98 protein-coding genes, 1 tRNA gene, 1 other RNA gene and 12 pseudogenes (2 of these 112 cut by a window edge) are annotated in these 114,521 nt (G+C 67.9%); 57 read left to right on the top strand and 55 right to left on the bottom strand.

What is annotated here, in order from left to right:
• The 4 genes in view from G6N20_RS18440 to G6N20_RS18425 are tightly spaced (each overlapping or abutting the next) and all read left to right on the top strand, a layout consistent with a single transcriptional unit that may run on beyond the window.
• A protein-coding gene (locus G6N20_RS18440) for a DUF4129 domain-containing protein (RefSeq protein WP_083048396.1) crosses the window boundary here: on the top strand, positions 1 to 623 show its 3' portion. 31 nt of this gene lie to the left of the window's left edge; only the last 623 of its 654 coding nucleotides appear in the window; its start codon lies off the left edge, out of view; it ends in the stop codon at positions 621 to 623.
• Entirely contained in the window at positions 620 to 1,762 is a 1,143-nt protein-coding gene (locus G6N20_RS18435) for a DUF4350 domain-containing protein (protein WP_083048378.1), read from the top strand. The genes G6N20_RS18440 and G6N20_RS18435 overlap by 4 nt, the downstream gene beginning before the upstream one ends.
• Entirely contained in the window at positions 1,759 to 2,736 is a 978-nt protein-coding gene (locus tag G6N20_RS18430; protein WP_083048381.1) for an AAA family ATPase, read from the top strand. Before G6N20_RS18435 ends, G6N20_RS18430 begins: the two co-directional genes overlap by 4 nt.
• On the top strand, positions 2,736 to 4,058 hold the full coding sequence (locus G6N20_RS18425; protein ID WP_083048384.1) for a DUF58 domain-containing protein: 1,323 nt from the start codon (positions 2,736 to 2,738) through the stop codon (positions 4,056 to 4,058). The genes G6N20_RS18430 and G6N20_RS18425 overlap by 1 nt, the downstream gene beginning before the upstream one ends.
• Before the next feature lie 78 nt (positions 4,059 to 4,136).
• Here the strand turns inward: G6N20_RS18425 and G6N20_RS21525 are convergent, their stop codons facing one another.
• The 3 genes and pseudogenes from G6N20_RS21525 to G6N20_RS18415 form a co-directional block, all read right to left on the bottom strand.
• Positions 4,137 to 5,063 (bottom strand): IS30 family transposase, encoded by a 927-nt coding sequence (locus tag G6N20_RS21525; protein ID WP_408632551.1) that lies wholly within the window; start codon positions 5,061 to 5,063, stop codon positions 4,137 to 4,139.
• Positions 5,064 to 5,411: 348 nt separating this feature from the next.
• Positions 5,412 to 5,525: pseudogene (locus G6N20_RS21520) on the bottom strand (hypothetical protein); the annotation flags it as partial.
• Positions 5,526 to 5,608: 83 nt separating this feature from the next.
• A complete protein-coding gene (locus G6N20_RS18415; RefSeq protein WP_083052110.1) occupies positions 5,609 to 6,601 on the bottom strand; it encodes a stage II sporulation protein M in 993 nt (330 codons plus the stop codon).
• Positions 6,602 to 6,731: 130 nt separating this feature from the next.
• On the opposite strand from G6N20_RS18415, the gene G6N20_RS18410 reads away from it, so the two are divergent.
• Together G6N20_RS18410 and G6N20_RS18405 are read left to right on the top strand one after the other, a co-directional pair.
• Complete coding sequence (locus G6N20_RS18410) at positions 6,732 to 7,742, top strand: RDD family protein (RefSeq protein WP_083052107.1); 1,011 nt, start codon at positions 6,732 to 6,734, stop codon at positions 7,740 to 7,742.
• A 153-nt stretch (positions 7,743 to 7,895) separates the two neighbouring features.
• Complete coding sequence (locus tag G6N20_RS18405; RefSeq protein ID WP_083052104.1) at positions 7,896 to 8,591, top strand: PadR family transcriptional regulator; 696 nt, start codon at positions 7,896 to 7,898, stop codon at positions 8,589 to 8,591.
• Positions 8,592 to 8,625: 34 nt separating this feature from the next.
• On the opposite strand, the gene glpK is transcribed toward G6N20_RS18405, so the two are convergent.
• The 3 genes and pseudogenes from glpK to G6N20_RS18390 all read right to left on the bottom strand — a co-directional run bounded on the left by glpK (position 8,626) and on the right by G6N20_RS18390 (position 10,849).
• A complete protein-coding gene (glpK, locus tag G6N20_RS18400) occupies positions 8,626 to 10,152 on the bottom strand; it encodes a glycerol kinase GlpK (RefSeq protein WP_083052101.1) in 1,527 nt (508 codons plus the stop codon).
• A gap of 41 nt (positions 10,153 to 10,193) precedes the next feature.
• Positions 10,194 to 10,628: pseudogene (locus tag G6N20_RS18395) on the bottom strand (type II toxin-antitoxin system VapC family toxin); the annotation flags it as partial.
• Positions 10,625 to 10,849, bottom strand: coding sequence for an antitoxin (locus tag G6N20_RS18390; RefSeq protein ID WP_083052095.1), 225 nt, complete (start codon positions 10,847 to 10,849; stop codon positions 10,625 to 10,627). The gene G6N20_RS18390 and the pseudogene G6N20_RS18395, both read right to left, overlap by 4 nt.
• Before the next feature lie 82 nt (positions 10,850 to 10,931).
• Here G6N20_RS18390 and G6N20_RS18385 point away from each other — a divergent pair, with 82 nt between their 5' ends.
• Together G6N20_RS18385 and G6N20_RS18380 are read left to right on the top strand one after the other, a co-directional pair.
• Complete coding sequence (locus G6N20_RS18385; protein ID WP_083052092.1) at positions 10,932 to 12,404, top strand: glutamate--cysteine ligase; 1,473 nt, start codon at positions 10,932 to 10,934, stop codon at positions 12,402 to 12,404.
• A gap of 10 nt (positions 12,405 to 12,414) precedes the next feature.
• Positions 12,415 to 13,104: a class I SAM-dependent methyltransferase gene (locus G6N20_RS18380; protein WP_083052089.1), complete on the top strand. Its 690-nt coding sequence runs from the start codon at positions 12,415 to 12,417 to the stop codon at positions 13,102 to 13,104.
• Between the two features lie 5 nt (positions 13,105 to 13,109).
• Here the strand turns inward: G6N20_RS18380 and egtE are convergent, their stop codons facing one another.
• The 8 genes from egtE to G6N20_RS18340 form a co-directional block, all read right to left on the bottom strand.
• The gene (egtE, locus tag G6N20_RS18375; protein ID WP_083052087.1) at positions 13,110 to 14,246 is read right to left on the bottom strand and encodes an ergothioneine biosynthesis PLP-dependent enzyme EgtE; all 1,137 of its coding nucleotides are present in this window, start codon (positions 14,244 to 14,246) and stop codon (positions 13,110 to 13,112) included.
• The gene (egtD, locus tag G6N20_RS18370; RefSeq protein WP_083052086.1) at positions 14,243 to 15,208 is read right to left on the bottom strand and encodes an L-histidine N(alpha)-methyltransferase; all 966 of its coding nucleotides are present in this window, start codon (positions 15,206 to 15,208) and stop codon (positions 14,243 to 14,245) included. Before egtD ends, egtE begins: the two co-directional genes overlap by 4 nt.
• Before the next feature lie 12 nt (positions 15,209 to 15,220).
• Complete coding sequence (gene egtC / locus G6N20_RS18365) at positions 15,221 to 15,904, bottom strand: ergothioneine biosynthesis protein EgtC (RefSeq protein WP_083052085.1); 684 nt, start codon at positions 15,902 to 15,904, stop codon at positions 15,221 to 15,223.
• Positions 15,904 to 17,181: an ergothioneine biosynthesis protein EgtB gene (gene egtB, locus G6N20_RS18360; protein WP_083052084.1), complete on the bottom strand. Its 1,278-nt coding sequence runs from the start codon at positions 17,179 to 17,181 to the stop codon at positions 15,904 to 15,906. The genes egtC and egtB overlap by 1 nt, the downstream gene beginning before the upstream one ends.
• A complete protein-coding gene (egtA, locus tag G6N20_RS18355; RefSeq protein ID WP_083052083.1) occupies positions 17,178 to 18,461 on the bottom strand; it encodes an ergothioneine biosynthesis glutamate--cysteine ligase EgtA in 1,284 nt (427 codons plus the stop codon). Before egtA ends, egtB begins: the two co-directional genes overlap by 4 nt.
• Before the next feature lie 140 nt (positions 18,462 to 18,601).
• Complete coding sequence (locus G6N20_RS18350) at positions 18,602 to 19,243, bottom strand: sensor domain-containing protein (RefSeq protein WP_142272207.1); 642 nt, start codon at positions 19,241 to 19,243, stop codon at positions 18,602 to 18,604.
• Between the two features lie 39 nt (positions 19,244 to 19,282).
• Positions 19,283 to 20,731: a catalase gene (locus G6N20_RS18345; protein ID WP_083052082.1), complete on the bottom strand. Its 1,449-nt coding sequence runs from the start codon at positions 20,729 to 20,731 to the stop codon at positions 19,283 to 19,285.
• A gap of 193 nt (positions 20,732 to 20,924) precedes the next feature.
• Positions 20,925 to 21,251 (bottom strand): hypothetical protein, encoded by a 327-nt coding sequence (locus G6N20_RS18340; protein WP_232065543.1) that lies wholly within the window; start codon positions 21,249 to 21,251, stop codon positions 20,925 to 20,927.
• On the opposite strand from G6N20_RS18340, the gene G6N20_RS21515 reads away from it, so the two are divergent.
• Positions 21,226 to 21,366: a hypothetical protein gene (locus tag G6N20_RS21515; protein WP_232065562.1), complete on the top strand. Its 141-nt coding sequence runs from the start codon at positions 21,226 to 21,228 to the stop codon at positions 21,364 to 21,366. The two genes, G6N20_RS18340 and G6N20_RS21515, sit on opposite strands and share 26 nt — an antisense overlap.
• A 69-nt stretch (positions 21,367 to 21,435) precedes the next feature.
• Here the strand turns inward: G6N20_RS21515 and G6N20_RS18335 are convergent, their stop codons facing one another.
• The 4 genes from G6N20_RS18335 to G6N20_RS18320 all read right to left on the bottom strand — a co-directional run bounded on the left by G6N20_RS18335 (position 21,436) and on the right by G6N20_RS18320 (position 25,334).
• The gene (locus G6N20_RS18335; RefSeq protein WP_083052616.1) at positions 21,436 to 21,774 is read right to left on the bottom strand and encodes a hypothetical protein; all 339 of its coding nucleotides are present in this window, start codon (positions 21,772 to 21,774) and stop codon (positions 21,436 to 21,438) included.
• A 103-nt stretch (positions 21,775 to 21,877) separates the two neighbouring features.
• Positions 21,878 to 23,026 (bottom strand): DUF4185 domain-containing protein, encoded by a 1,149-nt coding sequence (locus tag G6N20_RS18330; RefSeq protein ID WP_083052613.1) that lies wholly within the window; start codon positions 23,024 to 23,026, stop codon positions 21,878 to 21,880.
• A 7-nt stretch (positions 23,027 to 23,033) separates the two neighbouring features.
• A complete protein-coding gene (locus G6N20_RS18325) occupies positions 23,034 to 24,068 on the bottom strand; it encodes an aspartate-semialdehyde dehydrogenase (protein WP_083052610.1) in 1,035 nt (344 codons plus the stop codon).
• Positions 24,069 to 25,334 carry an aspartate kinase gene (locus tag G6N20_RS18320; RefSeq protein ID WP_083052607.1) on the bottom strand — a complete coding sequence of 422 codons (1,266 nt, stop codon included), beginning with the start codon at positions 25,332 to 25,334 and terminating at the stop codon, positions 24,069 to 24,071.
• Between the two features lie 218 nt (positions 25,335 to 25,552).
• On the opposite strand from G6N20_RS18320, the gene G6N20_RS18315 reads away from it, so the two are divergent.
• A complete protein-coding gene (locus tag G6N20_RS18315) occupies positions 25,553 to 27,064 on the top strand; it encodes an HNH endonuclease signature motif containing protein (RefSeq protein ID WP_163663276.1) in 1,512 nt (503 codons plus the stop codon).
• A gap of 83 nt (positions 27,065 to 27,147) precedes the next feature.
• Here G6N20_RS18315 and G6N20_RS22020 read toward each other — a convergent pair whose 3' ends face one another.
• Entirely contained in the window at positions 27,148 to 27,975 is an 828-nt protein-coding gene (locus G6N20_RS22020; RefSeq protein WP_332102941.1) for an integrase catalytic domain-containing protein, read from the bottom strand.
• Positions 27,976 to 27,999: 24 nt separating this feature from the next.
• A pseudogene (locus G6N20_RS21510) lies at positions 28,000 to 28,284 on the bottom strand (integrase catalytic domain-containing protein); the annotation flags it as partial.
• A gap of 451 nt (positions 28,285 to 28,735) precedes the next feature.
• Here G6N20_RS21510 and leuA point away from each other — a divergent pair.
• Positions 28,736 to 30,712 carry a 2-isopropylmalate synthase gene (gene leuA, locus G6N20_RS18305; protein ID WP_163663129.1) on the top strand — a complete coding sequence of 659 codons (1,977 nt, stop codon included), beginning with the start codon at positions 28,736 to 28,738 and terminating at the stop codon, positions 30,710 to 30,712.
• A 28-nt stretch (positions 30,713 to 30,740) separates the two neighbouring features.
• On the opposite strand, the gene G6N20_RS18300 is transcribed toward leuA, so the two are convergent.
• A complete protein-coding gene (locus tag G6N20_RS18300) occupies positions 30,741 to 31,724 on the bottom strand; it encodes a DEDDh family exonuclease (protein ID WP_083048879.1) in 984 nt (327 codons plus the stop codon).
• 132 nt (positions 31,725 to 31,856) lie between these two features.
• On the opposite strand from G6N20_RS18300, the gene G6N20_RS18295 reads away from it, so the two are divergent.
• Both G6N20_RS18295 and G6N20_RS18290 read left to right on the top strand, forming a co-directional pair.
• Positions 31,857 to 33,095: a Mur ligase family protein gene (locus G6N20_RS18295; RefSeq protein WP_083048882.1), complete on the top strand. Its 1,239-nt coding sequence runs from the start codon at positions 31,857 to 31,859 to the stop codon at positions 33,093 to 33,095.
• 37 nt (positions 33,096 to 33,132) lie between these two features.
• On the top strand, positions 33,133 to 33,795 hold the full coding sequence (locus G6N20_RS18290) for a type 1 glutamine amidotransferase (protein WP_232065542.1): 663 nt from the start codon (positions 33,133 to 33,135) through the stop codon (positions 33,793 to 33,795).
• Here the strand turns inward: G6N20_RS18290 and G6N20_RS18285 are convergent.
• From G6N20_RS18285 to G6N20_RS18275, 3 genes are all read right to left on the bottom strand, one after another.
• Positions 33,792 to 34,619: a hypothetical protein gene (locus G6N20_RS18285; protein WP_083048888.1), complete on the bottom strand. Its 828-nt coding sequence runs from the start codon at positions 34,617 to 34,619 to the stop codon at positions 33,792 to 33,794. The two genes, G6N20_RS18290 and G6N20_RS18285, sit on opposite strands and share 4 nt — an antisense overlap.
• A 111-nt stretch (positions 34,620 to 34,730) precedes the next feature.
• Positions 34,731 to 35,342 carry a recombination mediator RecR gene (gene recR / locus G6N20_RS18280; protein ID WP_083048891.1) on the bottom strand — a complete coding sequence of 204 codons (612 nt, stop codon included), beginning with the start codon at positions 35,340 to 35,342 and terminating at the stop codon, positions 34,731 to 34,733.
• Positions 35,343 to 35,353: 11 nt separating this feature from the next.
• The gene (locus G6N20_RS18275; RefSeq protein WP_083048894.1) at positions 35,354 to 35,815 is read right to left on the bottom strand and encodes a YbaB/EbfC family nucleoid-associated protein; all 462 of its coding nucleotides are present in this window, start codon (positions 35,813 to 35,815) and stop codon (positions 35,354 to 35,356) included.
• Positions 35,816 to 35,913: 98 nt separating this feature from the next.
• Between G6N20_RS18275 and G6N20_RS18270 the strand changes: the two genes are divergently transcribed.
• The gene (locus tag G6N20_RS18270) at positions 35,914 to 36,675 is read left to right on the top strand and encodes an Rv3717 family N-acetylmuramoyl-L-alanine amidase (protein ID WP_083048897.1); all 762 of its coding nucleotides are present in this window, start codon (positions 35,914 to 35,916) and stop codon (positions 36,673 to 36,675) included.
• On the opposite strand, the gene G6N20_RS18265 is transcribed toward G6N20_RS18270, so the two are convergent.
• Complete coding sequence (locus tag G6N20_RS18265) at positions 36,672 to 37,118, bottom strand: SRPBCC family protein (protein ID WP_083048899.1); 447 nt, start codon at positions 37,116 to 37,118, stop codon at positions 36,672 to 36,674. The two genes, G6N20_RS18270 and G6N20_RS18265, sit on opposite strands and share 4 nt — an antisense overlap.
• A gap of 77 nt (positions 37,119 to 37,195) precedes the next feature.
• Between G6N20_RS18265 and G6N20_RS18260 the strand changes: the two genes are divergently transcribed.
• Positions 37,196 to 38,575: an FAD-binding oxidoreductase gene (locus tag G6N20_RS18260; protein WP_179961488.1), complete on the top strand. Its 1,380-nt coding sequence runs from the start codon at positions 37,196 to 37,198 to the stop codon at positions 38,573 to 38,575.
• Complete coding sequence (locus G6N20_RS18255) at positions 38,572 to 39,882, top strand: class I SAM-dependent methyltransferase (RefSeq protein ID WP_197745485.1); 1,311 nt, start codon at positions 38,572 to 38,574, stop codon at positions 39,880 to 39,882. The genes G6N20_RS18260 and G6N20_RS18255 overlap by 4 nt, the downstream gene beginning before the upstream one ends.
• Positions 39,883 to 39,885: 3 nt before the next feature.
• On the opposite strand, the gene G6N20_RS18250 is transcribed toward G6N20_RS18255, so the two are convergent.
• From G6N20_RS18250 to ffs, 3 genes are all read right to left on the bottom strand, one after another.
• Complete coding sequence (locus G6N20_RS18250; protein WP_083048966.1) at positions 39,886 to 41,571, bottom strand: DNA polymerase III subunits gamma/tau; 1,686 nt, start codon at positions 41,569 to 41,571, stop codon at positions 39,886 to 39,888.
• Positions 41,572 to 41,658: 87 nt separating this feature from the next.
• Positions 41,659 to 42,951: an aminotransferase class I/II-fold pyridoxal phosphate-dependent enzyme gene (locus G6N20_RS18245; protein WP_142272056.1), complete on the bottom strand. Its 1,293-nt coding sequence runs from the start codon at positions 42,949 to 42,951 to the stop codon at positions 41,659 to 41,661.
• 67 nt (positions 42,952 to 43,018) lie between these two features.
• An RNA gene (gene ffs, locus G6N20_RS18240) (signal recognition particle sRNA small type) lies at positions 43,019 to 43,115 on the bottom strand.
• A 77-nt stretch (positions 43,116 to 43,192) separates the two neighbouring features.
• Between ffs and G6N20_RS18235 the strand changes: the two genes are divergently transcribed.
• Both G6N20_RS18235 and G6N20_RS18230 read left to right on the top strand, forming a co-directional pair.
• Positions 43,193 to 43,281 (top strand) — tRNA-Ser (locus G6N20_RS18235).
• A 90-nt stretch (positions 43,282 to 43,371) separates the two neighbouring features.
• The gene (locus tag G6N20_RS18230; protein WP_083048907.1) at positions 43,372 to 44,214 is read left to right on the top strand and encodes a hypothetical protein; all 843 of its coding nucleotides are present in this window, start codon (positions 43,372 to 43,374) and stop codon (positions 44,212 to 44,214) included.
• A 9-nt stretch (positions 44,215 to 44,223) separates the two neighbouring features.
• On the opposite strand, the gene G6N20_RS18225 is transcribed toward G6N20_RS18230, so the two are convergent.
• Positions 44,224 to 44,961, bottom strand: coding sequence for an enoyl-CoA hydratase/isomerase family protein (locus tag G6N20_RS18225; protein ID WP_083048909.1), 738 nt, complete (start codon positions 44,959 to 44,961; stop codon positions 44,224 to 44,226).
• Between the two features lie 32 nt (positions 44,962 to 44,993).
• Positions 44,994 to 45,356, bottom strand: coding sequence for an ArsR/SmtB family transcription factor (locus G6N20_RS18220; RefSeq protein WP_083048912.1), 363 nt, complete (start codon positions 45,354 to 45,356; stop codon positions 44,994 to 44,996).
• A 135-nt stretch (positions 45,357 to 45,491) separates the two neighbouring features.
• On the opposite strand from G6N20_RS18220, the gene G6N20_RS18215 reads away from it, so the two are divergent.
• Both G6N20_RS18215 and G6N20_RS18210 read left to right on the top strand, forming a co-directional pair.
• Positions 45,492 to 47,435 (top strand): heavy metal translocating P-type ATPase, encoded by a 1,944-nt coding sequence (locus G6N20_RS18215; protein ID WP_083048968.1) that lies wholly within the window; start codon positions 45,492 to 45,494, stop codon positions 47,433 to 47,435.
• A gap of 83 nt (positions 47,436 to 47,518) precedes the next feature.
• Positions 47,519 to 47,910: pseudogene (locus G6N20_RS18210) on the top strand (hypothetical protein); the annotation flags it as partial.
• Positions 47,911 to 48,316: 406 nt separating this feature from the next.
• Here the strand turns inward: G6N20_RS18210 and G6N20_RS18205 are convergent.
• Positions 48,317 to 48,493 carry a hypothetical protein gene (locus G6N20_RS18205; protein ID WP_158084760.1) on the bottom strand — a complete coding sequence of 59 codons (177 nt, stop codon included), beginning with the start codon at positions 48,491 to 48,493 and terminating at the stop codon, positions 48,317 to 48,319.
• Positions 48,494 to 48,511: 18 nt separating this feature from the next.
• A complete protein-coding gene (locus tag G6N20_RS18200) occupies positions 48,512 to 49,891 on the bottom strand; it encodes a cytochrome P450 (protein WP_083048918.1) in 1,380 nt (459 codons plus the stop codon).
• Positions 49,892 to 50,138: 247 nt separating this feature from the next.
• On the opposite strand from G6N20_RS18200, the pseudogene G6N20_RS22015 reads away from it, so the two are divergent.
• Together G6N20_RS22015 and G6N20_RS18190 are read left to right on the top strand one after the other, a co-directional pair.
• A pseudogene (locus G6N20_RS22015) lies at positions 50,139 to 50,473 on the top strand (cutinase family protein); the annotation flags it as partial.
• A 51-nt stretch (positions 50,474 to 50,524) separates the two neighbouring features.
• Positions 50,525 to 51,502 carry an NAD-dependent epimerase/dehydratase family protein gene (locus G6N20_RS18190; protein ID WP_083048921.1) on the top strand — a complete coding sequence of 326 codons (978 nt, stop codon included), beginning with the start codon at positions 50,525 to 50,527 and terminating at the stop codon, positions 51,500 to 51,502.
• A gap of 1 nt (position 51,503) precedes the next feature.
• On the opposite strand, the gene G6N20_RS18185 is transcribed toward G6N20_RS18190, so the two are convergent.
• Entirely contained in the window at positions 51,504 to 51,656 is a 153-nt protein-coding gene (locus G6N20_RS18185; RefSeq protein WP_163662641.1) for a hypothetical protein, read from the bottom strand.
• A 148-nt stretch (positions 51,657 to 51,804) separates the two neighbouring features.
• On the opposite strand from G6N20_RS18185, the gene G6N20_RS18180 reads away from it, so the two are divergent.
• The 5 genes from G6N20_RS18180 to G6N20_RS18160 all read left to right on the top strand — a co-directional run bounded on the left by G6N20_RS18180 (position 51,805) and on the right by G6N20_RS18160 (position 59,864).
• Positions 51,805 to 52,995 (top strand): zinc-binding dehydrogenase, encoded by a 1,191-nt coding sequence (locus tag G6N20_RS18180; protein ID WP_083048924.1) that lies wholly within the window; start codon positions 51,805 to 51,807, stop codon positions 52,993 to 52,995.
• Positions 52,996 to 53,811: 816 nt separating this feature from the next.
• Positions 53,812 to 55,656, top strand: a complete 1,845-nt coding sequence (locus G6N20_RS18175) for an FAD-dependent oxidoreductase (RefSeq protein WP_083048927.1) — start codon at positions 53,812 to 53,814, stop codon at positions 55,654 to 55,656.
• Positions 55,653 to 58,859 carry an MFS transporter gene (locus tag G6N20_RS18170; RefSeq protein WP_083048929.1) on the top strand — a complete coding sequence of 1,069 codons (3,207 nt, stop codon included), beginning with the start codon at positions 55,653 to 55,655 and terminating at the stop codon, positions 58,857 to 58,859. The genes G6N20_RS18175 and G6N20_RS18170 overlap by 4 nt, the downstream gene beginning before the upstream one ends.
• A gap of 124 nt (positions 58,860 to 58,983) precedes the next feature.
• Complete coding sequence (locus G6N20_RS18165; RefSeq protein ID WP_083048932.1) at positions 58,984 to 59,289, top strand: hypothetical protein; 306 nt, start codon at positions 58,984 to 58,986, stop codon at positions 59,287 to 59,289.
• Entirely contained in the window at positions 59,286 to 59,864 is a 579-nt protein-coding gene (locus G6N20_RS18160; RefSeq protein ID WP_083048934.1) for a peroxidase-related enzyme, read from the top strand. Before G6N20_RS18165 ends, G6N20_RS18160 begins: the two co-directional genes overlap by 4 nt.
• Before the next feature lie 150 nt (positions 59,865 to 60,014).
• Here G6N20_RS18160 and G6N20_RS22320 read toward each other — a convergent pair whose 3' ends face one another.
• Entirely contained in the window at positions 60,015 to 60,308 is a 294-nt protein-coding gene (locus tag G6N20_RS22320) for a TetR family transcriptional regulator (RefSeq protein WP_083048937.1), read from the bottom strand.
• 58 nt (positions 60,309 to 60,366) lie between these two features.
• Here G6N20_RS22320 and G6N20_RS18150 point away from each other — a divergent pair, with 58 nt between their 5' ends.
• Entirely contained in the window at positions 60,367 to 61,671 is a 1,305-nt protein-coding gene (locus tag G6N20_RS18150; RefSeq protein ID WP_083048971.1) for an acyl-CoA dehydrogenase family protein, read from the top strand.
• 67 nt (positions 61,672 to 61,738) lie between these two features.
• On the opposite strand, the gene G6N20_RS18145 is transcribed toward G6N20_RS18150, so the two are convergent.
• The gene (locus tag G6N20_RS18145) at positions 61,739 to 62,194 is read right to left on the bottom strand and encodes a MaoC family dehydratase (protein ID WP_083048974.1); all 456 of its coding nucleotides are present in this window, start codon (positions 62,192 to 62,194) and stop codon (positions 61,739 to 61,741) included.
• A 302-nt stretch (positions 62,195 to 62,496) separates the two neighbouring features.
• Here G6N20_RS18145 and ag85C point away from each other — a divergent pair, with 302 nt between their 5' ends.
• Positions 62,497 to 63,510: a diacylglycerol acyltransferase/mycolyltransferase Ag85C gene (ag85C, locus tag G6N20_RS18140; RefSeq protein ID WP_083048939.1), complete on the top strand. Its 1,014-nt coding sequence runs from the start codon at positions 62,497 to 62,499 to the stop codon at positions 63,508 to 63,510.
• Positions 63,511 to 63,971: 461 nt separating this feature from the next.
• On the opposite strand, the gene G6N20_RS18135 is transcribed toward ag85C, so the two are convergent.
• The 3 genes from G6N20_RS18135 to G6N20_RS18125 all read right to left on the bottom strand — a co-directional run bounded on the left by G6N20_RS18135 (position 63,972) and on the right by G6N20_RS18125 (position 68,306).
• On the bottom strand, positions 63,972 to 65,345 hold the full coding sequence (locus G6N20_RS18135) for a maltokinase N-terminal cap-like domain-containing protein (protein ID WP_083048942.1): 1,374 nt from the start codon (positions 65,343 to 65,345) through the stop codon (positions 63,972 to 63,974).
• Positions 65,342 to 67,147: a maltose alpha-D-glucosyltransferase gene (treS, locus tag G6N20_RS18130; RefSeq protein WP_083048977.1), complete on the bottom strand. Its 1,806-nt coding sequence runs from the start codon at positions 67,145 to 67,147 to the stop codon at positions 65,342 to 65,344. The genes G6N20_RS18135 and treS overlap by 4 nt, the downstream gene beginning before the upstream one ends.
• A 106-nt stretch (positions 67,148 to 67,253) precedes the next feature.
• The gene (locus tag G6N20_RS18125) at positions 67,254 to 68,306 is read right to left on the bottom strand and encodes a S1C family serine protease (RefSeq protein WP_083048945.1); all 1,053 of its coding nucleotides are present in this window, start codon (positions 68,304 to 68,306) and stop codon (positions 67,254 to 67,256) included.
• Between the two features lie 158 nt (positions 68,307 to 68,464).
• On the opposite strand from G6N20_RS18125, the gene G6N20_RS18120 reads away from it, so the two are divergent.
• From G6N20_RS18120 to G6N20_RS18110, 3 genes are all read left to right on the top strand, one after another.
• Positions 68,465 to 68,872, top strand: coding sequence for a TIGR03668 family PPOX class F420-dependent oxidoreductase (locus G6N20_RS18120; protein ID WP_083048948.1), 408 nt, complete (start codon positions 68,465 to 68,467; stop codon positions 68,870 to 68,872).
• Positions 68,873 to 69,062: 190 nt separating this feature from the next.
• Positions 69,063 to 71,210 (top strand): elongation factor G-like protein EF-G2, encoded by a 2,148-nt coding sequence (locus G6N20_RS18115; RefSeq protein ID WP_083048951.1) that lies wholly within the window; start codon positions 69,063 to 69,065, stop codon positions 71,208 to 71,210.
• Between the two features lie 12 nt (positions 71,211 to 71,222).
• Positions 71,223 to 71,759: a DUF2231 domain-containing protein gene (locus G6N20_RS18110; RefSeq protein ID WP_083048952.1), complete on the top strand. Its 537-nt coding sequence runs from the start codon at positions 71,223 to 71,225 to the stop codon at positions 71,757 to 71,759.
• Between the two features lie 3 nt (positions 71,760 to 71,762).
• On the opposite strand, the gene G6N20_RS18105 is transcribed toward G6N20_RS18110, so the two are convergent.
• Complete coding sequence (locus G6N20_RS18105; protein ID WP_083048980.1) at positions 71,763 to 73,364, bottom strand: FadD7 family fatty acid--CoA ligase; 1,602 nt, start codon at positions 73,362 to 73,364, stop codon at positions 71,763 to 71,765.
• A gap of 205 nt (positions 73,365 to 73,569) precedes the next feature.
• On the opposite strand from G6N20_RS18105, the gene oxc reads away from it, so the two are divergent.
• Entirely contained in the window at positions 73,570 to 75,306 is a 1,737-nt protein-coding gene (oxc, locus tag G6N20_RS18100; protein ID WP_083048955.1) for an oxalyl-CoA decarboxylase, read from the top strand.
• Here oxc and G6N20_RS18095 read toward each other — a convergent pair.
• Positions 75,290 to 76,234, bottom strand: a complete 945-nt coding sequence (locus G6N20_RS18095; RefSeq protein WP_083048983.1) for a LysR family transcriptional regulator — start codon at positions 76,232 to 76,234, stop codon at positions 75,290 to 75,292. The genes oxc and G6N20_RS18095 overlap by 17 nt on opposite strands.
• A gap of 274 nt (positions 76,235 to 76,508) precedes the next feature.
• Between G6N20_RS18095 and G6N20_RS18090 the strand changes: the two genes are divergently transcribed.
• From G6N20_RS18090 to G6N20_RS18085, 3 genes and pseudogenes are all read left to right on the top strand, one after another.
• Positions 76,509 to 77,264, top strand: a complete 756-nt coding sequence (locus G6N20_RS18090) for a L,D-transpeptidase (RefSeq protein WP_083048957.1) — start codon at positions 76,509 to 76,511, stop codon at positions 77,262 to 77,264.
• Positions 77,265 to 77,351: 87 nt separating this feature from the next.
• Positions 77,352 to 77,465 (top strand): annotated as a pseudogene (locus G6N20_RS21500) (hypothetical protein); the annotation flags it as partial.
• An 88-nt stretch (positions 77,466 to 77,553) separates the two neighbouring features.
• A pseudogene (locus tag G6N20_RS18085) lies at positions 77,554 to 78,740 on the top strand (IS30 family transposase).
• A gap of 28 nt (positions 78,741 to 78,768) precedes the next feature.
• On the opposite strand, the gene G6N20_RS18080 reads toward G6N20_RS18085, so the two are convergent.
• The 3 genes and pseudogenes from G6N20_RS18080 to G6N20_RS22315 form a co-directional block, all read right to left on the bottom strand.
• The gene (locus G6N20_RS18080) at positions 78,769 to 78,978 is read right to left on the bottom strand and encodes a hypothetical protein (protein WP_083050416.1); all 210 of its coding nucleotides are present in this window, start codon (positions 78,976 to 78,978) and stop codon (positions 78,769 to 78,771) included.
• A gap of 451 nt (positions 78,979 to 79,429) precedes the next feature.
• Entirely contained in the window at positions 79,430 to 81,493 is a 2,064-nt protein-coding gene (locus tag G6N20_RS18075; protein WP_232065541.1) for an acyltransferase family protein, read from the bottom strand.
• 170 nt (positions 81,494 to 81,663) lie between these two features.
• A pseudogene (locus G6N20_RS22315) lies at positions 81,664 to 81,828 on the bottom strand (HNH endonuclease signature motif containing protein); the annotation flags it as partial.
• A gap of 138 nt (positions 81,829 to 81,966) precedes the next feature.
• Between G6N20_RS22315 and G6N20_RS18070 the strand changes: the two are divergent.
• Complete coding sequence (locus tag G6N20_RS18070) at positions 81,967 to 82,191, top strand: hypothetical protein (RefSeq protein ID WP_083050424.1); 225 nt, start codon at positions 81,967 to 81,969, stop codon at positions 82,189 to 82,191.
• An 82-nt stretch (positions 82,192 to 82,273) separates the two neighbouring features.
• Here G6N20_RS18070 and G6N20_RS18065 read toward each other — a convergent pair.
• A pseudogene (locus tag G6N20_RS18065) lies at positions 82,274 to 82,535 on the bottom strand (DUF899 family protein); the annotation flags it as partial.
• A gap of 200 nt (positions 82,536 to 82,735) precedes the next feature.
• On the opposite strand from G6N20_RS18065, the gene G6N20_RS18060 reads away from it, so the two are divergent.
• Entirely contained in the window at positions 82,736 to 87,577 is a 4,842-nt protein-coding gene (locus tag G6N20_RS18060; RefSeq protein ID WP_083050410.1) for a cation-translocating P-type ATPase, read from the top strand.
• Here G6N20_RS18060 and G6N20_RS18055 read toward each other — a convergent pair.
• From G6N20_RS18055 to mrf, 4 genes are all read right to left on the bottom strand, one after another.
• The gene (locus G6N20_RS18055) at positions 87,568 to 89,142 is read right to left on the bottom strand and encodes an AMP-binding protein (RefSeq protein WP_083050408.1); all 1,575 of its coding nucleotides are present in this window, start codon (positions 89,140 to 89,142) and stop codon (positions 87,568 to 87,570) included. The two genes, G6N20_RS18060 and G6N20_RS18055, sit on opposite strands and share 10 nt — an antisense overlap.
• Before the next feature lie 2 nt (positions 89,143 to 89,144).
• Positions 89,145 to 90,014, bottom strand: a complete 870-nt coding sequence (locus G6N20_RS18050) for an SDR family NAD(P)-dependent oxidoreductase (protein ID WP_083050405.1) — start codon at positions 90,012 to 90,014, stop codon at positions 89,145 to 89,147.
• Between the two features lie 319 nt (positions 90,015 to 90,333).
• Entirely contained in the window at positions 90,334 to 90,591 is a 258-nt protein-coding gene (locus G6N20_RS18045) for a type B 50S ribosomal protein L31 (RefSeq protein ID WP_083050399.1), read from the bottom strand.
• Entirely contained in the window at positions 90,588 to 91,787 is a 1,200-nt protein-coding gene (gene mrf, locus G6N20_RS18040) for a ribosome hibernation factor-recruiting GTPase MRF (RefSeq protein WP_083050397.1), read from the bottom strand. Before mrf ends, G6N20_RS18045 begins: the two co-directional genes overlap by 4 nt.
• Positions 91,788 to 91,893: 106 nt before the next feature.
• On the opposite strand from mrf, the gene rpmB reads away from it, so the two are divergent.
• The 5 genes from rpmB to G6N20_RS18015 all read left to right on the top strand — a co-directional run bounded on the left by rpmB (position 91,894) and on the right by G6N20_RS18015 (position 96,232).
• Positions 91,894 to 92,142 (top strand): 50S ribosomal protein L28, encoded by a 249-nt coding sequence (rpmB, locus tag G6N20_RS18035; RefSeq protein ID WP_083050394.1) that lies wholly within the window; start codon positions 91,894 to 91,896, stop codon positions 92,140 to 92,142.
• Positions 92,142 to 92,306, top strand: a complete 165-nt coding sequence (rpmG, locus tag G6N20_RS18030; protein ID WP_083050391.1) for a 50S ribosomal protein L33 — start codon at positions 92,142 to 92,144, stop codon at positions 92,304 to 92,306. Before rpmB ends, rpmG begins: the two co-directional genes overlap by 1 nt.
• 15 nt (positions 92,307 to 92,321) lie before the next feature.
• A complete protein-coding gene (locus G6N20_RS18025; protein WP_083050388.1) occupies positions 92,322 to 93,698 on the top strand; it encodes an adenylate/guanylate cyclase domain-containing protein in 1,377 nt (458 codons plus the stop codon).
• Between the two features lie 68 nt (positions 93,699 to 93,766).
• The gene (locus G6N20_RS18020) at positions 93,767 to 96,004 is read left to right on the top strand and encodes a heavy metal translocating P-type ATPase (protein ID WP_083050386.1); all 2,238 of its coding nucleotides are present in this window, start codon (positions 93,767 to 93,769) and stop codon (positions 96,002 to 96,004) included.
• Between the two features lie 9 nt (positions 96,005 to 96,013).
• On the top strand, positions 96,014 to 96,232 hold the full coding sequence (locus tag G6N20_RS18015; RefSeq protein WP_083050383.1) for a heavy-metal-associated domain-containing protein: 219 nt from the start codon (positions 96,014 to 96,016) through the stop codon (positions 96,230 to 96,232).
• On the opposite strand, the gene G6N20_RS18010 is transcribed toward G6N20_RS18015, so the two are convergent.
• Positions 96,229 to 98,163, bottom strand: coding sequence for a cytochrome c oxidase assembly protein (locus G6N20_RS18010; RefSeq protein ID WP_083050381.1), 1,935 nt, complete (start codon positions 98,161 to 98,163; stop codon positions 96,229 to 96,231). The two genes, G6N20_RS18015 and G6N20_RS18010, sit on opposite strands and share 4 nt — an antisense overlap.
• A 9-nt stretch (positions 98,164 to 98,172) precedes the next feature.
• Positions 98,173 to 99,012, bottom strand: coding sequence for an MT-A70 family methyltransferase (locus G6N20_RS18005; RefSeq protein ID WP_232065374.1), 840 nt, complete (start codon positions 99,010 to 99,012; stop codon positions 98,173 to 98,175).
• Between the two features lie 496 nt (positions 99,013 to 99,508).
• Here G6N20_RS18005 and G6N20_RS18000 point away from each other — a divergent pair, with 496 nt between their 5' ends.
• From G6N20_RS18000 to G6N20_RS17970, 7 genes are all read left to right on the top strand, one after another.
• Positions 99,509 to 100,615 carry an ABC transporter permease gene (locus G6N20_RS18000; protein WP_083050375.1) on the top strand — a complete coding sequence of 369 codons (1,107 nt, stop codon included), beginning with the start codon at positions 99,509 to 99,511 and terminating at the stop codon, positions 100,613 to 100,615.
• A 15-nt stretch (positions 100,616 to 100,630) separates the two neighbouring features.
• Entirely contained in the window at positions 100,631 to 101,338 is a 708-nt protein-coding gene (locus G6N20_RS17995) for an ABC transporter ATP-binding protein (RefSeq protein WP_083050372.1), read from the top strand.
• Between the two features lie 53 nt (positions 101,339 to 101,391).
• Positions 101,392 to 102,045, top strand: a complete 654-nt coding sequence (locus tag G6N20_RS17990) for a peroxiredoxin (RefSeq protein WP_083050370.1) — start codon at positions 101,392 to 101,394, stop codon at positions 102,043 to 102,045.
• 46 nt (positions 102,046 to 102,091) lie between these two features.
• Positions 102,092 to 103,237: a LuxE/PaaK family acyltransferase gene (locus G6N20_RS17985; RefSeq protein ID WP_083050367.1), complete on the top strand. Its 1,146-nt coding sequence runs from the start codon at positions 102,092 to 102,094 to the stop codon at positions 103,235 to 103,237.
• Positions 103,238 to 103,240: 3 nt separating this feature from the next.
• Positions 103,241 to 103,642, top strand: coding sequence for an iron-sulfur cluster assembly scaffold protein (locus tag G6N20_RS17980; protein ID WP_083050364.1), 402 nt, complete (start codon positions 103,241 to 103,243; stop codon positions 103,640 to 103,642).
• Between the two features lie 61 nt (positions 103,643 to 103,703).
• Positions 103,704 to 104,834 (top strand): cysteine desulfurase family protein, encoded by a 1,131-nt coding sequence (locus tag G6N20_RS17975; RefSeq protein WP_232065540.1) that lies wholly within the window; start codon positions 103,704 to 103,706, stop codon positions 104,832 to 104,834.
• The gene (locus G6N20_RS17970) at positions 104,831 to 105,937 is read left to right on the top strand and encodes an ABC transporter permease (protein WP_083050359.1); all 1,107 of its coding nucleotides are present in this window, start codon (positions 104,831 to 104,833) and stop codon (positions 105,935 to 105,937) included. The genes G6N20_RS17975 and G6N20_RS17970 overlap by 4 nt, the downstream gene beginning before the upstream one ends.
• Positions 105,938 to 106,030: 93 nt before the next feature.
• Here the strand turns inward: G6N20_RS17970 and G6N20_RS17965 are convergent, their stop codons facing one another.
• Complete coding sequence (locus tag G6N20_RS17965; protein WP_083050356.1) at positions 106,031 to 106,831, bottom strand: DUF2127 domain-containing protein; 801 nt, start codon at positions 106,829 to 106,831, stop codon at positions 106,031 to 106,033.
• Between the two features lie 79 nt (positions 106,832 to 106,910).
• Positions 106,911 to 107,285, bottom strand: coding sequence for a carboxymuconolactone decarboxylase family protein (locus tag G6N20_RS17960; protein WP_083050354.1), 375 nt, complete (start codon positions 107,283 to 107,285; stop codon positions 106,911 to 106,913).
• An 88-nt stretch (positions 107,286 to 107,373) separates the two neighbouring features.
• On the opposite strand from G6N20_RS17960, the gene G6N20_RS17955 reads away from it, so the two are divergent.
• Entirely contained in the window at positions 107,374 to 107,643 is a 270-nt protein-coding gene (locus tag G6N20_RS17955; protein ID WP_083050351.1) for a metal-sensitive transcriptional regulator, read from the top strand.
• An 18-nt stretch (positions 107,644 to 107,661) separates the two neighbouring features.
• A complete protein-coding gene (locus tag G6N20_RS17950) occupies positions 107,662 to 108,081 on the top strand; it encodes a DUF302 domain-containing protein (protein WP_083050349.1) in 420 nt (139 codons plus the stop codon).
• 395 nt (positions 108,082 to 108,476) lie between these two features.
• Here G6N20_RS17950 and G6N20_RS22465 read toward each other — a convergent pair.
• Positions 108,477 to 108,727: pseudogene (locus G6N20_RS22465) on the bottom strand (transposase); the annotation flags it as partial.
• Positions 108,687 to 108,965: pseudogene (locus G6N20_RS17940) on the bottom strand (TetR/AcrR family transcriptional regulator); the annotation flags it as partial. The pseudogenes G6N20_RS22465 and G6N20_RS17940, both read right to left, overlap by 41 nt.
• A 152-nt stretch (positions 108,966 to 109,117) precedes the next feature.
• Between G6N20_RS17940 and G6N20_RS17935 the strand changes: the two are divergent.
• The 4 genes and pseudogenes from G6N20_RS17935 to G6N20_RS17920 all read left to right on the top strand — a co-directional run bounded on the left by G6N20_RS17935 (position 109,118) and on the right by G6N20_RS17920 (position 112,507).
• Positions 109,118 to 109,769, top strand: a pseudogene (locus G6N20_RS17935) (TetR/AcrR family transcriptional regulator).
• 7 nt (positions 109,770 to 109,776) lie between these two features.
• The gene (locus G6N20_RS17930) at positions 109,777 to 110,784 is read left to right on the top strand and encodes an LLM class flavin-dependent oxidoreductase (protein ID WP_083050421.1); all 1,008 of its coding nucleotides are present in this window, start codon (positions 109,777 to 109,779) and stop codon (positions 110,782 to 110,784) included.
• A gap of 213 nt (positions 110,785 to 110,997) precedes the next feature.
• Positions 110,998 to 111,798 (top strand): polysaccharide deacetylase family protein, encoded by an 801-nt coding sequence (locus G6N20_RS17925; RefSeq protein ID WP_083050418.1) that lies wholly within the window; start codon positions 110,998 to 111,000, stop codon positions 111,796 to 111,798.
• 148 nt (positions 111,799 to 111,946) lie between these two features.
• Entirely contained in the window at positions 111,947 to 112,507 is a 561-nt protein-coding gene (locus G6N20_RS17920) for an HD domain-containing protein (protein WP_083050344.1), read from the top strand.
• Positions 112,508 to 112,575: 68 nt separating this feature from the next.
• Here G6N20_RS17920 and G6N20_RS17915 read toward each other — a convergent pair whose 3' ends face one another.
• Entirely contained in the window at positions 112,576 to 113,781 is a 1,206-nt protein-coding gene (locus G6N20_RS17915; protein WP_179961487.1) for an aromatic ring-hydroxylating oxygenase subunit alpha, read from the bottom strand.
• Between the two features lie 51 nt (positions 113,782 to 113,832).
• Here G6N20_RS17915 and G6N20_RS17910 point away from each other — a divergent pair, with 51 nt between their 5' ends.
• Positions 113,833 to 114,521, top strand: the 5' portion of a protein-coding gene (locus G6N20_RS17910) for a PaaX family transcriptional regulator C-terminal domain-containing protein (protein WP_083050338.1). 100 nt of this gene lie beyond the right edge of the window; 689 of the gene's 789 nt are visible here — the first part of the coding sequence; it begins with the start codon at positions 113,833 to 113,835; its stop codon lies off the right edge, out of view.

Raw genomic sequence — 114,521 nt, 5'->3', positions numbered from 1 at the left:
CACACCAGGCCGCACAACGCGAACTCAGCAAACCTATCTACCCCAAACAGTCCCGCTGGGACCAGTTCACCGACTGGCTCGACGAGCTGGTGTGGCGGCTGTTGCAGAAGGGCTCCACGATATCGGGTGGTTGGTTCACCATCGCCGTGCTGCTCATCCTGCTGGGGATCGCCGTGGCCGTGGCCATCCACATCGCGCGCCGCACCATGCGCACCCACCGCGGCGGCGACTACCAACTTTTCGACGCCGGCCAACTCACCCCGGCGCAGCACAGAGCAACGGCTGAAAGCTTTGCCGCCCAAGGCAATTGGGCTGCAGCGATCCGGCACCGACTGCGCGCCGTGGCCCGTGAACTGGAGGAGTCCGGGTTGCTCAACCCGGCACCCGGCCGCACCGCCAACGAGTTGGCAGCCGACGCGGGCGCGATATTGCCGCACCTGGCCGGGGAATTGATTCGGGCGGCGACGGCCTTCAACGACGTCACCTACGGCGAGCGACCCGGAACCCAGGCCGGCTACCAGATGATCGTCGACCTCGACGACCACCTGCGGACACGCTCGCCGGTTGTGCCATCGGCGGTGCAGCAGCCGGCCGCAGCCGACTCGTGGGCGCTGGTCCGATGACCACCGCACCCACACCGAGCCCGGTGCGACGACGACGGCCGTGGCTGGCCGTGCTGGTCGCACTGGCCGCCATCAGCATCGTCGCCGCCATCGGCAGCTACCTGACGGCACCACGGCCCGGCGGCACCATGGACCCCGAAGCCACCAACCCATCGGGTGCCCGCGCGCTGGTGACCCTGCTGCGCGAGCACGGCGTCGAGGTTGTGGTGGCCAACACCATCGCCGACGTCGATCGCGCGGCACGCCCGGACACGCTGCTGCTGGTGGCACAGACGCACTACCTAACCGACAACGCGCTGGATCGGCTGGCGGCGGCCCCCGGTGACCTGCTGCTGGTGGAACCCACGTCGCGCGCCCGCGCGGCACTGGCGCCGGGCCTGCGCGTCGCCGCCGCCCAGACCTTCGTACCTGAGCCGAATTGCGCCCTGCGGGAAGCTAATCGGGCCGGTTCGGCACATTTCGGGGTGAGCGACGCCTACCAGCCCAAGGGAGATCTCGTGCTAACCAGTTGCTACGACGGGGTGTTGGTGCGCTTCCGCGGCTCGGGTGGCCACGGGGGTCGAACGGTCACCGTGGTCGGCAACACCCACTTCATGACCAACGGGGGCCTGTTGGAGGCCGGCAACGCCGCGCTGGCGATGAACCTCGCCGGCGACCGGCCCCGCGTCATCTGGTACGCCCCGCAGCGCTTCCGGGGTGAAACATCCTCTCCGACATCGGTTTTCGAACTGATTCCGGATAACGTGAGCTGGATTGTCTGGCAACTGTGGCTGGTGGTGATCCTGGTCGCGCTGTGGAAAGGACGGCGGCTTGGTCCGCTGGTGGCCGAGGAGCTGCCCGTCGTGGTCCGCGCGTCGGAGACCGTCGAGGGCCGCGGCCGGCTGTACCGGTCCCGCCGCGCCCGCGATCGCGCCGCGGACGCGTTGCGCACCGCGACACTGCAGCGGCTGCTGCCCCGGCTCGGCATGGGCGCGGGCGCGTCGGTGCCGGCGGCGGTGACCACGATCGCGCACCGCAGCGGCGCCGATCCGGAGTTCGTCCGCTACCACCTGTTCGGCCCGCCCCCGGCCACCGACCACGACCTGCTACAACTTGCCCGTGTGCTCGACGACATCGAAAGGCAGGTCACCCACTCGTGACACAACCCGCACCCGCCCAGGCCCTGACCGCAGACTCGGCACGTGCCGCGTTGCTGGCGCTGCGCACCGAGATCGCCAAGGCCGTCGTCGGACAGGACGGGGTCATCAGCGGCCTAGTGATCGCGCTGTTGTGTCGCGGCCACGTGCTCTTGGAAGGTGTTCCGGGAGTGGCGAAGACGCTGATGGTCCGCGCGCTGGCGGCGGCATTGCGGCTGGATTTCAAACGGGTTCAGTTCACCCCGGATCTGATGCCCGGCGACGTCACCGGGTCACTGGTGTTCGACGCTCGCACCGCCGCGTTCGTCTTCCGACCGGGGCCGGTGTTCACCAATCTGTTGCTGGCCGACGAGATCAACCGGACCCCACCCAAGACGCAGGCCGCGCTGCTGGAGGCGATGGAGGAGCGTCAGGTCAGCGTGGAAGGCGAACCCAAACCGCTGCCCGACCCGTTCATCGTGGCCGCGACCCAGAACCCGATCGAATACGAGGGCACATACCAATTGCCCGAAGCCCAACTGGACCGCTTTCTGCTCAAACTGAACGTGACACTGCCAGCGCGCGACTCCGAGATCGCCATCCTCGGTCGGCATGCGCACGGCTTCGACCCGCGCGACCTGTCCATGATCAGCCCGGTGGCCGGGCCGGCCGACCTGGCGGCCGGTCGCGCCGCGGTGCGTCAGGTGCTGGTCGCCGACGAGGTGCTGGGCTACATTGTCGACATCGTCGCGGCCACCCGCTCCTCACCCGCGCTGCAGCTGGGTGTGTCACCACGCGGGGCGACCGCCGTGCTGGCCACCGCCCGGTCCTGGGCATGGCTGTCCGGACGTAACTACGTCACTCCCGACGACGTAAAGGCCATGGCCCGCCCGGCGCTGCGCCACCGGGTGATGCTGCGCCCGGAAGCCGAACTCGAAGGCGCCACACCCGACGGCGTGCTCGACGGAATTCTGGCCTCGGTTCCGGTGCCCCGCTAGTGATCCTAACCGGACGCACCGGCTTACTGGCGCTGATCTGCGTGCTGCCGATCGCGCTGTCTCCCTGGCCGGCACGAGCTTTCGTGATGCTGCTGGCGACGCTGACGGTCCTGGTGACCGTCGATGTCGCATGTGCGGCCAGCCCCCGCAGATTGCGCTTCACCCGCTCGCCGGACACTTCGGTGCGGCTCGGTCAGCCCGTCGACGTCCGGTTGCTGATCCACAACGACGGCCGCCGCCGGTTCCGCGGTCAGCTGCGCGACGCCTGGCCGCCCAGCACACGCGCGCAGCCACGCACCCATGGGCTCAACCTCGCCGCCGGGGAGCGTCAGCGGATGGACACCCGGCTGCGACCGGTTCGCCGCGGCGACCAGCGCGCGGCCGCGGTCACCACCCGATCGATCGGTCCGCTGGGGTTGGCGGGGCGGCAGCGTTCGCGGCCGGTGCCCGGTCAGGTTCGGGTGCTGCCGCCGTTCTTGTCGCGCAAACATCTGCCGGCGCGGCTGGCCAAGCTGCGAGAGATCGACGGGCTGTTGCCCACCCTGATCCGCGGGCAAGGCACCGAATTCGACTCGCTGCGTGAGTATGTCGTCGGCGATGATGTCCGCTCGATCGACTGGCGCGCGACGGCACGCCGCGCCGACGTCATGGTCCGCACCTGGCGGCCCGAACGCGACCGGCGGGTGGTCATCGTGCTGGACACCGGACGCATGGCGGCGGGCCGGGTCGGTGTCGACCCGACGGCGGCCGATTCGGCGGGTTGGCCCCGGCTGGACTGGTCCATGGACGCCGCGCTGCTGCTGGCGGCCCTGGCGTCGCGGGCCGGTGACCACGTCGACTTCCTCGCCCACGACCGGGTGAGCCGGGCCGCGGTGTTTGGCGCGTCGCGCACCGAACTGCTGGCCCAACTGGTCGATGCGATGGCCCCGTTGCAGCCGGCGCTGCTCGAATCCGACTGGCAGGCAATGATTGCCACCATTTTGCGGCGCACCCGCCGGCGCTCGCTGGTGGTACTGTTGACCGACCTCAACGCGACCGCTCTCGACGAGGGCCTGTTGCCGGTGCTGCCGCAGCTGTCGGCCAAACACCACGTGTTGGTCGCCGCGGTCGCCGACCCCCGTGTCGACCAGCTAGCCGCGGGACGGTCCGACGCGGCGGCGGTATACGACGCGGCGGCCGCCGAACGCGCCCGCAACGACCGGCGTGCGATCGCATCGCGACTGCGGATGGGCGGGGTGGAGGTCGTCGACGCGCCGCCCACCGAAATCGCGCCCGGTCTCGCCGACCGCTATCTGGCGATGAAAGCGACAGGGCAACTTTAGGTTTCGGCGACTTTCGGCGACTTTCGCCGACTTTCGGCGTCGCGAGTGTGAACCAGGCGACGCCTCAGCGCCTTGGATTCAGGCGGTCGCTGCAACAAAAGTGGACGGGTCTGAGAGTAGTCGGTCGAGTTCTTCGGCGGGGGTGCGCCAGCCGAGACGTTTGCGGGGTCGGGCGTTGAGTTCGGCGGCGACGTTGTCGAGGATCCCGGGTCCGTGGAAGGACAGGTCGGTGCCTTTGGGGAAGTACTGGCGAAGCAGGCCGTTGGTGTTCTCGTTGGTGCCGCGTTGCCAGGGGCTGTGTGGGTCGCAGAAGTAGATCGGCAGCCCGGTGGCCTCGGTGATCTTGGTGTGCAGCGCCATCTCGGCGCCTTGGTCCCAGGTCAACGATCTGCGCAGGATTTCGGGGATGTCGGGGATCTTTGCGGTGATGGCCTCGGCGACGGTGGCGGCGGTGTGGTCACCGGGTAAGTGCAGCAGCATCACGAACCCGGTGGTGCGCTCCACCAGGGTCCCTATCGCCGAACCGCTGTTGGCGCCGATGATCAGGTCGCCTTCCCAGTGGCCTGGGATGGCCCGGTCGTCGGCCTCGGCGGGTCGCTCACTGATGTTGACCATGCCTGCCTTGAACCGGTTGCGGTCTTCTATATCTTTGCGGCCCTGCGGTTTTCGTTGCGTCCTTCCGGTGCGCAGCGCGGTCTTGACCTGCCGGGCCAGTTCCCCGCGGGGCTGGACGTACATTGCCTGGTAGATCGTCTCGTGTGACACCCACATCTCCGGATCGTCGGGGAAGTCCTCACGCAGCCGCCCGGCGATCTGCTCGGGGCTGTGCCGCTGCTGCAAGCGTCGCACAACCTCGGCCAACAGCGCCGGCCTGGACTCCAGCTTGCGCGCCTTGGGGCGGGCGCGGTTGGCGTCAACGGCGTCCTGGGCGATGCGGGCACGGTACCCACAGCTCGTCGCCCCCCGGCATACCTCCCGACCAATCGTGGATGGATGCCGTCCCAACAGTCGCGCGGCCCCAGCCTGCGTATACCCGCGACGAGTAGCTCCTCTAATCGGCAACGTTCGACAAACGACATCGACCGCGACGCCGCGTCGGGCTCTTCACCAGCAGGAATAGGTGTTCTCGGCACGTATCCAGCCTGATCGACCCAGCGCAGAGCGGTGTGCTCCGACACGCCGGCGATTACCGCCGCCTGCGTCGGCGTCGCCCCCGTGCGCAGCGCCTCCCAGAATGCATCCCTGACCTCGGCCGAGTACCGGATGCCGTAGTGCTTCGGATTGGTCTGATACCCCGCGGCCTTGGCCCATTTCCGGCCCGTCAAACCCGCCACCCCGGCCACCGTGGCCGCCGCCGTCGGTGATAGCCCCGATTGCAGCGCCTTCCAGAACTTCTCCCGCACCCCATCCGGCACCCGATCCCCCGGACCCCGAAACCCCGTCTGGTAACCCATGCAGCACCAACACCTCTCGGTCAGGTGTTGCAGCGATCACTTGAGGCTAAGCGCGTGTCGCGTCGTGGATTTCACGGTCGGGGATAGGTGCGCGCCTCAGCCGGTGGGGACGACGTCGGGCGCGTCCTCGATATCCCCGGTCTCCCCCGCTTTTGCGGCTCGGCGGCCACAGTGCATGATGTAGGCCAAGAACGCCGCCTCGGCGACGAGGCCGATGCCGATCCGCACAAATGTCGGCAACGGTGCGGGTGTGACCACCGCTTCGATCAACCCGGATACCGCCAACACACCCACCAGCCCCACGGCAACCGACATGACGCCGCGGCCCTGCTCGGCAAGAACCTGCCCGCGCGGCCGGTCACCGGGCGAGATCACCGACCACCCCAGCCTCATCCCGATGGCGGCGGCGAGGAACACCGCCGTCAGCTCCAGCAGTCCGTGCGGAAGGAGCAGGCCCAGCAGCAGCCCGCCCTTGCCGGCCTGGAACATCAGGCCGGCGATCACTCCCAGGTTGGCGGCGTTGTCGAACAGCACCAGCGGTATTGGCAGCCCCAACACGACCGACATGGCGATGCATTTGGCCGCCACCCACGAGTTGTTCACCCAGACCTGTAGCGCGAACGCCGCGGCGGGATGCTCGCTGTAGTAGGACTGGACGTCGTGGTTGACCAATTCGTCGATGTCAGTTGGAGTTCCGATGACCGACTGCACCTCCGGACTGCCGGCTACCCAGCAAGCGATGACCACCGCGATGGCGAAGAACGCCACCGCCGTCGCCAGCCACCATCGCCACGTCCGGTAGGCGACCACCGGGAAGGACACCGTCCAGAACCGGATGAACGTGCCGGTCAGCGGGGCGTGCGCGCCGGTGACCGCGGACCGGGCGCGCGCGACCAGGCTCGAGAGCCGACCGATCACCACCGAGTCCGCGGACACCGACCGCAGCATCGACAGATGTGTGGACACCCGCTGGTAGAGCTCGACGAGTTCGTCGACCTCGGCGCCGGTCAGCGAGCGGCGTTTCTTGATCAGCTGGTCGAGCCGGTTCCACGTGCTTCGGTGGGTCAGCAAGAACGCGTCGACGTCCACTTGCGCAGCCTACCGAAGCGCGCCCAACGTGCACTCATGGCGAAGAATCGTCCGATTTCTCGCCATGAGTGCACGTTCGGCGGAGCCGAGCGCAGCAGGTAGTTGCCGCAATGCCGGTAGCGTTCCTGGTATGTCGCAGGTGGTAACCGGGGACGCCGTGGTGCTCGATGTGCAGATCGCCCAGCTGCCGGTGCGGGCGGTGAGCGCCGCGATCGACATCACCGTGATTTTCGTGGGCTACATCCTCGGGCTGATGTTGTGGGCGGCCACCCTAACCGAGTTCGACGAAGCGTGGACCGTCGCGTTCCTGATCATCTTCACGGTGCTGGCGCTCGTCGGTTATCCGTTGGCGATAGAAACGGCGACCCGGGGCCGCTCGATCGGCAAGATTGTGATGGGTCTGCGCGTGGTTTCCGACGATGGCGGCCCGGAACGCTTCCGGCAGGCGCTGTTTCGTGCGCTGGCGTCGGTCGTGGAGATCTGGATGCTGCTGGGCAGCCCCGCCGTGATCTGCAGCATGTTGTCGCCCAAGGCCAAACGCGTCGGCGACATCTTTGCCGGCACCGTCGTGGTGAGCGAACGCGGCCCGCGGTTAGGGCCACCGCCGGCGATGCCGCCGTCGCTGGCGTGGTGGGCGTCGTCGCTGCAGCTGTCCGGGCTCACCGCGGGCCACGCCGAGATCGCGCGTCAATTCCTGTCCCGGGCAACACAACTCGATCCCACGCTGCGCCAGCAGATGGCCTACCGGATCGCCGGTGACGTGGTGTCCCGCATCGCCCCGCCGCCGCCACCCGGCGCTCCGCCGGAGCTGGTGCTGGCCGCCGTGCTCGCCGAGCGCCACCGGCGCGAATTGGCCCGGCTCCGCCCTGCCATGGGCCCCGCGATGCCCCACGCGATGGGGCCCGCGCCCTGGCGCGCCACCGGGCCGGCTCCCTGGGTGCCAACAGGACCCCCGCCGGTGCCGTGGTCACCGCCGGCGGGGCCGCAAGCCCCGGGGTGGCCGCCCGGGCAGCCCGCCTGGCCGTCGCACCAGCCACAACAGCCGGCGATCCCCTGGCCCGAGGCCGATCCGCCAGCCGCACAACCTGTTCCCTGGCCACGGCAGGCACCGAACGGCGGCGGGTTCGCGCCCCCGAGCTAAGCCGCTATCGCGCGACGGCGACCGCCAGCATGAACGCGTGGGCTAGCAACAGCGCCCGCCGGCACAACGATGTCGCACACCGCCGGAACGTTGCATCACGGCAGTTTTCGATATATCGTGATGCAAAGTGATATACCGAAGGAAGCACGGAACATGAGCACCCCATTCACCCCTCCAAACGGCCCGTTCAGCGCCCGGCCAGGCTTCGGATTCGGCTTGGTGGCCGGGCCCGCACAACGCGCCCTACACAGCGCCAGGCGCCACGCCCGGCGCGAGTTCTTCGAACACCTGCGTGACCACGCCGCCGATCACGACTCTCCGTTGGGTTTCGGCCCGGGCTTTGGTCCCGGCTTCGGTTTCGGTTTCGGCTTCGGCCCGGCGGGCCCGCGTGGCGGTTGGCTCCGGGGCGGCCGCGGACGGCGCGGTGACGTGCGGGCAGCAATTCTGGTGCTGCTGAGCGAAAAGCCGATGCACGGTTACGAGATGATCCAGCAGATCGCCGAACGCAGCAACGGAATCTGGCGGCCCAGCCCCGGTTCGGTGTACCCGACGCTGCAGCTGCTCGACGACGAGGGCCTGATCACCGCCAGCGAAACCGACGGCAGCAAGAAGCTTTTCGAGCTGACCGCCGAAGGACGCACCGCTGCAGAGAAGATCGAAACCCCACCATGGGACGAGATCGCCGAAGGCGTCGACCCAGGCCACCTCACCTTGCGGACGGCCGCGCGCCAACTGTTGGGTGCGATTGTGCAGTCGGCGCATACCGCCAGCCCCGAGCAACGACAGCGCATCGTCGACATCATCAACAATGCCCGCCGCGAGATCTACGGCATTCTCGGCGAGGACTAAGTAAGCCACCAGGGCGCCGGCGGAGCAAGGGACCTCAGGACACGTCAACCCAGTCCAGGGTCCGCTGCACCGCCTTACGCCAGCCGGCATATCCCGCCGCGCGCTGCTCGTCGCTCCACGTCGGTGTCCAGCGCTTGTCCTCGTGCCAGTTGGCCCGCAGGTCCGACGGATCGGCCCAGAACCCCACCGACAGGCCCGCCGCATAGGCGGCGCCCAGCGCGGTGGTCTCGGCGACCACCGGCCGTACCACGTCCACTCCCAGCACATCGGCCTGGATCTGCATGCACAAGTCGTTGCTGGTGATCCCGCCGTCGACCTTTAACACCTCCAGGCGCACACCGGAATCCGCTTCCATGGCATCCACCACGTCGCGGCTCTGATAGCAGATCGCCTCCAGCGTCGCGCGCGCCAGATGGGCATTGGTGTTGAACCGCGACAACCCGACGATCGCGCCGCGCGCATCGGATCGCCAGTACGGGGCGAACAAGCCGGAAAACGCCGGCACGAAATACACCCCGCCGTTGTCGGGGACCTGACGTGCCAGCGCCTCGCTTTGCGCGGCCCCACTGATGATGCCCAGCTGATCACGCAGCCACTGCACCGCCGAGCCGGTGACCGCGATCGAACCCTCCAGCGCGTACACGGGTTTGGCGTCCCCAAACTGGTAGCAGACGGTGGTCAGCAGGCCGTTGTCGGAGCGCACGATCGCTTCGCCGGTGTTCAGCAGCAGGAAATTGCCGGTGCCGTAGGTGTTTTTGGCCTCGCCAGCGTCCAGGCACACCTGACCAACCATGGCCGCGTGCTGGTCGCCGAGCACCCCGGTGATGGGCACCCCGCCGCCGACCGGCCCGGTGTCGGTGGTGACCCCGTACGGCCGCAGCGGTGACGACGGCGCGATGGCCGGCAGCATAGCCCGCGGAATCCCGAAGAACGACAGCAGCTCGTCGTCCCAGTCCAGGGTCTCCAGATCCATCAGCATGGTGCGGCTGGCGTTGGTCACATCGGTGACGTGAGCGCCGCCGCGCGGCCCGCCGGTCAGATTCCACAGCACCCAGGTGTCCGGCGTGCCGAACAGCGCGTCACCTTTTTCGGCGGCGGCGCGTACTCCGTCGACGTTCTCCAGGATCCACTGCAGCTTCCCGCCGGAGAAGTACGTCGCCGGCGGCAACCCGGCCTTGCGGCGGATCACGTCACCGCGGCCGTCCCGGTCTAGCGCCGACGCAATGCGGTCGGTGCGGGTGTCCTGCCAGACGATCGCGTTGTAATAGGGTCTGCCGGTACTCCTATTCCACACCAGCGTCGTCTCGCGTTGGTTTGTAATCCCCAGTGCCGCAATATCGTTCGGCGAGAACCCGGTGGCGTTCAGCACCGAGATCAGTACCGAGGCGGTGCGCTCCCAGATCTCGACCGGATTGTGCTCGACCCAGCCGGCGCGGGGCAGGATCTGCTCGTGTTCGAGTTGATGACGGGCCACCTCGGCACCGTCGTGATTGAAGATCATGCAGCGGGTGCTGGTGGTGCCCTGGTCGATGGCGGCTACGAATTCGGCGGACTCGGCCAACTGCTCTCCTTATCTGTGCACCGTCCATGATGGTCTACCGAGCCGCCGAAGGGATCGCGCACCTTGATCCCTTCGAACTTTCGCAAGTCACGGTCGTGACTCCAGATCGTGGCGATGCCGTGCTGCTGCATGAGCGCAACGAGGTGGGCAGCTGGAACCAGGTTGCCCTTGGCTTTGACGCTGCCGGCGACCCGCCGATAGGCAGACCAGAATCCGTCGATTTCGCCGACCCGCCGCACGTGTGGCACAGCGACGAACTGTTCGATGTTGTCGGCCGCGGCATCGGGCGTCAGCGGCGAATCGAGCAATGTCGGATGGGTGACGATGCGCAGGTAGCCGAGGGCGACCGGCCACAGCAGGTAGACGATGCCCGGTCCGGCCAGGAACCGTTCGACGAGGGCCTTCGCCTTGTCATGAAACGGGCTGCCCCGATGCGTCGCGTACACCAGGATGTCGACGTCGAAGGTCTCGCTCATGCTCGGTCGAGGATCGCCCAGACGGCGTCCTTGTCGTCCAGATCCACGCGCGGCCGCAGGTCGGCCGTCACCCAGCGGATCTCCACATTTGGACGAGGCTGGGCCGCGAGTGCTTGCGCCAGTAGCTCGGATACCAACTGCCCCAGGGGTTTGCGCTCCTCACGCTGACGCTGCTTCAACGCTCGCAGGACGTCGTCATCGAGGTCGACCGTGGTGCGCATACACCAGATGCTAGTTTGATTCGCATCTGATGCGCCATCCTGCTTGTTGCGCGGTGGGCGGTAACCCTGTTGCATCGACTCTGTGGGCGAAGAGGTCAAGCGCACCACATACACTCGCGCGCATCAGCGGGAATACCGGCGCAAGCTGCGGCAGTGTCTGGACGTCTTCGAGACCATGCTGGCGCGATTCGACTTCGAATCCGACCGGCCGCTCACCGGCATGGAGATCGAATGCAACCTCGTCGACGCCGACTACCAGCCCGCCATGTCGAACCGTTACGTGCTGGACGCCATCGCGGATCCGGCCTTCCAAACCGAATTGGGCGCCTACAATATCGAATTCAATGTGCCGCCCCGCCCACTTCCCGGACACACCGGGTTGGACCTGGAGAAGGAGGTACGGGCCAGCCTCAACGATGCCGAGAGAAAAGCCAACTCCGCACGCGCACACATCGTGGTGATCGGCATCCTGCCCACGCTGATGCCCGAACATCTGACCGGCGGCTGGATGAGCGAATCACGGCGGTACACCGCCCTCAACGAGTCGATCTTCAAGGCCCGCGGCCAGGACATCCCAATAGCCATCTCCGGTCCGGAACCGCTGAGTTGGCACGCGGCGTCCATCGCTCCCGAATCCGCCTGCACCAGTATGCAATTGCATTTGCAGGTGCCCGCGGAGGATTTCGCTGCCAATTGGAACGCGGCCCAGGTGTTGGCCGGGCCGCAGCTGGCGCTGGGCGCGAACTCGCCCTACTTCTTCGGTCACCGGCTATGGTCGGAAACGCGGATCGAACTGTTCAGGCAGTCCACCGACACCCGACCCGAAGAGCTGAAGTCCCAGGGGGTGCGACCCCGGGTGTGGTTCGGCGAACGTTGGATCGGCTCGGTCCTCGAGCTGTTCCAGGAAAACATCCGCTACTTCCCATCGCTGCTACCCGAGGTGTCCGACGAGGACCCGGTCGCCGAGCTGGCGGCCGGACACACCCCGCACCTTCCCGAATTGCGGCTGCACAACGGCACGGTGTACCGCTGGAACCGGCCGGTGTATGACGTTGTCGACGGGCGGCCGCACCTGCGGCTGGAGAACCGGGTGTTGCCGGCCGGGCCCACCGTCGTGGACATGCTGGCCAACTCGGCCTTCTACTATGGTGCGCTGCGCAGCCTCTCCGAATTCGACCGCCCGCTGTGGACGAGAATGAGTTTCGCTGCGGCACAAGCCAATTTCCTGGCGGCAGCCAGGCACGGCAGCGATGCCCGGCTGCTCTGGCCGGACCTGGGCGAGGTGAGCGCCCGGGAGCTGGTGTTGGGCACGTTGCTGCCGATGGCCCACGACGGATTGCGTCGCTGGGGTGTGGACGCCGAGGTGCGCGACCGGTTTCTGGGCGTCATCGAGGGCCGCGCCCAGACCGGGCGCAACGGGGCGAGTTGGCAGGTGGCCACGGTGCGGGCGCTGGAGGCCGGCGGAATGACCCGGCGTGCCGCGCTGGCCGAGATGCTGCGCCGCTACTGCGAACACATGCACGCCAACCAACCGGTGCACACCTGGGCGCAGTAGGTTGGGAGCCATGACCGACGAGGTAATGGATTGGGACAGTGTGTACCGCGAGCAGGGCGTGTTCGAAGGACCGCCGCCATGGAACATCGGTGAGCCGCAGCCCGAACTGGCCGCGCTGATCGCGGCCGGAAAGGTCCGCAGCGACGTGCTGGACGCCGGCTGCGGGTACGCCGAGCTGTCGTTGGCGCTGGCCGCCGACGGCTACACCGTGGTGGGCATCGACATCACGCCGACGGCCGTTGCGGCGGCCACCAAGGCCGCCGTAGAACGCGGGTTGACCACGGCCAGCTTCGTGCAGGCCGACATCACCGAGTTTTCCGGTTATGACGGCCGCTTCAACACGGTGATCGACAGCACGCTGTTTCACTCGCTGCCGGTGGAGGGCCGCGACGGCTATCTGCGTTCGGTGCACCGCGCGGCCGCCCCGGGTGCCAGCTATTTCGTGCTGGTGTTCGCCAGGGGCGCGTTCCCGGCGGAGCTGGAAATCAAGCCCAACGAAGTCGACGAGGACGAGTTGCGCGCCGCGGTGAGCAAGTACTGGGAGGTCGACGAGATCCGACCCGCCTTCATCCACGCCAATGTGCCCGTGGTTCCGTCGCAACTGCCCGGACCGCCGATCGAGTTTCCGGCACACGACAGCGATGACAAGGGCCGCCTGAAGTTTCCCGCCTACCTGCTGACGGCACACAAGGCCGGGTAGCGCCGTCAAGCCGCGGTCGCCGCGGTCGCGGCGATCAGCGCGTCGGCGAAGGTCCGCAGATCCTCGGCCGTGGTGTCCACGTGTGGTGAGATCCGCAGCACCGGGCCCGTCAGCTCCAGCGGCGCCCGGTGCACCGAGGCGCAGGTGGTGACGATCCGCCGCTCGACCAGCAGCCAGTCCCGCACGGCCTTGGGGTCGGCACCGTCGACCGGTGCCAGCGTGGTGATCGCGCTCGGCTCCTCGACCGCCTCGACCACCAGCCAGCCGTCCACGCCGGCCAGCGCGGTCCGGGTCAGAGCACCCAGCTCGGCCAACCTGGCGCGCAGCTTTTCCGGCCCGCACCCCAGGTGCTCCCCCAATGCCACCGAAAACCCTACGCGCGCAGCGATATTGGCCTCGCCGAACTCGAGTTGGCGGGCCACCGACATCGACGCCCACTCCGGGGCCGGCAGCCTCGGTGTCAGCCGATCCATCAAGTCGGGTCGCACGGCCAGAAATCCGACACCGCGCGGCCCGGCGATCCATTTGCGTGACGACGAATAGATGGCGTCGGCGCCCACCGCACAGTCCAGTTGTCCCAGCGCCTGGGCGGCGTCCACCACCAGCGGCAACCCCAGCTCACCGCAGAGCCTCGCCATCATCGCCAGCGGTTGCACCACCCCGCGGTGGCTGGCCACCGGGGTCAGGTGGACCAGGTCGGGCGGATCCTCGTCCAGCAGGTGGGCCGCATCGTCGAGCGCCAACCGGCCATCCTCGAGGGTCGGCAACGGGCGCACCGTGAATCCGTGGGCGGCCATCACCGCCAGGTTGGGGCCGTACTCGCCGGGCAGGCAGGCCAGCGTGCGGCCCTCCCCCGGCCAGCCGCCCAGCAGCAGATCCAGCGCGTGCAGCGAGCCGGTGGTGAACACCACCTCGGCCTCGGCCATGCCGCAGAGCGTGGCGACCGCGGCGCGACCGGCGTTGAGCACGGGTGTGGCGGCCTCGGCCGCGACATACCCGCCAACCTCGGCCTCATGCAGCGCGTGCTTCGCGGCGGCCGCCAGCACCGCGAAACTCTGGCGGGAACAGGCCGCGCTGTCCAGGTGCAGCCCGGCGACCGGCGGGCGGGCCGCCCGCCACCGGTCGGCCAGGCTGTCGCTCACTTGCCCGCCAGCGACAACCCGAAGTCACCGCCGTCGTCGGTCCACCACCGGATGCGGCGCAATCCCGCCTCGGCCAGCTCGGCGCGCACCGCGTCCGGACGGAACTTGCACGAGACCTCGGTGAGCATCTCCTCGCCGGCCCGAAAGTCGACGGTCAGGTCCAGCGCGCCGATGCGCACTCGCTGGCGACGCTCGGCGCGCAGCCACATTTCGATGCGCTCCTCGTCGACGTTCCACCGGGCGACGTGCCGGTAGGCGTCGACGTCGAAATCGGCGTCGAGTTCCCGGTTGATCACCGCCAGCACATTGCGATTGAACCGGGCCGTCACGCCGGCGGCGTCGTCGTAGGCCCGCACCAGCCGGCCGGCGTCCTTGACCAGGTCGGTGCCCAGCAGCAGGCTGTCACCCGGTTGCATGACCCCGGCCAGGGTGGCGAGAAACTGCGCGCGGGGCCCGGGCGTGAGGTTGCCGATCGTGGATCCCAAGAACACGAACAGCCGCCGCCCGCCGCCGGGGATTTCGGTCAAATGCTCCTCAAAATCGCCACAGACAGCGTGGATCTCGACGCCCGAGTATTCGGCTTGGATGGCGGCGGCGGTCGCCGACAGCACATTGGCGTCGACGTCGAATGGCACGAATCCGCAGAGTGATCCACGGTCGCGCAGCGCATTCAGCAGCATGCGGGTCTTCTCCGACGTCCCGCTGCCCAATTCGACCACGGTGTCGGCCTCGCTGGCCGACGCGATGTCGGCCGAGTGGGCCCGCAGGATCGCGGCCTCGGCACGGGTGGGGTAGTACTCCGGCAGCCGGGTGATCTGGTCGAACAGCTCACTGCCCACTGAGTCGTAGAACCACTTGGGCGGCAACGATTTCGGTGTCTTTCGCAGCCCTTCGAGCACGTCGCGGCGCAACGCATGGTACGCCGAGTCCTCGGCCAGGTGGTTGGACAGCGACAGCGTCATCGGAATCCTTTCTCAACCCAGCGCGGTCAATGCGACGTGATTCCCAATGACATCCACCAGGTGACGGTCCGGCACGTCCTCCCAGTCCGGATCGTCGTCGTAGGGTTCGCTGGCCAACACCACACCGTCGCCGCGGCGCAGGATTGATAGCGTGTCTCCCCAGGCGGTAGCGACCAGCCGGGAACCGTCGGCCGCCAAGATGTTCAGTCGCGCAAGGGGATCGGCGGCCGCGATCTCGACAACGGTATCACCCAGTGCGTCCATACCACGCGCGAACACGACGGCCGCCAGTATCGCGCTGTCACACACGGATTCGGCTGACAAACTGGCCGGCAACACTGCACGGTCCACCACACCGTTGTGCGACAACAGCCAGTGACCGTCGGTGAACGGCGCGGTCGCGCTGACTTCGATCGGCATGCCGACGGTCGCCGAACGCACCGTGGCCACCACACAGTGGCTGCGCAGGGCCGGCGCGACCGATTCGAACGACCTCTCCCCCCATAGCGGCACCGCGCCGCGCCAGCGCCGGGGCACCCGGCCGTCGAAAAAGCCGACGCCCCAGCCGTCGGCGTTCATCAGGCCGTACTTTTGCCGGCGCGGCGCGTAGGACTGCACCCGCAGACCCTGCGGCGGGTCGAGCACCAGCGAGGAAATCGTGACCTCGGCGCCGAGCCAACCCAGGTGACGGCACATCAGACGTCCCACACCAGCCGGACGCCGACAAAGATCTGACGACGGTACGGGTGATCCCAGTTGCGGAAGCTGGGCCGCAGGATGGCCGGCTCCACCGCCCACGACCCGCCCCGCAGCACCCGGTAATCACCAAAGAAGAATGGCTGCGAGTACCGCCGGTAGATCATCGGGACAAACCCCGGCCAGGGACGCAGCGGTGACGTGGTCCATTCCCAGACGTCGCCCAGCATCTGCTCGGCCCCGCAGGCCGAGGCGCCGGCCGGGTAGGCTCCGACCGGCGCCGGGCGCAACGTGGCGCCACCCAAGTTGGCGCGGTTGGGCGAGGGCTCCTCAGCTCCCCACGGGTAGCGGCGCCGGGTGCCCGTCGCCGGATCCCACGCGCAAGCCTTCTCCCATTCGACCTCGGTGGGCAGCCGGGCGCCGGCCCACGCCGCGTACGCCTCGGCCTCGAAGAAGGTGACATGCTGCACCGGCTCGTCGGCGGGAATCTCCTCGACGTGGCCGAACCGCGTGCGGGTTCGTCCGTCGGGGCTCCAGAATTGCGGCGCCGTCAGGCCCGCGCGCTGCCGATGCTGCCAGCCGCGGTCCGACCACCACCGCGGCTGGGTGTAGCCGCCGTCCTCGATGAAACGTAGCCACTCGCCGTTGGTGACCGGAACCCGCCCGATCCGGAATGCCGGCACGTCCACGACGTGGGCCGGGCGCTCGTTGTCCAACGAGTACGGTTCGCTTGCGGCGTCTACACCCAGCACGAACGGCCCACCGGGCACCAGCACCGACGTGCCGGCCAGCCCGGGCCGCCCCGCCGGCAGCGGCTCGGTGTCGCGCAGCAGCGGCGCGCCGGGCCGCAGGTTCAGGGCCTGCAGCATGGTTTCGCAGTGCTGGTTTTCGTGGCTGACCACCAGCGCGAACTCGAAGTCGCCGGCGTCGTGCGGGAGAGCGTCCAGAGCATCCAGCGCCGCCGAGCGCACCGTCTGACAATATGACCGCGCCCGTCGTGGGGACAGCAGCGGCAGCTCGACCCGACTGGCGCGCGAGTGCACGAAGGCGTCGTAGAGGCCGTCGACCTCCGGCGGCAAGATCCCGGGCCGTGCCGGGTCACCGCCGCGCAACAGCCACAGCTCCTCCTGCTGACCGATGTGCGCCAGGTCCCACACCAGGGGGCTCATCAACGGGTCGTACTGACGACACAGTTCGGCGTCGTCGAAATCGACCAGCCGCAGCGTCCGCGCGCGCGCCCGGTCCAGGTCGCGGGCCAACCCTTCGCGTACGGTCACAGCCCGCCTCGCGCCAACCGGGTGACCGTCGGCGCGATGCCGTGCTCGATCACCCGGTCGGAAAAGTCGTCAGCGGGGCAGCGGCCCCGCTCGACGTCGTCCAGCAACCGGTGCATCGGGTCGGCGAGTTCGGCGGGCACCCGCCGCGCGGCGATGGCCAGACACCGGTTGGCCGCCAGGTAGAGCCGGCGGTCATCCAGGCCGACCCGGGCCGCGGTGTCCCAGGCGGTGGCCACCGGTTGCACGGCCTCGGCGGCCAACTCGGCCGCCACCGGGTCGTCGAGCAGGGTCACCAGCGTGAACAACACCGCCGGCCACACCGCGTCGGGCACACTGTCCAGGTAGCGAATCTCCAGCCACTGCCGCGGACGCACCGGGGGGAACAGCGTGGTCAGGTGGTACTCCAGATCGGCGACGGTGGGACGACGATCGCCGAGCAGAACCCGGCCGTCCACCCAGTCGGTGAACGGCACGTAGCGGGTGACCGCGACGGCGTCCGGGTTGTGCACCAGCATCACCGGCGCCTTGAGGGCATAGCGCGCCCAGTCGGTGCCAGGGTCGTCGCCGCTGACGCCGAGAATCGGCCCGCAGCGCGCCGAGTCCATCTGCCCCCACACCCGCTGCCGGGTGGACTGCCAGCCGGAAAACTTGCCGGCCAGCATCGGGGAGTTGGCGGTGATCGCGATCATCGTCGGCCCCAGGGCGTGGGCCAGCCGCACCCGCGCCGCCCATCCGTCCCGCGGTCCGGCGTCCACATTGACCTGGATCGAGGCGGTCGAGGTCATCATCGCCGCGCCCGCGGACCCACCGCGGCTGGCGTCGAAATAGCGTTCCATGGCGCGATAGCGCCCGCCCGGGTTGATCCGTTCGGGCGGGCGCAGCGGGTCGGCGCCCAGAAAAACCAGGCCCAGCCCGGCGTCGGCGAAGGCCGACCGCAGCACGGCCTGGTCGCAGGCCATCGCGTCGATGGCCGGCACGACACCATCGGCGGGCGGACTCGACAGTTCCACGGCACCGCCGGGTTCCACGCTGACCACGCTGCCGCCCGGCAGCGGGCTCAACCACCGCAGAACATCGGTGATTTCCTGCCAGCTCGGCCTGCGGATCGGGTCCGCCGGGTCAAAGCAGTGTGCCTCCATTTCCAGACCGACCCGACCCACCGGCCCGTCGACGAGACAGCCGTCCGCGATGTATCGCGCGGCGGCCGCCGAACTGGCGATGTCCGCGTCCGGTGGGCGATCCAGCTCCGCAACCGCGGCGGTGATGGCGGCGAACGTCATATCACGATCCCTCCGGGCCGGAAGCCTGCGCGGCTATCGGGAACGATAGCCGCCAACACTTCATCTTCCAGAGCGCACCGACATATTCCCGTTGTGACGGGTGGACGGGTATCCACCTTGCCGCCCACCTCCCAGCCGCGCTACTGGCCCAGCGCGTTCTGCATGGCGCCGGCCAGCACGTTGACCGCCGGGCCGGCGTTGCCCGATTGGCAGACCTTTGCCTGCAGCAACACGTTTTCCCGCAGCCGGGTCTGGTTGAAGCAGCGCCGGTCGGTGCCCGCTTCCTGCTTGATCCATGCCGCGTCGGCGCCGGTGGCGGGGCCACCGGCGAACGACCACACCTGGGTCGTCCCGTTGTCCAGGTGCATCGGTGTGGTCTGTCCCGAACAGCCCACGGTCCGGTCCACGACGCGGTGGAATGCCCGGCCGGCGGCGTCGTTGGTGGCGAATACCCCGACCGCCTGCTTGACGTAGTGGGTCTGGTCGGTGGCCGACGTCCGCGTGGTGGCGCCGTTGAACGACGCCAGGTCTGGGTCGTTGTACACCTCGGGCAACCCGATGTCGGCCCAGTTGTTGCATGCCGGCAGATCGACCCAGAACCCCTGGACCGGCTCGGTGAACACCGACTCCCAGCCCATCGGCCCGCCGACGATGTTGCCCACCGACCCCCGGCCCAGCACCGCGTAGGAGACGACGCCGGGCTCCGACGGGGTGGCCGCCGCGACGGGGACGGCCAGCGCGGCGCCGGCGGTCAGCGTCACGACCGAGGCGGCGAACCGCATGGTTGACATGGGCTCGATCATGCCAGGCACGCCGAAGGCCTAACTCAGGTTGGCCCGAACGCCCGCTTCGACCGCCTTGCCCAGATCGGGGTCGACGTTGCGCCAATACTGGAACACCCGCGACAGCACCGGCTCCCGCACACCCTTGCAGACATGACCAATGATGTTGTGCACCAAACGGTCCCGAGCATCATCGTCGAGAACCTCGCGCACCAAGGTGCCGGCCTGACCCCAATCGTCGTCCTCGGCGCGCAGCGTGTAGGCGGCCCGGACCATGTCACCGTCGGCATACCAGCGCACCTCGGCGGCGCGTGCCGGATCGGCATGCGGACCCCCGTAGGAGTTGGGCGCATACACCGGATCCGACACGTTGGCGATCCGCATCGCCCCGTCTTTGGAGTAGCTGTGCACCTGGACCTTCGGTGAATTGACCGGGATCTGCTTGTAATTGGTGCCCAACCGCGCCCGGTGCGCGTCGGCGTAGGAGAAACCGCGCGCCAGCAACATCTTGTCCGGGCTCAACCCGGTGCCCGGCACGAGGCTGTTGGGCTCGAAGGCCGCCTGCTCGATTTCGGTGTGGTAATCGGTGACGTTGCGGTCCAGCGTCAACCTGCCCACCTCGACCAACGGGAAGTCGGCGTGCGGCCACACCTTGGTCAGGTCGAACGGGTTGAACCGATACGCCTTGGCCTGCTCGAACGGCATGATCTGCATCTTCAGCGTCCAACTCGGATACTCGCCACGCTCGATCGCCCGGTAGAGATCCCGCTGGTGGTAGTCGCCATCCTCGCCGGCCAGCCGGTCGGCGTCCCGTTGGTTGAGGAACTCGATGCCCTGATCGGTGATGAAATGGTATTTCACCCAGAAGATCTCACCGGCGGCGTTGATCCAGCTGTAGGTGTGGCTGCCGTAGCCGTTCATGTGCCGCCAGCTTCTGGGGATGCCCCGATCACCCATCAACCAGGTCACCTGATGCGCCGACTCCGGCGAGAGCGTCCAAAAATCCCACTGCATGTTGTGATCACGCAAGTTGCTTGCCGCCATTCGCTTTTGCGAACGGATGAAATGCTGAAACTTCAACGGGTCACGGATAAAAAAGATCGGCGTGTTGTTGCCCACCATGTCGAAGTTGCCCTCCGACGTGTAAAACTTCACCGCGAAACCGCGCGGATCCCGCCACGTGTCCGGACTGCCCCGCTCGCCGGCGACGGTGGAGAACCGGATCAGCGTCTCGGTCGTAGCGCCCGGCTGAAACACCGCGGCCCTGGTGTAGCGACTGACGTCGCCCGTCACCTCGAAATGGCCGAACGCGCCGCCACCCTTGGCATGCGGCTGGCGTTCCGGGATGCGCTCCCGATTGAACATCGCCATCTGCTCGATGAGGTAGTGATCCTGCAGCAGGATCGGGCCATCGGGGCCCACCGTCAACGACTGATCGTCACTGGGCGCCGGGCCGCCGGCGTCGGTGGTGGTGTAGCGCTCCGTCATTTCGCCATCTCCTAGTTGGCGGGCTGATTTCGCTGAAATCCCAGGGCCCCAAGCTGGCCCATGTTCCTACGTCACCGCCCCTTTGTGCCAAGTAGCTGATAGCCCAATGGGGTTGCGCGTACATCGCTTTCGCTATGCCGTCGCGCGGGCCACACGAATCCGATGACGCGCGAATGATGCTTTTGGCCAGCCACTAGGGGCGTGCCGGCATCGTAGTCGGACCGGTGGTTGTCGGCGGCTGACCCGGACCGGGACCCAGCTGTCCGGCGGTCGGACCACCGGGACCGCCGGGGCCACCCGGGCCGCCGGGGAACCCGGGCCCCATACCCGGGGGAGGCGGTCCGCCGGGGAACCTGAACTGCCATCCCCACGGACCGGGCGCCGCGGGGCCTGCGGGATCTGCGGGCCGGAACATGCCGTGATGATGGTGGCGGAAGTAAGGGCACTTCCCGCCCCCGGCGACCGCTGCGCCGGTAAAGAAGATGGTCGCCGCGATGAATACGATTCCCGCAACGATCACCACCCAGGCCGCGGCCCGGTACAACCTGGGGATCTTTTCCGGAGGCGGTGGCGGCGGGGCGGTGGCGACGGCAGCGGGTGGGGCTGGGGGCTCGGGCGCTTCGGTCATGAGTTGACTATTGCTCAGGGCTGCGAGGACCGTAAAGAGCTACGGCGACAAAGTTGTCGTGAATTTGCCGGGCGTTTCAGCGGGCGGGTGTCGACGGCGCAACCGAGGCGGGCGCCTGGGCCGGTCCGGCGGGGCCGGTGCCCGGATTCACCGCCGGGGCGCCGGTGGGAGCTGCCGGACGGTGGATTACCGCGTGATTCTTGTGGTCACGCGGGTGGCCGTGGCCGCTGAGCATGCCCAGCCGGAACCCGGTGAAGAAGATGACCGACACGATGAACACGATGCCGGCGACGATCACCACCCAGGCCGCGGCCTTGAAGACCTTGGGGATCTGGTGGGTCGCCGGGACCGTGGGCGCCGGCGGTGCCGTTGCGGTTGACGTCAGCGCGGTTGGGGTTTCAGACGTTTCGCTCATGAGTCGACATGATGCCCGGCCAACCACTAGCCTTGGCTATGCGCTACTTAGGTAGCAGCTGTGAGCCGAAACCCGCGCCGTTTTCGGCGGACACGAGCGCGGGCTAGTCCTCGGAGTCCGGCTTGAACGGGTTGACCGCGAACTGAATCACCCGGTACGGCGCGCTCTGCCGGGCGCGGGTATTCCACTGGCTGACGAAGATCCGTACCTCATCAATGGTGGATCCGGGCGAGATGTAGCCGCCATACGGTTGTGCGAGTCGGTTGTCGTACGGGGGCGGCAGGCTTTCCGCCGGTTCGGGCCACTCGTCGTGGCGCACCACCGTGGTCACCGGCGCCGCACCCAGCAGTGTTGGGTGGCGGGCCACCCGAACCTCCATGTCCCCCGTGCTGGCGTTGAAATATGACAACACGGTCTGGCCGTCGATCTGACGGATGCTCATCTCGCCGACCTGGTCGGGCCAGAGCGGTGTCGGCGGCTTGTTCCACCCGCCGCCGGGCCCGGCCGCCCAGCCCTGCCAGCGCGACCGGTCGGTGAACCCTTCCGGGGGAACCCGGTAGAGCACCGCCGACTGCCTGCGGGTGAAGCTGTCGGCCACGATGTACACCCACCCGGTCGGTGAATCGGGTGTGGGAACCGGGTCGTAATACCCGCTGATCTGGGTCTGCCGCCCGTCCTGGTAGGAGGCGTCGCGCCGCGACCCCGCCACCGTCGGCCAGCCGCCGCGTGCCGGCTCGGCCTTGACGAGCCGGGAGTTCAGTGGCTCCAGCTCCTTGGCGGTGGTCACCATCACATAGTTGCGACGGTTGATCTGCACCACCCCGGCGGGCAGCTGTGAATCCCCGGGTGGCGTGGGGTCGGCCAGCAGCGGCTTGCCGACGCCGGTGACACCCGTGTAACGCACCCCGGCCGGATCGTCCACCGACTCGGTGTCGACGTGCAGCGCCACCGGCGCGTACCAACCACCGAACCCGACGCCCTGGCCGGCGAAGCTGTCGCCGCACACCTGCAGCAGCTGGCTGGGAAATTCCACGAACTCGCACAGGTCGGTGGCGCCGATGCCGTAGTCCCCGGTGGGAGTTCCGGTGCCGGCCGTCGGACCGATCCGCAGGACCTGACCCGGTGCCAGCGGCGGCAGGATCGGCTGCGGCACCGGTGCCGGCGGATCGGCGCGTGCATACCAAACACACTGCGGGGCAACCAAAAACAACACGACGAACAGCGCGCCCTGCGCGACCCGGGTGGAACTCACCCGCGGATCACAATTCGGCGGCCAGCAACTCGGCAATCTGGATGGTGTTCAGCGCCGCCCCCTTGCGCAGGTTGTCCCCCGAGACGAACAGCGCCAGGCCACACCCGTTCGGCACCCCCGGATCTTGTCGGATGCGGCCGACCAGAGATTCGTCGACACCGGCCGCGGCCAGCGGCGTGGGCACGTCGACCAGCTTGACGCCCGGGGCCCCGACAAGCAGCTCCCGGGCCCGCTCCGGCGAGAGCGGGCGGGTGAACTCGGCGTTGATCGACAGGCAGTGCCCGGTGAACACCGGAACCCGCACGCAGGTGCCGCTGACCCGCAGGTCGGGGATGCCGAGAATTTTGCGGCTCTCGAAGCGCAGCTTCTGATCCTCGTCGGTCTCGCCGGACCCGTCGTCCACCAAGGATCCGGCCAGCGGCACCACGTTGAACGCGATCGGCGCGACGTATTTCTCCGGCGCTGGGAAGGCCACGGCGCCGCCGTGGTGCACCAACCGCTCGGCGTCGTCGACCACCGCACGCACCTGCGCGGCCAGTTCGGCCACCCCGGCCAGGCCGCTGCCGGACACCGCCTGATACGACGAGACCACCAGCCGCACCAGCTGGGCTTCGTCGTGCAGCACCTTGAGCACCGGCATCGCGACCATGGTGGTGCAGTTCGGGTTGGCGATGATGCCCTTGGGCCGGTTGGTCGCATCCCGCGCGAAGTTCACCTCGGACACCACCAACGGCACGTCGGGATCCCTGCGCCACGCCGACGAGTTGTCGATCACCGTGACCCCGGCCGCGGCAAACCGCGGCGCCTGCACCTTCGACATCGCCGACCCGGCGGAGAACAACGCGATGTCCAGGCCGGTCGGGTCGGCCGTTTCGGCGTCTTCCACTTCGATCTCCTGGCCGCGGAAGGCCAGCTTGCGGCCCTGCGATCGGGCCGAAGCGAAGAACCGCACCGTGGTCGCGGGGAAATCGCGCACGTCGAGCAGGGTGCGCATCACCTGGCCCACCTGACCGGTGGCCCCGACAACTCCTATCGCGACCATTTACCTGCCCGTCCCCGCATAGACCGTCGCCTCCTCGTCGCCGCCGAGCCCGAACGCCTCGTGCAACGCGACCACGGCCTTGTCCAGTTCGGTGTCGCGGCACAGCACCGAGATCCGGATCTCGGAGGTGGAGATCAGCTCGATGTTGACCCCGACCGCTGCCAACGCCTCACAGAAGGTCGCCGTCACCCCGGGGTGACTGCGCATGCCCGCCCCGATTAACGACACCTTGCCGATCTGGTCGTCGTAGAGCAGCTGGGTGAACCCGATTTCGTCCTTGAGTGAATCCAGCTTGGCCACCGCGACGGGCCCGACGTCGCGGGAGCAGGTGAAGGTGATGTCGGTCTTGCCGTCCTCGACCTTGGAGACGTTCTGCAGCACCATGTCGATGTTCACGTCGGCGTCGGCCACCGCCCGGAACACCTTGGCCGCATACCCCGGGATGTCGGGCAGCCCAACGATGGTCACCTTGGCCTCGCTGCGGTCGTGCGCGACTCCGGTCAGGATGGGGTCTTCCATGGGTATGTCCTTGATCGATCCGGTAACGACGGTGCCCGGTTTGTCCGAGTACGAGGACCGGACATGCACCGGAATGTTGTAGCGGCGGGCATATTCCACGCAGCGCAGCATGAGCACCTTGGCCCCGCAGGCCGCCATCTCGAGCATCTCCTCGAAGGTCACCGTGTCCAGCTTGCGGGCGTTGTGCACAATCCGCGGATCCGCGCTGAAGATCCCGTCCACATCGGTGTAGATCTCACAGACGTCGGCGCCCAGAGCGGCGGCCAGCGCGACCGCCGTGGTGTCCGAGCCGCCGCGGCCCAGCGTGGTGACGTCCTTGCTGTCCTGGCTGACGCCCTGAAAGCCGGCCACCAAGACGACGCGGCCCTCGGCGAGGGCGGCTTGCAGCCGGCCCGGCGTGACGTCGATGATCTTGGCGTTGCCGTGGGTGCCGGTGGTGATCACGCCGGCCTGCGACCCGGTGAACGACCGGGCGTGCGCGCCCAGGGACTCGATGGCCATGGCCACCAACGCGTTGGAGATGCGTTCACCGGCGGTCAGTAGCATGTCGAGTTCGCGGGGCGGCGGAGCCGGGCATACCTGCTGGGCCAGGTCCAGTAGGTCGTCGGTGGTGTCACCCATCGCAGAAACTACGACCACCACCTCATTTCCCTGCCGTTTGGTCTCCACGATGCGCTCAGCGACGCGGCGAATCCGGTTGGCGTCGGCCACCGAGGATCCGCCGTACTTCTGCACGACGAGCGCCACTGTTGCCCTTCCCCGCTGGTATAAGTCCACAACAGGATACGTGGCGGCGCATCGTGATTGATTTCGATGCTCGGGCATGCCCGCTGGAGTCGACGGCTTCCCGCCGTCTTGTGTTGAAGTGTTCCGCAACCGACTAGCGACAAAGGCCGACCAGGGGCAGCCGCCGTAACCACAGTCTGTCAGTGCAGCCAGTTATGATCGAATGCGTGTTCGAACAGATGGTTGGTCGTGGGTCTGCGCCGGAGGTGATCGCCCGCTTCGATGAGCTCGTTGAGCGGCGTTACCCGTCGGCCACCGCGGAGTCCGCGGCGATGGTGGATCGGATCTGCTCGGCGTCGCGGGCGGAGAACCGGGCCGCGGCCGCGCAGCTGGCCGCGATTGGCGACTTGTTCGGCTACCGGTTGGCGCGCTGCTCGGAGAACGAGGACTGGGCGATCGACACGATGGAGGCGGTGGCCGCCGAGCTGGCCGCTGCGTTGCGGATCAGTCAGGGGCTGGCGGGTAGCCGGCTGCGCTACGCGCGGGCGATGCGGGAGCGGCTGCCGCGGGTGGCTGAAGTGTTCAAGGCCGGCGATATCGACTATCGGATGTTTCAGACGATCGTGTATCGCACCGACCTGATCACCGACCGCGAGGTGCTAGCGGCGGTGGACGCCGAGCTGGCCGCCAAGGTGCCGCGGTGGCCGTCGCTGAGCCGGGGTCGGCTGGCCGGGCAGGTCGACAAGATCGTGGCCCGCGCCGACGCCGATGCGGTGCGGCGGCGCCAGGAGCACCAGGCCGATCGGGAGATCTGGATCACGGATTGCGTCGACGGTGTCTGCGAGATCCACGGCAGCCTGTTGACCCCGGACGCGCACGCCCTGGACAAGCGGTTGACCGCGCTGGCGGCCACCGTGTGTGCGCACGATCCGCGCAGCCGCCAGCAGCGCCGCGCCGATGCGCTGGGCGCGTTGGCCGCGGGGGCCGATCGGCTGGGCTGTCGCTGCGGGCGGCCCGACTGCGCGGCCGGGGGCCGGCCGGCGCCACCACCGGTCGTTATTCATGTGATCGCCGACCAAGCCAGCCTCGACGGCAGCGGGTCGACGCCGGGCTCCCTGGTGGCAGCCGACGGGCTCATCGCACCCGAACTCGTTGCCGAACTGGCCAAGTCGGCAAAGCTGGTGCCGCTGGTCCACCCGGCCGACGCCCCACCCGAGCCGGGATACGCGCCGTCGCAGGCGCTGGCCGATTTCGTGCGCTGCCGGGATCTGACCTGCCGCTGGCCCGGCTGTGACCGGCCCGCGGTCGATTGCGACCTCGACCATACGATCCCCTACGCCGACGGCGGGCCCACCCATGCGGCCAACCTCAAATGTTATTGCCGTACCCATCATTTGGTGAAAACGTTTTGGGGCTGGCGGGACAAGCAACTGCCCGACGGCACCCTGATCCTGACCTCACCGGCCGGGCACACCTACGTCACCACCCCGGGCAGTGCCCTGCTTTTTCCCAGCCTGTGCCGCGCCACCGGCGGTCTCCCGGCACCCGAAGCCGACCCACCGTTGGACTACTGCGGCGAGCGCACCGCGATGATGCCCAAACGGCGGCGCACCCGCGCGCAAGACCGGGCCCAGCGCATCGCCACCGAACGCCGACACAACCACCGCGCCCGCACCACCCCAGCAACCCAAGACCCCAGCCACACCGGACCCGGCCCACCCCAACCCGACAACGAACCCCCGCCGTTCTGATCTCCCGCGAGGTGCCTCACGTAGAAGTGAGCGCGAAGCGTGGGCTGGTGCCTCACGCATAGTGAGCGCGTGGGGGGCTTGCATTACTTCGCCTTGGCCAATCGGTTGATTGACGGTTGCAATGCTTGCAGGTCGATGTGGCGGGCGGTGGCCAGGGCCTCGGTCTTGGTCTTGGCCAGGTCGAGCAGCTGCATTTGGATCGCGTTGATCTGGCGGGTCAGATCGGCCGGGTTGAAGCCTTCGATCCGGGCGGCCACGGTCGAGAGTTGCTGTGCATCAAGGACGCCCGATGCCTGCAGGCGCTGCCACGGGGTGGCCGGCTTGTCATAGATGCGCTTGCGGCGACCGTTGACGGTGGGGGTGTAGCCGACGGGCTTTTTGGTCGGGGTGAAGAAGTTGCACCGCAGCGACACCAACGGCCACAGCCGGTTGAGCAGCTCCAGCTCTTCGCCGGTGTCATAGCGCCAGTAGAACGCGTGTTTGCGCACCACATGGTTGTTCTTGGACTCGACATGGGCCTGGTCGTTCTTCTGGTACGGCCGGGAGCGAGTCTGGGCGATGTCGCGGGCCTGCAGCCAGCCGGCGACGTCGTGATTGATGAACTCGCCCCCGCAGTCCGAATCGAAAACCGTCATCGGGAATGGGAACCGCTGCTGGCACTCCTGGATGCCCTCGAGGATCCACTTGGCGGCGTTGTTGCGGATCGAGGCGTTCTCGGTCCAGCCGGTCACCAGATCGGTCATCGTCAGGGTGCGGGCGAACTCGCCGATCAGACTCGGGCCGCAGTGCGCCACGGTGTCGGCCTCGATCACCCCCGGGACCTTGGGCGCCTCATCCGAACAGGTGTGGATGGTGATCGAATTACGCAGCAACGGTGAGGGTTTGGTTGTCGAGATGCCTTTGATGCGCATCCGCTCGCGGGCGGGTTTGAGGTAGCGGTCCACGGTGGCCGCGCTCATCGCCTTCAACTCCGCCACCGCCGCTTCGGTGGCGAACGGCTTGTCAAGATCACCGGCGGCGGCCAAAAGCGGCAGCCACAGCTCGAGCATCACCACCAGGTACTTGCCGCACGGCATGCCCATCAAGGCCCACACGTGCTCTAAAAGCGCCCTGGCGTCGTCACTGAAGCCCCGCGCCCGCAGCCTGCGCCCGTCGACCTGCTCGGCCGGCTCCGGCAGACTCGGGCCGGTCAGCATCCGCCGGGCCGTCGAACGACCCATCCCGGTGGCAGACACCACCCGATCCAGGATCTTGGTCTTATCCGCCTTCGATGCTTTGCGGTACTGACCGCGCAGTTTGTTGGTTACCTGCCGCCTCGCGGCCATGTCGATCTTGCCCTCCACATCGGGCAAGCCTTCCGCGCTACGCGCTCAAAATAGCTGAGGCACCACCACCGGCCACGCGCTCAAAGACCGCGCCCGCACCACCCCAGCAACCCAAGACCCCAGCCACACCGGACCCGGCCCACCCCAACCCGACAACGAACCCCCGCCGTTCTGATCTCCCGTTTTGGCCCCAGCGCCGATCGCGGTAAAGTTCACGACGTGCAGCGGGTGCTCCTCCTCGGACGCCGCGACGGGGTCTGATCCAGACCGGCTTCCCGTCGCGGGTGTTCGCGATGCGCCGGTCTGAGATTCCTTCTCACAACCCCGACATCCCGGAGCAACTACCGTGACTAATTCTGATTCACCCGACGCCTACACCGCGTCATTTAAGGTTCGCGCCATCAAAAAGCCGGCGGGCCCGCCCCGACCCGGCCAGCCAGCGTGGAATCCGCAGCGTGGCTCATCGATGCCGGTCAACCGGTACCGACCGTTCGCCGAGGAGGTCGAGCCCATCCGGCTGGCCGACCGCACCTGGCCCGACCGTGTCATCGATCGAGCACCCCTGTGGTGCGCGGTGGATTTGCGCGACGGCAACCAGGCGCTGATCGACCCGATGAGCCCGGCTCGCAAGCGTCGCATGTTCGACCTGCTGGTTCGCATGGGCTACAAGGAGATCGAGGTCGGGTTCCCGTCGGCCAGCCAGACCGACTTCGACTTCGTCAGAGAAATCATCGAACAGGATGCCATCCCTGATGATGTCACCATCCAGGTGCTGACCCAGTGCCGGCCGGAGTTGATCGAGCGGACCTTCGAGGCGTGCGCGGGTGCGGCGCGGGCCATCGTGCACTTCTACAACTCAACGTCAATCCTGCAGCGCCGCGTGGTTTTTCGCGCCGACCGGGCCGCCGTGCAGGCCATCGCGACCGACGGTGCTCGCAAGTGCGTCGAAGAGGCCGCCAAATACCCTGGGACGCAATGGCGGTTCGAGTACTCGCCGGAGTCCTACACCGGCACTGAACTGGAATACGCCAGACAAGTATGCGATGCGGTCGGCGAGGTCATTCAACCGACGCCGGAGCGCCCGATCATCTTCAACCTGCCCGCCACGGTGGAGATGGCCACACCCAACGTCTATGCCGACTCGATCGAGTGGATGAGCCGCAACCTGGCCAACCGGGAGTCCGTCATCCTGAGCCTGCATCCGCACAACGACCGCGGAACTGCCGTCGCCGCAGCCGAATTGGGGTTCGCCGCCGGAGCCGACCGGATCGAGGGCTGTCTGTTCGGCAACGGAGAGCGCACCGGCAACGTGTGCCTGGTGACGTTGGGGCTCAACCTGTTTTCGCGCGGCGTGGACCCGCAGATCGACTTCTCCAACATTGACGAGGTCCGGCGCACGGTGGAGTACTGCAACCAGTTGCCGGTCCATGAACGTCACCCCTACGGCGGAGACCTGGTCTACACCGCCTTTTCCGGCAGCCATCAGGACGCCATCAACAAGGGCTTGGACGCGATGAAGTTCGACGCCGATGCCGCCGACACCGACGTGGACGACATGCTGTGGCAGGTGCCGTATCTGCCGATCGACCCCAAGGATGTCGGACGCACCTACGAGGCGGTCATCCGGGTCAACTCGCAGTCCGGCAAGGGTGGGGTGGCCTACATCATGAAAACCGACCACGGCCTGGCTCTGCCGCGGCGGCTGCAGATCGAGTTTTCCCAAGTGATTCAGAAGATCACCGAGGGTGAGGGCGGTGAGATCTCACCCAAGGAGATGTGGGACGCGTTTACCGAGGAGTACCTGGCCCCAGTGTGGCCGTTGGAGCGCATCAGGCAGCATCTGGACGCTGCCGACGAGGACGGCGGCATGACCAGCATCACCGCCACCGTCAGGGTCAACGGGGTGGAGACCGAGATCAGCGGGTCCGGCAACGGTCCGCTGGCCGCGTTCGTTCATGCGCTGGGCGGCGTCGGGTTCGACGTGGCGGTGCTGGATTACTACGAGCACGCGATGAGCGCCGGTGACGATGCTCAGGCCGCAGCCTATGTGGAGGCTTCCGTGACGATCGCGAGCGCGGCGCAGCCGGGCGAAGCGGGTCGGCACGCATCAGGCCCCGTGACGATCGCGAGCGCGGCGCAGCCGGGCGAAGCGGGTCGGCACGCATCAGGCCCCGTGACGATCGCGAGCGCGGCGCAGCCGGGCGAAGCGGGTCGGCACGCCGACAGACCGAACCGCACGGTGTGGGGCGTGGGCATTGCGCCGTCGATCACCACCGCGTCGCTGCGTGCCGTGGTGTCGGCGGTCAACCGGGCAGCACGCTAGGTCTCGACGATCGCTGCCCGCAGTCTCTTCAGAACAAGGCGAACTGCTCTTCCACCACGTCGGTGAATGGCTGCACGCTGGTGCCGCCGACGACGGATCCGACACAGTCCATGAACATCGCGTCGGAAACCACCGGAACCCCCACCCGCAGCGCGTGGTAGCCCTTGCCCTGCCCGGGAGCGGTTTCGTTGCAGACCACCAGCGAGGTCTCCGGGTCGACGTGGTCGCTGTAGGCCAGCCCGGCATGCAGGATTCGTTCGAGGAGCTCCTCGTGGGTGCGTCCCACCTCGGCCGCCAGCGCCACCCGCATGCCCTGTACCAGCGGTCTGCCCGGCACGTAACGCCCGGGGTTGAGATACGGGCAGGGCATCCGGGACGCCAGCGCCTTCAGCGGCCGCAGTTCGTCGTGGGTCACCCGGCCGTTGGGCCAGCGGCGCCGGGTCACCGGACGTACCGGCAACCAGACGTCACGTTCGCGAGCCCGCTGCAGCGCCGCCGTCAGCACCCCGGTCAACACCAGCGCGTCGTCGAACGCGTCGTGCGGCCGCTCCTGGGGCACACCCCAGTGCGCGGCAAGGGTCTCCAACCGCAGATTGTCGATGCCGAGCCCTAACCGCCGAGCCAACTCGACCGTGCACATGACGGAGTCGACGGGAAGCTCCGCCTGGGCCATCTCCGCCTCGGCGGCAAGAAACGAATAGTCGAACGCGACGTTGTGGGCGACCAGCGTGCGGCCGCACAGCACCTCGACCAGGTCACCGACGATGTCCGAGAATTGCGGCTGGTCCTCCAGCATCGCGGTCGTCAGTCCGTGGATATGGGTGGGACCCGGGTCCACCCCCGGGTTGAGCAGGCTGACCACTGATCGCTCGACGCGGCCGCCGGCGTCCAGGCCCAGCACGGCAAGGCTGATGATCCGGGCCTGACCGGGCCGAAAGCCGGTGGTCTCGACGTCGATCACGGCCCATCCCCCGTCCGGGTGGCTGGCCGGTCGTCCCCAGGTGTGGCTCACACGATGAGGATGGCACGTCCGAGCGACATCGCGGGCTCGCCGCGCATTCGTGTCGGCCCTGAAACCAAATGAGGGCGACCCGCCGCGCCCGGCGCAAAGCGCCGAGCTTGCGATCGCCCTTAGACTGCGCGGGTGGTTACCACCCGGGCACGTCTGGCGCTGGCCGCCGGGGCCGGCGCGCGCTGGGCGTCGCGGGTCACCGGGCGCGGCGCCGGCGCGATGATCGGGGGCCTGGTCGCTTTGACCCTGGACCGTTCGATCCTGCAACAGCTCGCGGCGGGCCGGCGCACGGTCGTCATCACCGGCACCAACGGCAAGTCGACCACCACCCGGATGACCACCGCAGCGCTGGGCACGCTGGGAGCCGTGGCCACCAACACCGAAGGCGCCAACATGGACGCCGGCCTGGTGGCCGCGCTGGCGGGCAACAGGCAGGCCACGCTGGCGGCCCTCGAGGTCGACGAGATGCACGTGCCGCACGTCGCCGACGCCGTCGAACCACACGTCATCGTTTTGCTCAACCTGTCCCGTGACCAGCTCGACCGCGTCGGCGAGATCAACATCATCGAACGCACGCTGCGCGCCGGCCTGGCCCGGCACCCCCACGCGGTCGTCGTCGCCAACTGTGACGATGTGCTGATGACATCGGCCGCCTACGACAGCCCGAACGTGGTCTGGGTGGCGGCGGGCGGCGCCTGGTCGAACGATTCGGTCAGCTGCCCGCGCAGTGGCGAGGTCATCGTCCGTGACCGCGGCCACTGGTATTCCACTGGCGCCGACTTCAAGCGGCCCAGCCCGCACTGGTGGTTCGACGAAAACACCCTTTATGGGCCCGACGGGCTGGCGCTGCCGATGCGGCTCGCGCTGCCCGGATCGGTCAATCGCGGCAACGCCGCCCAAGCCGTCGCGGCCGCCGTCGCGGTGGGTGCCGATCCGGCGTTGGCCGTCGCCGCGGTCTCCACGGTCGACGAGGTCGCCGGGCGCTACCGGACCGTCCGGCTCGGCGCGCACGAAGCGCGGATCCTGTTGGCCAAAAATCCAGCCGGCTGGCAAGAAGCGCTATCGATGGTGGACAAACGTGCCGCCGGGGTGGTCATCGCGGTCAACGGGCGGGTGCCCGACGGCGAAGACCTCTCCTGGCTGTGGGATGTGCGCTTCGAGCACCTCGAGGAGACCTTCACGGGGACAGTGGTGGCCGCCGGCGAACGCGGCACCGACCTCGCGGTTCGCCTCGGATACGCGGGCGTGCGGCACACCCTGGTGCACGACACCGTGGCGGCCATCGCCTCCTGCCCGCCCGGGCGGGTCGAGGTCGTCGCCAATTACACCGCGTTCCTTCAGCTGCAGCGAGCATTGCCGCGCCGTGGCTGATTCCACGGTGCGGATCGGGCTGGTGTTGCCCGACGTGATGGGTACCTACGGCGACGGCGGCAATGCCGTGGTGCTGCGCCAACGGCTGCTGCTGCGGGGCATCGGCGCCGAGATCGTCGAGATCACGCTCGCCGATCCGGTCCCGGACTCCTTGGACCTCTACACGCTGGGCGGCGCCGAGGACTACGCCCAGCGGCTGGCCACCCGGCACCTGCTTCGCTACCCGGGCCTGCAGCGCGCGGCCGCCCGGGGCGCTCCCGTGCTGGCGATCTGCGCGGCCATCCAGGTGCTCGGGCACTGGTACGAGACGTCATCGGGGGAACGGGTCGACGGCGTGGGCCTGCTGGATGTGACCACCTCGCCGCAGGATGCGCGCACCATCGGTGAGCTGGTCAGCACGCCACTGCTGGCCGGTTTGACGCAGCCCCTGACCGGTTTTGAGAACCACCGCGGCGGCACGGTGCTGGGCCCCGCGGCGACACCGCTGGGCCTGGTGGTCAAGGGCGCGGGCAACCGGGCCGGCGACGGCGTGGACGGCGCGGTTGCGGGCAACGTGGTCGCGACCTACATGCACGGGCCCTGCCTGGCCCGTAACCCGGAGCTCGCCGACCTGCTGCTGAGCAAGGTGGTGGGTGAGCTGGGGCCTTTGGAGTTGCCGGAGGTGGAGCTGTTGCGCCGCGAGCGCCTGTCGGCGCGCTAAGGCCGCCAACCTCTAGCCAGCAGTGCATCGCGCGCCCGGGCCACCACCTCGTCGGGCTGGTCCTCGGCGATCACTCGGATGATGATCCAGCCCAACTCCGCGAGCTTGCGCAGCCGTCGCTGGTCTTTCACGTAACGGCGGCGGTCGCTGCGATGTTGGTCCCCGTCGTATTCGGCAGCTACCGCGTATTTCTCCCACCCCATATCGAGCACGCCCACCGTGTGCCAGCGGTGCACCACCGGAATCTGCGTGGTCGGCACCGGCAAGCCCGCGTCGATCAATAGCAGCCGCAGCCAGGTCTCCTTCGGCGAGGCTGCTCCGCCGTCGACAAGTGGCAGCACGTCGCGCAACCGACGGACACCCCGGGCACCCGCATGGTGCTTGGTCAGTAGGAGCACATCTTCGCGTGAAAACGGGGTGGCGCGCATGAGGGCATCGAGACGCGCCACGGCTTCGCCGCGGGGCAGGAGCCGACCGAGGTCGTATGCCGTCCGCGCCAGTGTGGTGACCGGCAGGCCCGCCACCTTGGTGATCTCGTCGTCGCCCAAGGTCTCGTCACGAGCGACGAGCCCCCGCGGCGGTCTGGTGTTGGACCAGATCAGCTCGATCGGGACGTCGTCGTCGATCCATTGCGCACCATGCAGCGCGGATGCGGCGACACCGGCGATGACGCCTTGCCGCCCGGATCGCAACCACGCCCCCTCGATCCTGTCACGAAGTGACGGCTCACGCCCTTTCCCAAAGACGTCACGAAAGATGGCCCGGTGCCACCGACGCAGCTCGTTTTCCGTAAGCCGGCCCTGCGTCAGCGCTTCACTGCCCAGAAAGACCTCACCCGCGCCGCAACATTGACAGCGGCCACCGACACTCGCGCGAGCCTGTAGTTACCGTGCAAAAGTGCGAGTGGGCCCCACGTCAACTACAGGCTCGGCGAATTACACCAGCACCCGCCGGCCCGTCAGCGCGCGGCCCAGTGTCAGCTCGTCGGCGAATTCCAGGTCGCCACCCATGGGCAGCCCGGACGCGATTCGCGTCACGGTCAGGCCGGGGATGTCACGCAGCATCCGCACCAGGTAGGTGGCCGTGGCCTCGCCCTCGGTGTTGGGGTCGGTGGCGATGATCACCTCGGTGATGTCGACGTCGTCGACCCGCTCGCCGATGCGGCTCAGCAGCTCACGGATGCGCAGCTGCTCGGGGCCAATCCCGGACAGCGGATCCAGCGCACCGCCCAGGACGTGGTAGCGGCCGCGGAATTCGCGGGTGCGCTCGACAGCCTGGATGTCCTTGGGCTCCTCGACGACACACACCACGGATGCATCGCGACGGACATCCGAACAGATTCGGCACCGCTCGTCGTCGGAAACGTTGCCGCAGACCTCGCAGAACCGCACGCCATCGCGAACCCTGCCCAGCGCGGCGGTCAGCCGGTCGATGTCCGGCGGTTCGACCGACAGCAGGTAGAAGGCAATGCGCTGCGCGCTCTTGGGTCCGATGCCCGGCAGCTTGCCGAGCTCGTCGATCAAATCCTGGACGGGCCCCTCAAACATGTCGATGCAGGTCAGACCCCCGGCGCACCCGGAACTCCTGGCGTACCCGGCATTCCTGGCATACCGGGCGGGGGCGGCACCCCCGGCGCACCCGGCATACCCGGCGCCCCCGGCGCCCCCGGCGCCCCCGGCATACCGGGCCGGGGCGGCGCCCCCGGTGGTGTCGGCGGACGCATGGCACCGGCCAGCGCACCCAGCCGCTCCTGCGCCATCTTCGTCACCTGCTGGGATGCGTCACGCATCGCACCGACGATCAAATCCTGCAGGGTGTCGATGTCGTCGGGGTTGACGACCTGAGGGTCGATCGTCACCCCGATCACCTCGCCGCTGCCTTTGACGTGAACCTTGACCAAGCCGCCGCCGGCCTGACCGTGCACCTCAGCGTTCGCCAGCTGTTGCTGTGCTTCTAGCAACTTTTGCTGCATCTGCTGCGCCTGGGCGAGCAGTGCGGACATATCGCCTCCGGGTTGCATGACAGTCCCCTCGCATCTTGGTCTCGAGTTGGTTTCGCCTGCGCTTGTCGGGCGATTCGAAACCTTCAGCGTAGACCGCGCCGCGCTACCTTTGTGCGGTGGATGTCCGAGTTGGCGTGCGTGTCGGGATCGCCGCGGTCGTCGGGGTGCTCGCCGCCACGTCGATGCCGACCGTGCCGACCGCAACCGCAATCCCGTCCACTATCGCCGGCATGGTCGTGTTCATCGACCCTGGGCACAACGGGGCCAACGACGCATCCATCGGCCGCCAAGTGCCCACCGGTCGCGGCGGCACCAAAGACTGCCAGGCCAGCGGGACGTCGACGAACAGCGGCTATCCGGAGCACACGTTCACCTGGGACACCGCGCTGCGGCTGCGCGCCGCGCTGGGCGCGTTGGGGGTACGCACCGCCATGTCACGCGGCAACGACAACGCGCTGGGACCGTGCGTCGATGAACGCGCCAACATGGCCAACGCGCTGCACCCCAACGCGGTTGTCAGCCTGCACGCCGACGGCGGCCCGGTCACCGGCCGAGGATTCCACGTCAACTACTCCGCCCCGCCGCTGAACGCCGTACAGGCCGGACCGTCGGTGCAGTTCGCCCGGGTCATGCGCGACCAGTTGCAGGCTTCGGGCATTCCGCCGGCCAACTACATCGGCCAAAGCGGCCTGTACGGACGGTCGGACCTGGCCGGCCTCAACCTGGCCCAATACCCGTCGATCCTGGTCGAGCTGGGCAACATGAAAAACCCCGCAGACTCGGCCCTGATGGAGTCCCCGGAGGGCAGACAAAAATACGCCGACGCGCTGGTCCGCGGCCTCGCCGGCTTCCTGGCCACCCAAGCCCAGGCGGGCTAACTCGGCTGGTTTTCCAGTTCGTTCTTGAGGTTGGCCAGCACCTCGGCCTGGATCTTCTTCAGCCCCAGCGGCGCAAACGTCTTTTCGAAGAAGCCCTGCACGCCCCCGGCGCCGGTCCAGGTGGTCTTCACGGTGACACTGGATCCCGGTCCCGCCGGAGCCACCGTCCAGTTGGTGATCATCGACGAGTTCGCGTCCTTCTCGATCACGGTGTGGCCCGCGACGTCCACGTGAACCTGAACGTCGCGAACGCGTGATTTGGTCGCCTGCAGCCGCCAGCTGGCAACCGTGCCCTGCCCCTGCCCGCCTTCGAGCACCCGATACTGGCTGTAGTGCCCGGAAAGAATTCGCGGCCGCACGTTCCGATAATCGGCCAGGGCCTCCAGCGCGGTCGCGGGCGAGACGTTGAGCAAGATCGTGCTGGCCGCGCTCACCTGTCCCATCAGGCGCAACTCCTCTGTCGTGATGGCGTTCAGCCCGTGCGCGGGTGCAGGGGCTGTTATCGAGGACTAGGGTATATGTGGTGCCCGTTCCTGGATCCGCACTGTCAGCCCACCTGTCGGGCGTCGAGCGACTGTTGGCAAGTTACCGATCCATCCCTGCCACGGCGTCCGTCCGGCTCGCCAAGCCCACCTCGAATCTGTTCCGGGCCCGCGTCAAACGGGATTCAGCTGGCCTGGATACCTCAGGACTGACCCGCGTGCTCAGCATCGATCCCGACGCCCGCACCGCCGACGTGGCCGGCATGTGCACCTACGAGCACCTGGTCGCGGCGACGCTGCGTTACGGCCTGTCGCCCCTTGTGGTTCCACAGCTGAAGACCATCACCCTCGGCGGTGCGGTCAGCGGCTTGGGCATCGAGTCGGCGTCGTTCCGCAACGGCCTGCCGCACGAGTCGGTGCTGGAGATGGACATCCTCACCGGCGCCGGCGAATTGCTCACCGTATCTGCAGACCGGCACCCCGACCTGTATCGTGCCTTCCCCAATTCTTATGGGACGCTGGGATATTCGACTCGGCTTCGGATACGGCTGGAGCCGGTGGCGCCGTTTGTGGCATTGCGGCACATTCGATTTCACTCGCTGAGCGCGCTTGTCGCGGCGATGGACCGCATCGTCGACACCGGCGGCTTGGACGGGATCCGCGTGGACTATCTCGACGGTGTGGTCTTCGGCGCCGACGAAAGCTACCTGTGCGTCGGTGTGCGGACCACCACCCCCGGCCCAGTCAGCGACTACACCGGGCAAGACATCTACTACCGGTCGATCCAGCATGACACCGGTACTAAAGAGGACCGGTTGACCGTTCACGACTATTTCTGGCGCTGGGACACCGACTGGTTCTGGTGCTCCCGCGCGTTTGGCGCGCAAAACCCGTCGCTGCGGCGCTGGTGGCCGCGGCGCTACCGGCGCAGCAGCGTCTACTGGAAGCTGGTGGCGGCCGATCGGCGGTTTGGCATCTCCGAGCGGATCGAGAAACGCCAGGGGCGTCCGGCGCGCGAGCGAGTGGTGCAGGACGTCGAGGTGCCGATTCAGCGAACAACCGAGTTCCTGCAATGGTTCCTCGACGCCGTCCCCATCTCACCGATCTGGCTGTGCCCGCTGCGGCTGCGTGACCACCACGGCTGGCCGTTGTACCCGATCCGGCCGGACCAGACCTACGTCAACATCGGGTTCTGGTCGTCTGTGCCGGCCGGTGCCACCGAGGGCGCGACCAACCGTGCGATCGAAGACAAGGTGGGGGAGCTGGGCGGTCACAAGTCGCTGTATTCGGACTCGTATTACACCCGCGAAGAGTTCGACCAGCTCTACGGCGGCGAGGCCTACAACACGGTGAAGAAAACATACGATCCCGACTCGCGTCTTCTCGACCTCTACGCAAAGGCGGTGCAACGACGATGACCACGACAAGCCAATCCACGCACAAGACGACGGGCAAACTGAGCATGGCCGAGATCCTGGCCGTCTTCGCGGCCAGCGGGCGACAGCCGCTGAAGTTCATCGCCTACGACGGCAGCACCGCCGGCAGCGAGGACGCCGAACTGGGTCTGGAACTCACGTCCCCCCGGGGCGCGACCTACCTGGCCACGGCCCCCGGCGAGCTGGGCCTGGCCCGCGCCTACGTCGCGGGCGACCTCGCGGCCCACGGTGTGCATCCCGGCGATCCCTACCAGCTGCTCGTCACGCTGACCGACCGGGTCAATTTCAAACGACCGTCGGCGCGGGTGCTGGCCAACGTCGTCCGCTCGATCGGCATCGAGAATCTATTGCCGATCGCGCCACCGCCGCAGGAAACCCCGCCCCGGTGGCGTCGACTGGTTGACGGCGCGCTGCACAGCAAGACCCGGGACGCCGAAGCCATCCACCACCACTACGACGTGTCCAACACCTTCTACGAATGGGTGCTGGGGCCCTCGATGACCTATACCTGCGCGGTCTATCCGGACGCCGAGGCGACCCTGGAGGAGGCCCAGGAGAACAAGTACCGGCTGATCTTCGAGAAGCTGCGGCTAAAGCCGGGTGACCGGCTGCTCGACGTCGGGTGCGGCTGGGGCGGCATGGTGCGCTACGCCGCCCGCCGTGGGGTCCGGGCCATCGGTGCCACGCTGTCGGTCGAGCAGGCCACCTGGGCGCAGCGGGCGATCGAGCACGAAGGGCTGACCGGCCTGGCCGAGGTGCGGCACTCCGACTACCGCGACGTCACCGAGATCGGCTTCGACGCCGTATCGTCGATCGGGCTGACCGAGCACATCGGCGTCAAGAATTATCCGGCCTACTTCGCGTTCCTCAAGTCGAAGTTGCGCACCGGCGGCCTGCTGCTCAATCACTGCATTACCCGCAACGACAACAAGTCGACTCCCTTCGCGGGTGGGTTCACCGACCGCTATGTCTTCCCCGACGGGGAGCTGACCGGCTCGGGACGCATCATCACCGAGATCCAGGACGTCGGTTTCGAGGTGCTGCACGAGGAGAACTTTCGGCATCACTATGCGATGACGCTGCGCGACTGGTGCCGCAACCTCGTCCAGCACTGGGACGAGGCCGTCGAGGAGGTCGGGCTGCCCGTCGCCAAGGTCTGGGGCTTGTACATGGCGGCGTCGCGGGTAGCCTTCGAACGCAACAACATTCAGCTGCATCACGTGCTGGCCGCAAACGTCGGCACCTGGGGCGACGACGAGCTGCCGCTGCGGCCCTGGTGGACGCCGTAGCTGCTAGCCGTCGATCCGACGGGCACCCAGTTCGTTCCGCAGCAGCTCGAGCGCGGCCTGTTCCGGGTCGCGGGGCGGGGCCGACAGGTCGCTGCGGGCCGCCTCGGCCAGCATGCTCTCCACTTCTTCGTCGCGGTGAGCGGAATCCGCCTCGGGGGCGGGCTCGTCCCGTACCGGGGCCGGCCCGTTGGCCTCGGCCGTGACCGGCGCGCCGGTGTCACAGCGCACCCGCCAGTTGACCCCCAGCGCATCCTTGAGCGCCTCGGCGATGACGTCGGCGTTGCGCTGTTCGGACAGCCGTCGCGCGAGCGGCGCCGAACCGTGGGTCAGCACCAGCGTGTCATCTTGAACCGCCCGGACCACGGCGTCGCCCAACATGGCGTTGACCGACTTGCTGCGCTGACTGACATGGTCGCGCACAGTCGACCACTGCCGTCTTACGGCCGCCGCGTCGAGCTGACCCGGCTGCGCCTCGGCGGGTTTCGGATTGGCGGGCGCGACGGCCGCGGGTGCGGCCGCAGGACCCGGTATCGACATGGCTAGCCGCGTCTCGATCCGCTCGACACGTTGCAGCAATGCCGATTCGGCATCGCTGGCCGAGGGCAACAGCAGCCGCGCGCACACCACTTCGAGCAGCAGACGCGGCGCCGTCGCGCCCCGCATCTCGCCCAGCCCGGCCTGGACCACCTCGGCGTATCGGGTCAGGGTCGCCGGCCCGATCCGGGCCGCTTGCTCCCGCATCCGGTCCAGCACGTCTTCCGGCGCATCCACCACGCCACGCGACGCCGCGTCGGGGACGGCGTGCAGCACGATGAGGTCGCGGAATCGCTCCAGCAGATCGGTGGCGAAGCGCCGAGGGTCGTGGCCGGCGTCGATCACCGATTCGACCGCCCCGAACAACGCCGCGGCGTCGCCCGCGGCCAGGGCGTCGACCGCGTCATCGATCAGGGCGACGTCGGTGGCGCCCAGCAGCCCTAGCGCCCGCTGGTAGGTCACGTGGGTGCCCTCGGCTCCCGCCAGCAACTGGTCCAGCACCGACAGGGTGTCCCGGGGCGAACCACCCCCGGCCCGGATGATCAGCGGATACACCGCGTCGTCGATGACGACACCCTCCTGTTCACAGATGCGCCCGACGAGCGCCCGCATGGTCCGCGGCGGCAATAGCCGGAACGGGTAGTGATGGGTGCGTGACCGAATCGTCGGCAGCACCTTCTCCGGTTCGGTGGTGGCGAAGATGAAGATGAGGTGTTCGGGGGGTTCCTCGACGATCTTGAGCAGCGCGTTGAACCCCGCGGTGGTCACCATGTGCGCTTCGTCGACGATGAACACGCGGTACCGCGATTGGGCCGGCGCGTAGAAGGCGCGGTCCCGCAGCTCTCTGGTGTCGTCCACGCCGCCGTGGCTGGCGGCGTCGAGCTCGACGACGTCGATGCTGCCGGGCGCGTTGGGCGCCAACGCCAGACAGGACTCACAGACACCGCACGGGCTGGCCGTCGGCCCCTGCGCGCAGTTCAGCGACCGCGCCAGGATGCGCGCCGACGACGTCTTGCCGCAGCCACGCGGCCCGGAGAACAGATACGCATGGTTGATCCGGCCGGCCTCCAGGGCAACCGACAATGGCCCGGTGACGTGCTCCTGGCCCACCACCTCGGCGAAGGTTGCCGGTCGATACTTGCGGTAGAGAGCCACGGTCTGCAGGCTACCGACCCGCGGTGACGAGTGCCCCACCGGCGTCGAGCGTGAACGTAGGGCGGGATTTTCGCAGATTTCCCGCCCTCAGCGCACGTTCGGGGGCGGGTTGAGCAACGACTCGGTCGCCGCCAGCAGCGCGCAGGTCGCCAGCCCGTCGACCGCGTCGCGCAGGTCCGGCATCGACGGGAAGGTGGGCGCGATCCGAATGTTCTTGTCGTCGGGATCCTTTCGATACGGAAACGACGCACCGGCCTCGGTCACCGCGATGCCGGCGTCCTTGGCCAGTGCCACGGTCCGGCGCGCCGTTCCCGGCAGCACGTCAAGGCTGATGAAGTAACCGCCCTTGGGCTTGGTCCAGCAGGCGATCTGGGAATCACCGAGCCGCTGGTCCAGGATTTCGGCCGCCAACGCGAATTTCGGCGCCAGTATCTGCTGGTGACGCAGCATGTGCAGGCGGACCCCGTCGGCGTCGCCGAAAAAGCGCAGGTGCCGAAGCTGGTTGACCTTGTCCGGGCCGATCGACTTCTTTCCGGCGTATTGCAGATACCAGGCGATGTTGCCCAGCGATCCGCCCAGGAAGCTGACGCCGGCGCCGGCGAAGGTGATTTTCGATGTGGACGCAAAGACGTAGGGCCGGTGCGGGTTGCCGGCCTTGGCGGCCAGCCCGAGCACGTCGACCTGGCGAATGAAATCCAGCGTCAGGGTGTGCACCGCGTAGGCGTTGTCCCAGAACAACCGGAAGTCGGGTGCCGCCGTCCGCATCTGGACGAGCCGGCGAACCGTTTCCCAAGAGTAGGTGACGCCGGTGGGATTGGCGTACACCGGCACCGCCCACATCCCCTTGATGGCGGGATCGACCGCGACCAGCTCTTCGATCAGGTCGACGTCCGGTCCGTCATCGAGCATGGGGACCGGAATCATCTCGATGCCCACCGTCTCGGTGATGGCAAAGTGCCGGTCGTAACCGGGGACGGGACACAGGAACTTGATGCCGTCCTGCTCCTGCATCCAAGGCCGCGGGGAGTCCACACCGCCGTGCAACATCGAAAAGGCGACCACGTCGTGCATCAACTCCAGGCTGGAGTTGTTTCCCGCGATCAGATTGGGCACTCCGATGCCGAGCAGCTCCCCGAATATGGCCCGCAGTCCGGGCAGACCGTGCAGGCCGCCGTAGTTGCGGGTGTCGGTGCCGTCCTCGTCTCGGTAATCGTCCCCGGGCAGGCTCAGCAGCCGGTTGGACAGGTCGAGCTGCTCCGGGGACGGCTTGCCGCGGGTGAGATCCAGGGCCAGCTTCTTGGCCCGCAGCTCCGCATAGGCCTGCTGGTGGCGGGCGTGCAGGGCAGCGAGATCGGCGCGGCTGAGCGAATCGAACGACACCATGCGGCCCTTTCGCCGTTGCACACCGTGGGGTCTAGGGGCATAAGCACTGTTTGCACTGCCCCTTACTGAGGGGACCCCGCGCACCCGACAGAGCCCGTTGACCCTTGCTGCCTTCCGGCCCTGGGGGAGTTCACAGGATAGACGCCGCGCGGGGTCCACCGCGAGTGTAGTACCCGGGTGCGGCCACTCGACGGTGACCGCAAGAGACGTGACCTTGCTCAGCGGCTACCATGACGGCGGAGGATTCGCCTAGTGGCCTATGGCGCTCGCCTGGAACGCGGGTTGGGTTAATAGCCCTCGCGGGTTCAAATCCCGCATCCTCCGCCATTGGTCTGAGTCTTTTCAAGGCGCGGACAAGCCCGGTCCGGGTTTCGGCCACCGCTAGACTGGCCCGAACCCACCAGCATGAGGAGGCGTATGGGGCGCAAGGTCGCCATGCTGTGGCACGCGTCGTTTGCGATCGGCGCCGGCGTCCTCTTCTTCTATTTCGTGTTGCCCCGCTGGCCGGAGCTCATGGGAGACACCCCGCACGCGGTGGGGACGACGCTGCGGATCGTGACGGGTGTGCTGATCGGGCTGACCGCGCTGCCGGTGGTGTTCACCCTGTTGCGCACCCGCAAGCCCGAGCTCGGCATCCCTGCGCTGGCCCTATCCATCCGGACGTGGTCGATCGTGGCCCACGTATTGGCCGGGGTGCTGATCGTGGGCACCGCGATCTGCGAAATCTGGCTGAGCCTGGATTCGGTCGGACAATGGCTGTTTGGGATCTACGGCGCCGCCGCCGCGATCGCGCTGCTCGGGATTTTCGCGTTCTACCTTTCGTTTGTCGCCGAGTTGCCGCCACCGCCGAAGCCGCTCAAGGCGAAGGAACCCAAGCGGCGGCGCGTCCGGCGCAAGAAGGGCGGCAAGGGCGCCGAGGCCGACACCGAAGCCGCCACCACAGTCGAAGAAGCCGCAGATGAAGAAGCCGTGGACAGCGAGGCCGTGGCAGCCGAGGCCGGCGCTGAGGAATCCGACAGGGCGGAGGTGCCCGTCGAGGCCGCCGTGGACACGCCGGAAGGCCCGGAACCCGACTCGGTGGTCGAGGAGACGCCCAAGCCCGCGGACACCGAGACTCCCAAGCCCGAGGACACCACCGAAAAGGCCGCCACAGAACCCGAAGCAGTGCCCGCGGAGCCCCGGTTACGTAACCGCCGCCCGAGCGGCAAAACCTCGCATCGGCGTAGGCGTACCCGAGGCGGGGTCGCCGTTGAGGAATAGCGCCGGTCGTCACCGGTGTCGCAGACGCTGCAGGTGGTCGGCGATCAGCTGGCGCGTCTGGTCTGCCCCCCACAGTTGACAGACCTCACGGTCGATATCGCCGGATTCACGGATTCGCGCCAAAGTCGGACCTCGTAGCCGGGCCTTGGTGTGCCGGTAGGCCTCGGCCGGGATGTCGCCGAGCTCGGATGCCTGCGCCACGGCCGTTTCGAGCAGACCTTCGGCGACCACACCGTGGGCAAGTCCGCTGCCGATAGCCTCTGCCCCTCGATAATTTCGGCCCCCGAGCAACACTTCCTCGGCGCGGTCTCCGCATGCGTAGCGCATGACCTCCAGCGCGGCGACCGGAAACGGTACCCCGACCCGTACCTCCGAGGCCCCGATCTGAGCATCGGGGCTGATCAAGCGGCGATCGCAGGCGCACGCCAGCACGCATCCCCCCGCGATGGCGGCACCGTTGATCGCGGCCACCGTCGGCCCTGGATAGCTAAACATCGCCTGGAACGCATCCGATAGCGCGGCGATCAGCCGCGTGGTGTAGTCGGCGCCGCCCGCCAGCACCCGCTTGAGGTCGACGCCGGCGCAGAATACCCGGCCGGCACCGGTCACGACGAGCGGGCCACCCCAGCCCGCTAGCTCGCGGAGGGCACCGGTGAGCTCGTCGAGCAGCTCGACATCCAGCGCGTTGACCCGACCCGCCGACAGGCTTAACGCTCGCACCGACCGCACGGCCCGGATCTCAATCACCGTGCCACCGCTTCACCGCCGCACTCCCCGGCTCAACTAGCGGTTTCGGGCTCGTCAGTTAGCCCGAGGCGAAGGTGCTCGCTGTGATAGATCGCCTCGTCAAGGAGTTGGGCGACGTGGTTGTCGTGCAGGCTGTAGACGATCGACCGCCCGGTGCGGGCACCGACCACCAGACCCAGGTTCCGCAGCACCCGCAGCTGCTGCGACACGGCGGATTGTTCCATGCCTATCGCCGCCGCCAGCTGTGTGACCGACAACCTGTGGTGGCGCAACTGGGTCAGGATCAGCAACCGGCTCGGCGTCGCCAGCGCCTGCAGGGTGGCCGCAACATGCACGGCGGCGTCGGGATCCAGCCGCGCGGCCGGGCGGTCGCGGCCCTGCACGCCATGTCCCATGCGGGACAGCGTACTCTTCCAAATACATGAACATCTATTCATTCGTTTTGGTATTGTTGGCCGTCCCGATTCTTTCCCCGGAGGCAGCTCGTGCTCGCATCCATCCGCCCCGCGGCCACGCTCGCACGCCCGTCGATGCCGCCCACCTGGCTGCCCACGCTGCCTGAAACACGGTGGGCCGCAATCGCGCTGACGTTCTTCCTGGTTGGCTTCGGCGATCAATGGGCCGGCGGCCCGCGCTGGGTGTGGTGGACGCTGTATCTGGTCTGCTACGGGGCCGGCGGATGGCGGCCGTGCCTGGCCGGGCTGCGGGCGTTGCGGGAAAAGACGCTGGACGTGGACCTGCTGATGGTCGCGGCCGCAATCGGTGCGGCGGCCATCGGGCAGATTGTCGACGGCGCCCTGCTGATCGTGATCTTCGCGACCTCCGGCGCGCTGGAAGCCCTGGCCACCGCACGCACCCAGGACTCGGTGCGCCGGTTGCTGGACCTGGCCCCCGACACGGCCACCCGGGTCGGCCCCGATGGCACCGAGGCGGTGGTCAAGGCCGCCGAGCTGCATCTCGGTGACGTGCTGGTGGTGCGGCCGGGTGAGCGCGTCGCCGCGGATGCCACCGTGATTTCCGGTTGCAGCGAGGTGGATCAGGCCACCATCACCGGCGAGCCACTGCCGATCGGCAAGACCGTCGGCGACGAGGTGTTCGCCGGCACCATGAACGGCACCGGCGCGCTGTGGATTCGGGTGGACCGCAGCCCCGCGGACTCGGTGGTGGCCCGGATCGTAGCCCTGGTGGAACGGGCCAGCCTGACCAAGTCGACGACCCAGCTGTTCGTGGAGAAGATCGAACAGCGCTACTCGATCGGCATGGTGGTGGTCACCATCGCGGTGTTCGTGATCCCGGTGCTGCTCGGTGAGCCTCCCCAGCGGGCGTTGTTGCGCGCGATGACGTTCATGATCGTCGCCTCCCCGTGCGCGGTGGTGCTGGCGACCATGCCCCCGCTGTTGGCCGCCGTCGCCAACGCCGGCCGTCACGGCGTGCTCGCCAAGTCCGCCAAGGTGATGGAGCAACTCGGCACGACAACGCGGCTCGCCTTCGACAAAACCGGAACCCTGACCCGTGGTACCCCCGAGTTGGCCGAAATCCGGGTGCTAGCTGCCGGATTGGGCAGCGACGACGTGTTGCGGCTGGCGGCTGCGGCCGAACTGCCCAGCGAACACCCCCTCGGCGCCGCCATCGTGGCGGCCGCCCGTGCCCGCGGCTTGGACCTGCCCCCTGTCGAGGTGTTCACGGCGCACCCTGGCCGCGGCGTCACCGCGCGTGTGGATGGTCAAGTCGTCGGCGTGGGGTCGCCACAGGCGCTGCTGCCCACCGACATCGCCGGCGGCGAGCTCACGGCCGCCGGCGATTCCCTCCAGCAGCGCGGATACACCCCGGTGCTGGTGACCTGCCAGCGGCGTCCGGTCGGACTGCTGGCGATCACCGACCAGCTCCGGCCAGAAGCGCCCGCGGCCCTGGCCGCCGCGCGCCGGCTGACCGGCATGTCACCGCTGCTGTTGACCGGTGATAACTCGGCCGCCGCGACGCGGCTCGCCGCCCGTGTCGGCATCACCGACGTTAGCGCCGGATTGCTGCCCCACGAGAAGGTCGCTGCCGTGCGACAACTACAGGCCGCCGGGCACAAGGTGACCCTGGTCGGTGACGGCATCAATGACGCCCCCGCGCTGGCGGCGGCCGACACCGGCATCGCGATGGGGGGCACGGGATCGGATCTGGCCCTGCAGACCGCCGATGCCGTGGTCGTGCGCGACGACCTCGCCGCCATTCCGACGGTGATCAACCTGGCCCGCCGGGCGCGCCGGGTGGTGGTGGCCAACCTGGTCATCGCCGCCGCCTTCATCGGTGTTCTGGTGATCTGGGACCTGGCCGGCACCCTGCCGCTGCCGCTGGGCGTGGCAGGCCACGAAGGCTCGACGATCATCGTCGGAATGAACGGGTTGCGGCTGCTGAGCACGGCGGCGTGGCGCCGTGCAGCCCGCGTCGACGGTGCGCGGACGCGGCGCCGTGTCGGGCGCCGATAGTTGGGATCGGTAGCGACCCAGGCGGACCTGCGCGGTTGCGATCGCAACCATCGGCTGCGCGTCGGCGCTGGTGGACTGCGCCGGCGGCGGGCGACCACACGACGACCGAGCGGCCGGTGTCGGAAGCCTACCCCGTCATCGCTCGGCACGCCCGGGCGCACGACGTCGCCCGTTGCTGGTTGTTCTCGGCCTCACCCGGTTGGCATCGGGTGCGCTGGAGCCCGCCGACCAGCGCTGGAAGCATGCCGAGCGGCACTGGCGAGAGTTGGGAAAGCCGCTGCATCTGCTCCGGATTCTGTTGCAGCGCAGCTACATAGCAATCTTCTGCGGCCGGTTCGCCGACGCCGTCGAGCTGATCGCCCAGGCCCGGGCGCTGCTGGACTCGTCGGCGCGCAGCAGCTGGCTTGCCCGGTCGGTCAGCCTCGACCACCGACAACAGATCAAGGCGCTGCTGGAATTGCAGGTGGCGGAATGAGATTGGTCGCCGACGCGGGACTGCGCAGCGCCGGCCCCGCCGCGCCGGCACCACCCCTGGTCGCGGTGCTGGAAGTCAGCGGCGCGGTGTTGTCCTGGACCGTCGACGCCCGCCCGGCGAAGCCGCGACCAGGATCACCTTCACCGACTTCTCCCGCGCCGACTGGCTGTGGCGGGCTCTCGGCGAGTCCGGGCACGCCGCGCTCGCTTCGACGGTCGGGGCCGGCGAGGAACCGCGCGGCATCGAACTCATCGGCGCCTCGAAGCGGTGGCGCCGATACGCAGGCTGGCCCTGGGCCATTGGTTGCGGCGCTGGTGGCCCGCCAGTCAGCGGGACGGCATCGCCGGCCTTCACCTTAACGCCATCCAGACCCTGCTGGCCGGGGGCTCGCCGGCCGGCGGGACGACTACGCGCGGGCCGCCGGCGCGAGCCCGCCGCCGGCCGTCGCCAGCTCCCGGGGCGTCGCGTCCATCAACCGGGGTGCGGTTCCGCCCGGAATTTTCGATGCCACCGAGGACACCGTCGACTGGGCGTCGAAACGGCCGGTCCGGCGGTGGTCGCCGTGGTGCGGCGCGGCCGTCATCGGACCGGATCCGCCCACCTACTGAGCGCCCAGTGTGAATCCCGCGACGCCGCGCCGGCGTGTCGTGTCGTGAGATTCACTGTCGCCCAAGGGCCGTCGGTGGACGACGACGCGGCCGCCGCGTCCGGGAGCGTTGGCGATGCCCCGCGAACGCACGGGCTCGTCGGCGCCCGACGTGGCCACGATGTCGAAGCTGCGTAGCAGCGTGCGCAGCGTGACACTCATCTCCATATTCGCAAACGCGGCGCCGATGCAGCGATGGACGCCGCCGCCGAACGGCACCCAGCTGTGGCCGTCGGGTGGGTTGCCGACAAACCGGTCGGGATTGAACGTGTCGGCGCGCGCGTAGTGCCGCTCCGAGCGGTGGGTGCCGACGATGTTGGCCAGGATTGCATATCCCTGGGGAATCACCCAGTCCCCCAGCCGAATTCGCGTCAGAGCCACCCGACCCGTGGTGACCACGACCGGGCGCACTCGCTGCACTTCCCAGATGACGGCCTGGCGAAACTCCGATCCGCCGGCGTCGACCTCCGCACGCAGCCGGCTGAGCACGGCCGGGTGTCGACGGATCCGTTCGATTGCCCATGCCAGCGTGGTGGCGGTGGTCTCGTGCCCGGCAGCAAGCAACGTCAGCAACTCGTCGGCGATGTGTCCATCGCTGATCGGTGAGCCATCGTCGTAGCGGGCCTGCAGCAGCAGTGCCAAGATGTCCTGGCGGGCGCTCAGCGCGGGGTCGACTCGAGCCTCGGCGATGAGCCGCGCAACGATCTGATTGTAGTGCCGGCGACCGGCGCAATAGCGGCCCCACGGGCTGCGCGGCCCGAGGTCGACGCGAAATTGCCGGGGCCGCGTGGTGAACCGCGACCCCAGGGGAACCCACCACGGCATCAGCTCGCGTAACTCGTCGAATTCGCTCCCGCTGGCACCGAACACGGTGCGCAAGATGACGTTCAGCGTGATCCGCATCATCGACGGCAGCGTCGCGAACTCTTTGCCCTCCGGCCAGGGCGCCGTTTCCCGCAACACCTCCTGCTCGACGATCGACTCGTAGCCGCGCATGCGCTTGCCGTGAAACGGTGGTACGAGCAGCTTGCGCCGCTCGCGGTGCTCGGGCCCATTGAGGCTGAAAGTCGAACCGGGGCCCAGCATCTCACCCAGCACCTGCGGTCGGCTGAGCAGTTCGTAGCCACCGCCGAACAATTCCTTGAGTAGTGCGGGGTCACTGACGACCACCGTCTTGCCCAGGATCGGCAGGCGCATCAAGGCGGCTTCGCCGTAGCGCCGTTCGATGCGCTGCGCCACCGCCCCGCGACGCAACAACACGGCCAACCCCTGCACGATGGAGGGCCATGGCGGTCCGGGCGGCAGCCGGACTGGATCGGTGGTCGCTGTCGCCATGGCCCGCCCTCCCGATGTGGTACCGCTGCGTACCAACAGTTTCTTTCCACGGTAGGCGATAGCGATACGGACCGCAAGAACTTGCCCGGCTGGCCCGTCGCTCGGGGCCATGCGATGGTTGAGTTGTCACCCGAACGGGATGGGTTGAGAACGCGGTCTGCCGGCTATACACCTCACGACGCCTCACGCAGTGAGCACCGCAAACCGATAAGGATTGACCCATGAGGCGACCCAGCAACAGCAGCCCGGCGGAAAGTCCCAAGGCGCGGCCGTTGCCGGTTACCACACCTCGGCGGCCGTGCCGCCGGGAGTGTCTGCCTCCGCGGTACCCGCGCCACTGGAATCCGAGATCGCCAACCACGTGGCCGCGGTCACCCTCTTCAAGCACCATCCGACCGATTCCTGCAACGCCACGGTGCGCCACCGATGGTCATCGGTCCTCGGTATCGGCCCAAGACCCTGCGATCGTGCGCGGCGGGTGACGGCGCCTGTGGTGCCGGCGACAACCCCGTCTCGCATGTTCTCTACCCGGTCAACGGCATGACCTGCCGGGGCGCGGACTTCGCCGCAAGTCGGCTGTAGCGGCGTGCCCCCGAGGAGGGGCTCGGCGGCCCACCGTTGCAGAATCGCACCATGCGTGTTCTGGTCACCGGCGGTACGGGATTCGTGGGCGGCTGGACCGCCAAGGCGATCGCCGATGCGGGCCATTCGGTCCGGTTCCTGGTACGAACTCCCGCAAAGCTGGCAACCTCGGTTGCCAAACTCGGCGTCGACGTGTCGGACTACGCCGTCGGGGACATCAAGGACCGTGACGCGGTGCGCGAGGCATTACACGGATGCGACGCCGTGGTGCACAGCGCCGCCCTGGTCGCCACCGACCCGCGTCAGACCGCGCAAATGCTGAGCACGAACATGGAGGGCGCCCGAAACGTCCTCGGTCAGGCCGTCCAACTCGGACTCGATCCGGTCGTGCACGTGTCGAGCTTTACCGCGCTTTTCCAACCCAGCCTGCGGACGCTGCGGGCGGACCTGCCGGTGGTCGGCGGCACCGATGGGTACGGAATATCCAAGGCCCAGGTTGAAATTTATGCCCGCGGTTTGCAGGACGCCGGCGCCCCGGTCAGTATCAGCTATCCCGGCATGGTGCTCGGTCCGCCCGTCGGCGACCAATTCGGTGAGGCCGGGGAGGGCGTCCGGGCGGCGCTGCAGATCCACACGATTCCGGGGCGCAACGCAGCCTGGTTGGTCATCGACGTCCGTGATCTGGCCGCGCTGCACGCGGCGCTGCTGGAACCCGGGCACGGACCGCGCCGCTATATGGCCGGCGGGCATCGGATTCCGGTGGGCGAGCTGGCGAACATGCTGGGGCGGGTGGCCAATACGACGATGCTGGCCGTCCCCGTTCCCGACACCGTGCTGCGGGTGGCGGGGACATTGCTGGACCTGGCTGGGCCGTATCTGCCGTTCGGGAATCCGTTCACCGCAGCGGGGATGCAGTATTACACCCAGATGCCGGAGTCCGACGATTCGCCCAGCGAGCAAGAACTCGGCATCACCTATCGGGATCCACGCGACACCATCGCCGACACCGTCGCGGCCATTCGCGGTTGAGTCAATGGCTCCCCTCGTGCGGCGCGGTGTCGTCCTCGTCGCCGTGCTCGGCAGGCGGCGCATCCTTCAGCCACTTGCGCAGCCGAAGAAGCTCGTTGACGACGATGCCGAGGCCCAGCAGCACCAGGCTCGTCACCACGATCGCCGTGGTCACGTACTCCATGGTGACAGGCCGGTCGGGTCAGCTCCCGGCGACCGTCACCCGCCACGAATCGACTTTCCACCGATGGCGCCTGTGGCCTAGGCGGTGCAGGGTGGATGTAGCCGAAAGTCCCTGACCGTCAGCCGAGAGGATCTGCGCGATGAAGGCAGTGACCTGCACCAACGGCAAGCTCAAGGTCGTCGACCGGCCAACCCCGACGCCGGCCAAAGGCCAATTGCTGATCGAGGTGCTGCGCTGTGGCATCTGCGGATCGGACCTGCATGCGCGCCTGCACTGCGATGAACTCGCCGACGTGATGGCCGAATCTGGCTACCACGCCTTCATGCGGTCCAATCAGGACGTCGTGTTCGGACACGAGTTCTGCGGCCTGGTGGTCGACCACGGTCCCGGCAGCCGCAACACCCCCCGGCTCGGTACCCCGGTCGTCGCCATGCCGTTGCTGCGGCGCGGCACAAACGAGGTGCATGGGATCGGGCTATCAGCGATGGCGCCCGGCGCCTACGCCGAGCAGCTCGTCGTCGAGCAGTCGCTGACGTTTGTCGTCCCGAACGGGTTGGCGCCCGAGATCGCCGCGCTGACCGAGCCGATGGCCGTCGGGTGGCACGCCGTCCGGCGCGGCCAGGTGGGCAAGGACGACGTCGCGATCGTGATCGGATGCGGGCCGATCGGCCTCGCAGTGATCTGCATGCTCAAGTCGCGCGGGGTGCGCACCGTGATCGCCAGCGACTTTTCACCCGGCCGTCGTGCGCTCGCCACCGCCTGCGGCGCGGACACCGCCGTCGATCCCGCGCAGGACTCGCCGTACACCGTGGCAGCTGGCCTGGGACAGGGAAAGGGACACCTGCAGAGCGTCCTCGACGCGTTCGACCTCGCGGTCGGCACGGTCGAAAAGCTGCAGCGGCTACGGCTGCCGTGGTGGCACCTCTGGCGGGCCGCCGAAGCCGTCGGCGCCGCCGGCCCCAAGCGCCCCGTCATCTTCGAATGTGTTGGCGTTCCAGGCATTATCGATGACATCATCGCGAGCGCTCCGCTGTTCTCGCGCGTCGTCGTGGTTGGCGTGTGCATGGGCTCCGACCACATCCGGCCGGCGATGGCGATCAACAAAGAGATCGACCTGCGGTTCGCGCTCGGCTACACGCCGCTCGAGTTTCGGGACACCTTGCACATGCTCGCTGGCGGCAAGGTCACCGCCGCGCCACTGATCACCGGAACGGTCGGTCTACCCGGCGTCGAGGCAGCTTTCGATGCGCTCGGCGATCCCGAGGCGCACGCAAAAATCTTGATCGACCCCAAAAGCGACGCCGCCAGCCCACAGCAGCGCCGGATCTGATCCCCAAAGGCCGCAATTCCGCGCAGCGTGATGAAAACCTGCCATCGGCCGGCTCGGCGTCGAGTGTTCGGGCGGATCCGGGTGCATGCCGACGCACTTCGATGACAGCGCGACACCGCGGCTTCGTTCGCGGCCGTTCGATGTCGGAATGTGTTGATTCGGAGCCACGCAACGATGACCACGCGTGGGACCACGCGTGGGACAGCCACCGTCCACCGACAGCAGGACACCGATTTCATGCGCCGGACGACTTGGCGCTCAACACATCTGCTGGTAAACACTTCATGCGGGCCGCTCTGGCATACCCCGTAATCCCGGATGGCGCACTGCGATAAGCCGCTACCCGGATTCATGCGTTCGATGTACGAAGGAGGTGTTCTCATGTGCCACGAGCTGCCATTCTGCGATACGGGTCGAAGACTCGCCCTCATCTTCCGGACCGAGCACACGATCGACTGAACACGTCCGCGCCGACCAAACCGACGAACGCTCGCTGAGCACACACCACCCTGCCGCGCAGGTTTATTCGGCTAGCCGCATGCCCTGACCAGCACCACCTCTCACAAGAACGGGAACTGGAGCCACCCTCACCGTGCTAACCGTCTGCGCCAGTGCTCCACCCGCTTTGGACGCCGGGCCGGGCAGCCCGGGCCGACGGCGCCAGCACGCAGACGACGCAGACGCCCCACCGAGGCCAGCTCGCCTGCCCGCATCGACAGCGGCACCGCTGCCGGCGGCCTTCGGCTCGCTACCCGGGCAAAGGCTACACCCCGCGCCGGCGAGCGGGCCGGCTGACCTTCTTCGTCAGGAGACCGCATGAATCCGCCAAAGTCTACCGAACCGCACGTCGTCATCGCCGGTGCCGGCATCGCGGGGATGGCTGCCGCCATGCTGTTGGCCGAAGCCGGCGTGCGGGTCACGTTGTGCGAAGCCGCACCCGAAGCCGGGGGCAAGGCCAAGAGTCTTCGCCTCCCGGATGGTCACCCGACCGAGCACAGCTTGCGGGTCTATACGGACTCCTATCAGACCCTGCTGACCCTATTCTCACGCATCCCCACCGAGGATGGCATGACAGTGTTGGACAATCTGGTTGGCGTGAGCCTGGTTTCGGCTGCCGAACGGGCCGTGATTGGCCGAGTGGCCGCGCCCGTTCCGTTGAAACGTGGGCGGTCGACCTTCGCGCGAATCGTTGACCGGGCGATTGAACCGGTTCGGCAGCTAGGCCGGATTCTGTCGCGGACCCCGTTGGTGATCGTCGGTCTGGCCCAACGAGGACTGGCGCCCGTCGAGGTGATCCACTACCTCTACGCGCATCTACGCCTGCTGTGGATGTGCAGGGAACGACTCTTCGCCGAGCTGAGCAACATCTCATACGGCGACTATCTGCGGTTCAGCCGCAAATCTCGCCAGGCGCAGGAATTCTTTGCCGCCTTGCCGCGCATTTACGTCGCGGCGCGCCCGAGCGCGGAAGCGGCGGCGATCGCTCCCATCGTTCTCAAGGGGCTGTTTCGCCTGAAAAGCACTTGCCCGCAAGCCCTCAACGACGTCAAGCTGCCCTCGATCATGATGATGGATGGACCGACCAGCGAGCGCATGGTCGATCCCTGGATTCGTCACCTACGAAATCTCGGCGTCGACATGCATTTCGGCACGCGTGTCAGCGGTCTCGAGTTCGGGGACGGCCGGGTCACCGCGCTGCTGGCGGCCGATGGCCGCAGATTCGCCTGCGACTACGCCATTCTCGCTGTTCCCTATCTGACGCTGCGTGAGATGACCAAATCCGATCCTGTCACGCGGCATCTTCCGCAACTCGCGCGGCAGCATGCCATCGCGCTCGAGGCGTCGAACGGAATCCAGTGCTTTCTGCGTGACATCCCCCCGACGTGGCCGTCGTTCATCCGCCCCGGCGTGGTCATCGCGCATGTGCAGAGCGAGTGGTCCCTGGTCTCCGTTCTGCAGGGGCGCGGCTTTTGGCGAAACGTCTGGCTGCCGGAAGGAACCAACTACGTGCTGTCCATCACCTGGAGTGATGTGGACAGGCCCGGTCCGGTTTTCCATCGGCCGCTGACGGCATGCACGCCCGAGCAGATCGTGACCGAGTGCCTGGCGCAGTGCGGCCTCGATCGGTCGCACATCCAGGGTTGGCGGATCGATCATGAGCTGACGCACCTCGACGAGGCCGACTACGAAAGGCTGGCCAGCGTGCTGCCTCCGCATCTTGCCTCGGCTCCGGCGGATGGCAAGCGCATGGTCAATTTCTCGCCGCTGACCATCTTGATGCCCGGTGCTCGGCACCGATCTCCGGGCATCTGCACGGACGTGCCCAACCTCTTTCTCGCCGGTGAAGCGATCTATTCACCCGAGTTGACGTTGTTTGTTCCCACCATGGAAAAGGCCGCAAGTTCTGGCTATTTGGCCGCCCACCAGATCATCGGCGTGGCGGCGTCCGGCGCCACGCCGCGACTGCGGATCGACTTCCGTGATCCCGCCCCATTCGCGGTGCTGCGGCGGCTGGATCGATGGTGGTGGCACCGCCGCCGAACTCCGGCGCAGCCGCCTGACAACCAACGAGATTTGTTGCGCAGCAAGTCCACCGTTGCACCCGCGGCGTCGCCACACCATCGCCCTACCCCACCAACCCCAACCTGGAGCGCACCATGACCGTCGACACCCTACCCACCACCAAGGCGGGGCCCGTCGGAGACACCGGGCCCGTCGAACCCGGCGGACGAGGCCGTCGCGCCGCGGCCCCACTCACCCGGCGCCGCCAGCCCTCCTCGGCCGCGGTGCTGCTGGTCGCGGCGTTTGGTGCCTTCCTCGCTTTCCTAGACTCCACGATCGTCAACGTCGCGTTCCCCGACATTCAACGGTATTTCCACAGCGACATCAGTGACCTGTCCTGGGTGCTCAACGCCTACAACATCGTCTTCGCCGCGTTCCTGGTGGCCGCCGGCAAGCTCGCCGACCTGCTGGGCCGCAAGCGGATGTTCATCTGTGGCGTCGTGTTGTTCACGGTGGCGTCCGGCCTGTGCGCGGTCGCCGATAGCGTCGGGCAGCTGGTCGCGTTTCGGGTGTTGCAGGGCATCAGCGCGGCGGTTCTGGTCCCGGCATCGTTGGGGCTGGTCGTCGAGGCCTTCCCGGCCGGGAAGCGAGCGCACGGGGTCAACCTTTGGGGTGCGGCGGGGGCCATCGCCGCGGGCCTGGGCCCGCCGATCGGAGGTGCCCTCGTTGAGGCGTTGAGCTGGCGGTGGGTGTTCTTGGTGAACCTTCCGCTGGGAGTGGTGGCCGTGCTTGCGGCTCGGCGGGCGCTGGTGGAAAGCCGCGCCTCCGGACGTCGGCGGGTGCCCGACTTGCGTGGCGCGGCGCTGCTGGCCATCGCGTTGGGGTTGCTGACGCTGGGGTTGATCAAGGGACCGGACTGGGGGTGGGCCAGCCCGCCGGCCAGCGTGTCCTTGGGGGCCGCGGCGGTCGCGATGGTCGGGTTTGTCATCAGCTCACGACGGCACCCGGCGCCGCTGGTCGAGCCCACGCTGTTGCGCGTCCGCTCGTTCGTGGCCGGCAGCGGGCTCACCGCCATCGCCAGCGCGGGCTTCTACGGCTACCTGCTGACGCACGTGCTGTTCCTGACCTACGTGTGGGACTACACGCTGCTGCAGGCCGGCCTGGCGGTGGCCCCCGCCGCGCTGATCGCCGCGGTCGTTGCGGCGCTGCTTGGCCGGGTCGCCGACCGGCACGGCTATCGGCTGATCGTCGGCGTCGGCGCGCTGACCTGGGTTGCCAGCCTGCTGTGGTACCTCGAGGTTGTCGGGTCCCAGCCCAACTTTCTCGGTGAATGGCTGCCCGGCCAGATCCTGCAAGGAATCGGCGTGGGCGCCACGTTACCGCTGCTCAGCAGCGCAGCTCTGGCCGGGTTGGCCGCGGGCGGCAGCTACGCCACCGCTTCGGCGGTGATCGGCGCCATCCGCCAGGTGGGTGCCGTCATCGGCGTCGCGCTGCTGGTGGTCCTGATCGGCACCCCGGCACCTGGGGCGGCCGAGGAGGCGTTGCGCCGCGGATGGGCGATGGCCGCGATCTGCTTCGCGGCGGTCGCGGTCGGCGCGGTGTCGCTGGGCCGCATCCGTCCGGTCCCCGCGGCGGCGGTGGCATCCCCACCCGCGCCGCCGGTCGCTCCGTTGCGGTCGCAACCGCCGCGACCCGCGCGGGTCTCCACGCCGGCCGCGGGGGTGGTCCCGATGCCCAAGGCGTCCCCCGAGGTCGACATGCTGGCGGCCCTGCGGTGTGCCCGACCGCACGCGCAGCAGGTTGAGCTGGCGGCGGGTTCGTACTTGTTCCGCGCCGGCGATGTGTCCGATGCGCTGTATGTGGTGCTGCGCGGTCGCCTGCAGGTGCTCGACGGCGACGGCGGGCGGGACGACGTGGTCGCCGAGCTGGGCCGCGGCCAGGTGGTCGGCGAGCTCGGGGTGCTGCTCGGCGCGCCCCGCTCCGCGACGGTTCGCGCCGTGCGTGACTCCTCCCTGGTGCGCGTGACCAAGGCCGAATTCCACAAGACCGCCGACGCCGGCGTGCTCGGGGCACTGGCGGGGGTACTGGCCATACGGCAGCACCAGACCCGCACCGCCTCCCAGCGGACAACGCCCGAGGTCGTGATCGCGGTCATCGGCGCGGACACCTGTGCCCCGGTGGCGATGGTGGCCACCCAATTGTGCGCGGCGCTGTCGCCTTGGCTGCGCGCGATCGCCCCCGGCCGGGTCGACCGCGACGGGTTGGAACGCGCCGAGCGGGTCGCCGACCGGGTGGTGTTACACGCGTCGGTCGATGACCTGCACTGGCGCAACTTCTGTTTGCGCGTCGCCGACCGCGTGGTGCTGGTCGCCGGCAACCCCGCCCCGCCTCGAGCACCGCTGCCGGCCCGAGCGGCCGGCGCTGACCTGGTGCTGGCGGGACCACCCGGCGACCGGGAGCACCGGCGTGCCTGGGAGGTGTTGATCACGCCGAGGTCGACGCATCCGGTCCGCCGCACGCGCGCCGCCGCTGACCTGCGCGTGCTCGCCGCGCGCATCGCGGGGCGTTCGGTCGGGCTGGTGCTCAGCGGGGGCGCCGCACGGGCGTGTGCCCACCTCGGCGTGCTGGAGGAGTTGGAGGCCGCCGGGGTTACCGTCGACCGGTTCGCCGGCACCAGCATGGGGGCAATCATCGCCGCTCTGGCCGCCAGCGGCCTGGACGCCGCCGGTGTGGACGCGCAAATCTATGAACACTTCGTGCGCAAGAGCCATGGCGACTACACCCTGCCGAGCAAGGGGCTCATCCGCGGCAGGCGCACCCGGGCCTCCCTGCGCACCATCTTCGGAGACCGGTTGGTGGAGGAGCTGCCCAAGCACTTCCGCTGCGTCAGCGTCGACCTGCTGGCCCGGCGGCCCGTCGTGCACCGCCGTGGGCTGGTCGCCGACGTTGTCGGCTGCTCGATGCGGCTGCCGTTCCTGTATGCGCCGATGCCCTACGACGGCACCCTGCACGTCGATGGTGGGGTGTTGGACAACGTGCCGGTCACCACGCTGGTGGGCAAGGACGGCCCGCTGATCGCGGTGAACGTGGCCTCCGGCGGAAACCCTAGCCCCGCCTCCGGCAGCCATCGCCGCGGCAAACCACGGGTGCCCGGCCTCACCGACACCCTGCTGCGCACCATGACAATCAGCAGCGCGATGGCGTCCGCGGAGGTGCTGGCTCAGGCCGACCTGGTGATCAAGCCCAACCCGGTCGGCGTCGGATTGATGGAGTACCACCAGATCGACCGTGCCCGAGAGGCCGGCCGGATCGCGGCCCGGGAAGCGTTGCCACAGATCATGGACCTGGTTTACCGCTGCTAGAGCACTACTGAGCACTAGGCCCTAAACCTGCGGCGGCGGGCGCCCCGCTCCGCCCCGCTCTCCGCTGCGAGATCTCCCGTCGCGCGCCTAGGGTTACAGCGGAGGAGAGGATGCGACACGTCTCATGGAGGATCGACACCCACAGTTGCGATCGGCGCTTCGCCATGTGGTTCTTGACGGCCCGGCCACCGCGGATGCCGGCCTGCGCCGGGCCGCCTACCGCGCGGACGGCCTAGCGGAACCGCTTAACGGATACCTGGACAAGCTGCGCCGGCACGCCTACCGAGTGCAGGACAGCGACATCGAGGCGTTACACCGTGCCGGCCATTCCGACGACCAGATATTCGAACTGACTGTCGCCGCCGCGCTCGGTGCCGGTGACACCCGGCTGCGGGCGGGTTTGACCGCGCTCAACGAGGTCCTGCGATGAGGCTGCACAACGTCGCCCACGGACGAGGTGCCGGCCGGTTTGCGTTGGCGCTGATGCGACTGGTCACCGGCCGCGACGTGCCCGACATCATCAAGGTGCGCTATTACCGGCCGCGGTTTTTCGGCAAGCCGTTCTTCCAACTCGCTCAGGCCGTGCTCCGGGGCCCGTCGCCGTGGACGATCGGCGAGCGGGAGCTATTCGCGGCGTTTGTGTCGGCGTGCAACCGCTGCCAGTTCTGCGCCACCACCCACCAGGCGGTGGCGTCAAGCGTCCTCGACCCCGCCCTCACGGTCGCGGTGGTAACCGATTGGCGCACAGCCGATGTGGACGACAAGGTGAAGGCCACCCTAGGACTGTTGGAGAAGCTCACTCGCAGGCCCGACGAGGTGGGCCCAGCCGATATGCGCGCGGTGCTCGACGCCGGCGTCAGCCCGGACGCCATCCGCGACGCCATCGAGGTCTGCGCGTTGTTCAACACGATCAACCGGGTGGCCGATGGCCTCGACTTCGCGCTACCCACGGCCGCCGATCGCGCCTTCAGCACCCGGGTTCTTCTCAAGCTCGGGTATCGCTGAGCGACACCCCGGCGCAGCGTCGCGCCACGTCCGGTGCTCCCGCTCCCGGTCAGGTGGTCGTGTGGTTCAGCGAACACGGGGCGGCCGAGGCAGCTGATGGCGGCGCGGCCACGCCGCCCCTGATACGCCAGCACACCGTTGAGCAGGATGTCAGTGACCTGGGCTGCGTGTTCTGAAAAGACCGTTGAATTGTTGGTGCAACAGGTTGTGGCTGATCCCCAACTCGTTGGCCAACGCCCGCAGCGACACCCCGTGATAGCCCTGGGTGGCGAAGGCATGCAGGCCACCTCGAGAACGCGATCTTCGCTGACCGGGGAATGTCCCATGGGTGGCCGGCCTCGCCGTCGGGTGGCCTTCTTGGCGGCTGCAGTCATGGTGTATTTGGGCAGGCGCGTGCGGTGCACAGCGCCCGGTCGAGGCCGGGGGTCCGGGTTTCTCCCGCATCTAGGATGGCTCCATCAACGATGCCGGTGCGACGGCGCGCCGGGGAACGGTGCCGACGATGTGGGACTTCGAAACGGACCCGGAATACCAGGCCAAGCTGGACTGGGTGGAACGATTCATGGTCGAGGAGCTGGAACCGCTCGATCTGGTCGCCCCTAATCCATACGACAAGAGGAATCCCAAGGTAATGGCGATCCTGCGGCCGTTACAGCAGCAGGTCAAGGACCAGGGACTCTGGGCCGCGCATCTGCGTCCCGAACTCGGAGGTCAGGGGTTCGGTCAGGTCAAGCTCGCGTTGCTCAACGAAATCATCGGGCGCTCCCGGTGGGCGCCGTCGGTGTTCGGTTGTCAGGCACCGGACTCGGGCAATGCCGAGATCCTGGCGCTGTTCGGCACCGACGAGCAGAAGGCGCGTTACCTGCAACCGCTACTCGACGGTGAGATCACCTCCTGCTATTCGATGACCGAGCCGCAGGGTGGTTCCGATCCAGGGCTGTTCGTCACGGCCGCCACCCGCGACGCCTCGGCAGACGGGGGCTGGATCATCAACGGGGAGAAGTGGTTTTCCACCAACGCCAGGCACGCGTCGTTCTTCATCGTCATGGCCGTCACCAACCCCGAGGCGCGTACGCACGAGAAGATGTCACTGTTCATCGTTCCGGCCGAGACACCGGGCATCGAGATCGTGCGCAATGTCGGTGTGGGGACAGAACCATCGGACCATGCCAGTCACGGGTATGTGCACTACCACGATGTCCGGGTGCCGGCCGATCACCTGCTCGGCGGCGAAGGCCGGGCATTCATGATCGCGCAGACTCGGCTCGGCGGCGGCCGCATTCATCACGCGATGCGCACGATTGCGTTGGCACGCAAAGCATTCGACATGATGTGCGAGCGTGCGGTATCGCGCAAGACCAGGCATGGCAAACTGGCGGATTTGCAGATGACCCAGGAGAAGATTGCCGACAGCTGGATCCAGATCGAGCAGTTCCGGCTGTTGGTGCTGCGCACCGCTTGGCTGATCGATAAGCATCAGGACTATCAGAAGGTGCGCCGGGACATCGCCGCGGTGAAGGTCGCGATGCCTCAGGTGCTCCACGATGTCGTGCAACGGGCGATGCACCTGCATGGTGCCCTGGGTGTCTCCGATGAGATGCCGTTCGTCAAGATGATGGTGGCCGCCGAATCACTCGGTATCGCCGATGGTGCCACGGAGCTGCACAAGATGACGGTCGCTCGTCGCACGCTACGTGAATACCAGCCGGTGACCACGCCCTTTCCCTCACAGCACGTTCCGACGCGGCGCGCGGAAGCCGCGGCCAGGCTGGCCGAAAGCCTCGAACACGCGATCGCCGAATTCTGACCCGCGAGCAGACGCAAAAGCACCCAATTCGGGCACGAAATGGGGGCTTTTGCGTCTGCTCGCGCTACTACGAGATGTAGCGCACGATGCTCTCAGCCACACACGCCGGTTTGGCCGATCCCTCCACCTCCACGGTGGTCGACACGGTCGCCTGTACGGCACCGTCGCCGAGGTCCTCGACCCCGACCAGCGAGCTGGTCGCACGCACCCGAGAACCGACCGGCACGGGCGCCGGGAAGCGGACTTTGTTGAGGCCGTAGTTGATTGCGAGCTTGATGCCCTTGACGGTGTAGATCTGCTGTTGCAGCCGCGGGAGCAACGCCAGGGTCATGAACCCATGGGCGATCGTCGTGCCGAAGGGACCCGAAGCCGCCCGTTGCGGGTCGACGTGGATCCATTGGTGATCGCCCGTCGCGTCGGCAAATAGGTTGACCTCGTCTTGGCGGATCGTCACCCAGTCGCTCTGCCCGATCGCCTCGCCGACGGCGGCGGCCAGGTCGGCAACGGACTCGAAGGTGCGTATGGCGGTCTCCTCTGCTCGCGGGTAAGCATAGAACCCATGCGGCTGCTGTTGATTGCCGACACCCATGTCGACCAGCGCCATCCTCCACCAAGTCGGACCAGCCAACAGTGGCCAGAATGTGACGATTCCGGGTCGACGCTCAATCGTTAGCCAACCGCGACCTAGCGCCGCGGCCGCGACAACCGAATTCCGCTGTCTCCCTGTGCTTCACTCTCCCCTGAAGGATTCAACCCCGAAAGATTCAACCGATACAGAATCGACCGCGTCATGCGGCAGATGAAAGTTGGGATGGGTAGGGAGCAATGTCGTTCTTCGAAGAGGTGCGCAGGTTGCGTGGCGCGGCGGCGGCCATGTCGCGCCGGCTGGCTATCGCGGCCGCAGGGGCTGCCCTGTTGTCCGGTCTCGTCTGCGCCGTCGGCGGCTCGGCGACCGCCGCGGCGTTCTCCAGGCCCGGTCTTCCGGTGGAGTACTTGCAGGTGCCGTCCCCGTCGATGGGCCGCAGCATCAAAGTCCAGTTTCAGGGCGGCGGACCGCATGCGGTCTACCTGCTCGACGGCCTGCGCGCGCAGGACGATTACAACGGCTGGGACATCAACACCCCGGCATTCGAGGAGTACTACCAGTCCGGCCTCTCGGTGATCATGCCGGTCGGCGGCCAGTCCAGCTTCTACACCGACTGGTACCAGCCGTCGCAGAGCAACGGCCAAAGCTACACCTACAAGTGGGAGACATTCCTGACCAGAGAGATGCCCGCCTGGCTGCAAGCCAACAAGGGCATTTCGCCGACCGGCAATGCGGCAGTGGGCCTTTCGATGTCGGGTGGTTCCGCGTTGATCCTGGCCGCGTACTACCCGCAGCAGTTCCCGTACGCGGCGTCATTGTCGGGCTTCCTCAACCCATCCGAGGGCTGGTGGCCGACCTTGATCGGCCTGGCGATGAACGACTCGGGCGGGTACAACGCCAACAGCATGTGGGGGCCGTCCACCGACCCGGCGTGGAAGCGCAACGACCCGATGGTCCAGATTCCGCGGCTGGTCGCCAACAACACCCGGATCTGGGTCTACTGCGGTAACGGCACACCCAGCGACCTGGGCGGCGACAACATGCCGGCGAAGTTCCTGGAAGGGCTCACCTTGCGTACCAACCAGACGTTCCGGGACACCTACGCCGCCTCGGGCGGGCGCAACGGGGTGTTCGACTTCCCGTCGAACGGCACCCACTCATGGCCGTATTGGAACCAGCAATTGGTTGCCATGAAGTCCGACATCCAGCAGGTGCTCAACGGCGGTGCCGGCGGAGCCGGCGGCGCCGCATAGGAGCCACCGCTCGAAAGCCCGGCCAGCATCGGCGGCAGCGTAACGGCCAGCGCTGCCGCCGATGCTTCATTGGCCGTCCGCGAAGGCTAGGGTAACCAGTAGCTGGTTGCCGGACTTGAGGTTCCAGAATCTCTGGGATGTCGCCTGAGCTGGTCAAAAACAGCCCTATCGGGCGCCATGCGGGCCACCGTAGCGTGTTGTCACATCGGCAACATTGGCCGCTGCGGGACAGGATGCTCATTGTGCGCGCCTCAGCGCGACACCCGGGCTTCCAGAGGGTGTGCGGCGACCGAGACGTAGACGCGACCGAGACGCTCCTCATCGATTGTGTTGGCTGTCGCTACAAGGCGGGCACTTCGCATGCTCACCAAAACAGAGACTCAAGTGACGAATGTGACAGAGTTGCTCAGTGGGCCCCGGCCAGGCGCAGCCGCAGCGCACCGCCGCCCCGGTGACCCGCGTTAATCAGTGGTCCAGCGAGCAATCGAACGGAGGGGAATCGGCAACCATCCTGGCCGATGCCGCGCCTCATAGCCCGTCTCGTAGACCGCCTTGTCGAGTTCGTAGGCGGTCAGCAGCAGCGCCGACTCCCGCGGGTCGGTCCCGGATGCGGCCGCATATCCGTCGCAGAACGCGGTGCGGTTGCGCTGCACCCATTCCCGGGCGCGCGCGGCCAACTGCTTGTCGCCGCCCTGGTCCACCAGCGGCCCATAGGCGGCGTATTCGAAGGAGCGCAACACGCCGGCCACGTCACGCAACGGCGAATCCGGCGCCCGCCGCTCACTGAGGGGCTGTCCCGGCTCACCTTCGAAGTCGATCAGCAGCCAGGTCTCCGGCGTGCGTAGCACCTGGCCCAGGTGCAGATCCCCGTGGACCCGCTGAACGGTGATCGGCTCGTCGGTGAGCTTGGCGAATCGCTCGGCAATCGTCGCCGCGTAGCCGCCCAGGTCCGGCACGGCCGCCACGGCTGACGACAGTCGCCGCAGCGCCTTGTCCACCGGGAACGTCGCCTGCGCGGTGCCGAGGCTGTCGGCCAGCGTGGCGTGCACGGAGGCGACGGCTTCGCCGAGCCGATACGACTCACCGGCGAAATCGCCGCCGACCTCGTGCGCGTACAAGTCGCCCTCGGCGAACAGGTCACGCACGCTGGTGGTGGCCATCGCCCAGCCTTCGGCGGCATTGGCCGCATACGTGGTCGCCATCCCCAGCGGGCACGCCGCGCCCGGGGAGTCATCCGGCCCCCCACCGGGCCACGCGATCTCGTAGGTGCCCAGCAGCCGCGCCACATGCGGGTTGCCGGCGCGCCCGAGCACTCGGTTGAGCTCGATATCGGGATGGATGCCCGCGCGCAGCCGGCGGAACACCTTGAGAATGACCCCGCGATCGAAGATCACGCTGGTGTTGGTCTGCTCGGCGTCGCAAACTCGTGGATACGCCTCCACGGGCAGTTCGACGTCGGGCTCCCGGGCGAAGGTGACTTCGGCGCCCGCCGAGCCGCGTCCGGCCGACCTGGCGATCAGCGACAGCAGAAATTGGGGTGCCGTGGCGTCATAGAGCGCGTCGCAAGCCGTGCGGCCGTCCGCAACACCGATGGTGGCCAGCGCGCCGTACCCCGAGACCGGCTCGGCGTCCCACCCGACGAGCACCTGGTAACGCTCCGTGAAGCCGTCGGCGTAGACAACGTCGACCAGTGCCAGGTCAAGTCCGTCCCGCAACGGCACCACCACCGCGGGCTCGGCCGCGGACGGTTCGCGGCCGCGTCCCGCATACCAACGCTGCTGCGGAAGCCAATCCGACCATGGCAGCTTGGCGGGCAGCGCGGCCGAGTGGGTCATGGGCGCCGCTCCTCCTCGGATGCCGACAACTGAAACCAGTAGAACCCGTGTCCGGGAAGGGTCAGTAAATAGGGCAAATGCCCGATGCGCGGAAACTCCACATGGCCGGTCAGCTCGACCGGTGTGTAGTTGTTCCACTCCTGCAGGTTGAGCTCGATGGGCTGCGGAAACCGCGACAAGTTGTTGACGCACAACACCAAGTCCCGCTCGGCGGCGCCGCCGTCGGCCGGGGTCTCCCGCACAAACGCCAGGATGGACGGGTTGGAGCCTCCCAGCTCCTGGAAGGTCCCGACGGCGAATGCCCGGTGGCGGCGGCGCACCGCAAGCATGGTGCGGGTCCAGTTGAGCAACGAGGTCGAGGTGTCCCGCTGCGCCTCGACGTTGACCGCCTGGTAGCCGTACACGGGATCCTGGCTCGGCGGCAGGTAGAGCCGGCCCGGGTTCGCCGTGGAGAATCCGGCGTTGCGGTCCGGTGTCCACTGCATCGGAGTCCGCACCCCGTCGCGGTCCCCCAGCCAAATGACGTCGCCCATGCCGATCTCGTCACCGTAATAGAGCACCGGCGAGCCGGGCAGTGAAAGCAGCAGCGCGGTGAACAGCTGGATCTGATCGCGGTCGTTCTCCAGCAGCGGCGCCAGGCGGCGGCGGATGCCGACGTTCGCCTTCATCCGCGGATCCTTGGCGTATTCCGCATACATGTAGTCGCGTTCCTCGTCGCTGACCATTTCCAGGGTCAGCTCGTCGTGGTTGCGCAGGAAGATCCCCCACTGAGCCATATCGGGGATGGGTGGCGTCTGCGCCAGGATCTCCGAGATCGGAAAACGCGACTCCCGGCGGACCGCCATGAAGATGCGCGGCATCAGCGGGAAGTGGAACGCCATGTGGCATTCGTCGCCGCCGGTGCTGGGATCGCCGAAGTACTGCACGACGTCGCCCGGCCACTGGTTGGCCTCGGCCAGCAGCACGCGGCCGGGAAACTCGTCGTCCACCACCTTGCGGACGCGCTTGAGGAAGGCGTGCGTCTCGGGCAGGTTCTCGCAGTTGGTGCCCTCACGTTCGAAAAGGTAGGGCACCGCGTCCAAGCGGAACCCGTCGATGCCCAGACCGAGCCAAAAGCGCAGCACGTCGATCATCGCTTCCTGCACGGCCGGGTTCGCGTAATTGAGGTCCGGCTGGTGGGAGAAGAACCGGTGCCAGTAAAACTGGCGACGCACCGGATCGAATGTCCAGTTGGATTCCTCGCTGTCGACAAAAATGATCCGGGCCTCGGCGTACTTGTCGCTGGTGTCGCTCCAGACGTAGTAATCACCATATGGCCCCTCGGGATCCCGGCGTGACTCCTGGAACCACGGGTGCGACTCGGAGGTGTGGTTCATCACCATGTCGGTGATGACGCGGATGCCCCGTCGGTGTGCGGCATCGACCAGCGCGACGAAATCATCGACGGTACCGAATTCGGGCAGCACCTTGTAGAAGTCCCGGATGTCGTAGCCACCGTCACGCAGCGGCGAGTCGTAGAACGGCGGCAGCCAGATGCAGTCGATGCCCAGCCACTGCAGGTAGTCCAGCCGGTCGATGAGCCCGCGCAAATCCCCACAGCCATCGGCGCTGGCGTCGAAGAAGGCCCGGACCAGCACCTCGTAGAAGACGGCGTGCTTGAACCAGGTTGGGTCCGCCGGCAGCGCCGCGGCGTTGCCGAAGTCCTTGGCCTGCGGGTGCTCGACCACTCCCCCTTCGACATGGCTGCCCTGCGCGGGACGGTGCGCTGAATCGCCCCGGACGGCGGCTGCCGCGTCGTTCATCGGTTCCACGATGCCAGGGATACCCGACTCGAGCCCGCGAGTCACGGCCCAATCACGGTCCACACCAAACGAATTGGCCTGCCAGCGGGGAGTGCTCACGCGGTGATCAGGCCGGCGGCCCCTCGGCCAAGGTCACGTTCTCGGTGCGCGCAACCCCGGATTTGGACGTCCAGCTAATCGAGATCACGTCCCCGGGGTGATGGCCGTTGAGCGCATCCGACATCGCGGTCGCCGAGTTGATGGGTGCACCGTCGACCGCGGTGATCACATCGCCGGTGGCGATCCCGATCGACGCGGCGGGAGCGCTGCCCACCACGCGCTGCACCCGGGCGCCGTTGCCGTTGTTGTCCACGACACCTAGGCCGAGGAAGGCCGTGGGCCCGATGTGCACGGTGGGCGACCCGGCGCCGGAGCGGATCTGCCCGGCGACCGCCATCGCCTGACCGATCGGAATGGCAAAGCCCTGGCCGTGGGACAGCTGGAAGTTTTCCGAAGCGGCCGTGTTCATGCCGACGACCTGTCCCAGGCCGTTGACGATGGGCCCGCCCGAGTCGCCCGGGGCGATCGCGGCGTCGAACTGAATCAACCCGTTCAGCGTCTCTTCGACGCCGGTCAAGGCGTCGGAAGCCTGCACGGTCTGGCCCAGCGCGATCACCCGGCCGGGCACCGCACGCGGCGTGCCGCCCTGGCCACCGGTGTTGCCCAACGCCACGATCGGCTCGCCGACGGCGACCCCGCCACCGATGGTGGCGGTGGGCAGGCCAGTGGCGCCTCGAAGCTGCAATACCGCGACATCTTGGGTGCGGTCATAACCGACCACGTCGACACCGTAGGTGCGGCCGTCACCGACGCTGTACGCGCTGATATCGGTGGCACCGGAGATCACGTGGTTGTTGGTCAGCACGACACCGTTGGGATCGATGACGATGCCGGTCCCGGCCCCCACCGCGTTGTTGTAGCCCAGCTTGGTGTTGATGTTGACCACCTGCGGGCCCACCTGGGCGACCGCCGCCGACGGGTCGAGCGGCAGCGAGGGGAAATCCTTCAGCGGCGCCGCGTGCCCGGGCACCGGCGCCGTCGCCACGCCCAAACCGAACACAACAGCCAACACCGCGACCAACCATGACCACCTGGCTAAACGGTGGCGCGATTTGCTCATCCCGTAACCTCCTGCATTCGGATAAGACTCCGCATTGTCCCAGCCTCAGGGTCCGGGCGGCACGACTTTGTCTATATCACCGTAATCCACGATAGCTGTCACGGACCCCGCACAGCCCGGCCCGATGGCACCGCCCGCCGCCGCTCTAGGCTGGCGCCGTGGCGGAATTCCACCCGAAGGCCAGCTTTGCGCAGGCCCCGGTCGCCCGATTGGCCACCGTCACACCGGGCGGCACACCGCACCTGGTGCCGGTGGTATTCGCGGTCGACCAGGACGTCGTCTACACCGCGGTGGACGCCAAGCCGAAAACCACCCAGCGGCTGCGACGGCTCAGCAACATCGAGCACAATCCCCAGGCCAGCGTGCTCGTCGATCACTACGCCGATGATTGGACGACGTTGTGGTGGGTCCGCGCCGACGGTGTCGCGACCATTCATCGCGACGACGCGGCGATGCACACCGGATACCGGCTGCTGCGCACCAAATACGCTCAGTACCAATCGGTTCCGTTGAACGGCCCGGTCATCGCCGTCGCCGTGCGGCGCTGGTCAAGCTGGCACGCTTGACCGCACCTGAAAGCCACACCGATCCGATTCGCCCCGCCGAAGCGGCCGGGCCTGGCTGCCAAACCGGCGACGCGTCGGCCGGGCCTTGTGCTGGGCGGCCGTTGGGGGAAAAGTTGCTAATGCGTCCTGTGGGCTGGAACACACCGCCGACGTCACTGGGCGGGCACCCTGGGAGAACTGGAGGTAAGTCATGGCCGACAGAGTGAATGCTGCCCAGGCCGCTGGGGCGGCTCCCACCGCTGACGGTCCAGATGCCATTCGCAATGTGGTTCTCGTGGGACCGTCGGGCGGCGGCAAGACCACCCTCGTCGAGGCCCTCCTGGTCGCGGCCGGCGTGCTGTCTCGACCGGGTTCCATCGCCGACGGCAGCACGGTCTGCGACTTCGACGACGCCGAAATCCGCCAGCAACGCTCGGTCGGCCTGGCGGTGGCTTCCCTGGCGCACGACGGCATCAAGGTCAACCTCGTCGACACACCCGGGTACGCCGACTTCGTCGGCGAACTGCGGGCCGGGTTGCGTGCTGCCGACTGCGCGCTGTTCGTCATCGCGGCCAACGAGGGCGTCGACGAGCCGACAAAGTCCCTCTGGCAGGAATGCAGCCAGGTCGGCATGCCACGCGCGGTGGTGATCACCAAGCTCGACCATGCCCGGGCAAACTATCCCGAAGCGCTCACAGCTGCCCAAAACGCATTCGGTGACAAGGTGTTACCGCTCTACCTGCCGACCGATGACGGCCTGACTGGACTGCTGTCGCAAACCCACTACAGCTATTCCGGCGGCAACCGGACCACGCGCCCGCCGGATCCAGCCGAGGCCGATCGGATCGAGGAGGCACGCGGCTCCCTCATCGAAGGGATCATCGAGGAGTCCGAGGACGAGTCGTTGATGGACCGCTACCTCGGCGGGGAAGCGATCGACGAGTCGGTGCTGATCCAGGATCTGGAGAAAGCCGTCGCCCGGGGCTCGTTCTTCCCGGTGATCCCGGTATGCGCCGGCACCGGTGTCGGCACGCTGGAACTGTTGGAGGTCGCAACCCGCGGATTCCCGTCACCGCGGGAACATCCGCTGCCGGAGGTCTTTACCCCACAAGGCGCCGCACACGCCACGCTGGCCTGCGACGTGGACGGGCCGTTGCTTGCCGAGGTGGTCAAGACCACCTCCGACCCCTACGTCGGTAGGATCAGCCTGGTCCGGGTGTTTTCCGGAACCATCAGGCCGGACATGACGGTCCATGTGTCCGGCCATTTCTCCTCCTTTTTCGGCGGGGCCAACGGGAGCAAGAACACCCACCCCGACCACGACGAGGACGAGCGCATCGGGGTGCTCTCCTTCCCGCTCGGCAAGCAACAGCGCCCCGCACCCGCCGTGGTGGCGGGCGACATCTGCGCGATCGGCCGGCTCAGTCGCGCCGAAACCGGTGACACGCTCTCGGACAAATCCGAGCCCTTGGTGCTCAAGCCGTGGACGATGCCCGAACCGCTGCTGCCGATCGCGGTGCAGGCGCACGCCAAGACCGACGAAGACAAGCTGTCGGTCGGCTTGGGCCGGCTGGCCGCCGAAGACCCGACCCTGCGGATCGAGCAGAACCAGGAGACACATCAGATCGTGCTGTGGTGCATGGGCGAGGCCCACGCCGGGGTGGTGCTCGACGCGCTGGCCAACCGGTACGGCATCAGCGTGGACACCGTCGAGCTGCGGGTACCGCTGCGGGAGACCTTCGCCGGCAAGGCCAAAGGCCATGGGCGGCACGTCAAACAGTCCGGCGGACACGGCCAGTACGGCGTCTGCGACATCGAAGTGGAACCGCTGCCGGAAGGCTCCGGGTTCGAATTCCTCGACAAGGTGGTCGGCGGGGCGGTGCCGCGGCAATTCATCCCCAGCGTGGAGAAGGGCATCCGGGCGCAAATGGAAAAGGGGGTGCTCGCCGGTTACCCGGTGGTCGACCTGCGGGTCACGCTGCTCGACGGCAAGGCCCACAGCGTCGACTCGTCGGATTTCGCGTTCCAGATGGCCGGTGCACTGGCGTTACGGGAGGCGGCGGCGGCGACCAGGGTGATCCTGCTGGAGCCGATCGACGAAATCTCGGTGCTAGTGCCCGACGATTTCGTCGGCGCGGTGATGGGCGACCTGTCCGGTCGGCGCGGCCGAGTGCTCGGCACCGAAACCGCGGGCCACGAACGCACGGTGGTCAAGGCCGAGGTGCCTCAGGTCGAGCTGACCCGATACGCGAATGACTTGCGCTCGCTGGCGCATGGGGCCGCCTCGTTCACCCGCAGCTTCGTCCGCTACGAGCCCATGCCCGAAGCTGCCGCGGCCCGGGTGCAGGCTTCGGCCTGAAGTGGCCTTGAAATGACGTGGAAAATCCACGAACACGGCGGCCGCGGTCCCGGGTGGACACTCGACGGGCTTCCGGTGCACATCCTGATCAACCATCTGGTCGTGGTGCTGGGTCCGCTGGCGGCGATCCTGGCCATCATGTGTGCGCTGTGGCCGGCGGCGCGCCAGCGACTGATCTGGCTGACCCTGGCGCTGGCCGCGCTGACGCTGATCGTGACGCCGTTGACGGCCAGCTCGGGTACCTGGCTGGCGGGCGAGGTCGGCGCGTCGCCCGCCATCGATAGACACGGCTCGCTGGGCAACACGTTGGCCTATTTCGTTGGGGCACTGGTGTTGGCCGTCACCATGCTGGCCATCGTCCAGCTGCGGCGGGCGCGCGGACGTCCGGTGAGGTCGGCCTGGCACGCGGCGGTCGTCATTGTGGTGATCGCCGCCGCCGCGGCCACCCTGGTGCAGACCTACCGCGTCGGCGAGACCGGCGTGCGCGCCGTTTGGGGAAGCTTCACGCATGTTCACCACGACCACAACCACGACCACAACCACGACTAGCCACTAGCGGCCGAACTGTTCGGCCACGGCGCGACGGTCAAGCGAACCTTTGGCCGTGTGCGGCAACGCGCTTGCCACCTGGAACTCGGCGGGAATCTCGAAGGCCGCCAACCGTTCCCGGCAATGCTCCGTGAGCTCTTCGGCGGTGGGGGCCGCCGCACGCGGCACGATCACCGCCGCGACCGTCTCCCCGTACATCGGGTCCGGGACGGCGAACACGGCCGCTTCCATGACGTTGGGGTGGCCGGCCAGCACGCCCTCGACGCGTTCCGGCGAGATCTTCTCACCACCACGGTTGATGAGCTCCTTGATCCGGCCGCGGATGGTCAGGGCGCCGTGCCGCGACAGCGAGCCCAAATCGCCGGTGCGCAGCCAGCCGTCGGTGAAGTTCGCGGCGGTGATCTTCGGATCACCCAGGTAGCCACGCACCACAGTGGGGCCGCGCAGCCATATCTCACCCACCGCACCGGCCGGCAGCGGCCGCCCGTCCGGCCCGACGATGCGGATCTGCGGTCCGGTGGACCTGCCGACGAGTCCGGGTGATAACGCGGGCCTTTCGTCGCGAGTGAGGCTTGTGCTGGTCACCTGATGGGTCGCCTCGGTCATGCCGAACGCGCACACCACCGGCGCCGAGAACTCGGTTTCTAGCGCCAGCGCTGCCTGCGGGGTCAGCGGCGCGCTGCAACTGCGGATGAAACGCAGGGTGGCCCGCCTGCTGCCGGATGACTCGGTTGCCGTGCGCTCCAACAGAATCTGGTGAATCGTCGGCACCGCGGTGTACCAGGTGGCCCGCACCGCGTCGATGTCGTCCCAGAACGTGTGCGCCGAGAACCGTCCACCGGCGGGCAGCAACACGGTGCCGCCGGATGCCAGGCTCGACAGCAACGCGGCCACCAGCCCGTGGCCGTGGTAGAGCGGCATCACCGCCACCGTCGCGTCTTGCGGGCCCAGCCGGTATCCGGCGATGATGGCGCGCACCGAGCTGGCGATGTTGGCGAGCGTCCAGGGCACCATCTTGGGCAGCCCGGTGGTCCCGCCGGTGAACATGATCATGGCGTCGTCGGGTCGCAGCCCCTGCGGCGTCGAGGTGGCCGGGTGCGGCCGCGCGGCCGCGAGCATCCGCACCGACGGGGCGCCGCCGCCGACGGTCACCGCGATCGGCCACCACCGCATCCCCGTCTCTGCCGTGTCGCCGGGTCCGTCACCGTCGACGAGCACCGCCCGCGCCCCGACGGCGTCGCAGCGGGCGCGCTGCTCGCCCACGGGCAGCGCGGGATCCAGCGGAACCACCACCAGGTCCGCTCGCGACGCCGCCAACAAGGCGACGACGAATTCGGCGTTGCTCCCCGCCCGCAGGGCCACTCGATCACCCGGCAGCAGGCCGGACCGCGCCAGCTGCCCGGCCAGATCGTCGACCAGGCGGACCAAGTCGCGGTAGCCGATCGGGGTGCGATCGGGGGTGACGACGAGCGCCGCGGCCTCCGGCGCCCGGGTCGCGGCCGCCGCGACCAGATCGGCGATGCGCGGGCTCGACGCTTGACCGGACCGCTGCCCGCCGAACGGTTGCGCCACCGCCTTTCCGCCGGTGATCGACTCCGATGTCATCGGGTGCGCTCCTTTTCCGTAGCCCGGCGCCACGTGGGCGCCTGGTCAGCACCATGCCGGTGACCGTCCCCGGTTGTCCAATACCGATCCGCTACCGGTCGATAACCGGCGTGTATCGCCACATAGCGAGCCGGTTTTGGACACGGTTGGCGTGCCCGATCAAAGATGGCCGAAGCACCCGACACGCATCCGAGGAGTCGCCACCATGGCCGCACCATCGACTGGACTGACCGACGGTTTTCACCTGGTGGTGGACGCGCTGCAGGCCAACGACGTTAAGACCATCTACGGGGTCGTCGGCATCCCGATCACCGACCTCGCCCGCACCGCCCAGGCGTCGGGGATCCGCTATATCGGTTTCCGCCACGAGGCGTCCGCCGGCAATGCGGCCGCCGCCGCCGGGTTCCTGACGGCGCGCCCCGGGGTGTGCCTGACGACCTCCGGGCCAGGGTTTCTCAACGGCCTGCCGGCGCTAGCCAACGCCACCGCGAACTGCTTTCCGATGATCCAGATCTCCGGATCCGGCCGGCGGTCGGTGGTGGACCTGCAGCGCGGCGACTACCAGGAGATCGACCAGCTCAACGTGGCTCGGCCGGTCGTCAAGGACGCCTACCGGATCGGCCGCGTCGAGGACATCGGGCGCGGTGTCGCTCGCGCCCTCCGCACCGCGATCTCCGGGCGCCCGGGCGGGGTTTATCTCGACATCCCCGGCGACGTGCTCGGCCAAGCCATGGATGCCTCGGCGGCCGCCGACACCGTCTGGCGGCTCGTCGACCCGGCTCCGCGGCAGCCGCCGGCACCGGCGGCGGTGGAACGCGCGCTGGACCTGCTGGCGCGGGCGCGGCGGCCGCTGATCGTGCTGGGCAAGGGCGCCGCATATGCTCAGGCCGACAACGTGATTCGAGAATTTGTGGAAGCCACCGGCATGCCCTTCCTGCCGATGTCGATGGCCAAAGGGCTGCTGCCGGATGCACATCCGCAGTCGGCGGCCGCGGCCCGATCGCTGGCAATCGGGTGCGCCGACGCGGTCTTGCTGGTCGGTGCCCGGCTGAATTGGCTACTCGGCCACGGAGAGTCGCCACAATGGTCGGTCGACGCCAAGTTTATCCAGGTCGATGTCGAGGCGTCGGAGTTCGACAGCAACCGGCCGATCGCGGCACCGCTACATGGCGACATCGGTTCGGTGATGGCGGCGCTGCTGGCCGGCCTGGCCGCGCATCCGATCGTCACACCCCCGGCGTGGACCAGCCAACTCGCCCATCGCAAGGCGCAAAACAACACCAAGATGCGCGCGCGGCTCGCCGAAGCATCGCACCCGATGCGGTTCTACAACGCGCTCGGCGCGATACGGAGTGTGCTGCAACGCAACCCGGACGTCTATGTGGTCAACGAGGGCGCCAACGCATTGGACCTGGCCCGCAACGTCATCGACATGCAGTTGCCGCGACACCGGCTCGACACCGGAACGTGGGGCGTGATGGGCATCGGCATGGGCTATGCCATCGCCGCCGCGGTGGAGACCGGCCGGCCGGTCGTCGCCATCGAGGGTGACAGCGCATTCGGATTCAGCGGCATGGAAGTCGAAACCGTTTGCCGCTACCGGCTGCCGGTCACCGTGGTGATCCTCAACAACGGCGGTGTCTATCGGGGTGACGAGATCGCCGCCGGCGCCGCCGGCGCCGACAAGGATCCCGCGCCCACCGTGCTGAACGCCGGCGCGCATCACGAGCTGATCGCAGAGGCCTTCGGCGGCAAGGGATATCATGTGACCACTGCGTCCGAGCTGGCCGCCGCGCTGACCGAGTCGCTGGCGGCCAACCGGCCAGCGATCATCGACTGCGAAATCGACCCCGGCGCCGGGGTGGAGAGCGGACACCTGGCGGGCCTGAACCCCACCAGCGCGGCCGCCGCCGGAGCACACCGGGTCAGCGCCGCCGGGTGATTTCGCGCAACTGGGCCTCGAAGAACTCCTCCAGCGCGAGCCGTTGCGCGCAGCCGATGAACGCCCGGGCAACGGGCGAGCCCGGCCCAACGGCGTTGGTAGCGAGCACGATCGGGGCCGTCAGCACCGGATCGACGAGTTCCACCGCTCGGATCTGACCGGTCATGGGCCCGGTCAACGGTGTGGTCCACAGCCAGGTGTGCGCAATGATGCAGGCCCAGTTGCCGGTTGCGACCTGTGCGAATAGCGATGCGACCGAATCGGTTTCGACTTGGGGGCTAACCGTGACGCCGTGGTCGGCAAAGGCTCCGTCGATGATCTGCCGGTCGCTCATGTCCGGTGTCAGCAATGCCAGTGGCAGCTGAGCGACGTCCGGCCATGCCAGCGTCGACGCACCCGGGGGCAGCATGTCCGCCGGCAATAGCAGCACGTAGTGCTCCTGGTAGAGCGGCACCACCTCCACCTCGGGCACGTCCGCGGGTGCGCGGTGCGCGATGACGGCGTCGAGCTCGAAGTCGCGCAGCCGCCGGTACAGCTCCGTGGTCGCCAGCCGGGAACGGATCTGCACCTTGGCCAACGGATGAGCGGAGCAGAAGGCCGACAGCACCAGGGACGCCGTGGTCGATGCGGTCGGCACCGTTCCCAGCCGAAGCGTTCCGGTGATGCCGGACCGTACCGCGTTCACCTCGGCCTTGAACGCGGCGTGCTCGGCGAGTATTCGCTTGGCCCACACCACCAACCGCTCGCCCTCGGGGGTGAGGCCCTCGAAGCTGTGGCCGCGATTGATCAGGGTGACATTGAGTTCCCGTTCCAGCTTGGCGATCGCCGAGGACAGCGCGGGCTGTGATACGTAACATCGCTCGGCGGCCCGAGCGAAGTGCCGCTCCTGCGCGACCGCGACGAAGTACTCCAGCTGGCGGAAGAGCACCCGCACCTCCTCGGCTCTCGGGCACCGGTGTCGGTGAGGTTACCGGGCGGCTAATCCGGTGCCGCAGATGGGTTCCCACCAGACAGTGGACGGCGTCACCGACCGGTGCGGTCGGGCGCGGCGGCCCGGGCCACCGTCGCGACCGATGGCCAGCTGGAAGGCCGGATCGACCCGGGCCGCATCGACAGCCGGATTTGTTTGCTGCGGCCCGCGCTGGGTAGATAGCAACTAGAATGCCGTTGAGTTGATCGCACCATCTCGAAGGGGGAGCGCCATGCGTCGAGTGGTTCGTTGTCTGTTCGTTATGGCCGCGATCGCCGCGCTGGCCGCGGCCGGGTCGGGCAACCCCGCGACCGGTGCCGTCGCGGTACCGGTGCCGACCCCGGCCGTTGCTTCGGTGTTGCCGGCCAATGGCTCGGTGGTGGGCGTGGCGCACCCGGTGGTGGTCAGCTTCAGCGCGCCGGTGACCGATCGCCGCGCCGCCGAGCGTAGCATCCGCATCAGCTCACCGCACAACATGACCGGCCGTTTCGAGTGGATCAATAGCATTGTGGTGCAGTGGGTTCCGGACAGGTATTGGCCGCCGCACGCCCGGATCTCGGTGGCCGTGCAGGAACTGACGGAAGGCTTCGAGACCGGTGATGAACTCCTGGGGGTTGCCAGCATTTCCGCGCACACCTTCACCGTCAGCAGAAACGGGGAAGTCCTTCGCACCATGCCGGCCTCGATGGGTAAGCCCAGCCGACCGACGCCGATCGGTAGCTTTCACGCCATGTCCAAGGAGCGCACCGTCGTGATGGACTCGCGGACCATCGGCATCCCGCTGAATTCCTCGGACGGGTATCTGATCACCGCCCATTACGCGGTTCGCGTCACCTCGAGCGGTGTCTACGTGCACTCGGCGCCGTGGTCGGTGAACTCACAGGGCTACGCCAATGTCAGCCATGGCTGCATCAACCTAAGCCCGGATAATGCCGCGTGGTACTTCAACGCCGTCACCATCGGCGATCCCATCGAGGTGGTCGGCTAGCTACCCTCCCGGTGTTGCGCCGACCGTGAAACTGACGACAGGACACGGCCTTAGCCTCAAGTGATCGCTGCAACACCTGACCGAGAGGTGTTGGTGCTGCATGGGTTACCAGACGGGGTTTCGGGGTCCGGGGGATCGGGTGCCGGATGGGGTGCGGGAGAAGTTCTGGAAGGCGCTGCAATCGGGGCTATCACCGACGGCGGCGGCCACGGTGGCCGGGGTGGCGGGTTTGACGGGCCGGAAATGGGCCAAGGCCGCGGGGTATCAGACCAATCCGAAGCACTACGGCATCCGGTACTCGGCCGAGGTCAGGGATGCATTCTGGGAGGCGCTGCGCACGGGGGCGACGCCGACGCAGGCGGCGGTAATCGCCGGCGTGTCGGAGCACACCGCTCTGCGCTGGGTCGATCAGGCTGGATACGTGCCGAGAACACCTATTCCTGCTGGTGAAGAGCCCGACGCGGCGTCGCGGTCGATGTCGTTTGTCGAACGTTGCCGATTAGAGGAGCTACTCGTCGCGGGGTATACGCAGGCTGGGGCCGCGCGACTGTTGGGACGGCATCCATCCACGATTGGTCGGGAGGTATGCCGGGGGGCGACGAGCTGTGGGTACCGTGCCCGCATCGCCCAGGACGCCGTTGACGCCAACCGCGCCCGCCCCAAGGCGCGCAAGCTGGAGTCCAACCGGCGCTGTTGGCCGAGGTTGTGCGACGCTTGCAGCAGCGGCACAGCCCCGAGCAGATCGCCGGGCGGCTGCGTGAGGACTTCCCCGACGATCCGGAGATGTGGGTGTCACACGAGACGATCTACCAGGCAATGTACGTCCAGCCCCGCGGGGAACTGGCCCGGCAGGTCAAGACCGCGCTGCGCACCGGAAGGACGCAACGAAAACCGCAGGGCCGCAAAGATATAGAAGACCGCAACCGGTTCAAGGCAGGCATGGTCAACATCAGTGAGCGACCCGCCGAGGCCGACGACCGGGCCATCCCAGGCCACTGGGAAGGCGACCTGATCATCGGCGCCAACAGCGGTTCGGCGATAGGGACCCTGGTGGAGCGCACCACCGGGTTCGTGATGCTGCTGCACTTACCCGGTGACCACACCGCCGCCACCGTCGCCGAGGCCATCACCGCAAAGATCCCCGACATCCCCGAAATCCTGCGCAGATCGTTGACCTGGGACCAAGGCGCCGAGATGGCGCTGCACACCAAGATCACCGAGGCCACCGGGCTGCCGATCTACTTCTGCGACCCACACAGCCCCTGGCAACGCGGCACCAACGAGAACACCAACGGCCTGCTTCGCCAGTACTTCCCCAAAGGCACCGACCTGTCCTTCCACGGACCCGGGATCCTCGACAACGTCGCCGCCGAACTCAACGCCCGACCCCGCAAACGTCTCGGCTGGCGCACCCCCGCCGAAGAACTCGACCGACTACTCTCAGACCCGTCCACTTTTGTTGCAGCGACCGCCTGAATCCAAGGCCGCTGGGCCGTCGTCAGATTCACGGTCGTGGTGGACCGGGCGTCGGATGCCCGCCCAACGACGCGGTGATCACCGCGATCGGCATCCGCGTCACATACCGGTCGGCACGGCGCTCGGCGGTCAGGTTGCGCGCCGCGCGCAACCTGTCCGTCAGGCGCCGACCCGCACGCAGCAACGACCGCCCGCTACCTGTGACACGGGTGACTCGTTGTGCAACAACAAAAGCCATGATTTGCTCCTCTCGGAGGCCCGATTGGCGTCAGTCAGAGCGTGTCGGCCCGGTGAACTACCAACGGCGAATGTCCGAGAATTTCAGCCGACGCGATAGATGCCGGTGCCGGATCGGGACAAGACGGATTTCGGATAGGAACTATCGCTGGGACTCATCTCGCCCTCACCTCCTCACGGCCAGGACACCCGCGGGTGTCGCCACCTTCACCTGTAGGGAACCGGAAGCGAATGACCCGGCGGGCGAGCCGTCGAACGCGTTCCTCCCGAGGTTTCGGCTGGTAGGCGCCTCGCTGAGCGAAGTGCCCGCGTATCCATGGTTCCACCGGGGCCGCGGCACGTCAAACGACGGGCCTACCCGGCAAGCATGGCCGACGCATCGCCGGATCCACCGGTTGCGGCAGCGCCTGCGGTCGGGCGGCGGCGGTGCTGCTGGGCCCGCGAATTGGCGGCTACCGCAGCGACTCTTCAAGCCACGGCAGCAGCCATTTCACGCCTTCCGGGGTCAGGTGGACACCGTCACTGCGTACCTTGACGCCGTCGACCTTGGGTGTGTAAACCCCGTCGGGGCATAGCTTTTTGTTCAGATCGATGACGCCGGCGTTGGGACGCCGGCCAATCGCGTCGCGCAACATGGCGTTCCATTGATTCACCCGCTCGGGTTGGTCTTCCGGGTACAAGCGGCCGTCGGGCTTCTCACCACCCCGGCTGTAGGGCACCGTCGTGACCATCACCCGAACGCCGGTGGAGCCCACGATATTCAGCGCTCGTTGCAGCTCGACCTTGAGGTACGCATCGAAGGTCGGGTCGCCGATGTGGGTCCACCTTCCCTCGTTGACGCGGTCGACGGTCTCCCAACGACCGATGATCAGCAACGCCACGTCCGGCCGGTCCTGGCTGATCTGCGCAGACCACCGGCCCGGCCAGCCATCGCATTCCGCCCGCTGCTCCAGGGTCTGGCCAATGTACCGATATGGTGTGCCGCGCACCAGGCTGCAGCCAATGACTGTGTGGTCGATGAACCTGAATCCTGGCGTCGGCGGAAGGTAGTGCAGCAACGTCCACCCGATGGAATCACCGAATACCGAAACGGTGAACGGCTGGTTCGGATCTCGCGGCCCGGGTTCCGGCGCCGGCTGGCCGGTTCCCGGCGGCGATGGCGACACCACGGCCACCGCCGACACCCCGGGCGGAAGGCCGACCTCCCGTAACCCGGGTCCGGTACCGACGGGGACGACCAGCACCGTCACCGCGGCGGCGGTCGCGACGGTGGCGGCCGCCAGTGGCAACAGCGGCACCCGCTCGGGTCGCCAGCGGCGGATGGGTTGTTCGATGAGCCACCACGACGCGTAGGCCACCGCCACCGTGACGGCGCACCGAGCTGCGAACAGTTCGACGCCGGTCCAACCGGTGCGTTCCCCGTTGAGCGCCAGAAAGATTGGCCAGTGCCACAGATAGACGCCGTACGAGATGGTGCCCAGCCAGACCAACGGGCGCCAGGCCAGCATGCGGGCCACCAACCCACGTTGCTCCATCGCCGCCGGGGCGACCACGAGGACCGCGGACATCGCCACCGCGATCAACAGACCCTGGCGGAACACGCTCGCGCCGCCGGTCGCGTGGTGGGCAATCGCCGCCAGCCCGGCCAGCCCACCGACCGGCAGCGAGCGGGCGACCCGCCGCCCCCACCGGGTTCGGATCAGACACCACCCGCGGTTCAGCGCCGGCCAATCCCGCACCAGCAGGGCCGATGCCGCGGCACCGACCAACAACGCCTGCGCTCGGGTATCGGTGCCGAAGTAGATCCGATCGAGCGTGGCGTCCGAGGTGAAGGCGATGGCGGCCGCTGCGGAAGCCAATGCGCCGAGGGTGGCGATCACGAAGGTGGCGAACCGAACCCCGCCTAGGGTGGCTCGCTGAAAGTAGCGTCGGGCGCGGGCCGCCGACAGCAGGGTCACCGCGATCAGCAACAGTGGCCAGACAATGTAGTACTGCTCCTCCACCCCCAGCGACCAGGTGTGTTGCAGGGGCGAGGGTGGAGCGCCCTGGGTGAAATAGTCGGTCTGCTGCTCCACAAACCGCCAGTTGGCGACCCAAAGGAAGGCAGCGATGGCGTCGTTACGCAACCCGGTAAGGCCTTGATGGGGAAAGAGTTCGCGTGCCGCGGCCACGGTGAGCACCATCAGGACCAGTGCCGGCAACAGTCGGCGCGCTCGGCGAATCCAAAACCCGGCGAGGTCGATGCGGCCGGTGCGGCCCAGCTCGTCGAGCAGCAGCGAGGTGATCAGGAATCCGCTGAGGACGAAGAAGATGTCGACGCCGATGAAGCCGCCGCCCACACCCGGGATGCCGCCATGGCCGGCGAGAACTAGCGCGACAGCTACCGCCCGAAGGCCGTCGAGCGCGGGAATGACGCTGCGCCGCTCCGGTTGGTCCCGCAACGCCAGCCGGCCGGCATGACGCACCGGGGCCACCCATCGGGGCCGTCGAGCGGAACGCGCCGGGACGGGGTTGATTCCGCTCGGTTCAGTGCCCGCTGCTCGTGCGCCCCGACCGCCGTGTCGCCCGCCGCCGTAGTTGCTGCCGATACGTCGCTACCCCTCCTCGTGACCCCGGCAAGCTTAGCCGCGAAAGCCACCGACCTTTGGGAGACACGCAGAGGCCTGCACCCAAAATTCGGTGGGCCTACGGAATCGGGTCCGAGGTGGCCGGCGCGTTGGGCTTCGGCGGTGGCCGTCAACAGCGGCGGCAACACCTGGCCGGTCAGCGCACGCCGCGGCCCGGCACCGTTGAGCTCCACCCGGCCCAATGCTCGTGAGCGAGTGGCGATGTTCTGCGGGAACTCGCCTCCCGAGACTCGGCGCACCTGCGGGCGACGCCCGGAACCAGCCGCCTGTCACGGTCTCACCCGCACCGCGCCGGGATCAGGGCGCGACACCTCACGCGTGGGTGTTCCCTTGGCTGGCCGACGTGGCTTACTGTGATTCGCGTGGACTCACACGGAACCCCCGAGTTGGTACCTGTCGAAGACCTGCACTCAGGCGACCCGATCACCGATGGCGGTCAGCGGTACATCGTTCTGGAGTCGAAGGCCGTCGGCGACAGCTGCGTGGTCCTCGAACTGGAATCGAGAGTCAACCACCAGCTGCAGGTCATCGAGAAGTCCTTCCCGACCGGGTACCACGTCGGCAGGGCCAACCACCGAATCTTGTAGTCGAGTTTCCTGAGCCGATTTGTCGGTCCGGGTTTCGCGGTGCGCAGCCGTTCGCTGGTTACTTCGTGCCGACGCGCGACGGTCACGGGCTCTTGCGATCGTCCGGCCGGGGTTCACCCGACCGGCGCGACGGCTCACCCCTGGCCCTACGCGTCGTGCCAGTTCCACCACTCGTACGGCGAGGTCTGCGGATGGCCTTCCGGCGAGTCCTCCCATTCCTCCTGACGCCCCAGTGCCGTCATGTCCAGGAAGCTCCCGGTGGTGCCCAGCGCCTCGCCGCCACGGTTATTGATGAAGTAGGTACGGAACACCCGGTCACCGAAACGCATGAAGGCGCCAACCCATCCCGCCGACACACACGCGAGCCGTTGTCGCGGTGCCGGCAGATCGCGCTCACCGCGCTACCAGGCGCGGGCGGTCCGGGGCAGGGGTGCAAGGTCGGCGGCGGCGAGCGCCGCGGCGCGCCGCCTGTCTATGGGTGTATTGGACAGGTCCGTACGACGCCGGAAGTATAGGTGCGGTAGACGCGGTTGAAGGGTGACAAATGAAGATTCCGGGTGTCGCCGGCCCAGTAGTCAATCTGTTCGCCGGCGTGACCGGTGTAGCGACACAGGTAGTGCAGGCCGGCGTGCAAGGTGCGGCTGGCGCCGCCGGCGCGATGCAGATGCTGGCCAGCCCGGTGATGGAGTTAGCCGGGCCGGTTCTGCAGTCGATGGCCCAAACGACGGGCCGAGCGATCGGGATGGCCGGGTTCCGCGAGGGATCGCCCGACCGCATCAAGCCGCCCGTGCGGTGGCACAGCGGGCGGCGCGTGCATTTCGATCTGGACCCGCTGCTGCCCTTCCCGCGCTGGCACGAGCATGCGGCGGTGGTCGAAGAGCCGGTCCGTCGGATCCCGGGCGTGGCCGAGGCCCACGTCGAGGGCGCGTTGGGTCGGCTGGTGGTCCAACTTGACGACGACGCAGACAGCGACACCGTGTTGGACGAGGTGCGGGCGACGGTTTCGGCCGTGGCCGCCGACATACTCCTGACGGCGCCGGGGCCGGCGCCCAACTCCGCACCATTCGCCGACCCGGGCAACCCGTTGGCGATTCTGCTGCCGCTGACCGTCGCGGCGATGGATCTGATGGCGATGGCCGCCGCGCTGACCGGCTGGGTCGCCCGACTGCCGGCCGCACCGCAAACCACCCGGGCCGCGGTCGCCCTGATCAATCATCAACCGCGAATGGTGTCCCTGCTGGAATCCCGGCTGGGTCGAGTGGGCACCGATATTGCGCTCGCCGCCACGACGGCGGCGGCCAACGGGCTAACCCAGGCCGTCGGCACACCGCTGCTGGATCTGGTGCAACGCAGCATGCAAATCTCCGAGGCGGCGGCTCATCGTCGGGTCTGGCAAGAACGGGAACCCCAGCTGGCCTCCCCGAAACGGCCGCAAGCCCCGGTGGTCCCCGTCATCTCGTCATCCGGGGCGAAATCGCATGAGCCGCGGCACAGTTGGGCGGCCGCGGCGGCGGGCGAGGCTTCCCATGTGGTGGTCGGTGGATCCATCGACGCCGCGATCGACGCCGAAAAAGGGTGGATGAAGGGGCCGGTGGAGAGCTACGCCGATTCGGCGGCCAACGGTTCGTTGATCGCCGCGGCGGGTGCGTTGCTGGCCGGCGGCGGCACCGAGGACGCGGCCGGGGCGATCCTGGCCGGGGTGCCCCGCGCGGCGCACATGGGTCGGCAGGCGTTCGCCGCGGTGCTGGGCCGCGGCCTGGCAAACGCCGGGCAACTGGTGCTCGATCCGGGCGCGCTGCGCCGCCTGGATCGGGTGCAGGTGATCGTCATCGACGGCGCCGCGCTGCGCGGTGACCACCGCGCTGTGCTGCATGCCGAGGGAGACGTACCCGGTTGGGACGACGACCGCGTCTACGAGGTTGCCGACGCGCTGCTGCACGGCGAGGAGGCACCCGAACCCGACCCCGACGAGTTGCCGGCCACCGGCGCGCGGCTGAGATGGGTTGCCTCCCAAGGCCCGTCGGCGACACCGGCGCAGGGTGTCGAGCACGCCGACTTGGTGGTCGACGGTCAACGGGTGGGCAGCGTCAAGGTCGGCTGGGAGGTCGACCCGTACGCGGTCGCGCTGCTGCAGACCGCGCACCGAACCGGAGCCCGAGTGGTCTTGCGTCATGTCGCCGGCACCCAAGATCTGTCGGCCAGCGTCGGTGCCACGCATCCGCCTGGTACCCCGCTGCTGCAGCTGGTGCGTGATCTGCGGACGGATCGCGGACCGGTGCTGCTGGTCACGGCGTTGCACCGGGACTTCGCCTCCACCGACACCTTGGCCGCGCTGGCCATCGCCGATGTCGGCGTCGCCCTCGACGATCCACGCGCCGCGACACCATGGACCGCCGACATCATCACCGGCACCGACCTGGCCGCGGCGGTGCGGATCTTGTCGGCGATTCCCGTCGCCCGGTCCGCCAGCCAGTCGGCCGTGCACCTGGCTCAGGGCGGCACGACGCTGGCCGGGCTGCTGCTGGTCACCGGGGAGAAAGACACCGGCACCAGCCCGCTGAGCTTCCGCCGCTGGTTCAATCCGGTCAATGCGGCCGCGGCGACGGCCTTGGTGGCGGGAAGTTGGTCGGCCAGCAAGGTGCTGCGACTGCCCGACCCCACCCCGCAACCGCTGACCGCCTGGCATGCGCTGGACCCGGAGATCGTCTACTCGCGGCTGGCCGGCGGCGCGCGACCGTTGGCCGCCGAGCCCGGCGTCCCCGCCTGGCGACGCATCCTGGACGACCTGTCCTACGAACCCGTGGTGGCGCCGCTGCGCGGCCCGGCACAAGCCCTGGCGCGGCTGGCGGTGGCCACCCGGCACGAACTGGCCGATCCGCTCACCCCGATCCTGGCGGTCGGCGCCGCGGCATCCGCCATCGTCGGCAGCAACATCGATGCGTTGCTGGTCGCGGGCGTGATGACGGTCAACGCGGTCACCGGTGGGGTGCAACGGCTGCGGGCCGAGGCGGCGGCCGCGGAGTTGTTCGCCGAGCAAGACCAGCTCGTGCGCCGGGTCGTGGTCCCGGCGGTGGCGACGACCCGGCGCCGGTTGGAGGCGGCCCGACACGCCACCCGCACGGTCACGGTGTCCGCGAAGTCGCTGCGGGCCGGCGATGTCATCGACCTGGCCGCGCCGGAGGTGGTCCCGGCGGATGCCCGCCTGTTGGTGGCCGAGGACCTCGAAGTCGACGAGTCTTTCCTGACGGGTGAGTCGCTGCCGGTGGACAAGCAGGAGGAGCCGGTGGCCGTCAACGACCCCGACCGGGCCAGCATGCTGTTCGAAGGCAGCACGATCGTCGCCGGACATGCCCGCGCGATCGTGGTGGCCACCGGGGTCGGCACCGCCGCCCACCGGGCGATCTCGGCCGTCGCCCACGTGGAAGCCTCGGCCGGGGTGCAAGCCCGGCTGCGGGAACTGACCGGCAAGGTCCTCCCGCTGACGCTCGCCGGTGGCGCGGCGGTCACCGGGTTGGCGTTGGCGCGCCGCGCGTCGCTGCGCCAGGCTGTCGCCGACGGCGTCGCCATCGCGGTGGCGGCGGTTCCGGAGGGCCTGCCGTTGGTGGCCACCCTCTCCCAGCTGGCCGCCGCCCAGCGGCTCACCGAGCACGGCGTGCTGGTGCGCTCGCCCCGCACCATCGAAGCGTTGGGCCGGGTCGACACCATCTGTTTCGACAAGACCGGCACGCTGACCGAGAACCGGTTGCGCGTCGTGTGCGCCGTACCGGGCGGCAGTGCGGCGGGGGACCCGCTGCCGCCGGCCTCCGATCCGGGCTCCATCGCGGTGCTGCGGGCCGCCGCGCGTGCGTCCACGCAGCCCCACGACGGTCAGGGGCACGCGCACGCCACCGACGAGGCAATCCTCACCGCCGCGAGTTCGCTGAGCAGCCAGGGTGATTCGGAGTGGACGGTGCTCGCCGAAGTGCCGTTCGAGTCCAGTCGTGGCTTCGCCGCCGCTATCGGCACCACGGGCACCGGCGGGGCGCCGACGCTGATGCTCAAGGGTGCTCCGGAAACCATCCTGCCGCGCTGCCGGTTCGCCGATCCGGACGCCGACCACCAGCGTGCGGAGGCTGTGGTGCACCACCTCGCCGAGCAGGGCTTGCGGGTGCTGGCGGTGGCGCAGCGCCCCTGGGACACGAGCGCCACCGACGATGACGCCACCGATGCCGATGCCGTCGACGAAGCCGCGCAGGACCTCGAATTGCTGGGCTACGTCGGGTTGGCTGACACCGCACGGGAATCCGCGCGGCCGTTGATCGAAGAGCTGGTGGACGCCAACCGCAACGTCGTGCTGATCACCGGGGATCATCCGGTAACCGCCCGGGCGATCGCCCGCCAGTTGGGCCTGCCGGCGGATGTGCGCGTGGTGACCGGCGCCGAGCTGGCCGGCCTCGACGAGGAGGGGCGCGCCAAACTCGCCGCCGACGTGCAAGTCTTTGCCCGGGTCAGCCCGGAGCAGAAGGTGCAGATCGTGGCGGCGCTGCAGCGTTGCGGGCGGGTGACCGCAATGGTGGGCGACGGCGCCAACGATGCGGCCGCCATCCGGATGGCCGACGTGGGCATCGGGGTGAGCGGTCGCGGGTCGTCGGCCGCGCGTGGGGCCGCCGACATCGTCTTGACCGATGATGACCTGGGCGTGCTGCTCGACGCGCTGGTCGAGGGCCGCAGCATGTGGGCCGGGGTGCGTGATGCGGTCACGATTCTGGTCGGCGGCAACGTCGGCGAGGTGCTGTTCACCATCATCGGCACGGCGTTGGGGACCGGGCGGGCACCGGTGGGTACCCGGCAACTGCTGCTGGTGAACCTGCTCACCGACATGTTCCCCGCGCTAGCCGTCGCGATCACCTCGCAGTATGACGATCCCGAGGAGGACACGGATCGCAGCGACGACGAGATCGAGGAGGTGCGGCGGGCGCGCCAGCGCGCCGTCTTGACCGCGCCGCCGCCCTCGTTGGACGCGCCACTGATGCGCCAGATCGTCAACCGCGGCGTCGTCACGGCCGCCGGCGCCACGGCGGCCTGGGCCATCGGACGCTGGACGCCGGGCACCGAACGACGCACGGCAACGATGGGACTGACCGCCCTGGTGACCACGCAGCTCGCGCAGACCCTGCTGACTCGGCGGCACAGCCCGCTCGTGCTAGCCACCGCGCTGGGCAGCGCCGGTGTCTTGATCGGGATCATCCAAACCCCGGTCCTTAGCCAGTTCTTCGGATGCACGCCGCTAGGGCCGGTCGCGTGGTCGGGCGTGTTCACCGCCACCGCCGGGGCCACCGCCGCCTCCGTGCTGGCGCCCAAGTGGTTGGCCAAAACGCTCGGTGCGCTGCCGCCCGATCAGAGCTGAAGCCCCCGGCTCGACAGCTCACGGCGGAGCACCTTGCCGGCGGGATTGCGCGGGATGCTAGCGACGATGTGGATGTCCCTTGGCTGTTCGAAGCGAGAAACCTTGTCTTTCAGGTACTCCCGCAACCCGGTCACGTCCACCTCCGGCCGCGGCCGCAGGACCACGTAGGCGGCCAACCGGTGGCCGAACTGCTCGTCGGGAACACCGACGACCGTGTTCTCGGCGACCGCGGGATGTTCGGCGAGGGCGTTTTCCAGCGCGCGAGGATAGACGTTCTCGCCGCCGGAGACGATCATGTCGTCCTCGCGGCCTACGACGTACAGCCGACCCGATTCGTCGAGATAGCCCAGGTCGCCGGTGCTGCTCATGCCCTCGATGACGGTGTTGGCGTCGCCGTCGGAGTGCCCCTCGCAGGTCAGCTCGCCCCCGACGAAGATGCGACCGATCACCCGCGGCCCGACCGGCCTGCCCCTTTTGTTGAAGATGCGCACCGGGCACCCCAGGACCGGTCTGCCCACCGTTTCCGGGGTGCGTCGGATCTCGGCCGGCGTGGCCAGCGCGCCGATGCCGACCTCGGTGGAGCCATACAGGTTGTACAGGACGTCGCCGTAGGCATCCATGAACCGCCGCGCCAGGCTGGGGTCCAGCCGGTCGCCGCTGGATATCACCACTCGCAGGGCGGGCACCGGGTTACGCGCACGCACGTGTTGGGGCAGGTCCAGGATGCGCGCCAGCATGATCGGCACGGCGGTCATCGCATCGGCGCGATGCAGCGAAGCCTGCGCGAGGGTGGCTTCGGCGTCGAAGCGTCGACGGGTCAGCACCGTGCCCGCCAGGCCCACGGTGAGCAGCAATATGCCCAACCCCAAGCCGTGAAACATCGGCACTGCCAGCGCAACTCGTGAGCCCACCGCTAGCTTGGTGCGCTCCAGGATCGTCACCCCGACACCCATGCCGAAGCTCATCCGGGGGGTGCGCGGCACCCCCTTGGGCACACCGGTGGTGCCCGAGGTGAGCAGCACCATTCGACCCGGCGATGCCACCTTGGGTCGCGAATCCCGTTGCTGCGCTTGGCCCGGATCCAACGTCCGGACAGATTGGTCGGATCGGCGCACTCGGTCGGTGAACTCGCCGTCGCAGACCATCGTCTGGATCTGATGTGCGACCATCGCCCCGGTAAGCGCGGCGCTCCGAAATTCGGTGTTGACCAGCACGACATCGGCGCCCACCAGGGCCGCGCCGAAGGCCGCGGTCACGAAATTGCGTCCGTTGCGGCACATCACGCCCACCGCCTGCCCGGCGCCGACACCCGCGCGGCAAAGCTGGTGGGCAACCGATTCGGTCATCGACCGCAACTCGCGGTAGGTGAGCGCGCCGTCGTCGTCGATGATCGCGGCCCGGTCCGGATAGCGCGCCGCCGCGATCGCCAGCAAGGTGTAGAGATTCGTGCCACCCCGAAAGATCTCACCGACCGTGCGCAACGCCGCGACCGGATTGGTCGGACCGAGCAGTCCCGAACACCACAGCGCCCGCACCGTCGCACTCAACGCGCTGGCCGTCGTCATCGTCATCCCTTCCCGGTGCCGGAGACAAAGAACCGGTGGTGCCACAGCCGGGCCGCGCGCTCCGCCGGGCCGGCCAGCAGCACCGAGGCCAACTCCGCGGGCCACAGCCAGGGCGGCTCGACCGTACGGGGCCGCTCGATGATCGCCTTGGCGATGGTGTCGGCGGCCTCATCCGCAGACAAGCCGGGAAGCCGTTCCAGCAGGGGCGTGGGCGCGATCATCCGGGTGTGGACCAGCGCGAAATACACCGATGTCACGTCCACACCGTCGGCATGCAGTTCGGGTGCCACGCTGCGCAGCCAAAGGTCGAAGGCCCCCTTGGACGCCTGGTAAGCCCCCCATTGCGGGCCGGGCACGACGCGCACGCCGACGCTGGAAACGTTCACGATGTGCCCGCGGCCGCGCTCCCGCATCGCCGGGAGGACCCCGAGCAGCAGCCAGATCGGTCCCAGGTAATTGATGTCGATGGTGCGTTGAAAGTCATGCGGCCGGTCGTATTGCTCATGCAGCGATCGGCGCAACGACTTGCCCGCATTGCTCACCACCATGTCGAGCGGCCCGTGGTTTTCGGTGATGTGTTTGGTCAGCACGCTGACGGCGGTCTCGTCGGTGAGATCGGCCGGATAGCCGACCGCGTGTCCACCGCCGGCGTTGATCGCCGCCGCCACGTCGTCGAGCCTGTCGGCCGATCGGGCCACGATCAGCACGGTGGCACCGGCGGCGGCCAGCTTGCGGGCGGTGGCCTCTCCGATCCCGTAGGACGCGCCGGTCACCAGGACGGTCTTGCCGGAGACGGCGCTTCGTAGCTTGTCGGGATCGGATGTCCGCGCCGGGTTGACGAATCTGTCGATCGCCTGCGCCACCAGATTCATGGGCTGCGTCCCCCCATTGCGTTCGACCGTCTTGGCCCATTCTGACCCATGGTCATCACCGCCGCTCAGGGCAGGCTGTGGTTGAGCGTCGAATGCGTCCAGGGTGGCGGGTTCACCAGTTGTCGCTTGGCACCACGCAGACGAACCGGTCGGCGAAAGCTTGGACTCGACTATCCCTGCAAGTCGTCGCAGGAGGCCGTCCGGGCGTTCGAGCGCGCCACGCTGGGTTTCGGCGACGTGAGAAGATTGCCCACACCAACGCTGGGCGGCTGCTTGGCATCTGAATCACGGTCCAGCGACGGCTAACCCGCGCCGAAGACTATGGCCGCTGACCGTATCGCCGGTAGAACCTGTCCACCCTGCCAGCGGTGCCCAGGGTGCGTTGACTGCCGGTCCAAAACGGGTGGGAATCGGCGGACACCTCGACCACCACCAGCGGAAAGCTGTGCACCCCTGAGGCCGTTCTCCGCTCGATGGTGCGCGAACTGGTTGCCGTTGAGCGGGTGAGAAACAGGGCGCCCGTGTTGGCGTCCTGAAATACCACCGGGTGGTAGTCGGGATGGATACCGGGTTTCATCCGGGTTCCTCGTCACCGTTGCGGTGCGCCGACAATTCCCCGGCGCCGTCGGGCATTTCGTGGCACGGATCGTGGTGCCAGTCGCCGAACGGATCCTGGTAGCTGGGCCAGGTCTGCGGACAGGCCAGCTCTTCATCATTGAGCAATGCGGCGTTCAACGCACCGGTGATGTCGGCGGGGTCGGCGCCGCATACCAAGACCGTCATGGCGGTGTGCCGGTCGCCGAACCGATAGTCCCAGATCAACTCGGCGAACAACCGTCGCTCCGGGTCGACGTAGGCCACCTCCGAGGAATCCATGGCCGCCAACCACTTGCCCGCCGACGCGACCCGCAAGCCGCCACCGGCCGATTCGAGCCACATCACCCGGTCGGCCCGGTTGGCCAGCCACAGCCGGCCACGCGTGCGGATCACCCCATCCAGCAGCAGATCGACGGCGGCATGCAGGCGCACGGGGTGAAATGGGCGGCGGGCATTGAACTCGACAATCCCAACCTGGCCGTCAGCCGCCAGCGGAGGCAACCCCGCCAGCAGCGGGGCGTGCGGATTCTCGCTGCGACCGCGACGGGAATCGCTGTCCAGGTTCGCCAGCGCAAGTTCGACGCGATCGACGCCGACGGTGATGCGCGCGCGTGGGGCAAGGCGGCGCAAGACCGCCAACGTGGCCGGCTCCGGGTGGGTCAGCATCAGCAGGTCGGCGAACTCGGCTTGGCCGACGGTCACTTGGGCCACGGTGCGGCCGTCGGGCAATTGGTCGTCGCCGAGGGATTGTCCCAGCCACCTGGCGGAGTCCACACAGGTCAGCACACCGGCGATCCGCACGTCGCGGGCGGCCGGTCCGTCGGGGTACCCGGGTCCGACCCGGATGCGGACGTGGTTGATTGCCCAGCATATGGGTTCGGGCTCCAGCCACGGCGCCAGGTGCACGACGATCCGATCCACGTTGCCGCGGCGGTGCAGCTTGCGCAGCAGCACCAGCAGGTCGTTGCGGATGGTGCACGACACGCACCCCCGTGCCACCTCCAAAACGTCTTCGACACTGGTCAATTCACCACGGGTCAACGTGATGGTTGTTCGTCGTATCACGTGTCCGTCGAAGCGGTGCTCGACCACCACCGTCCCCGGTTGGCGCAGTAGTGTCCCCGTCACCACGTCGGTATCGCCCTGTCCCGCCACCAACACCACACGAGTCCGCATCACTACCCCTTATTGAAAACGATTGTCATTAAGTCTGGCGTCAGGGTACAGTGTGCTGCCGAGCTTGTCGAAAATGATTTTCAATAATGGTCGCTAGGAGCCAGTCATGTCCGCACGCTGCCAAGTCACCGGCCGCACAGTGAGTTTCGGCAATGCCGTGTCACACTCGCACCGCCGCACCCGGCGGCGCTGGTCACCCAACCTGCAACGCAAGACCTACTACTTGCCGTCGGAGGACCGCTCCATCACGTTGCGGGTCAGCGCCAAGGGCATCAAAATCATCGACCGCGACGGCATCGAAGCGGTCGTCGCGCGACTTCGCCGGCGGCCGGGCCGATCCGGTCAGCGCAGCTGATGGCGCGCAACGAGATTCGGCAGATCGTCAAGCTGCGTTCCACCGCGGGCACCGGATACACCTACGTCACTCGCAAGAACCGACGCAACAACCCCGACCGGCTCACGCTGACCAAGTACGACCCGGTTGTCCGCCGGCACGTGGAGTTCCGGGAGGAGCGGTAGGACTAGCCTGTAACCGTGGCGCAGGCTCCCCGGACTCGCTACGCCAAGTGCGGCGACCTCGACATCGCCTATCAGGTCCTCGGGGACGGCCCCGGCGACCTACTCGTGGTGCCCGGGCCATCCATCCCGATCGACACGGTTGACGCCGAACCGTCGATGTACCGCTTCCATCGGCGGCTGGCGTCGTTTAGCCGGGTGATCCGGTTCGACCACCGCGGCGTGGGCTTGTCCTCGCCCGTTTCCTCGCTGGACGGGCTCGGGCCCCGGTTCTGGGCCCAGGACGTGATCGCCGTCATGGACGCGGCCGGATGCGAGCGGGCCACGTTGTTCGCGTCCGGCTTCACCTCGACAACCGCGCTCGTGCTCGCCGCCAACTACCCCGACCGGGTCCGCGGCCTGGTGATCGTCAACGGCTCCGCGCGGGCGCTGCGGGCGCCCGACTACCAGATCGGAGCCGAGTCGAACACCGCCGAGCCTTTCCTTACCGTCGGCATCGAGCCGGATGCGGTGGAACGGGGCTTTGACGTCCTGGGCATCGTCGCTCCCAGCGTCGCCGGCGACGAGGCGTTCCGCACGTGGTGGGATCTGGCGGGCAACCGGGGGGCGTCGCCCAGCATGGCACGCGCCTTCATCAACGCCGTGCGTGACGTCGATGCGCGTGACTCGCTGGCCCACATCAGCGCACCCACGCTGATCCTGCACCGGGTGGACGCGACGTTCGTCCCGGTCGGGCATGGCCGCTACCTCGCCGAGCACATCACCGGATCGCGCTTTGTCGAGTTGCCCGGCGCCGATGCGCTGTACTGGGTCGGCGACACCGCCGCGTTGCTCGACGAAATCGAGGAGTTCATCACCGGCGTGCGCGGCGGCTTCATCGCCGAGCGGGTGCTCACCACGATCATGTTCACCGACATCGTCGGCTCCACCGAACGCGCCGCCTCCCTCGGCGACAACCGGTGGCGCGATCTGCTGGACAACCACGACAACCTCGTCCGCCACGAAATCCAGCGGTTCGGCGGTCGCGAAGTCAACACCGCCGGGGATGGCTTCGTGGCGACGTTCACCAGCCCGAGTGCCGCGATCGCCTGCGCGGACGAGATTGTCGACGCGGTCGGTGCGCTCGGCATCGAGGTCCGGGTCGGCATTCACGCGGGTGAGGTCGAAGTGCGCGGCGCCCCGGGCTGTGATGTCGCCGGGATGACGGTGCACATCGGCGCCCGCGTGGCGGCGTTGGCGGGGCGCAGCGAGGTGCTGGTGTCCTCGACGGTGCGTGACATCGTCGCCGGATCACGGCACCGATTCGCCGACCGCGGCGAGCGTGAACTCAAGGGTGTGCCCGGCCGGTGGCGGCTCTACGCGCTCATCCGGGCGCACCAACCCGGCCGGGCATAGGGAACCCGTCCCCGCGCGTGCGCGACTTGTAGGCTGACTGGTGCAATTACGCCGATCGGAGGAGGGCCGTGGCGGCTCCACTGGTTCGGGACCCCGACCTGAGTACCGTGCGGCGTGTCCAGCTCGACGTCTCGGGCATGTCATGTGCGGCCTGCGCAAGCCGCATCGAAACGAAGCTCAACAAGATCCCCGGCGTGCGTGCCTCGGTCAACTTCGCTACCCGCGTCGCCACGATCGACGCCGTCGGCATGGCCGTCGACCAGCTGTGCGAGGTGGTCGAGCAGGCCGGTTATCGGGCGGCCCCTCACCAGGAATGCGTTGCCGCGCAACCAGATCCGGACGCCGACCATGCCCGCGGCCTACTGCGCCGGCTATGTGTCGCGGCGGTGTTGTTCGTGCCGCTGGCCGACCTGTCGACCATGTTCGCGATCGTGCCCGGTGCCCGGTTCGCCGGCTGGGGATTCGTGTTGGCGGCCCTGGCGGCCCCGATCGTGATGTGGGCCGCGTGGCCCTTTCATTCGGTTGCGCTGCGCAACGCACGCCACCGGACCGCGTCCATGGAAACGCTGATCTCGGTGGGCATTGTGGCCGCCACCATCTGGTCATTGTCGACGGTCATGGTGGCCCAGCGGCCCCGGGAGACGCACGGAATCTGGCCGGCGATTCTGCACAGCGACTCGATCTATCTTGAGGTCGCCGCCGGCGTCACGGTATTCGTTCTTGCGGGTCGATACTTCGAAGCACGCGCAAAATCCAAGGCGGGCGGCGCGCTGCGCGCGCTGGCGGCGCTCGGCGCCAAGAACGTGACGGTGTTGCTGGCCGACGGGGCGGAGCTGGTGATGCCGGTGGGCGAACTCAAGAAGGCGCAGCGCTTTGTGACCCGGCCCGGCGAAACCATCGCCGCGGACGGAGTCGTCGTCGACGGCACGGCGTTCATCGACATGAGCACGATGACCGGTGAGGCCAAGCCGATGCGCGCCTGCCCGGATTTCCCCGTGGTGGGTGGCACCGTGGTGCTGGACGGCCGCCTGGTCATCGAGGCCACCGCCGTCGGCGCCGACACCCACTTCGCCGCGATGGTCCGCCTTGTCGAGGAGGCGCAGGCGCAAAAGGCCCGCGCGCAGCGCCTGGCCGATCGCATCGCCGCGGTGTTCGTACCGGTGGTTTTCGTCATCGCCGGACTCGCCGGTGCGGCCTGGCTTGCCGGTGGAGCCGACGCGGATCGCGCCTTCGCGGTGACCCTCGGGGTGCTGGTAATCGCGTGCCCGTGCGCGCTGGGACTGGCGACTCCCACCGCCATGATGGTGGCTTCCGGACGGGGAGCGCAGCTGGGGATCTTCATCAAGGGTCACCGGGCACTGGAAACCATCCGCGGCATCGACACCGTGGTGTTCGACAAGACCGGCACGTTGACGGTCGGTCAGCTGACGGTGAGCGCCGTGACGACGACCGGCGACCGGGACCCCGACGCCGTCCTTGCCTTGGCGGCCGCGGTTGAAGCGGCTTCCGAGCACGCGGTGGCCACGGCCATCGTCGCCGCATCCCCAGATCCACGTCCGGTCAGCGACTTTGCCAGCATTGCCGGGTGCGGTGTGTCGGGCCTGGTCGATGACCACCGCGTCGAAGTCGGCAAGCCATCCTGGATTACCCGGTCCGCACCCTGCGACCCCACCCTGGACTGCGCCCGCCGCGAAGGCGAGTCCCGCGGCGAGACAGTGGTTTTCGTGTCTGTCGACGGTGCGCCCTGTGCCGCTGTCACGATCGCCGACACCGTCAAGGATTCGGCGGCCGGCGCCGTCGCCGCGCTGCGTGGACGCGGGCTGCGGACGATCCTGCTCACCGGCGACAATCGACCCGCCGCCGACGCGGTGGCGGCTCAGGTCGGCGTCGACACCGCTTTCGCCGATGTGCTGCCCGAAGACAAGGTCCACGTGATCCAACGGCTGCGCGCGCAAGGGCGGACCGTCGCCATGGTGGGCGATGGCATCAACGACGGTCCCGCGTTGGTGAGTGCCGACTTGGGACTGGCGATCGGACGGGGCACCGACGTCGCGATCGGCGCGGCCGACATCATCCTGGTGCGCGACGATTTGCACATTGTGCCGCAGGCACTGGATCTGGCCCGGGCGACCATGCGCACGATCCGGCTGAACATGATTTGGGCCTTCGGCTACAACGTCGCGGCGATCCCGATTGCCGCTGCCGGCCTGCTCAACCCGCTGATCGCCGGCGCCGCCATGGCGTTTTCCTCGTTTTTCGTGGTGTCAAACAGCCTGCGGCTCCGTAATTTTGTTTCCCACCCGTAGCATCGGCGCATGGCTGAACAGACCTTTTCCGTCGACGGACTGCAGTGTCAGGGATGCGTGGAGACCGTCACCACCGCGCTCACCGCGCTGGGGCCCGTCGGCTCGGTCAGCATAGACCTGGACACCAACGGCGCATCCACGGTGCGGATTTCGACCGATGTAGAACTGACCCGCGAACAGGTTCAGGCGGCGTTGACCGGCGTCGGTAACTTCACCGTTGTCGACTAGCGGCGCATCCGTGACAACTCGCGCAGCATCGCGTTGTAGGCCTCCAGCTCGTCATCGGCGTAATCGCTATCGGCATGCCGGTCCTCACGGGATGCAATCCTGCGGTCTTGGCGCGCCCACTGGGTAACCAGCGCGACAATCACCACAATGACCGGCAATTCCGTTAAGCTCCAAGCGATTCCACCGCCGAGATGCTGGTCGGCGATGATGCTGGGCAACCAGGGCAGATCGACCGAACGGTAGAACGTGGCGCCCACCGGTGATGCCATGGTCATCAGCGCAATTCCGAAGAAGGCGTGAAAGGGCATCACCGCGAACAACAGCCCGATGCGACCCGGGTAGGGCAGCCGGCGCGGCCCCGGGTCGATGCCGATGATCGCCCAATAGAACAGATACCCGACCAGCAGGAAATGGATCGCCATGAACTCATGGCCCCAGTGATAGCGGACCAAGGTATCGAACAGCGGCGTGAAATAGACCACATAGGGCGAGGCCACAAATAGGACGAACGCCGTGACGGGATGTGACAAGAACGTCGTCACCCGCGAGTGCAGCAGCCAGGTCAGCCACTCGCGAGGCCCGGGCGGCCCTCCGCTACCCGCGGCCGGCAACACCCGCAGCGCCAGCGTCACCGGGCCGCCCAGAACCAACAGCACCGGAATGAACATGTTCAGCGTCATGTGTTCGGCCATATGGACGCTGAACATCGCCGACCCGTATGCCCGCATGCCCGAGCCGCTGGTGAACACCAGCGCGGCGCAACCGATCAGCCAGGCCACCAGCCTGCCCACCGGCCAGGTATTGCCGCGGCGGCGCAACCCGACGAAACCCACCACGTACCCGATCGCAAGCACCACACCGACGGTTCCGACCAAGCCGTCAAAGCGCCACACGGTCAGCACGTTGACGACGGTCGGCGGTTTCGGCAACGCGTAGCCGAGGAACACATCCCAGGCCGTGAACGCGTGCGTGATGAACCGCGGCGCGGTTTGCACGGCCATCGCGGCGACCGCCGCCAGGGCCGCCATCATGGCCAGCGTGGCGACGGCGTTCCCGCCACCGAGCGGCCGGACAACCAACCCCCAGCAGTCGGCCAACCACACCGGCACCACGAGAATCCCCGCCAGCAGACCAAGGCGGGCGAAATCCGAGCCCATCTCCCAGCCGGGGATCAAGAGATAGAGCAGCACCGCCCCGTAGGCCAGCACCAGCCCGCCACAAACTACCTGCACCACCAGCACCGCGCGGCCGGGCACGGCCGCGGTCCACGCCGCCGCGGTCTTGAGCCCGGTCAGCGCGGCCAGCGCAACCGCGAACACGATCGCCGCGCTCGTGGTGTAGTCGTGGTCGGGTCCCTGCCCCGTATTACCGGTCACCGCAATCGCCACCACACCAACGACCGTGGGAACCAGCAGCACGACGTGACCGAGCCACCGCGTGTTCAGGCGCAACGTCACAGCGACCACCAGCGCGCAGATCGCCGAAACGATCCACCCGCGGGCGATCTCGGAGACGGCGACGGCGTCCGGCAGCGCCGCGTTACCCAGCACCTTTGCCGGCCCCACACCGGAGTCGTGCGCCGCCTGAAATACCACCATCGTTGCCGCAAGCACCAGCCAGGCGATGGAAACACGTTCTGCCACAAGGTGAATCCGGAAGGCTGCGGCGTCGATCAAGCCGTCTGGCTCCGGCCGCGCTGCGATCACCACGAATGCCAGCGCGCCAAGACACAACGCCGCTGACAGCGAGGCGAGGAAGAATCCGAGTGGCTCGGCGGCGCAGAGGAACGCGCCGGGGTACGGATTGCCGGCCTGCGCGTAGCGGCGGGGGCCAGAGATCAGGCCGTAGCCGGCGACCGCCCCGCAGAGGACCAGAAAACCAACCGCCAGCACGGCCACGCGCGCACCCCTGCTGGGCCCGTCAGTGTGCACTCCACGAGCTTACGGCTGCCCGCCTTCCTGCCCACCGCGACTTCGGAAGGTTGTACCGGCGTTTCGCAGCAGGCTACGCACCCGCGTAATGCTGTAGCCGGTGTCATCGCGAATCTGGCGGATGCTCTGGCCGGATTCGTACCGGATGCGTAGCTCCTTGCCGACACACTCGGCGGTAGCCGGGTCGAGGCGCACGTGCTTGCCCAGGCGCGGCACCTCAATCGCACCGCCCGCGTAGCCCTTGTGCACACGACCGCGCGGCGTCACGTTCTCCGCCGCTTCATCGCCCCAGACCGTCCAGCCCGGTCTCCGGTGACGTGCGAACAACTCTAGGTAGGGCCCGGGCGAGCACGCCTCGATCAGCGAATACTGTTCGTCTGGCTTGCGCGAATGCTCGCGCTTCCGGGTTTCGATCATGTTGACTTGGCTTCTCGCGTGCGGCAGGGTCCGCATGCTTCCACGAACACCGAACAGGATTATCTCGGTCACGTTGCGGAAGTAGAACCCGACGCCGCGGCCATCGGGACCGCCGTCCTTTCGTCGCTTCGCCCAGATCACGTTGGACACATAGCGATATCCCCACGCCTCCATGACACGCAGGCCTTCGGGCAGCAACGCATTGGGAACCCACAGGTACAGATGAGAGTCGCGAGCGATGACATCTGATACGGGAATGCTGCAAATCGCGGCAACATCCAACGTGGAGTAGCGATCGAGCCTGCGATGCTCCGGTGCGACCTTGCCAGTCCGGTTGGTGAACCGCCAGGGTGGGTCGGCCAGCACCGTCTTCCACCCGCCGGCGATGGTGGGAAGCGGTGGCGGTTCGACGGAGTCTCGCAGCGGTGCCACCCGCGGCGGCCTTGCCCGCCCGTCCCTTGTGGTCATGCCGCTGCCTCCCTCCGAGATCGAACAAAGTAGATCTATATCGAACAGAGTAGATCTTCGGTCGGATCGTAGGGAGTGCGCTGGGAAGCTACCAGCGTGCTCATGGGCCGCGATAGCAACCGCGAACATCGCTGCGGACGCACAACGCAGTCGAGTCGCCCCAACCTGCGTGCGTGGGCCACGTCATCGGGAACTTTCTTTGCGATCACCCGACTACCTACCCGGATGCCCTGGCTTATCAGGATCCCTCGTCTACGGGCTTGACGTGTGCAAATCCGGGCCTCCGGCGGCGTCGGGTCGCGGGGACCGCCGAAGGAGATTTCATGGATTCGGTCAGCACGCCGACGATGCCGCACGCCCCGGGTTCTAGGCGGGCGTCGCCAACCGATCCCCTGTGCGGCGTGGGTGCGTTCCATCGCGGCCACAACGGTGGCCACGGCCGCCCAGCGGGGGCATCTCGGTGATGCTCGCCGTCCAAAACCTCGCCGCCGAGCGTGCCCGGTTCGTGTTCTCGGTGTTGGGTGTCGGGTTTGCCGTGCTGCTGGTGCTGGTGATCTCCGGCATCTTCGTCGGCACCACCAACCAGGTCACCACCTACATCGACCATTCCAAGGCGGCGGTCTGGGTGGTCCAGCCCGGCGTCTCGCAGATGTTCAAGGCGGTGTCCTGGCTGCCCGCCGACGGCAAGGGCCGCCTGCTGGCCATCCCGGGCGTCAAGTCGGCCGACCCGATCCTCGGCCAACCGTCCGACTTCGTGCACAACGGCACCCACACCGCCTATTTCGTGGTCGGCTACGACACCAAAACCGGTGTGGGCGGCCCCTGGTCGCTGGCTCAAGGACGCACCATCACCGGGCCCGGCGAGGTGGTGCTGGATCGGGTGCTGGCCGCCAAGAACGGTGTCCGCCTGGGCGACCGGGTCCGGATCGCCGACGAGCCGTTCACCGTCGTCGGGCTCTCCGAGCAGACCGCCGCGGCAACCAACTGCTATGCGTTCGTCTCGTTGCCCGACGCCGCGCGGCTGCTGCGGGCGGGCAATCGGGTGTCGTTTTTCCTGGTGCAACCCCAAGACGGGTACACCGCCGCTCAGCTGGCCACCGCCATTCGTCGCGGCGTGCCCGGCATGGACGCGCTCACCGCCGCGGCCTTCGCCGACAACGGCCGCGACATCATCGTCTCGATGATCGGACGCCCGCTCACGACGATGATTGCCATCGCGGCGCTGGTGGGGGTCGCATTGGTGGGTCTGACGGTGTTGGCGGCTACCTCCGAGCAGATGCGGGACTTCGGTGTGCTTTTGGCCCTGGGTGTGCGCCCAAGCCGGTTGTGTCGCATCGTGCTTGCCCAGGCCGCCGTGATCGCCGGGCTGGGATATGCGCTGGGCGCGGCGATCGCCTACGGCGCGCAGTTCCTGCTCGCTGACCGCATGGGTGATGTCACCGTCGAGGTCACCCCCGCCCTGCTGGCCGCGATGGCGGCGGCCACCGCCGTCATGGCCGTGCTGGCATCGCTGCTGCCGGTGCGCCGCGTCACACGAATCGACCCCGCCGAGGCGTTTCGCCGCTAACCCCAAAGGAGGCCCATGGGCAGCTCGCAGGAACACCCGCCCGCACCGGTGCTGCAGCTCACCGACATCCACCACCGGTACGGCGACGGTGACACCGCGGTGCACGCCCTCAAGGGCATCAGCCTGTCGGTGCGGCGCGGCGAGGTGGTGCTGGTGGTCGGGCCTTCCGGCGGCGGCAAGACCACCGCGCTGTTGGTGATGGGGCTGCTGCTGACACCCGACAGCGGCGCGGTGCACATCGGCGGCCAGGACGCGGGAGCGCTGTCGCCGCGCCAGCGCGCCGAGACGCGGCTACACCGGGTGGGGTTTGTGTTCCAGGACTACAACCTGTTGGCGTCACTGACCAGCGTCGACAACGTGGCGTTGCCGCTTCGCTACGCGGGCGTGCGTAAACCGGCGGCGCTGGCTCGGGCCACCGAGCTGCTGGAATCCCTGGATCTGGGACACCGCGCCCAACACCGGCCGGCGACGCTGTCGGGCGGGGAGAAACAGCGTGTGGCCGCCGCTCGGGCGCTGGCCATGGGTCCCGACGTCATCCTGGCCGACGAACCCACCGCCAACCTCGACTCGGCCACCGGCCAGAAAGTCACCGGCCAACTGGCCACCGCGGCCAAGGCCCAGGACTGCGCGGTGGTCATCGTCACCCACGATGCCCGCCTGCACACCATCGCCGACCGGGTGCTGCACCTCGAGGACGGCCAGCTCGTCACGACCGCGGCCTAACACATGCGAGCACCGCGATCATCGTCACAACCTAACCGGATTGGAGCGATTCGATGACCCTGACGATCGGCGACATCGCGCCCGACTTCCACGCCATGACCACCGAGGGCCCCATCAGGTTCCACGAGTGGATGGGCGACAGCTGGGCGATGCTGTTCTCACATCCTCGCGACTTCACGCCGGTGTGCACGACCGAACTCGGCCACCTGGCCACGATCAAGTCCGACTTCGACCGTCGCAACGTAAAGATCATCGGCCTGTCGGTCGACCCGCTCGACAACCACGCCAGGTGGTCCGAGGACATCGCCTGCACAACCGGTATTGCCCCCAACTACCCGTTGATCGCCGACACCGACTACGCCGTGTCGAAGCTGTACGGAATGCTTCCCGGAAATGCCACCGGCGACCCCACCGAGCGTACGCCGGCCGAAAATGCCACGCTACGAAACGTATTCGTGATAGCTCCCAACAAGATGATCATGCTCGTGCTGATCTACCCGATGACGACCGGCCGCAACTTCGATGAGGTGCTGCGGGCGATCGACTCGCTAAAGTTGCTTGCCGATGGTCTGGCCACCCCGGCGCAATGGCGCCAGGGAGAGGACGTGATCATTGCCCCCTGGATCCCCGACGATCAGGCTCGCCAGACCTATCCCAATGGCTGGAAAGCCCCGCTGCCCTACCTGCGCTACGTGCCAGGCCCCTAACGCTGCGGTGTAGCAGATTCCGCACGCGGCCACCGAAGGAGATGTCGTGGAACTAGCCACCATGTTGGGAATGCCCGGCGAGGCAATGCGGGTGCCGGGTGACACGTGGCGCCAGTCGCTCACCGATTCCTTACGTAAAGCGTTTGCCCTTCATTACCAACGCAATGGCTTCTACCGCGCGCAGTGCGACGCCGCGGGTGTCAACCCGACCGACATCCACGGGTTTGGCGACTTGCGCCGGATTCCGCTGTTGCCGGTTGGGATGTTCAAACAAGCCGGCGCGCACGCCCTGATGACCGTGGGACTGCCGGACGTCGAGATGGAGATCCGGTCGACGGGCACCGGGGGCGTGCCGTCGGTCGCCCGCCGCGATGCGCTGACCGTCACCCGGGCGTCGGTGGGCATCCTCGGCTGCTACCGCGATTTCTTCGGCATCTCCCGGGGCGCCGGATTGTTCTTGTGTCCGTCCACCGCCGAAGTCCCCGAGATGGGCATGGTTAAGGTGTTCAATCTGCTCACCGGGCTGCTCGACGACCACCGCTACCTGGTGCGGGACTACGCATTCAACCCGGAGGAAGCGCTGGGATGCCTCCGCCACTGGGAGAACAGGATGACCCGGCACATCATCGGCCCACCGTTTATCGTCGCCCGGTTCATGAGATACCTGGAATTGGAGGCGATTCCGCTGACCCTGGACCCCGAATCGCTGATCATCATGCTCGGCGGCTGGAAGCAATACACCGGGCGCTCTATCAGCCGCGAGGAGTTCAACGACAGGGCCGAACGATTCCTCGGCATCGACCGGACCCGCATCCGTGACATGTACGGGATGATCGAGTCCAACATGCTGGCCATCGAGTGCGAGCGGCACCGCAAGCACGTGCCGCCATGGTGCTATGTGTCCATCCGCGACATCGGCGACCCCGCAATCGAACTCGAGCCCGGCAAGACCGGCGGCATCGCCATCCTGGACGCGCTCAACACCGCCTATCCCGGGTTTCTGCTTTCCGACGACGTCGGCGAGGTCGACGACAGCGCCTGCCCATGCGGCCGCACCGGCCAAACCGTGCGGTTCCGGCGTCGTCGGCAGGGCGCCGAACTCGGTTGCTGCGCCGTCAGTATCGAGAGATACCTGGACTCCCGCCAGGTCGTCGCCGAATGTGAACCGGCAATCACAACCGCACCCGCATAAGCCATGCCCCACTACAGTCCCACGGTGGTCGATCATTTCACCAATCCCCGCAACTGCGGTCGGTTGCCCAACCCCGACGTCTCAGCCTTTGTCGGCAACCCGGTATGCGGAGACCAGATCCTGCTCACCGCGTGCGTCCGAGACGATGCGGTCACCGAGATCGGGTTTGAGGCCTATGGTTGCTCGGCCTCGCTTGCCATCGCATCGATCCTGACCGAGCACCTGAGCGGCATGGCGATCGCTGACATCGCCGAGCTCGACGAACCTCGGGTTCTTCGGTGGTCGGGCGGCCTGGGACCGGAGCAACGGCACGTCGCACGCCTGGGCGCCGACCTGGCGCACCGCCTTGTCCACAACTACCGCAACGGAATTCACGACGATGGCACCACTATCTGCGGTGGCTAGCACGGCTCACGCGCCGGCATGGCCGGTCGAGGCAGGGGCCGGCGGGGCCGACGAGCTGTACCTGGACTACGCGGCCACGGCGCCGTTACATCCCGCTGCCGCCCGGGCGGTGCGGGCCGGCCAGCGGCTGGTCGGCAATCCGTCCAGTGGTCACCGGGCCGGGCGCGCGGCCGCCGAGGCTTTGTGGGTCGCGCGGCGGTCCATCGCCCGGCTGCTGGGTGTGGCTCCCGGCGAGGTGGTGTTGACGTCCGGTGGCAGCGAGGCCAACGCGCTGGCGCTGTGGGGCACGTTTGCCGCGCGCGGATTTTCCGGGCATCTGGTGACCACGTCGATCGAGCACTCGGCCATTCTCGAAAACGCCCGTGCGCTCGAGGAATTGGGAGTGACAGTCACCACGGTGGAACCCGGCCCGGGTGGTCATGTCGAGGCCGCGGCGGTCGCGGCGGCGATACGACCGGACACCGTATTGGCGTCAGTGATGCACGCCAACAACGAGACCGGGGCGATTCAGCCGGTGACCGAGATTGCCGCGGCGGCCACCCGCGCCGGTGTGGCGTTTCATACCGACGCCGTGCACACGGCCGGCAAGCTCAGCCTGACCGCCGTGGACGCGACGTTGATCTCGGTGTCCGCGCACAAGTTCGGTGGCCCCCGCGGGGTGGGCGCCCTGGCGGTCCGCGACGGGCATCGGTTGGTGTCGTTGGTGCGCGGCGGCCCCCAGGAGAACCGGTTGCGGGCGGGCACCGAGAACGTGGCCGGGGCCATGGGCATGGCCGCCGCCGCCGATGTGTGCCTGCGGCGGATGTCGATGGGTTACCGCCTGGGCATGCGGGACCGTCGCGAACGGTTGATCGCGGGCCTTGCCGGAGTCGATGGTGTGCACGTCAACACCACCGAACCGGTGCTGGAGGAGACGATCAGCGTGCGATTCGACGGGATTCGCGCCGACGCGCTGGCCGACGCACTGGACATGCAGGGCATCTACGTATCCACCGGGGCGGCCTGCCACACCGGGTCGGTGTCGCACGTGCTGACGGCCATGGGTTTGACCCACCGGGCCGCTCGGTCCACCGTGCGATTCTCGCTGGGGCCCGACGTGTCCTCGCACGACATCGATCGCGTCGTGTCGGTCACGACACGGGCCGTGCAGCGGTTGCGTGGTATCGCCGGCACCGGGAGCGCGTCGCGGTGATGCTCGCCGTCCAAAACCTCGCCGCCGAGCGTGCCCGGTTCGTGTTCTCGGTGTTGGGTGTCGGGTGTGCCGTGCTGCTGGTGCTGGTGATCTCCGGCATCTTCGTCGGCACCACTAACCAGGTCACCACCTACATCGACCATTCCAAGGCGGCGGTCTGGGTGGTCCAGCCCGGTGTGGAGCAGATGTTTCGCGCCGTGTCCTGGCTGCCCGCCGACGGCAAGGGCCGCCTGCTGGCCGTTCCCGGGGTCAGGTTCGCCGACCCGATCCTCGGCCAACCGTCCGACTTCGTGCACAACGGCGCCCAGACCCCCTACTTCGTGGTGGGCTATGACGTGCACACCGGTGTGGGCGGCCCCTGGTCGCTGGCTCAAGGACGCACCATCACCGGGCCCGGCGAGGTGGTGCTGGATCGGGTGCTGGCCGCCAAGAGCGGTGTTCGCCTCGGTGACCGGGTCCGGATCGTCGACGAGCCGTTCACCGTCGTGGGGCTCTCCGAGCAAACCGCCGCGCTGGGCAACTTTTATGCGTTTGTCTCGTTGCCCGACGCCGCGCGGCTGCTGCGGGCGGGCAATCGGGTGTCGTTTTTCCTGGTGCAACCCCAAGACGGGTACACCGCCGCTCAGCTGGCCACCGCCATTCGTCGCGGCGTGCCGGGCATGGACGCGCTCACCGCCGCGGCCTTCGCCGACAACGGCCGCGACATCATCGTCTCGATGATCGGACGCCCGCTCACGACGATGATTGCCATCGCGGCGCTGGTGGGGGTCGCATTGGTGGGTTTGACGGTGTTGGCGGCTACCTCCGAGCAGATGCGGGACTTCGGTGTGCTTTTGGCCCTGGGTGTGCGCCCAAGCCGGTTGTGTCGCATCGTGCTTGCCCAGGCCGCCGTGATCGCCGGGCTGGGATATGCGCTGGGCGCGGCGATCGCCTACGGCGCGCAGTTCCTGCTCGCTGACCGCATGGGTGATGTCACCGTCGAGGTCACCCCCGCCCTGCTGGCCGCGATGGCGGCGGCCACCGCCGTCATGGCCGTGCTGGCATCGCTGCTGCCGGTGCGCCGCGTCACACGAATCGACCCCGCCGAGGCGTTTCGCCGCTAACCCCAAAGACCATTAGGAACTCCATGACCGACAAGGTTTGCGACCGATATCTCGACGGCCGCCTTGCGGGATGACCGCGGACCGCGCGGCCGGTCAGGCCGTCATGGCGGCGCGCTCGAGGTCGAGCAACTGCTCGCCGCGGCGTTCCTCGTCGTAGGCCTCGCGCCCACCCCGTAGACCAAACAGCCGCTTGGCGACCAGCAGGTAGATCACCGCCGCCATGTTGATGGTGAAGGTCACCACCCGGGTCATGGTGACGCCCTTGGTCAGGTCATAGATCTCCAGCGGCAGGAAGATCGAAGTGGCCACCACCGCGAAGTACTCGCCCCAGCGCTTCAACAACCACAGGCCGACGCCCTCGACGACCTGTAACACCGCATAGCCGCTCAGCATGACGGTGATCAAGGCCAACGTGGATGGTTTGGCGGCCAACGCCTTTTCCAACTCGTGTATCGCCGACATCTGATCGACCTTGAATCCGGCGGCGCGGAAAGCCGGCAGATAACGGTCCAGCGTGGCTTGGATGGCCCCGCGCGCCCCGCGGAACTCCCACACCGCCCAGGCCGCGAGTGCCAGCACCACCGCCCGCAACAGCCGCTCGACCCCGAGTGCGCGGATGATGATGGCCTGGCGTAACGCCTTGCCGCGCATGATCATTGGCGCGTCCTCGGGGCGGCCCCGGCCGTGCGGCTCGCCGAGGGCGAAGTCCCCGCAGCGCAGGCAGCGCCATACCTCACCGAGCGTGGTGGTGGCTCGGAGCCGGTCGGCGAGTGCCTCGTCGTCGGGCGCATAGGTGGCGTGACCGCCCAGCGCGCACGTCACCAGCTCCCACCGGTTGACGCCGCGGTTCTTCCTCTTGGCAGCGTGCGCTGCGTCGTTGCCGGTGTGCGCCATGCGCCCGATCATTCAATGCCGGCAGCGGGCCACGCAAGCGGACCCGTGCCGCTGTCGGCGCCGACCTGGCCGAGGCCACTCAGCCCGCGGCCACGCCGTCGGGTCGGGCATCGGCGAATTCGCAGAACGCGTCGTACGCCCGTGCGCCGTAGATGGTGGCCGGCCCGCCGTGCATCATGATGCTGACGCCGATGGCCTCGGCGGCCTCCTCCTTGGACGCTCCGGCGCGGGCCGCCGCCTGGGCGTGCGACGCGATGCAGCCGTCACACCCGTGCACCACCCCGATCGCAAGAGCCATCAGCTCCTTGACCTTTTTGTCCAGAGCACCGGACGACATCGCCGCGTTGCTCATCTCGACGAACCCGCGATAGACGTCGGGGATCATCCGGCGCAGTGCGCGGTGTTGCGGGTTGAGGTCGTTGAGAACGTCGTGGTGACGGTGCTGTGGGTCCATGTTGCCACTATACCAATACCCGTATGGGTATTAGACTGGCTAGCGGGCTTCGCCGGCATGGCAGCTTTCGGCAACGATATGGAGGCACCTGATGAATGACGAGGACAGCGTCGGCGTCGTGCTCAACCGGCTGCGACGCGCCCAGGGGCAACTCGCCGGCGTCATCGCCATGATCGAGCGGGGCCGCAGCTGCAAAGACGTCGTGACCCAGCTCGCGGCGGTGTCTCGGGCCATTGATCGGGCCGGGTTCAAGATCGTCGCGTCCGGACTTCGCGACTGCATCACCGGGACCAAGCACGGCGACTCGCCACCGCTGACCGAGCCCGAGTTGGAAAGGCTGTTTTTGGCGCTCGCCTGAGCACGAAAGGATTGACACATGACATCGGGGACAGCGGGTCTGAGCACCACACTGCGCACGTCATTCGACGACGCGGTTGAACGGACCACCCAGGCCCTGGCCGAACAGGGCTTCGGTGTGTTGACCAGGATCGACGTCAAAGCCACGCTGAAGCAAAAGGTTGGCAAAGACATGGAGGACTACCTGATCCTCGGCGCCTGCAACCCGTCGCTGGCACACCGCGCCCTTGACGTGGACCGGCAGATCGGTCAATTGCTGCCGTGCAACGTGGTGCTGCGAGCCGACACCGCCGAACCGGGCAGCGCGGTCATCATCGAGGCGATGGACCCACAGCTGATGGTCCGCGTCCTCGACCAACCCGGTCTGCAGGAGATCGCCGACGAGGCCGCCGCCAAGCTGCAGGCCGCCATCGACGCCCTCACTCAGGCGTCGGGCTAGCTGGCGCGGTCCGGGTACGGACGGGTCACGACGCGTCGTAGGCCGACCAGACGGTACCGCTCGGGTCCTGATTCCACCTAGACGTCGTCATAGGTGCGGATCGCCAAGTGCAAACCATCCGCCGACAGATCGGCACCGGTGGTGAGATTGGAGTTCGCGCCCGGCAAGTCCACGGTTGCCACGTGTTGAAGTATGGTGACACTTCCGTTCTGCAACCCGCCTGGTGCCCAACAGACGCGGGGGTCACCGCTGGAAGTTTTCTCGAAAACCAGCAGATCCCCGGTGCGCCGGTCGACCACTAGCGCCTCGGAGTTGACGCTCTCACCATTGGGATAACGCAGACGCAGCGTGTCGACTCCCGTCAGCGTCGCGTTCGCCGGGCTGGCGGCGGACGGGGTGCGGGTGGCGCCGGTGTAGGCCTTGGAGACATCCATGCTGACTACTTCGATGCCCGAGGTGATCGAATCCGGTTGGGATTGGTAGAAATTCGCCAGTGATTCCTCGCTGCGTCCGGGCTGGATGTCGATGACGGTGCCGGTGTCGTGATCGCCGATGATGGTCCGATCAGATAGCGGTGCGGGTGGCGATAGCACACCTCATCGACGCCGATCCGACATAGCGCCTCGAGCCGGCGCATGTCGAGCACGCAACCGCGGCATCGTGGCGTCGGCGCGCGCAGCGATCGTTGCCTTGATCAATTCCGACTTGTTCGGGAAGTAGTTGTACAGGCTGGCGCTGGTGACGTTCGCCATCCGGGTGATCTCACGGATAGTGGCCTGCGCGTAGCCGACCTCGGCGACACAGCTCATGGTTGCGGCAATGATCCGCTGGCGGGTTTCTTCGCCGCCGGCTCCGATGGGCCGGCCGAGCTGTGGCCGGGTCATGGTCGTGTCCTGACTCGCATGTCGACCCGCCACGGGACTACGGGCCACGCACGTCGAATATATTCGACTGATCGATTAGCTTCGGCGTCCGTGGAGGTGCGCGGTGAGTCACCCACCGACCGACGGCGGGCACCGCACGAGATGACCGGAACGTGGTCAGCGTGAGGTCTCGATTGGGCTGTCCCGTAGATGCCAGCGGTGATCAGACCCGACGCCGGATCATCGCCGCGGCGATGCGCTGTGTCGCCGAGGTCGGCTACGCACAGGCGACGATCCGTGGGATCGCCCGGTCAGCCGACATGACCAGCGGAAGTCTGTATCACTACTTTCCGAGCAAATCGGAAGGCCTCAAGGCGACCGGCGAGGAGATCGACGCGATCGTGCTGCCGCGGCTGCGTGCTGCCGCGGCGCAGTGCGATGACGTCGTCGACCGACTCGATGCGGTGCTGGACGAGTCACTCGCGTTGAAACCGCGACTACCCGTACCTGGCCACGTTCTTGCGGGCGATCCGCGCCCAGAGCAGTGCCCAGGCGTGGCGCGGTGCGGCACATTTCCCAGGCTCCAAGGTGCTGCGCGACGTTGTCGCCGAGATCGTCGAGGACGCCCTGGTCCGGGGGGACCTGTCCGCCGGCGCCGACGCGGCGGCCGCGGTGGACGCCATCTGTGCGCTGACGCGCGGTCTGTCGGAGCGGGTGGCCAGTCTGCCGCCGGAGGCCTACGAAGCCACGCTGGGCTCGGCGCAAAGACTCATCCGTGGAACGCTTTTGACGCGGCGCGGGCATGCCGCCACCGAACGACGATGAGTCGGCGATGAGTCTGCTCACCGCGCTACGACTGAACATGACCAATATCGCCGACCCCACGGCACGTCACGCCGCTCGCTATCAAGCCGCCCTGGACATGGCCGAATACGCCGATCGGCACGGATTCACCGCGGTCAGCAGCGAAGAGCATCATCTGGCGGCAACGAGTTGGCTTCCGTCGCCGCTGATTCTGGCCGCCGCACTGGCCGGGCGAACGCGCAACGTGCGAATCAGCGTCAACGCCTTGATCGTTCCGCTCTACGATCCGATTCGGCTCGCCGAGGATGTCGCCGTGCTGGACAACCTCGCTCAGGGCCGGTTCAGCTTTGTCGCGGGAATGGGCTACCGGCCCGAGGAATACCACGCCGCCGGCAAGGACTGGTCGCAGCGCGGCGCCCTGATGGATCGCTGCCTGTCGGTACTGCTCAAGGCATGGGGCGATCAACCTTTCGAGCATGACGGCGCACTCATCAACGTCACCCCGAAACCGCACACCCGCCCGCACCCGATCGTGTTCGTCGGCGGCATGACGTCCGCGGCGGCCCGGCGGGCGGCGCGCTTCGGGTTGCCGTTCTCGCCGCCGATGGCCATGCCCGAGGTCGAAGCGGTGTATCACCGGGAGTTGGCCCGCCAGGGCAAGACGGGCTTCGTCTACCGCCCGGAAAACGGCAGCACCGTCACCTTGCTGCACGACGACCCGGACCTGGCATGGTCCCGTTACGGCGAATTCGTCATGAACGAAGCCGCCGAATACAGCGCCTGGAAGCGCGCTGGGGTACCGAGGCCCAACGAGATCGCCGCAGCCTCGATCCCGGATCTGCGACGCCTCAACCACGTCGAGATCCTCACCCCCGAGCAATTGATCGACCAGATCCGTTGCGGTAGAAGAGAAGTCGTCATGAACCCGCTGGTCGGCGGGCTGCCGGTGGACGACGGGTGGGCCAGTTTGCGGCTGCTGACCGACGCGGTTCTCCCGCACGTCACAGACAAGCCGCTCGGTCAGCCCGACGGGTAGCGCCGGCGACGGCGACGGTAGCGGCAGGATGCTCACGACACGCGGCGTGTTCGTCGCCGGCAACGGTCCGCGCTGGCGCCGATTGTTACCGAACAGATCGCCGACCCTCGCGCCGTCAACACGGCATATCGGCCCCGCCGGTGATACGGTTCGCTGCTGTGGTGGCGTCGTTCGTCAACAGGGGATTCCGATTGTGAGCGTCGAATGTCAGAGCTGACCCGGCGTCGCTTCCTCGGCTCACTCGCCGCCGCCACCGTCGTCGGTGTGGGTGCGGCTCGATGCGTGATCGACCCGCAACGACGGACGTTGGCCCAGACGGCTGATTCTTCGGCGTCCGGTCCGACCGCCGCGGGCTTGTTACCGCCGCCACCACCCGGTGCGCGCATCCGGCTGCCCGGGGGTGGGGTGCTAGCCAAGCTTCCCGGCGACGGTGATTTGCTCGCGCTGACCGTCGACGACGGCGTCAACCGTGAAGTGGTGCGCGCCTACACGCAGTTCGCCCAGGACACCGGCGTGCGGCTGACGTTCTTCGTCAACGGAACCTACGACTCCTGGACCGATAACGTGGCGTCACTTCGGCCGCTGGTCGACTCCGGGCAGATCCAGCTCGGCAACCACACGTGGTCACACCCGGATTTGACCACGCTGACGAAAAGCCAGGTCGCCCAACAGCTTGCCCACAACGACGATTTCCTGAAGAAGACCTACGGCATCGGCGCCAAACCCTATTGGCGCCCACCGTATGCCAAGCACAACGCCGCCGTCGATGCCGTGGCCGCCGACCTCGGCTACACAGTCCCGGTGTTGTGGTCGGGTTCGCTGTCGGATTCGACGTTGATCACCGAGGAATACATCGTGAAGATGGCCGATCAGTACTTCACCCCCCAGGCCATCGTGATCGGGCACCTCAACCACCTGCCGGTCACCCACGTCTACCCACAGCTTGTCGAGCTCATCCGCGCCCGGAACCTGCGGACCGTCACCCTCAACGACGTGTTCCTCAAGACCCCGTAGCGGAGTCGGCGGGCGGGACCCAGTTGCTGGCAGAATGTCGCGGGTGGGCGTACCCGATCCACAGCGGCTGGGCGGCCTCACTTGGACACGTCGCACGGGTGGTCGGCTAACCCGAGCGGAGCGCCGCCGCCTGTTGGCGGCTATCGGGGTGGGTCGGTGGCACAACGCGGTGGGCCGGCTCAAGCTTGCCCTGGGCCGGATTCCGGCCGCGGCCGCGCGCGTTGATGTGGCCACGTTCCGGGTCCCCGATTCGCGGTTTGCGCGCGAGGCCGAGCGGGCGTGTGCGGAGCTGCCGCCGTCCCTGCAGGGGCACTCCTACCGCACCTGGTTGTTCGGGCGTGCCCTGGCGGCCGTTGACGGGCACAAGATCGACGACGAGCTCTTCTATGGCGGGGCGCTGCTTCACGACTACGGCATTGTCAACCCCACGGCGAACCGTGATTTCACGTTGGGCAGTGTCGATCGCACGCTTGCCTGCGCCCGCGCCGCCGGCCTGGCGGACGCACGTGCGGATCTGCTCGCGGACGGCATCTGCGTGCACACCACGCCGGGCATCACGGTGGACACCGACGGCGCGATCGGCTGCTACCTGCAGTGGGGAGCGATGGCCGATGGTGCCGGACTACGCATCTGGGACATTACTCCGGGCAACGTCGGCAAAGTGCTACGCCTTACCCGAGGGGCGAATTCAAGCGGGAACTCGTTGTGATGATGCGTGCGGAGGCGGCCGCCGTGCCGGCGGGACGCTTCGGGCTGCTGGTTCGCTGCGGATTGCCGCTAGCGGTGCGGCTGGCGCCCTTCGACTCCTAAGAGTCGAGCCAGCCGGTTGTCCAGGGTGGCGTGGAAATGGCCTATCGCGCTCTCGTGGCGCCCGAATTCCACGAATTCGTTGGCACCGGCATGCAGGCCGCGTTGCACGCCCGCCGACATCTCGTTGTCCTCCACTGCACCGCGCGCGATGAAGCTGGCCGCGCCCGCCGGGTTGTAGGGTCCGGGATCACGCCACCCGCCCTCGGCGGCGTCGGCCTTGCGGGGATCGACCATCGAGTAAATGGTGGTGGTGCTGTGGTCCACATCCACCGGGTCGATCACGACCATCAGCATCAGGTCCGGGAACGTCGCCAACATGACGTTGGGAAACAGCTGATACAGGTACGTGACCCTCGCGTCCGTTGTCCAGGTGTCCTCGGGACGGTCACGAAGCCGCTCGATATTGCGGTATGGGAAGGTGATACGGCAATTCGGCCCGAAGATCTCGACGACGTTGAGGTCGTCGTATTGCACCGGGTAAAAGGTGTCCTTGTGTGTCCAGCGGATGTGATAGCCCTCCAGGAACTGCTCGACGAGCACCTTCCAATTCAGTGCTCGCACAGAGGAATCCACGTACGCCAGCCGGCTCGCCGGAAGAAGCTTGTCGCGCCACGGGGTGCCGTCACCCAGCCACCCCATCGCCTCATCGTGGCCGGGATGCGGGGAGTCAAGCGCCCCGATGACGATCAGCCCGTCCACCTCTGAGCTGGCGACCTCGACCAGACCGCGCGCGGACTTGTCCAGATCGGGGAATGCGTCGTCGTGGGGCACATGCGCGAGCGAGCCGTCCAGCCGATATGTCCACCCGTGGTAGCGGCAGACCAGCGCATGCGAGCACCCCGCGTCCTCGACGAGGGCAAAACCTCGATGCCGGCAAGCGTTTCGGAACACCCGCGCCCGACGATCGCGCCCGCGAACGGCGAAGAGCGGCACCCCGAAGGCGGTCCGTTCCACGTGGTCACCCGGGTTCGGGATCGCCGCGGAGGGCACGAACACGCTGGGCATTGACCGCAGCAGCCGCAGTTCCTCGGTGAACCGGCTTGGGTTCACATAGTTTTCGACGGGTTCCCGCCAGCTCGGACCCTCATCGGTGGTGCCGGCGTCGATGTGGGCCAGGATGCGCCGAACGATCTCCACATCGTCGGCCACCAACGCCTTCGTCGGGGAGCACATGGGTGTCAGTATCACATTGCTAACATCACGCGTCAATGTTTTAGTGATACGGTGGACGACCTGTTCGGCAACCGGCCGCTGAGCGCGCGCTCGGTGCTGGCGTCGGCGTTGTTGGGGGCCGACCGGGCCCGCCTGACGGTGGCGGAGCTGGTCGCGGTGGCCGCTTTGTTCGGCATCAGCGACGGCGCGGCCCGCACCTGCCTGTGGCGGATGGTCTGCAACGGTGAACTCACCGCTGAGGGTGGGTGCTACGCCCTCGCCGGGCGCTTGGCCGAGCGTCGCCAGCGCATCGACGAGGCGTCCCGGATCGACGACGCGGCCACCGTCGGATGGGACGGGACGTGGGAGCTGGCGATCGTCTCGCTGGAGCGCCGGTCGGTGGCCGATCGGCTGGAACTGCGGAAAGCGGCCATGGCGCTGCACCTGGCCGAGCTTCGGGAAGGCGTGTGGATACGCCCGGATAACCTTGACCCGCAACGGTTTCCGGCGTCACGGTCGGTGCTGGATCGGCAGTGCACCCACTTTCACGGCGCCGCCACCGACATCGCCGCCGACAAGATGCGGTCGCTGTTTTGCCTCGACGAGTGGGCCGACGATGCCCGGGCACTCACCGAGGCGATGACGGTGGCACTCGATGCGGGCAAGCGCGACGAGTCGACCGAAAGCTTCAGGCGGGGGTTCGCATTGTCGATCGCCGTGGTCCGCCATCTGCAACGCGACCCGCTGTTGCCGGTCGAGCT

The sequence above is a fragment of the Mycobacterium shinjukuense genome, assembly GCF_010730055.1.
Lineage (GTDB): Bacteria > Actinomycetota > Actinomycetes > Mycobacteriales > Mycobacteriaceae > Mycobacterium > Mycobacterium shinjukuense.
This window is presented reverse-complemented; position numbering and strand designations above follow the sequence as displayed.

What these genes read in the sequence shown, in the direction of transcription:
- G6N20_RS18160 (WP_083048934.1), top strand. Translation starts at nt 59,286, where the DNA reads ATGAGGCTGCACAACGTCGCCCACGGACGAGGTGCCGGCCGGTTTGCG.
- G6N20_RS18335 (WP_083052616.1), bottom strand. Translation starts at nt 21,774, where the DNA reads ATGAGCGAAACGTCTGAAACCCCAACCGCGCTGACGTCAACCGCAACG.
- G6N20_RS18265 (WP_083048899.1), bottom strand. Translation starts at nt 37,118, where the DNA reads ATGGGACAGGTGAGCGCGGCCAGCACGATCTTGCTCAACGTCTCGCCC.
- G6N20_RS18255 (WP_197745485.1), top strand. Translation starts at nt 38,572, where the DNA reads ATGACCACGACAAGCCAATCCACGCACAAGACGACGGGCAAACTGAGC.
- G6N20_RS18275 (WP_083048894.1), bottom strand. Translation starts at nt 35,815, where the DNA reads ATGCAACCCGGAGGCGATATGTCCGCACTGCTCGCCCAGGCGCAGCAG.
- G6N20_RS18115 (WP_083048951.1), top strand. Translation starts at nt 69,063, where the DNA reads ATGGCCGACAGAGTGAATGCTGCCCAGGCCGCTGGGGCGGCTCCCACC.
- G6N20_RS17965 (WP_083050356.1), bottom strand. Translation starts at nt 106,831, where the DNA reads ATGGCGCACACCGGCAACGACGCAGCGCACGCTGCCAAGAGGAAGAAC.
- G6N20_RS18190 (WP_083048921.1), top strand. Translation starts at nt 50,525, where the DNA reads ATGCGTGTTCTGGTCACCGGCGGTACGGGATTCGTGGGCGGCTGGACC.
- rpmB (WP_083050394.1), top strand. Translation starts at nt 91,894, where the DNA reads ATGTCCGCACGCTGCCAAGTCACCGGCCGCACAGTGAGTTTCGGCAAT.
- G6N20_RS22020 (WP_332102941.1), bottom strand. Translation starts at nt 27,975, where the DNA reads ATGCGCATCAAAGGCATCTCGACAACCAAACCCTCACCGTTGCTGCGT.
- G6N20_RS18165 (WP_083048932.1), top strand. Translation starts at nt 58,984, where the DNA reads ATGGAGGATCGACACCCACAGTTGCGATCGGCGCTTCGCCATGTGGTT.
- G6N20_RS18345 (WP_083052082.1), bottom strand. Translation starts at nt 20,731, where the DNA reads ATGACGGAGCGCTACACCACCACCGACGCCGGCGGCCCGGCGCCCAGT.
- G6N20_RS18060 (WP_083050410.1), top strand. Translation starts at nt 82,736, where the DNA reads ATGAAGATTCCGGGTGTCGCCGGCCCAGTAGTCAATCTGTTCGCCGGC.
- mrf (WP_083050397.1), bottom strand. Translation starts at nt 91,787, where the DNA reads ATGCGGACTCGTGTGGTGTTGGTGGCGGGACAGGGCGATACCGACGTG.
- G6N20_RS18410 (WP_083052107.1), top strand. Translation starts at nt 6,732, where the DNA reads ATGTCGCAGGTGGTAACCGGGGACGCCGTGGTGCTCGATGTGCAGATC.
- G6N20_RS18220 (WP_083048912.1), bottom strand. Translation starts at nt 45,356, where the DNA reads ATGGGACATGGCGTGCAGGGCCGCGACCGCCCGGCCGCGCGGCTGGAT.
- G6N20_RS18200 (WP_083048918.1), bottom strand. Translation starts at nt 49,891, where the DNA reads ATGGCGACAGCGACCACCGATCCAGTCCGGCTGCCGCCCGGACCGCCA.
- G6N20_RS18315 (WP_163663276.1), top strand. Translation starts at nt 25,553, where the DNA reads ATGGTTGGTCGTGGGTCTGCGCCGGAGGTGATCGCCCGCTTCGATGAG.
- G6N20_RS17990 (WP_083050370.1), top strand. Translation starts at nt 101,392, where the DNA reads ATGACCCTGACGATCGGCGACATCGCGCCCGACTTCCACGCCATGACC.
- egtD (WP_083052086.1), bottom strand. Translation starts at nt 15,208, where the DNA reads ATGACGCTGTCGCTGTCCAACCACCTGGCCGAGGACTCGGCGTACCAT.
- G6N20_RS18110 (WP_083048952.1), top strand. Translation starts at nt 71,223, where the DNA reads ATGACGTGGAAAATCCACGAACACGGCGGCCGCGGTCCCGGGTGGACA.
- G6N20_RS18045 (WP_083050399.1), bottom strand. Translation starts at nt 90,591, where the DNA reads ATGAAACCCGGTATCCATCCCGACTACCACCCGGTGGTATTTCAGGAC.
- G6N20_RS18390 (WP_083052095.1), bottom strand. Translation starts at nt 10,849, where the DNA reads ATGCGCACCACGGTCGACCTCGATGACGACGTCCTGCGAGCGTTGAAG.
- G6N20_RS18290 (WP_232065542.1), top strand. Translation starts at nt 33,133, where the DNA reads ATGGGTACCTACGGCGACGGCGGCAATGCCGTGGTGCTGCGCCAACGG.
- G6N20_RS17995 (WP_083050372.1), top strand. Translation starts at nt 100,631, where the DNA reads ATGGGCAGCTCGCAGGAACACCCGCCCGCACCGGTGCTGCAGCTCACC.
- G6N20_RS17950 (WP_083050349.1), top strand. Translation starts at nt 107,662, where the DNA reads ATGACATCGGGGACAGCGGGTCTGAGCACCACACTGCGCACGTCATTC.
- G6N20_RS18150 (WP_083048971.1), top strand. Translation starts at nt 60,367, where the DNA reads ATGTGGGACTTCGAAACGGACCCGGAATACCAGGCCAAGCTGGACTGG.
- G6N20_RS18170 (WP_083048929.1), top strand. Translation starts at nt 55,653, where the DNA reads ATGACCGTCGACACCCTACCCACCACCAAGGCGGGGCCCGTCGGAGAC.
- egtA (WP_083052083.1), bottom strand. Translation starts at nt 18,461, where the DNA reads ATGACGTTCGCCGCCATCACCGCCGCGGTTGCGGAGCTGGATCGCCCA.
- ag85C (WP_083048939.1), top strand. Translation starts at nt 62,497, where the DNA reads ATGTCGTTCTTCGAAGAGGTGCGCAGGTTGCGTGGCGCGGCGGCGGCC.
- G6N20_RS18325 (WP_083052610.1), bottom strand. Translation starts at nt 24,068, where the DNA reads ATGGTCGCGATAGGAGTTGTCGGGGCCACCGGTCAGGTGGGCCAGGTG.
- G6N20_RS18135 (WP_083048942.1), bottom strand. Translation starts at nt 65,345, where the DNA reads ATGACCCACTCGGCCGCGCTGCCCGCCAAGCTGCCATGGTCGGATTGG.
- G6N20_RS18435 (WP_083048378.1), top strand. Translation starts at nt 620, where the DNA reads ATGACCACCGCACCCACACCGAGCCCGGTGCGACGACGACGGCCGTGG.
- G6N20_RS17980 (WP_083050364.1), top strand. Translation starts at nt 103,241, where the DNA reads ATGCCCCACTACAGTCCCACGGTGGTCGATCATTTCACCAATCCCCGC.
- G6N20_RS18230 (WP_083048907.1), top strand. Translation starts at nt 43,372, where the DNA reads ATGGGGCGCAAGGTCGCCATGCTGTGGCACGCGTCGTTTGCGATCGGC.
- G6N20_RS18175 (WP_083048927.1), top strand. Translation starts at nt 53,812, where the DNA reads ATGAATCCGCCAAAGTCTACCGAACCGCACGTCGTCATCGCCGGTGCC.
- G6N20_RS21515 (WP_232065562.1), top strand. Translation starts at nt 21,226, where the DNA reads ATGAATACGATTCCCGCAACGATCACCACCCAGGCCGCGGCCCGGTAC.
- G6N20_RS17960 (WP_083050354.1), bottom strand. Translation starts at nt 107,285, where the DNA reads ATGGACCCACAGCACCGTCACCACGACGTTCTCAACGACCTCAACCCG.
- oxc (WP_083048955.1), top strand. Translation starts at nt 73,570, where the DNA reads ATGGCCGCACCATCGACTGGACTGACCGACGGTTTTCACCTGGTGGTG.
- G6N20_RS18125 (WP_083048945.1), bottom strand. Translation starts at nt 68,306, where the DNA reads ATGAGCAAATCGCGCCACCGTTTAGCCAGGTGGTCATGGTTGGTCGCG.
- G6N20_RS18090 (WP_083048957.1), top strand. Translation starts at nt 76,509, where the DNA reads ATGCGTCGAGTGGTTCGTTGTCTGTTCGTTATGGCCGCGATCGCCGCG.
- G6N20_RS18180 (WP_083048924.1), top strand. Translation starts at nt 51,805, where the DNA reads ATGAAGGCAGTGACCTGCACCAACGGCAAGCTCAAGGTCGTCGACCGG.
- G6N20_RS18080 (WP_083050416.1), bottom strand. Translation starts at nt 78,978, where the DNA reads ATGGCTTTTGTTGTTGCACAACGAGTCACCCGTGTCACAGGTAGCGGG.
- G6N20_RS22320 (WP_083048937.1), bottom strand. Translation starts at nt 60,308, where the DNA reads ATGCGGGAGAAACCCGGACCCCCGGCCTCGACCGGGCGCTGTGCACCG.
- G6N20_RS18015 (WP_083050383.1), top strand. Translation starts at nt 96,014, where the DNA reads ATGGCTGAACAGACCTTTTCCGTCGACGGACTGCAGTGTCAGGGATGC.
- G6N20_RS18050 (WP_083050405.1), bottom strand. Translation starts at nt 90,014, where the DNA reads ATGAATCTGGTGGCGCAGGCGATCGACAGATTCGTCAACCCGGCGCGG.
- G6N20_RS18205 (WP_158084760.1), bottom strand. Translation starts at nt 48,493, where the DNA reads ATGACGGCCGCGCCGCACCACGGCGACCACCGCCGGACCGGCCGTTTC.
- G6N20_RS18350 (WP_142272207.1), bottom strand. Translation starts at nt 19,243, where the DNA reads ATGCGGTTCGCCGCCTCGGTCGTGACGCTGACCGCCGGCGCCGCGCTG.
- G6N20_RS17930 (WP_083050421.1), top strand. Translation starts at nt 109,777, where the DNA reads ATGAGTCTGCTCACCGCGCTACGACTGAACATGACCAATATCGCCGAC.
- recR (WP_083048891.1), bottom strand. Translation starts at nt 35,342, where the DNA reads ATGTTTGAGGGGCCCGTCCAGGATTTGATCGACGAGCTCGGCAAGCTG.
- treS (WP_083048977.1), bottom strand. Translation starts at nt 67,147, where the DNA reads ATGAACGACGCGGCAGCCGCCGTCCGGGGCGATTCAGCGCACCGTCCC.
- rpmG (WP_083050391.1), top strand. Translation starts at nt 92,142, where the DNA reads ATGGCGCGCAACGAGATTCGGCAGATCGTCAAGCTGCGTTCCACCGCG.
- G6N20_RS18380 (WP_083052089.1), top strand. Translation starts at nt 12,415, where the DNA reads ATGACCGACGAGGTAATGGATTGGGACAGTGTGTACCGCGAGCAGGGC.
- G6N20_RS18055 (WP_083050408.1), bottom strand. Translation starts at nt 89,142, where the DNA reads ATGACGACGGCCAGCGCGTTGAGTGCGACGGTGCGGGCGCTGTGGTGT.
- G6N20_RS18215 (WP_083048968.1), top strand. Translation starts at nt 45,492, where the DNA reads ATGCCGCCCACCTGGCTGCCCACGCTGCCTGAAACACGGTGGGCCGCA.
- G6N20_RS18405 (WP_083052104.1), top strand. Translation starts at nt 7,896, where the DNA reads ATGAGCACCCCATTCACCCCTCCAAACGGCCCGTTCAGCGCCCGGCCA.
- G6N20_RS18105 (WP_083048980.1), bottom strand. Translation starts at nt 73,364, where the DNA reads ATGACATCGGAGTCGATCACCGGCGGAAAGGCGGTGGCGCAACCGTTC.
- egtC (WP_083052085.1), bottom strand. Translation starts at nt 15,904, where the DNA reads ATGTGCCGTCACCTGGGTTGGCTCGGCGCCGAGGTCACGATTTCCTCG.
- G6N20_RS17915 (WP_179961487.1), bottom strand. Translation starts at nt 113,781, where the DNA reads ATGTGCTCCCCGACGAAGGCGTTGGTGGCCGACGATGTGGAGATCGTT.